The sequence below is a fragment of the Rhizobium sp. Root708 genome, assembly GCF_001429725.1.
Taxonomy (GTDB): Bacteria; Pseudomonadota; Alphaproteobacteria; order Rhizobiales; family Rhizobiaceae; genus Rhizobium.
Window position 1 is genome coordinate 620,657 of the sequence record NZ_LMHV01000043.1, and the last position, 110,858, is coordinate 731,514.

General features: G+C 60.6%; 113 protein-coding genes, 1 tRNA gene and 1 pseudogene (2 of these 115 running past the window's edge). 47 read left to right on the forward strand and 68 right to left on the reverse strand.

The window, feature by feature from the left end; all coding sequences use genetic code 11:
• From ASE04_RS27335 to ASE04_RS27365, 7 genes are all read right to left on the reverse strand, one after another.
• Positions 1–187: the 5' end (the start) of a helix-turn-helix transcriptional regulator gene (locus ASE04_RS27335; protein ID WP_056825379.1), read on the reverse strand. It extends 647 nt beyond the left edge of the window; 187 of the gene's 834 nt are visible here — the first part of the coding sequence; it begins with the start codon at positions 185–187; its stop codon lies beyond the left edge, outside the window.
• Positions 188–242: 55 nt separating this feature from the next.
• Entirely contained in the window at positions 243–461 is a 219-nt protein-coding gene (locus tag ASE04_RS27340; RefSeq protein ID WP_056825382.1) for a DUF1127 domain-containing protein, read from the reverse strand.
• 91 nt (positions 462–552) lie between these two features.
• Positions 553–1,347: a 5-deoxy-glucuronate isomerase gene (gene iolB, locus ASE04_RS27345; protein ID WP_056825384.1), complete on the reverse strand. Its 795-nt coding sequence runs from the start codon at positions 1,345–1,347 to the stop codon at positions 553–555.
• A gap of 145 nt (positions 1,348–1,492) precedes the next feature.
• Positions 1,493–2,410 carry a myo-inosose-2 dehydratase gene (gene iolE / locus ASE04_RS27350; protein ID WP_056825387.1) on the reverse strand — a complete coding sequence of 306 codons (918 nt, stop codon included), beginning with the start codon at positions 2,408–2,410 and terminating at the stop codon, positions 1,493–1,495.
• A 66-nt stretch (positions 2,411–2,476) separates the two neighbouring features.
• Complete coding sequence (iolD, locus tag ASE04_RS27355) at positions 2,477–4,327, reverse strand: 3D-(3,5/4)-trihydroxycyclohexane-1,2-dione acylhydrolase (decyclizing) (protein WP_056825388.1); 1,851 nt, start codon at positions 4,325–4,327, stop codon at positions 2,477–2,479.
• A 23-nt stretch (positions 4,328–4,350) separates the two neighbouring features.
• Positions 4,351–6,285: a bifunctional 5-dehydro-2-deoxygluconokinase/5-dehydro-2-deoxyphosphogluconate aldolase gene (locus ASE04_RS27360; protein ID WP_056825390.1), complete on the reverse strand. Its 1,935-nt coding sequence runs from the start codon at positions 6,283–6,285 to the stop codon at positions 4,351–4,353.
• Between the two features lie 92 nt (positions 6,286–6,377).
• Positions 6,378–7,253 (reverse strand): MurR/RpiR family transcriptional regulator, encoded by an 876-nt coding sequence (locus ASE04_RS27365; RefSeq protein WP_056825393.1) that lies wholly within the window; start codon positions 7,251–7,253, stop codon positions 6,378–6,380.
• A 205-nt stretch (positions 7,254–7,458) separates the two neighbouring features.
• Here ASE04_RS27365 and ASE04_RS27370 point away from each other — a divergent pair, with 205 nt between their 5' ends.
• The 4 genes from ASE04_RS27370 (at position 7,459) to ASE04_RS27385 (ending at position 11,798) form a co-directional block, all read left to right on the forward strand.
• The gene (locus ASE04_RS27370) at positions 7,459–8,574 is read left to right on the forward strand and encodes a Gfo/Idh/MocA family protein (RefSeq protein WP_056825395.1); all 1,116 of its coding nucleotides are present in this window, start codon (positions 7,459–7,461) and stop codon (positions 8,572–8,574) included.
• 84 nt (positions 8,575–8,658) lie between these two features.
• Positions 8,659–9,876 (forward strand): NAD(P)/FAD-dependent oxidoreductase, encoded by a 1,218-nt coding sequence (locus ASE04_RS27375; RefSeq protein WP_056825837.1) that lies wholly within the window; start codon positions 8,659–8,661, stop codon positions 9,874–9,876.
• An 80-nt stretch (positions 9,877–9,956) separates the two neighbouring features.
• Positions 9,957–10,046 (forward strand) — tRNA-Ser (locus ASE04_RS27380).
• 714 nt (positions 10,047–10,760) lie between these two features.
• Positions 10,761–11,798, forward strand: coding sequence for a porin (locus ASE04_RS27385; RefSeq protein ID WP_056825397.1), 1,038 nt, complete (start codon positions 10,761–10,763; stop codon positions 11,796–11,798).
• Positions 11,799–11,894: 96 nt separating this feature from the next.
• On the opposite strand, the gene ASE04_RS27390 is transcribed toward ASE04_RS27385, so the two are convergent.
• A complete protein-coding gene (locus ASE04_RS27390; RefSeq protein ID WP_056825399.1) occupies positions 11,895–12,788 on the reverse strand; it encodes an alpha/beta fold hydrolase in 894 nt (297 codons plus the stop codon).
• Positions 12,789–12,853: 65 nt separating this feature from the next.
• Positions 12,854–14,923 carry a lytic transglycosylase domain-containing protein gene (locus ASE04_RS27395; RefSeq protein ID WP_056825400.1) on the reverse strand — a complete coding sequence of 690 codons (2,070 nt, stop codon included), beginning with the start codon at positions 14,921–14,923 and terminating at the stop codon, positions 12,854–12,856.
• A gap of 215 nt (positions 14,924–15,138) precedes the next feature.
• Here ASE04_RS27395 and dapA point away from each other — a divergent pair, with 215 nt between their 5' ends.
• Together dapA and smpB are read left to right on the forward strand one after the other, a co-directional pair.
• Positions 15,139–16,023: a 4-hydroxy-tetrahydrodipicolinate synthase gene (dapA, locus tag ASE04_RS27400; protein WP_056825403.1), complete on the forward strand. Its 885-nt coding sequence runs from the start codon at positions 15,139–15,141 to the stop codon at positions 16,021–16,023.
• Positions 16,024–16,121: 98 nt separating this feature from the next.
• Entirely contained in the window at positions 16,122–16,601 is a 480-nt protein-coding gene (gene smpB / locus ASE04_RS27405) for an SsrA-binding protein SmpB (protein ID WP_056825405.1), read from the forward strand.
• Positions 16,602–16,643: 42 nt separating this feature from the next.
• Here smpB and ASE04_RS27410 read toward each other — a convergent pair whose 3' ends face one another.
• On the reverse strand, positions 16,644–17,222 hold the full coding sequence (locus tag ASE04_RS27410) for a LabA-like NYN domain-containing protein (protein ID WP_056825409.1): 579 nt from the start codon (positions 17,220–17,222) through the stop codon (positions 16,644–16,646).
• A 291-nt stretch (positions 17,223–17,513) separates the two neighbouring features.
• Between ASE04_RS27410 and rpoZ the strand changes: the two genes are divergently transcribed.
• The 8 genes from rpoZ to era all read left to right on the forward strand — a co-directional run bounded on the left by rpoZ (position 17,514) and on the right by era (position 24,237).
• Positions 17,514–17,912, forward strand: a complete 399-nt coding sequence (rpoZ, locus tag ASE04_RS27415) for a DNA-directed RNA polymerase subunit omega (protein ID WP_056825412.1) — start codon at positions 17,514–17,516, stop codon at positions 17,910–17,912.
• 100 nt (positions 17,913–18,012) lie between these two features.
• Positions 18,013–20,259, forward strand: coding sequence for a RelA/SpoT family protein (locus ASE04_RS27420; RefSeq protein ID WP_056825414.1), 2,247 nt, complete (start codon positions 18,013–18,015; stop codon positions 20,257–20,259).
• Between the two features lie 181 nt (positions 20,260–20,440).
• A complete protein-coding gene (locus ASE04_RS30425; protein ID WP_082597502.1) occupies positions 20,441–20,590 on the forward strand; it encodes a DUF3563 family protein in 150 nt (49 codons plus the stop codon).
• A gap of 140 nt (positions 20,591–20,730) precedes the next feature.
• On the forward strand, positions 20,731–21,315 hold the full coding sequence (locus ASE04_RS27425; RefSeq protein ID WP_056825838.1) for a DUF2062 domain-containing protein: 585 nt from the start codon (positions 20,731–20,733) through the stop codon (positions 21,313–21,315).
• Positions 21,312–21,716: a holo-ACP synthase gene (acpS, locus tag ASE04_RS27430; RefSeq protein ID WP_056825415.1), complete on the forward strand. Its 405-nt coding sequence runs from the start codon at positions 21,312–21,314 to the stop codon at positions 21,714–21,716. The genes ASE04_RS27425 and acpS overlap by 4 nt, the downstream gene beginning before the upstream one ends.
• 115 nt (positions 21,717–21,831) lie before the next feature.
• Positions 21,832–22,575 (forward strand): signal peptidase I, encoded by a 744-nt coding sequence (gene lepB, locus ASE04_RS27435; RefSeq protein ID WP_056825417.1) that lies wholly within the window; start codon positions 21,832–21,834, stop codon positions 22,573–22,575.
• Complete coding sequence (gene rnc, locus ASE04_RS27440) at positions 22,572–23,291, forward strand: ribonuclease III (RefSeq protein WP_056825419.1); 720 nt, start codon at positions 22,572–22,574, stop codon at positions 23,289–23,291. The genes lepB and rnc overlap by 4 nt, the downstream gene beginning before the upstream one ends.
• A gap of 7 nt (positions 23,292–23,298) precedes the next feature.
• Positions 23,299–24,237: a GTPase Era gene (era, locus tag ASE04_RS27445; RefSeq protein ID WP_056825421.1), complete on the forward strand. Its 939-nt coding sequence runs from the start codon at positions 23,299–23,301 to the stop codon at positions 24,235–24,237.
• Between the two features lie 26 nt (positions 24,238–24,263).
• On the opposite strand, the gene ASE04_RS27450 is transcribed toward era, so the two are convergent.
• Positions 24,264–24,785: a dihydrofolate reductase family protein gene (locus tag ASE04_RS27450; RefSeq protein ID WP_244490497.1), complete on the reverse strand. Its 522-nt coding sequence runs from the start codon at positions 24,783–24,785 to the stop codon at positions 24,264–24,266.
• Positions 24,786–25,026: 241 nt separating this feature from the next.
• Between ASE04_RS27450 and ASE04_RS27455 the strand changes: the two genes are divergently transcribed.
• The 4 genes from ASE04_RS27455 to ASE04_RS27470 all read left to right on the forward strand — a co-directional run bounded on the left by ASE04_RS27455 (position 25,027) and on the right by ASE04_RS27470 (position 28,303).
• On the forward strand, positions 25,027–25,779 hold the full coding sequence (locus ASE04_RS27455; protein WP_056825423.1) for a Crp/Fnr family transcriptional regulator: 753 nt from the start codon (positions 25,027–25,029) through the stop codon (positions 25,777–25,779).
• Between the two features lie 24 nt (positions 25,780–25,803).
• Positions 25,804–26,379: a response regulator gene (locus ASE04_RS31830; RefSeq protein ID WP_244490498.1), complete on the forward strand. Its 576-nt coding sequence runs from the start codon at positions 25,804–25,806 to the stop codon at positions 26,377–26,379.
• A 67-nt stretch (positions 26,380–26,446) separates the two neighbouring features.
• On the forward strand, positions 26,447–27,208 hold the full coding sequence (gene recO / locus ASE04_RS27465) for a DNA repair protein RecO (protein ID WP_056825426.1): 762 nt from the start codon (positions 26,447–26,449) through the stop codon (positions 27,206–27,208).
• Positions 27,209–27,307: 99 nt separating this feature from the next.
• Positions 27,308–28,303, forward strand: coding sequence for an aldo/keto reductase (locus ASE04_RS27470; RefSeq protein WP_056825842.1), 996 nt, complete (start codon positions 27,308–27,310; stop codon positions 28,301–28,303).
• 26 nt (positions 28,304–28,329) lie between these two features.
• Here ASE04_RS27470 and ASE04_RS27475 read toward each other — a convergent pair whose 3' ends face one another.
• The 3 genes from ASE04_RS27475 to ASE04_RS27485 form a co-directional block, all read right to left on the reverse strand.
• Entirely contained in the window at positions 28,330–29,190 is an 861-nt protein-coding gene (locus ASE04_RS27475; RefSeq protein WP_056825428.1) for an MOSC domain-containing protein, read from the reverse strand.
• A 9-nt stretch (positions 29,191–29,199) separates the two neighbouring features.
• Entirely contained in the window at positions 29,200–29,844 is a 645-nt protein-coding gene (locus tag ASE04_RS27480; RefSeq protein WP_056825430.1) for an HD domain-containing protein, read from the reverse strand.
• Between the two features lie 69 nt (positions 29,845–29,913).
• Positions 29,914–31,791, reverse strand: coding sequence for a putative bifunctional diguanylate cyclase/phosphodiesterase (locus ASE04_RS27485; protein ID WP_056825432.1), 1,878 nt, complete (start codon positions 31,789–31,791; stop codon positions 29,914–29,916).
• 456 nt (positions 31,792–32,247) lie between these two features.
• Between ASE04_RS27485 and ASE04_RS27490 the strand changes: the two genes are divergently transcribed.
• Together ASE04_RS27490 and ASE04_RS27495 are read left to right on the forward strand one after the other, a co-directional pair.
• Entirely contained in the window at positions 32,248–32,562 is a 315-nt protein-coding gene (locus tag ASE04_RS27490) for a hypothetical protein (protein ID WP_056825434.1), read from the forward strand.
• Positions 32,563–32,682: 120 nt separating this feature from the next.
• Positions 32,683–33,201 (forward strand): superoxide dismutase family protein, encoded by a 519-nt coding sequence (locus ASE04_RS27495; protein WP_056825437.1) that lies wholly within the window; start codon positions 32,683–32,685, stop codon positions 33,199–33,201.
• Between the two features lie 25 nt (positions 33,202–33,226).
• Here ASE04_RS27495 and ASE04_RS27500 read toward each other — a convergent pair whose 3' ends face one another.
• From ASE04_RS27500 to ASE04_RS27535, 8 genes are all read right to left on the reverse strand, one after another.
• Positions 33,227–34,036, reverse strand: a complete 810-nt coding sequence (locus tag ASE04_RS27500; RefSeq protein ID WP_056825844.1) for a mechanosensitive ion channel family protein — start codon at positions 34,034–34,036, stop codon at positions 33,227–33,229.
• 67 nt (positions 34,037–34,103) lie between these two features.
• On the reverse strand, positions 34,104–34,634 hold the full coding sequence (locus ASE04_RS27505; protein WP_056825439.1) for a tyrosine phosphatase family protein: 531 nt from the start codon (positions 34,632–34,634) through the stop codon (positions 34,104–34,106).
• Complete coding sequence (locus ASE04_RS27510; RefSeq protein ID WP_156408906.1) at positions 34,631–35,200, reverse strand: YfbR-like 5'-deoxynucleotidase; 570 nt, start codon at positions 35,198–35,200, stop codon at positions 34,631–34,633. The genes ASE04_RS27505 and ASE04_RS27510 overlap by 4 nt, the downstream gene beginning before the upstream one ends.
• A 29-nt stretch (positions 35,201–35,229) precedes the next feature.
• Positions 35,230–36,066 carry a CAF17-like 4Fe-4S cluster assembly/insertion protein YgfZ gene (ygfZ, locus tag ASE04_RS27515; RefSeq protein WP_056825443.1) on the reverse strand — a complete coding sequence of 279 codons (837 nt, stop codon included), beginning with the start codon at positions 36,064–36,066 and terminating at the stop codon, positions 35,230–35,232.
• Between the two features lie 61 nt (positions 36,067–36,127).
• Complete coding sequence (locus ASE04_RS27520; RefSeq protein ID WP_056825446.1) at positions 36,128–36,868, reverse strand: hypothetical protein; 741 nt, start codon at positions 36,866–36,868, stop codon at positions 36,128–36,130.
• A 16-nt stretch (positions 36,869–36,884) separates the two neighbouring features.
• On the reverse strand, positions 36,885–37,142 hold the full coding sequence (locus tag ASE04_RS27525) for a hypothetical protein (protein WP_056825448.1): 258 nt from the start codon (positions 37,140–37,142) through the stop codon (positions 36,885–36,887).
• 100 nt (positions 37,143–37,242) lie between these two features.
• Positions 37,243–37,671, reverse strand: a complete 429-nt coding sequence (locus ASE04_RS27530; RefSeq protein ID WP_056825449.1) for a TIGR02301 family protein — start codon at positions 37,669–37,671, stop codon at positions 37,243–37,245.
• Between the two features lie 61 nt (positions 37,672–37,732).
• On the reverse strand, positions 37,733–38,155 hold the full coding sequence (locus tag ASE04_RS27535) for an NUDIX hydrolase (RefSeq protein WP_056825451.1): 423 nt from the start codon (positions 38,153–38,155) through the stop codon (positions 37,733–37,735).
• 85 nt (positions 38,156–38,240) lie between these two features.
• On the opposite strand from ASE04_RS27535, the gene ASE04_RS27540 reads away from it, so the two are divergent.
• From ASE04_RS27540 to ASE04_RS27550, 3 genes are read left to right on the forward strand one after another with little or no spacing between them, the layout of a single operon-like run.
• Positions 38,241–38,561 (forward strand): YnfA family protein, encoded by a 321-nt coding sequence (locus tag ASE04_RS27540; protein WP_056825453.1) that lies wholly within the window; start codon positions 38,241–38,243, stop codon positions 38,559–38,561.
• A gap of 42 nt (positions 38,562–38,603) precedes the next feature.
• Entirely contained in the window at positions 38,604–39,365 is a 762-nt protein-coding gene (locus ASE04_RS27545) for an SOS response-associated peptidase (protein WP_056825455.1), read from the forward strand.
• A gap of 39 nt (positions 39,366–39,404) precedes the next feature.
• A complete protein-coding gene (locus tag ASE04_RS27550; protein WP_056825457.1) occupies positions 39,405–40,028 on the forward strand; it encodes a LysE/ArgO family amino acid transporter in 624 nt (207 codons plus the stop codon).
• On the opposite strand, the gene ASE04_RS31325 is transcribed toward ASE04_RS27550, so the two are convergent.
• From ASE04_RS31325 to ASE04_RS27570, 5 genes and pseudogenes are all read right to left on the reverse strand, one after another.
• A complete protein-coding gene (locus ASE04_RS31325) occupies positions 40,029–40,169 on the reverse strand; it encodes a hypothetical protein (RefSeq protein WP_194273753.1) in 141 nt (46 codons plus the stop codon).
• Positions 40,170–40,319: 150 nt separating this feature from the next.
• Positions 40,320–41,168 (reverse strand): CDP-diacylglycerol--serine O-phosphatidyltransferase, encoded by an 849-nt coding sequence (gene pssA, locus ASE04_RS27555; RefSeq protein WP_056825459.1) that lies wholly within the window; start codon positions 41,166–41,168, stop codon positions 40,320–40,322.
• Between the two features lie 18 nt (positions 41,169–41,186).
• Positions 41,187–41,891 (reverse strand): annotated as a pseudogene (locus ASE04_RS27560) (phosphatidylserine decarboxylase); the annotation flags it as partial.
• A 123-nt stretch (positions 41,892–42,014) separates the two neighbouring features.
• Complete coding sequence (locus tag ASE04_RS27565) at positions 42,015–43,892, reverse strand: ABCB family ABC transporter ATP-binding protein/permease (RefSeq protein ID WP_056825464.1); 1,878 nt, start codon at positions 43,890–43,892, stop codon at positions 42,015–42,017.
• A 191-nt stretch (positions 43,893–44,083) separates the two neighbouring features.
• Entirely contained in the window at positions 44,084–46,117 is a 2,034-nt protein-coding gene (locus ASE04_RS27570) for a LysM peptidoglycan-binding domain-containing protein (protein ID WP_056825466.1), read from the reverse strand.
• A gap of 155 nt (positions 46,118–46,272) precedes the next feature.
• Between ASE04_RS27570 and ASE04_RS27575 the strand changes: the two genes are divergently transcribed.
• Entirely contained in the window at positions 46,273–46,899 is a 627-nt protein-coding gene (locus ASE04_RS27575; RefSeq protein ID WP_082597503.1) for a TIGR00730 family Rossman fold protein, read from the forward strand.
• 3 nt (positions 46,900–46,902) lie between these two features.
• Here ASE04_RS27575 and rarD read toward each other — a convergent pair whose 3' ends face one another.
• Entirely contained in the window at positions 46,903–47,817 is a 915-nt protein-coding gene (gene rarD, locus ASE04_RS27580; protein WP_056825469.1) for an EamA family transporter RarD, read from the reverse strand.
• Between the two features lie 87 nt (positions 47,818–47,904).
• Between rarD and ASE04_RS27585 the strand changes: the two genes are divergently transcribed.
• The gene (locus tag ASE04_RS27585) at positions 47,905–48,789 is read left to right on the forward strand and encodes a protein-L-isoaspartate O-methyltransferase family protein (protein ID WP_338012505.1); all 885 of its coding nucleotides are present in this window, start codon (positions 47,905–47,907) and stop codon (positions 48,787–48,789) included.
• 3 nt (positions 48,790–48,792) lie between these two features.
• On the opposite strand, the gene cimA is transcribed toward ASE04_RS27585, so the two are convergent.
• From cimA to cysS, 6 genes are read right to left on the reverse strand one after another with little or no spacing between them, the layout of a single operon-like run.
• Entirely contained in the window at positions 48,793–50,409 is a 1,617-nt protein-coding gene (cimA, locus tag ASE04_RS27590; RefSeq protein ID WP_056825471.1) for a citramalate synthase, read from the reverse strand.
• A gap of 30 nt (positions 50,410–50,439) precedes the next feature.
• Complete coding sequence (pip, locus tag ASE04_RS27595) at positions 50,440–51,399, reverse strand: prolyl aminopeptidase (RefSeq protein WP_056825473.1); 960 nt, start codon at positions 51,397–51,399, stop codon at positions 50,440–50,442.
• Entirely contained in the window at positions 51,396–51,872 is a 477-nt protein-coding gene (locus ASE04_RS27600; protein WP_056825475.1) for a GFA family protein, read from the reverse strand. Before ASE04_RS27600 ends, pip begins: the two co-directional genes overlap by 4 nt.
• Positions 51,869–52,357 carry a GFA family protein gene (locus tag ASE04_RS27605; protein WP_056825477.1) on the reverse strand — a complete coding sequence of 163 codons (489 nt, stop codon included), beginning with the start codon at positions 52,355–52,357 and terminating at the stop codon, positions 51,869–51,871. Before ASE04_RS27605 ends, ASE04_RS27600 begins: the two co-directional genes overlap by 4 nt.
• Positions 52,354–52,830, reverse strand: coding sequence for a GFA family protein (locus ASE04_RS27610; RefSeq protein ID WP_056825479.1), 477 nt, complete (start codon positions 52,828–52,830; stop codon positions 52,354–52,356). The genes ASE04_RS27605 and ASE04_RS27610 overlap by 4 nt, the downstream gene beginning before the upstream one ends.
• Positions 52,827–54,218 (reverse strand): cysteine--tRNA ligase, encoded by a 1,392-nt coding sequence (gene cysS, locus ASE04_RS27615; protein ID WP_056825480.1) that lies wholly within the window; start codon positions 54,216–54,218, stop codon positions 52,827–52,829. Before cysS ends, ASE04_RS27610 begins: the two co-directional genes overlap by 4 nt.
• Positions 54,219–54,570: 352 nt before the next feature.
• Between cysS and ASE04_RS27625 the strand changes: the two genes are divergently transcribed.
• The gene (locus ASE04_RS27625; RefSeq protein WP_056825482.1) at positions 54,571–55,317 is read left to right on the forward strand and encodes a glycoside hydrolase family 25 protein; all 747 of its coding nucleotides are present in this window, start codon (positions 54,571–54,573) and stop codon (positions 55,315–55,317) included.
• A gap of 7 nt (positions 55,318–55,324) precedes the next feature.
• On the opposite strand, the gene ASE04_RS27630 is transcribed toward ASE04_RS27625, so the two are convergent.
• The 4 genes from ASE04_RS27630 to radA all read right to left on the reverse strand — a co-directional run bounded on the left by ASE04_RS27630 (position 55,325) and on the right by radA (position 59,926).
• On the reverse strand, positions 55,325–56,065 hold the full coding sequence (locus tag ASE04_RS27630) for an SDR family NAD(P)-dependent oxidoreductase (protein WP_056825484.1): 741 nt from the start codon (positions 56,063–56,065) through the stop codon (positions 55,325–55,327).
• Positions 56,066–56,144: 79 nt separating this feature from the next.
• Entirely contained in the window at positions 56,145–57,635 is a 1,491-nt protein-coding gene (gene purF, locus ASE04_RS27635; RefSeq protein WP_056825487.1) for an amidophosphoribosyltransferase, read from the reverse strand.
• A 170-nt stretch (positions 57,636–57,805) separates the two neighbouring features.
• Positions 57,806–58,429 (reverse strand): CvpA family protein, encoded by a 624-nt coding sequence (locus tag ASE04_RS27640; RefSeq protein ID WP_056825488.1) that lies wholly within the window; start codon positions 58,427–58,429, stop codon positions 57,806–57,808.
• 93 nt (positions 58,430–58,522) lie between these two features.
• On the reverse strand, positions 58,523–59,926 hold the full coding sequence (radA, locus tag ASE04_RS27645) for a DNA repair protein RadA (protein WP_056825489.1): 1,404 nt from the start codon (positions 59,924–59,926) through the stop codon (positions 58,523–58,525).
• A 150-nt stretch (positions 59,927–60,076) separates the two neighbouring features.
• Between radA and ASE04_RS27650 the strand changes: the two genes are divergently transcribed.
• Positions 60,077–60,712 (forward strand): LysE family translocator, encoded by a 636-nt coding sequence (locus ASE04_RS27650; RefSeq protein WP_056825490.1) that lies wholly within the window; start codon positions 60,077–60,079, stop codon positions 60,710–60,712.
• Positions 60,713–60,717: 5 nt separating this feature from the next.
• Here ASE04_RS27650 and alr read toward each other — a convergent pair whose 3' ends face one another.
• On the reverse strand, positions 60,718–61,884 hold the full coding sequence (gene alr / locus ASE04_RS27655) for an alanine racemase (protein ID WP_056825491.1): 1,167 nt from the start codon (positions 61,882–61,884) through the stop codon (positions 60,718–60,720).
• 178 nt (positions 61,885–62,062) lie between these two features.
• On the opposite strand from alr, the gene ASE04_RS27660 reads away from it, so the two are divergent.
• The 3 genes from ASE04_RS27660 (at position 62,063) to ASE04_RS27670 (ending at position 63,959) form a co-directional block, all read left to right on the forward strand.
• The gene (locus tag ASE04_RS27660) at positions 62,063–62,884 is read left to right on the forward strand and encodes an AraC family transcriptional regulator (protein ID WP_056825848.1); all 822 of its coding nucleotides are present in this window, start codon (positions 62,063–62,065) and stop codon (positions 62,882–62,884) included.
• Between the two features lie 71 nt (positions 62,885–62,955).
• Positions 62,956–63,660, forward strand: a complete 705-nt coding sequence (locus ASE04_RS27665) for an AzlC family ABC transporter permease (protein ID WP_056825493.1) — start codon at positions 62,956–62,958, stop codon at positions 63,658–63,660.
• Positions 63,657–63,959 (forward strand): AzlD family protein, encoded by a 303-nt coding sequence (locus ASE04_RS27670; protein WP_056825496.1) that lies wholly within the window; start codon positions 63,657–63,659, stop codon positions 63,957–63,959. Before ASE04_RS27665 ends, ASE04_RS27670 begins: the two co-directional genes overlap by 4 nt.
• A gap of 29 nt (positions 63,960–63,988) precedes the next feature.
• On the opposite strand, the gene ASE04_RS27675 is transcribed toward ASE04_RS27670, so the two are convergent.
• Positions 63,989–65,482 (reverse strand): replicative DNA helicase, encoded by a 1,494-nt coding sequence (locus ASE04_RS27675; protein ID WP_056825498.1) that lies wholly within the window; start codon positions 65,480–65,482, stop codon positions 63,989–63,991.
• Between the two features lie 342 nt (positions 65,483–65,824).
• Between ASE04_RS27675 and ASE04_RS27680 the strand changes: the two genes are divergently transcribed.
• From ASE04_RS27680 to ASE04_RS27690, 3 genes are read left to right on the forward strand one after another with little or no spacing between them, the layout of a single operon-like run.
• Positions 65,825–66,268 carry a MarR family winged helix-turn-helix transcriptional regulator gene (locus tag ASE04_RS27680; RefSeq protein ID WP_056825500.1) on the forward strand — a complete coding sequence of 148 codons (444 nt, stop codon included), beginning with the start codon at positions 65,825–65,827 and terminating at the stop codon, positions 66,266–66,268.
• A 10-nt stretch (positions 66,269–66,278) separates the two neighbouring features.
• Positions 66,279–67,952 (forward strand): MFS transporter, encoded by a 1,674-nt coding sequence (locus ASE04_RS27685; RefSeq protein WP_056825502.1) that lies wholly within the window; start codon positions 66,279–66,281, stop codon positions 67,950–67,952.
• A 21-nt stretch (positions 67,953–67,973) separates the two neighbouring features.
• A complete protein-coding gene (locus tag ASE04_RS27690) occupies positions 67,974–69,038 on the forward strand; it encodes an HlyD family secretion protein (RefSeq protein ID WP_056825503.1) in 1,065 nt (354 codons plus the stop codon).
• A gap of 57 nt (positions 69,039–69,095) precedes the next feature.
• Here the strand turns inward: ASE04_RS27690 and rplI are convergent, their stop codons facing one another.
• The 6 genes from rplI to ASE04_RS27720 form a co-directional block, all read right to left on the reverse strand.
• A complete protein-coding gene (rplI, locus tag ASE04_RS27695; protein ID WP_056825505.1) occupies positions 69,096–69,677 on the reverse strand; it encodes a 50S ribosomal protein L9 in 582 nt (193 codons plus the stop codon).
• Positions 69,678–69,698: 21 nt separating this feature from the next.
• A complete protein-coding gene (locus ASE04_RS27700; RefSeq protein ID WP_056825506.1) occupies positions 69,699–70,682 on the reverse strand; it encodes a DUF2232 domain-containing protein in 984 nt (327 codons plus the stop codon).
• A 155-nt stretch (positions 70,683–70,837) separates the two neighbouring features.
• Entirely contained in the window at positions 70,838–71,086 is a 249-nt protein-coding gene (gene rpsR, locus ASE04_RS27705) for a 30S ribosomal protein S18 (RefSeq protein ID WP_007531286.1), read from the reverse strand.
• A gap of 12 nt (positions 71,087–71,098) precedes the next feature.
• The gene (gene rpsF / locus ASE04_RS27710) at positions 71,099–71,557 is read right to left on the reverse strand and encodes a 30S ribosomal protein S6 (protein WP_056825508.1); all 459 of its coding nucleotides are present in this window, start codon (positions 71,555–71,557) and stop codon (positions 71,099–71,101) included.
• A 255-nt stretch (positions 71,558–71,812) separates the two neighbouring features.
• Positions 71,813–73,588 carry an adenylate/guanylate cyclase domain-containing protein gene (locus ASE04_RS27715; RefSeq protein WP_056825510.1) on the reverse strand — a complete coding sequence of 592 codons (1,776 nt, stop codon included), beginning with the start codon at positions 73,586–73,588 and terminating at the stop codon, positions 71,813–71,815.
• A gap of 184 nt (positions 73,589–73,772) precedes the next feature.
• Complete coding sequence (locus tag ASE04_RS27720; RefSeq protein ID WP_056825512.1) at positions 73,773–74,816, reverse strand: aldo/keto reductase; 1,044 nt, start codon at positions 74,814–74,816, stop codon at positions 73,773–73,775.
• 208 nt (positions 74,817–75,024) lie between these two features.
• Between ASE04_RS27720 and fabD the strand changes: the two genes are divergently transcribed.
• From fabD to gmk, 7 genes are all read left to right on the forward strand, one after another.
• Positions 75,025–75,969, forward strand: coding sequence for an ACP S-malonyltransferase (gene fabD / locus ASE04_RS27725; protein WP_056825514.1), 945 nt, complete (start codon positions 75,025–75,027; stop codon positions 75,967–75,969).
• A gap of 29 nt (positions 75,970–75,998) precedes the next feature.
• Entirely contained in the window at positions 75,999–76,736 is a 738-nt protein-coding gene (gene fabG, locus ASE04_RS27730) for a 3-oxoacyl-[acyl-carrier-protein] reductase (RefSeq protein ID WP_056825515.1), read from the forward strand.
• A gap of 290 nt (positions 76,737–77,026) precedes the next feature.
• Positions 77,027–77,263, forward strand: coding sequence for an acyl carrier protein (locus ASE04_RS27735; protein ID WP_003502080.1), 237 nt, complete (start codon positions 77,027–77,029; stop codon positions 77,261–77,263).
• Between the two features lie 91 nt (positions 77,264–77,354).
• Positions 77,355–78,617, forward strand: coding sequence for a beta-ketoacyl-ACP synthase II (gene fabF, locus ASE04_RS27740; protein WP_056825851.1), 1,263 nt, complete (start codon positions 77,355–77,357; stop codon positions 78,615–78,617).
• Between the two features lie 107 nt (positions 78,618–78,724).
• Positions 78,725–79,963, forward strand: coding sequence for an endolytic transglycosylase MltG (gene mltG / locus ASE04_RS27745; RefSeq protein ID WP_443216929.1), 1,239 nt, complete (start codon positions 78,725–78,727; stop codon positions 79,961–79,963).
• A 14-nt stretch (positions 79,964–79,977) separates the two neighbouring features.
• The gene (locus ASE04_RS27750) at positions 79,978–80,865 is read left to right on the forward strand and encodes a YicC/YloC family endoribonuclease (protein ID WP_056825517.1); all 888 of its coding nucleotides are present in this window, start codon (positions 79,978–79,980) and stop codon (positions 80,863–80,865) included.
• Between the two features lie 3 nt (positions 80,866–80,868).
• Positions 80,869–81,534 carry a guanylate kinase gene (gmk, locus tag ASE04_RS27755; protein ID WP_056825520.1) on the forward strand — a complete coding sequence of 222 codons (666 nt, stop codon included), beginning with the start codon at positions 80,869–80,871 and terminating at the stop codon, positions 81,532–81,534.
• A 43-nt stretch (positions 81,535–81,577) separates the two neighbouring features.
• Here gmk and rsmA read toward each other — a convergent pair whose 3' ends face one another.
• The 7 genes from rsmA to ASE04_RS27790 form a co-directional block, all read right to left on the reverse strand.
• Positions 81,578–82,405, reverse strand: a complete 828-nt coding sequence (gene rsmA / locus ASE04_RS27760) for a 16S rRNA (adenine(1518)-N(6)/adenine(1519)-N(6))-dimethyltransferase RsmA (RefSeq protein WP_056825522.1) — start codon at positions 82,403–82,405, stop codon at positions 81,578–81,580.
• Positions 82,405–83,430: a 4-hydroxythreonine-4-phosphate dehydrogenase PdxA gene (gene pdxA, locus ASE04_RS27765; protein WP_056825524.1), complete on the reverse strand. Its 1,026-nt coding sequence runs from the start codon at positions 83,428–83,430 to the stop codon at positions 82,405–82,407. Before pdxA ends, rsmA begins: the two co-directional genes overlap by 1 nt.
• A 6-nt stretch (positions 83,431–83,436) precedes the next feature.
• Complete coding sequence (locus ASE04_RS27770) at positions 83,437–84,387, reverse strand: peptidylprolyl isomerase (RefSeq protein WP_056825527.1); 951 nt, start codon at positions 84,385–84,387, stop codon at positions 83,437–83,439.
• A 180-nt stretch (positions 84,388–84,567) separates the two neighbouring features.
• Positions 84,568–86,919 (reverse strand): LPS-assembly protein LptD, encoded by a 2,352-nt coding sequence (locus ASE04_RS27775; RefSeq protein WP_056825529.1) that lies wholly within the window; start codon positions 86,917–86,919, stop codon positions 84,568–84,570.
• Positions 86,919–88,007, reverse strand: coding sequence for an LPS export ABC transporter permease LptG (lptG, locus tag ASE04_RS27780; RefSeq protein ID WP_056825531.1), 1,089 nt, complete (start codon positions 88,005–88,007; stop codon positions 86,919–86,921). Before lptG ends, ASE04_RS27775 begins: the two co-directional genes overlap by 1 nt.
• On the reverse strand, positions 88,004–89,182 hold the full coding sequence (gene lptF / locus ASE04_RS27785) for an LPS export ABC transporter permease LptF (protein WP_056825533.1): 1,179 nt from the start codon (positions 89,180–89,182) through the stop codon (positions 88,004–88,006). Before lptF ends, lptG begins: the two co-directional genes overlap by 4 nt.
• A 98-nt stretch (positions 89,183–89,280) precedes the next feature.
• Positions 89,281–90,054 carry a phosphatase PAP2 family protein gene (locus ASE04_RS27790; RefSeq protein WP_082597505.1) on the reverse strand — a complete coding sequence of 258 codons (774 nt, stop codon included), beginning with the start codon at positions 90,052–90,054 and terminating at the stop codon, positions 89,281–89,283.
• Positions 90,055–90,232: 178 nt separating this feature from the next.
• Between ASE04_RS27790 and ASE04_RS27795 the strand changes: the two genes are divergently transcribed.
• Both ASE04_RS27795 and ASE04_RS27800 read left to right on the forward strand, forming a co-directional pair.
• Positions 90,233–91,732 carry a leucyl aminopeptidase gene (locus ASE04_RS27795; RefSeq protein WP_056825536.1) on the forward strand — a complete coding sequence of 500 codons (1,500 nt, stop codon included), beginning with the start codon at positions 90,233–90,235 and terminating at the stop codon, positions 91,730–91,732.
• Positions 91,729–92,178 carry a DNA polymerase III subunit chi gene (locus tag ASE04_RS27800; protein WP_056825538.1) on the forward strand — a complete coding sequence of 150 codons (450 nt, stop codon included), beginning with the start codon at positions 91,729–91,731 and terminating at the stop codon, positions 92,176–92,178. The genes ASE04_RS27795 and ASE04_RS27800 overlap by 4 nt, the downstream gene beginning before the upstream one ends.
• 40 nt (positions 92,179–92,218) lie before the next feature.
• Here ASE04_RS27800 and ASE04_RS27805 read toward each other — a convergent pair whose 3' ends face one another.
• The 5 genes from ASE04_RS27805 to ASE04_RS27825 form a co-directional block, all read right to left on the reverse strand.
• The gene (locus ASE04_RS27805) at positions 92,219–93,145 is read right to left on the reverse strand and encodes a Gfo/Idh/MocA family protein (protein ID WP_056825540.1); all 927 of its coding nucleotides are present in this window, start codon (positions 93,143–93,145) and stop codon (positions 92,219–92,221) included.
• 95 nt (positions 93,146–93,240) lie between these two features.
• Complete coding sequence (locus ASE04_RS27810) at positions 93,241–94,071, reverse strand: polysaccharide deacetylase family protein (RefSeq protein WP_056825542.1); 831 nt, start codon at positions 94,069–94,071, stop codon at positions 93,241–93,243.
• Between the two features lie 128 nt (positions 94,072–94,199).
• Entirely contained in the window at positions 94,200–96,080 is a 1,881-nt protein-coding gene (locus ASE04_RS27815; protein WP_056825857.1) for an ABC-F family ATP-binding cassette domain-containing protein, read from the reverse strand.
• 46 nt (positions 96,081–96,126) lie between these two features.
• A complete protein-coding gene (locus ASE04_RS27820) occupies positions 96,127–97,173 on the reverse strand; it encodes a GGDEF domain-containing protein (protein ID WP_056825544.1) in 1,047 nt (348 codons plus the stop codon).
• 144 nt (positions 97,174–97,317) lie between these two features.
• Positions 97,318–97,833, reverse strand: a complete 516-nt coding sequence (locus ASE04_RS27825; protein WP_056825858.1) for a DinB family protein — start codon at positions 97,831–97,833, stop codon at positions 97,318–97,320.
• A gap of 192 nt (positions 97,834–98,025) precedes the next feature.
• Between ASE04_RS27825 and ndk the strand changes: the two genes are divergently transcribed.
• Complete coding sequence (ndk, locus tag ASE04_RS27830; protein ID WP_056825546.1) at positions 98,026–98,448, forward strand: nucleoside-diphosphate kinase; 423 nt, start codon at positions 98,026–98,028, stop codon at positions 98,446–98,448.
• Between the two features lie 70 nt (positions 98,449–98,518).
• Here ndk and ASE04_RS27835 read toward each other — a convergent pair whose 3' ends face one another.
• Both ASE04_RS27835 and ASE04_RS27840 read right to left on the reverse strand, forming a co-directional pair.
• Positions 98,519–99,025, reverse strand: coding sequence for a hypothetical protein (locus tag ASE04_RS27835; RefSeq protein WP_056825549.1), 507 nt, complete (start codon positions 99,023–99,025; stop codon positions 98,519–98,521).
• Positions 99,022–99,570, reverse strand: coding sequence for a CGNR zinc finger domain-containing protein (locus tag ASE04_RS27840; protein ID WP_056825860.1), 549 nt, complete (start codon positions 99,568–99,570; stop codon positions 99,022–99,024). Before ASE04_RS27840 ends, ASE04_RS27835 begins: the two co-directional genes overlap by 4 nt.
• 64 nt (positions 99,571–99,634) lie before the next feature.
• On the opposite strand from ASE04_RS27840, the gene ASE04_RS27845 reads away from it, so the two are divergent.
• Positions 99,635–100,531, forward strand: a complete 897-nt coding sequence (locus ASE04_RS27845; RefSeq protein WP_056825550.1) for a branched-chain amino acid ABC transporter permease — start codon at positions 99,635–99,637, stop codon at positions 100,529–100,531.
• 15 nt (positions 100,532–100,546) lie between these two features.
• Here the strand turns inward: ASE04_RS27845 and ASE04_RS27850 are convergent, their stop codons facing one another.
• The 5 genes from ASE04_RS27850 to ASE04_RS27870 all read right to left on the reverse strand — a co-directional run bounded on the left by ASE04_RS27850 (position 100,547) and on the right by ASE04_RS27870 (position 104,768).
• Positions 100,547–101,014, reverse strand: a complete 468-nt coding sequence (locus tag ASE04_RS27850; RefSeq protein WP_056825552.1) for a molybdenum cofactor biosynthesis protein MoaE — start codon at positions 101,012–101,014, stop codon at positions 100,547–100,549.
• A 1-nt stretch (position 101,015) separates the two neighbouring features.
• Positions 101,016–101,270, reverse strand: coding sequence for a molybdopterin converting factor subunit 1 (gene moaD, locus ASE04_RS27855; protein WP_056825555.1), 255 nt, complete (start codon positions 101,268–101,270; stop codon positions 101,016–101,018).
• Positions 101,267–101,857, reverse strand: coding sequence for a CDP-diacylglycerol--glycerol-3-phosphate 3-phosphatidyltransferase (pgsA, locus tag ASE04_RS27860; protein WP_056825557.1), 591 nt, complete (start codon positions 101,855–101,857; stop codon positions 101,267–101,269). The genes moaD and pgsA overlap by 4 nt, the downstream gene beginning before the upstream one ends.
• A 110-nt stretch (positions 101,858–101,967) precedes the next feature.
• On the reverse strand, positions 101,968–104,004 hold the full coding sequence (gene uvrC, locus ASE04_RS27865) for an excinuclease ABC subunit UvrC (RefSeq protein WP_056825559.1): 2,037 nt from the start codon (positions 104,002–104,004) through the stop codon (positions 101,968–101,970).
• Entirely contained in the window at positions 104,001–104,768 is a 768-nt protein-coding gene (locus tag ASE04_RS27870; protein WP_056825863.1) for an SDR family oxidoreductase, read from the reverse strand. The genes uvrC and ASE04_RS27870 overlap by 4 nt, the downstream gene beginning before the upstream one ends.
• 362 nt (positions 104,769–105,130) lie before the next feature.
• Here ASE04_RS27870 and ASE04_RS27875 point away from each other — a divergent pair, with 362 nt between their 5' ends.
• On the forward strand, positions 105,131–105,763 hold the full coding sequence (locus ASE04_RS27875) for an outer membrane protein (protein ID WP_056825561.1): 633 nt from the start codon (positions 105,131–105,133) through the stop codon (positions 105,761–105,763).
• Positions 105,764–105,827: 64 nt separating this feature from the next.
• On the opposite strand, the gene ASE04_RS27880 is transcribed toward ASE04_RS27875, so the two are convergent.
• On the reverse strand, positions 105,828–106,661 hold the full coding sequence (locus ASE04_RS27880) for an oxidoreductase (RefSeq protein WP_056825562.1): 834 nt from the start codon (positions 106,659–106,661) through the stop codon (positions 105,828–105,830).
• Positions 106,662–106,774: 113 nt separating this feature from the next.
• Between ASE04_RS27880 and ASE04_RS27885 the strand changes: the two genes are divergently transcribed.
• Positions 106,775–107,680: a LysR family transcriptional regulator gene (locus ASE04_RS27885; RefSeq protein WP_056825565.1), complete on the forward strand. Its 906-nt coding sequence runs from the start codon at positions 106,775–106,777 to the stop codon at positions 107,678–107,680.
• On the opposite strand, the gene ASE04_RS27890 is transcribed toward ASE04_RS27885, so the two are convergent.
• Positions 107,671–108,267, reverse strand: coding sequence for a glutathione S-transferase family protein (locus tag ASE04_RS27890; protein ID WP_056825567.1), 597 nt, complete (start codon positions 108,265–108,267; stop codon positions 107,671–107,673). The two genes, ASE04_RS27885 and ASE04_RS27890, sit on opposite strands and share 10 nt — an antisense overlap.
• Positions 108,268–108,326: 59 nt before the next feature.
• The gene (locus ASE04_RS27895) at positions 108,327–109,196 is read right to left on the reverse strand and encodes a 23S rRNA (adenine(2030)-N(6))-methyltransferase RlmJ (protein WP_056825569.1); all 870 of its coding nucleotides are present in this window, start codon (positions 109,194–109,196) and stop codon (positions 108,327–108,329) included.
• A gap of 83 nt (positions 109,197–109,279) precedes the next feature.
• Between ASE04_RS27895 and ASE04_RS27900 the strand changes: the two genes are divergently transcribed.
• Positions 109,280–110,858, forward strand: partial view of a molybdopterin oxidoreductase family protein gene (locus ASE04_RS27900; protein ID WP_056825570.1) — the 5' portion only. The gene runs 560 nt beyond the window's last position; 1,579 of the gene's 2,139 nt are visible here — the first part of the coding sequence; its start codon is at positions 109,280–109,282; the stop codon falls past the right edge of the window.

Below are 110,858 nucleotides of genomic sequence, written 5' to 3' on the forward strand. Positions count from 1 at the left end.
GGTTCGCTTCTGCCACGGTGTCGTTGCGCCCGACATGGCGCATGAAAACACCGCGGTAAGGATAGACTAGGCTCGTCTTGTGGGCGCATTCCTCGTCGCTCTTGTGCCGGCACTCGCCATTGCAGACGACATCACGGATCGTGACGGTCCTCGTCTTCAACAGCAGTTCGGTCGAGAATTGCGCCATGATGGTTCCCGGAAGTTGCATGCGAGGAAGCCTGCTATCGGCATCCTAGCACAGTTCAGTCCCGGCAATAGACGTGCACATCGCTTTCGGTCTGGTAGCGCGACAGCCCGATGTCTTTCAGCTGCTCGTCGGAAAGCTCCAGCATGGAGTTCAGGTTGCGCCGCTCCCTGAGTTTGTGCGCTGTCCAGCGATACAAGGAGCGAATCCCGACCAACAGCCGCGTTGGCTTGGCCGAACGGCTATCAGTCGCAGGAATGGTGGTTGAGCCGTGCATGGTAGTCCTCCATCGGTTTGATTTCGATGGAGGCAGTGAACCATCTGCACGGCTCGCCCGCTGTCAGATTATTTAGCGATTCCGAGTCGTCTTATTTCAAGAGCCATTCATGCTCCGGAGCGTTGTGGAACTTCCACACTCGCTTCGGCCCGGCCATGACGTTGAGATAGTAGAGATCATAGCCGTGGATGGTGGCGCAGGGGTGATAGCCCTTCGGCACCAGCGTCACGTCGCCGTTTTCAACCGCCATGGCCTCGTCGAGCGAGCGATCGTCGGTGTAGACGCGCTGGAACGCGAAACCCTGCGGCGGGTTCAGACGGTGATAGTAAGTCTCTTCCAGCAGGCTCTCGTTCGGAAGATTGTCCTGATCGTGCTTGTGCGACGGGTAGGACGAGGTGTTGCCGCTCGGCGTGATGACCTCGACCACCAGCAGCGAATGGGCGGAATTGTCGTCTTCGGGCATGATGTTGGTCACGAGACGCACATTCGAGCCCTTGCCGCGCTGGAACTGCGGATGCACGCCGGGCGGAATGAGCTTTGCCTTGTAGTCGCCGCCGCCGGGCGCCGAGCAGACGGCGAGTTCGAGGTCCGTCTCGGCCGTTACCGACCAGCTGGAACCGGCCGGCACATAGAGCGAATGCGGCGCCCCCTCGAACGGGCTCATCCGCCCGCCTACGGTGCCGAAATCCTCGCCTGCCGCCGTTGTCTTGCCTTTGCCTGATACCCAGACAAGGCAGACCTCGCGGTCGCTTGCGTCGCCGGAGACCGTTTCGCCCGGCTTGAGCCGATGCATGTCGAAGCCGACATAGGTCCAACCGGCGCTTTCGGGCGTCACATTGGTGACGCGGCCATGCGTGCTGGATGGTTTCACCCTGAGGTTTGGCATTGATGTTTCTCCTCGATGTCTGTCGCGATTTTCCCCTCTCCAGAAAAGAGGAGCTAACCTACAGCGCTCTTCGCGTTCACACGTAGTGGCGAGGCGCTGCCGCAAGTTAAGCCCCGCTCCCTTGTGGGGAAGGGTTTTGTCTCTGTCAGCTCTTCGGGAAGCCTTCGGTTTCCACCGTGTAGCCCGCTGCGGTCATCACACGCATCAGCTCGGCGTGACCGATCTCCGCCATTTTCTGCGGCGGCGCCTTGCGCGGATCCTGTTCGGCCTCGACGACGAACCATCCTTCGTAGCCGTAACTGGCGAACCGCTTGACGATCGCGCCGAAATCGAGCGAGCCGTCGCCCGGTACGGTGAAGGCGCCGAGCGCCACCGCATCGAGGAAGGACTGCTTGGTGCGGTCGAGCCCGTCAACGACCGCCTTGCGGATGTCCTTGACGTGAACGTGGTTGATGCGGGCGTGGTGATTGTCGATGGCGCGCAGCACGTCGCCGCCGGCAAAGGCCAGATGCCCGGCATCGAGCAGCAGCGGAATGCCTTCGCCCGAATTGCGCATGAAGGCGTCGAGCTCCGGCTCGGTCTCGACGACGGCCGCCATGTGATGATGGTAGGAGAGCGGCATGCCTTGTTCGGCGCACCATTCCCCGAACTGCGTGACCTTGCGCGCATAGGCCTTCATCTCGTCATCCGAGAGACGCGGCTTGGTCGCGAGAGGCTTGGAGCGGTCGCCCTGGATGGAGCGGCCAACTTCGCCATAGACGATGCAGGGCGCGTCGACGGCCTTGAACAGCTCGATCATCGGCGCGATCCGATCCTTGTTGGCCGCAAGCTCTTCATCGACGAGCGTGCCGGAGAACCAGCCGCCGCAAAGGGTCACGTCGGCGGCCTTCAGGATAGGCAGCATCTCGGCCGGATTGTTCGGAAAGCGGCGGCCCTGTTCCATGCCCGTGAAGCCGGCGCTGCGCGACTGGCGCAGGCATTCTTCCAGGGATACGTCGTCGCTGAGCTCGGGAAGATCGTCGTTCCACCAGGCGATCGGCGACATGCCAAGTTTGGCCTTCATCAATAGTCTCCTCAAAAGCATTGCTGGAAGACCGGAGCCGCTCTTCCAGAAGATGAAATCAGTCGATCAGCCGATGCGCTGGGCGGCGCGCGCCTTGACGTAAGCCGCGTGCGCCTTGTTGACCTGTTCGCGCGGGCTGACTTCGGGAACGGCAACGTCCCACCAGTAGCCGCCGGCATCCGTGGTGATCAGCGGATCGGTGTCGATCACGAAGACCGAGGTGCGATCGTTCTTCTTCGAGTCGGCAATCGCCTTCTCGAGTTCGGCGATCGACGCAACCTTGACCGCGATCGCGCCCATGCTCTCGGCATGTGCCCGGAAGTCGATCTCAGGCATGACCTCGTAATGCGCGTCCTTCAGCAGGTTGTTGAAGTTCGCGCCACCGGTCGCCATCTGCAGCCGGTTGATGCAGCCATAGCCTCGGTTGTCGAGCAGGACGATGTTGAGCTTCAGGCCGAGCATGACCGACGTCGCGAGCTCGGAATTCAGCATCATGTAGGATCCGTCGCCGACGAGGACGAAGACTTCCTTTTCCGGATGCGCCATCTTGGCGCCGAGGCCGCCGGCAATCTCGTAGCCCATGCAGGAGAAGCCATATTCCATGTGGTAGCTGCCCGGCGCCGTCGCTGGCCATAGCTTGTGCATCTCGCCCGGCAGGCCACCGGCAGCACAGAGGCCGATTGCTTTTTCGAGGTCGATCGAGCGGGTAACGGCGCCGATCACTTGGGCGTCAGAGGGCAGGGCGGCATTGGTGCTCGCCATCGCCTTGGCGGCGGCGTCCATCCAGACCTTCTTTTCCCGTTCGGCCTTCTCCGCCAGCGAAGCCGGCGCTTTCCAGCCGGCAAGCCCGCTCGAAACGGCCTTCAAGCCCTCGCGAGCATCGGCGACCAGCGTCTGGCCATCGTGCTTGGCTGCGTCGTAGGCAGCAATGTTGAGGCCCAGAATCGTCAGCTTTTCATTCTGGAAGAGCGCCCATGAACCGGTCGTGAAGTCCTGGCAGCGCGTACCAACGGCGATGATCAGATCTGTATCTATTGCAATGGCATTAGCCGCAGACGTACCCGTGACACCAACGGAGCCAAGCGCCAGCGGATGCCGTTCATCGATCGCCGACTTGCCGGCCTGTGTGACGACAACGGGGATGCGGTGTTCTTCCGCAAACGCAGCAAGTTCCTTGGTGGCCTGTGAGTAGAGCACACCGCCACCGGCGATGATGACCGGCTTTTCGGACTTCTTGATGAGCGCGATGGCATCAGCGAGTTCGTCTGCATCAGGGCGAGGGCGGCGCGTGGTCCAGACACGCTCTTCGAAGAAGCTTTCCGGATAGTCGAAAGCTTCAGCCTGCACGTCCTGGCACAATGACAGGGTGACCGGGCCGCAATCATAAGGATCGGTCAGCACCTGCATGGCGCGCTTTAGCGCCGAAATGATCTGTTCCGGCCGGGTGATGCGGTCGAAATAACGCGAAACCGAACGGAAGGCGTCATTGGCAGAAACCGTGCCGTCGCCGAAATCCTCGATCTGCTGCAGCACCGGATCGGGCGCGCGATTGGCGAAAACGTCGCCGGGCAGGAAGAGAACCGGGATGCGGTTGACGTGAGCGACACCAGCCGCCGTCACCATATTGAGCGCACCGGGGCCGATCGAAGTCGTACAGGCCATGAACCGCTGGCGAAAGTTCGCCTTGGCATAGGCAATCGCCGCATGCGCCATACCTTGCTCGTTATGGGCGCGGTAGGTCGGCAGTTCGCCACGAACCTGATAGAGCGCCTCGCCGATGCCGGCGACGTTGCCGTGCCCGAAGATTGCCCAGACGCCGCCGAAGATCGGCACCTTCCTGCCGTCGACCACGGTCATCTGCTTCTTGAGGAAATGCGTGACGGCCTGAGCCATCGTCAATCGTACAGTCTTGCCCATGAGGCACCTCCCAAATGCTTTAATTAATTCAGGCCGCGGGTTTTCAACCAGGCGTCGGTCAATTGGCGGAAGCGTCTCGCCATGTCGGATATCGCTTCTTCATCGTTCAGCTTGCCCGAAAGCCAGCCGCGGGCCGCTTCCGCAAAGATCGTTCGGCCGACCGCAAAGCCCTTGACGGATGGAGCAGCCAGCGTCGCTTCGAAGCCCTTGACCAGCTCGTCGGCCGGAGCCTCGAGACCGAGCAGGACGATACCGCGGCACCATGGGTCGTTCTTGGCGATTACGGCCTCGATCTTTTTCCAGGCAGCCGTGGAAGCTTGCGGCTCGAGTTTCCACCAGTCGGGCTTGATGCCGAGCGCATAGAGCTCTTCCATTGCCGTCGAGACCGTGTCGTCGGTCAGCGGCCCATTCTTGCTCGAGATGATTTCGATCAGCAGTTCACGACCGACTTTGCGCGCGGCTTCGAAGAGCGTGCGAAGCTTTTCCTGCTGTTCGGTCTTCAGCGCTGCCGGATCATCGGGATGGTAGAAGCACAGGCACTTGATGCAATGATCGAGCGGCCATTCGACGAGCTGCGAGCCGATATCCTGGCTGAACTCGAAGCGCAGCGGCTTCGAACCCGGCAGTTCCACCGGCCGACCGATCCAGGCAAAATTCTTGGTTGCCGCATCGAAAAAGGCGTCGCGTCCGAAGCGCTCGTCGATCAGCATGCCGTAACCACTGCGGCCATCCGCGACACGCGCCGCGGCTTCCACCGCAAGACGCTTGAAGGCGACGATCTTCTTGTAGTCCAAGCCCAGTTCGTCGCAGATGCTGGTCAGTTGCGAACGGTGGTCGATGGCAAGCGCCATGAGAAGCGGGATATCGCCCTTGCGCGTCGAGGCCCAATGAATGTGATTGATTGCCGCGTCCTTGCGCAGCGCGCGATGCTGGCTGCCTTGCTTCAGGAAGAAGTCGAGTTCGGCCCAGGTCGGATACTCAGGCGAGCAGAGCAGGCGGGAGACGGCGAAGGCGCCGCAGGCATTGGCCCAGGTCGCGCAGGTCTTCAGCGGCTCGTTCTTCAGCCAGCCGCGCAGCAGGCCTGACATGAAGGCATCGCCGGCGCCGAGCACGTTGAACACCTCGATCGGGAAGCCTTCCCCGACGATGCCATCTTCCAGATTGTCGCTGATCGGACCGTCATAGACGATACAGCCCATGGCACCGCGCTTGAGAACGATCGTCGCCGGCGATATCAGGCGGATTTCCTTGAGCGCGCCGAGCACGTCATCGGCACCTGATGCGATCAGGATTTCCTCTTCCGTTCCGACGATCAGGTCGCAATCCGGCAGCGTTTCTTTCATCTTGGAGGAGACGCGATCGGACTTCACATAGCGCTCGAAACCTTCCGCGTGGCCGGCAAGACCCCAGAGGTTCGGTCGATAGTCGATGTCGAAGATCACCTTGCGGCCGTTGGCCTTGGCGATGCGGATGGCCTTGCGCTGCGCGGCTTCCGTATTCGGCCGGGAGAAATGCGTGCCCGACACCAGCACGGCGCGCGACGACTTGATGAAGGTCTCGTCGATGTCGCCTTCGTCGAGCGCCATATCGGCGCAATCCGAGCGATAGAAAATCATCGGTGAGACGCCTTCGGCCTCAACGGCGAGCAGCACCAGAGCCGTAAGGCGTTCCTTATCGGTCTTGATGCCCTTCGTCTCGACGCCCTCGCGCGCCGACTGTTCGATGATGAAGCGGCCCATCTGTTCGTCGCCGACCCGGGTGATCAGGCCCGACTTGAGGCCAAGGCGCGCCGTTCCGATGGCGATGTTGGCAGGGCAGCCGCCGACGGACTTGGCAAAAGAGCCGATGTCTTCAAGGCGTGAGCCGATCTGCTGCCCGTAGAGGTCGACCGAGGACCGTCCGATCGTGATCACGTCAAGCGACGGTTCCGGCTGCGAGCCCGGGTTCGGTTGTGCCATGATGTCCTCCCGCTAGATTTTAGCTACGGCTTGGCGCCTGCTGATTGCGAGTAATGAAACATCGGTTCCGTATTGTTGTCAATTCGGAATGTTTATTCCATTTTTGATTTTGTCGATTTTACCTGGGTTCGCTTCCGCCGCCGCTCGGCGATCGCGACCGGGAGAGCCATCGTCAAGGCCATAGAGGCGGAGAGCGAGCGGAAACCGGCAAAGTCCGCCTCCGCCACTTCGAACCAGCAGGTGGCGCGGGCGGCGAGCGGTGAGAAGGCCGAATCGGTAATGGCAACGACAGGCACGCCGCGATCCGCCAGCGCTTCCGCCTGGCTCAGGCTGTCGGCAGCATAGGGAGAGAAGCTTGCTGCAATTGCCGCATCGTTCTTTGTCGCGAACTGCACCATTTCCGGATCGACGCCGTTTGGCGATGCCACGATCTGGTGCCGGATGTTCAGCTTCGAGAAGGCGTAGGTCATATGCGCCGTCAGCGGATAGGAGCGCCGTTTGGCGATCAGGTAGATTGTCTCCGCAGCGGCCAGAATATCGACTGCCTTGGTAAAGGTGTCCGTCTGCACGGTGGCCGCCAGCCGGTTGACCGACTGGCTCGCGGCGGAAATAAAGCCGGAAAGCAGATTGGCGTCTTCGTCATCGCCGCTGGCCTGCTCCAATGTGACAAGGCGCTCTTCATAGGACAGCGTGCGATCGCGCAGGCGCTCGCGAAAGATGCTCTGGAGATCGGAGAAGCCGTCGTAACCCAGATGATGCGCGAGACGGACCAGCGTCGAAGGCTGCACGTCGGAGGCCGCAGCGATGCTCGCCGTCGTGCCGAAGGCGATCTCATCGGGATTGCCGAGAGCGAAGGCCGCGACCTGCGCCAACCGCTTCGGCATGCTTGCCTTACGCTCGATGATCGTACTGCGCAGGCTCTCGAAATCGCGGGGAACGCGTGCCGGGCTTTTGGTGTCACTTTCCATCAGTATCATCCAGTGAATGAAATAAATATTCCATAATCTCGACCTTAGATGATTTCAATCCGGCTGCCTAACTGTTTTTATTTCGCTGTAAATCAAGGGTTTTGAGCGGGATTGGTGGGTGTGCGGCGAAAAGTGTCCAGCGAGGGCGCTTGTCAAAACGGTCTAAATATTCCAAAAAATCCGAGAGGAACCTGGAGGAGACAGCATGAAGCCACTCGGAATCGGCCTGATCGGCACCGGCTATATGGGCAAATGCCATGCGCTGGCATGGAATGCGGTGAAGACCGTTTTCGGCGACGTCGAGCGCCCGCGCCTGATCCACTTGGCGGAAGCCAATGCGGAACTTGCCGCAAAGCGCGCTTCCGAATTCGGCTTCGCAAAGGCAACGGCCGATTGGCGCGATCTGATTGCCGATCCCGATGTCGATGTCGTTTCCGTAACGACTCCGAATCAATTCCACCCCGAGATGGCGATCGCTGCGCTCGAGGCCGGCAAGCATGTCTGGTGCGAAAAGCCGATGGCGCCAGCCTATGCCGACGCCGAGAAGATGCTGGCAGCGGCGCGGGCATCGGGCAGGGTCGCGGTCCTCGGCTACAATTATATCCAGAACCCGATGATGCGGCAGATCAAGACGCTGATCGGCGAGGGCGCCATCGGAACCGTCAACCACATTCGCGTGGAGATGGACGAGGACTTCATGGCCGATCCGGAAGCCTTTTTTTATTGGAAGAGTGAGTTGGCCTCCGGATACGGCGCGCTGGATGACTTCTCCGTGCACCCGCTGTCGCTGCTCTGGTATCTCTTTGGGCATGTGGAAGCCGTCATCACCGACATGGTCAAACCCTATGCCGATCGCCCCCTGAAGGAGGGCGGCCGTCGCAACGTGGAGAATCACGACGGGGCAAACGTGTTGATGCGCCTCGGCGGCGGCATCTCCGCCGTGTTGATGGCAAACCGTTCGGCCTGGGGACGCAAGGGCCGGATCGCGCTGCAGATCTTTGGCTCCAAAGGCTCTATTGCCTATGATCAGGAGCGCATGAACGAATTCGACCTCTATCAGGCGGACGGGCGCGGTTCGGAACAGGGCTACCGCAAGATACTGGCCGCCCCGGCCCATCACCCTTATGACCGCTTCATTCCCGCTCCCGGCCATGGTCTCGGCTTCAACGATCTGAAGATCATCGAATGCCACGAGTTGATCCACGCGATTTCCGGTGCGCCGTCGTCCATCGTCACATTCGAAGACGGTCTTAGGATAGAGAAGTCTGTCCACGCCATGGCAAAGTCGTTCCACGAGCGACGCTGGATCGAGATCGCCTGAGACCGGCACTCATCCGGTTGACGGCGAAAGGGGCAAGGGATAGGCCTTTGCCCCAGCGCGCGAATGGACGACGGGAGTGAGAACGTGACGGACAGATTGGTGATCATTGGCGCAGGGCAGGCTGGTTTTGCATTGGCTGCCAAGCTTCGCGCGCTGAAGGATATGCGTCCGATTACCATCGTCGGCGCTGAGGACGTTCTGCCCTACCAGCGGCCGCCGCTCACAAAGAAATATCTCCTCGGCGAAATGAGTTTCGATCGCCTGCTGTTCCGGCCCGAGCACTGGTATGCGGACAACAACGTCGAGATCAGGCTCGCCACCTGGGCCGAACAGATCAAGCGCGACCAAAAGCAGGTGATCCTCCAGGACGGCTCCGTTCTTGATTACGGCACGCTTGCGCTGACGACTGGCTCCACGCCCCGGGCTCTCCCGGCCGCGATCGGCGGTGATCTTGCCGGCGTTTATGTTGCCCGCGACAAGCGCGATGCCGATCTCTTGGCGGACGAGATGCGCCCCGGCCGCCGTGTCCTTATTATAGGGGGCGGTTACATCGGGCTCGAAGCCGCCGCTGTTGCCCGCCATCGCGGCCTGGAAGTTACCGTCATCGAAATGGCAGATCGTATCCTGCAGCGCGTGGCTGCAAAGGAAACGGCCGACATCATGCGCGTGATCCATGAGGCACACGACGTGTCGATCCGGGAAAAGACGGGTCTCAAGCATCTTGTGGGGCACGACGGCAAGCTCGTCGGCGCCGAACTTTCCGACGGCAGCACGATCGATATCGACTTCGCAATCGTTGGAATCGGCGTGGTGCCCAACGACCAGTTGGCGAAGGAAGCCGGCCTCGAAGTTGCCAACGGCATCATCGTCGATGAATTCGCCCGCACATCCGACCCCTCGATCTATGCCGCGGGCGATTGCGCGGTGCTACCGTGGCAGGGCGGGCGGATCCGCCTCGAATCGGTGCAGAACGCTGTCGATCAGGCCGAGGCCATCGCTGCTGTCATCGCTGGTGGCGATGCGCCCTACGAGCCGAAGCCCTGGTTCTGGTCGGATCAGTATGACGTGAAGTTGCAGATCGCCGGCTTCAATCTCGGCTATGACGAGACCGTTCTTCGCCCCGGTGTACGCGAGGGCGCGCACTCGATCTGGTATTTCAAGGCGGGCAAGTTCATCGCTGTGGACGCCATCAACGATGCCAAGGCCTACGTGACAGGCAAGAAGATGCTGGAATCAGGCACTACGCCCGACAAGGCGATCGTTGCGGATGCATCGGCCGATCTCAAGCAATTGCTTGCATAAAGCCGAAACGGCTTTTCTTGTCTGGTAGAGCCGAAAAAGCGCTTGCTTCACCCGGCGAATGACTCTATCAGGCTCCGACCGGAGAGGTGGCCGAGTGGTCGAAGGCGCTCCCCTGCTAAGGGAGTATACCCGAGAGGGTATCGTGGGTTCGAATCCCATCTTCTCCGCCATTATTTCAGATCATTTCAAAAATGAACGCACACGGCATTCAGGCAATGTCCAGCCAAGTGCAGCGTCCTGATGCAAAGATCGCCGTACAGCTGAGTTGGTTTCCCGTCGATGGGAAACGCCACTCCGATCTTCTCATCGCTGAACTGTGGCGCCACTCCCAGCTGAGCGCTCGTCTTTAAAAGACAATCATTCTTCGCAGCATTCCGGTGTCACCGTTTCTAACGACAGCGCAACGCCGTCGTACGAGCCAGTCGAATCGAAAGCGAAGAATCATCCTGGGGCTTGGCAATGATTCCGCGTCGGAATCGTCCGCCGCTGTCACAAGCGCTTCGGTCCATGGCCTTGTGAAAAGCGGGGTTGATCAGCGAATCCGGCGCGAAATGGGCTTCAATACGGCACATTGGCCTGATGCGGGCGGGCCCGGAGCTGCTATAAACCCCAGGAAAATCAGCGCTTTCTTAATGAAGTATAAAGAAATGCGCCGGGCGGATGCCGCATTTGTGACCTTTCAGCAACAGCGCATACGGAAGGCTGTCGCAAATGTCCCTAACGGACAAGTTGGTGATTGCGTGACAGTCCCGGTCTTGTATTTTCAACTTCGGAAGCGAGGGCGGTTGATCGTCCGACTTCTTGAAACATGGGGATGGGGCAGGGAACGCTGCTCTAACGGCGAAAAACCCAGACCCGATCGAAACTTTGAATTGGAGGTCAATATGAACATCAAGAGCCTACTTCTCGGCTCCGCTGCTGCTCTCGCAGTAGTTTCCGGTGCTCAGGCTGCCGACGCTGTCGTTGCTGCTGAGCCGGAACCGGTTGAATACGTCCGCGTCTGCGACGCTTACGGCACCGGCTACTTCTACATCCCGGGCACCGAAACCTGCCTCAAGATCGAAGGCTACATCCGTACGGAAGTTCGCTTCGGTCGTGACCAGGTTGGCGTTTCCGACTACGACTTCTGGAGCCGCGCTAACGTTCAGTTCACGGCTAAGAGCGACACCGAATACGGCCCGCTCACCGGCGTTATCGTTCTGCAGACGGACGCTAACGATGGCAGCTCTGGTGACCAGAACAGCTACCTCGACTCCGCATACATCGACGTTGCCGGCTTCCGCGCTGGTCTGTTCTACAGCTGGTGGGACGACGGCCTGAGCGGCGAAACGGACAACCTCGCTTCCAACTCCACGCTGCATAACTCTTTCCGTTATCAGTACGAGTCTGGCGACTTCTACGCTGGCGTTTCGGTTGACGAACTCGAAGACGCAATCCACGACGCACTCGGCGAAGACGGCAATGACGTCGGTATCGCTGCTGGCATCGGTGGCAAGGCTGGTGCCTTCTCCTACCAGTTGATCGGTGGCTACGACACCGACACCGAAGAGGGTGCAATCCGCGCTATGGGTACCGTTGCAATCGGTCCTGGCACGCTCGGCCTCGCAGCAGCTTGGGCTTCTGGCCCGAACGCTTACTTCGAAGAGTCTGAGTGGACGATTGCTGCTGAATACGCAATCCAGGCAACTGACAAGCTGAAGATCACCCCTGCTGTTCAGTACTTCGACAACATCAAGAACGGCGGTTCGGCAGCTACGGTTACCGACTTCTCGGGCGACGACATGTGGAAGGCCGGCGTAACGGTCGACTACCAGATCGTCGAGAACTTCTACGCCAAGGCTTCCGTACAGTGGCAGGATCGTACCTTCACGGTCGACGACGACTCTGTATCCGGTTACTTCCGCCTGCAGCGTTCGTTCTAATCTGATCTGACTTCGGTCAATCAGGAGAGCCCGGCTTTCGAGCCGGGCTCTTTTTGTTTGTTGCTTTCGACTGGACGCGAGGCGCCCCCCAAGGGCCTAGCGACCGGCGAGGAAGCGGCGAAGCTCGCTGTAAACAGCCGCCAGATGCAGCAGCGGCGCATGGCCCTGACCTTCGGCGACACTTGTGATGATCCCCGGATTCCGCGCGCGCATCTCTTCCACTGTCCTCTCCGACAGCAGATCGGAATGCTCTCCGCGAATCACCAGCAGAGGAATCGGCTGGAACGCATCGAACTGTTGCCAGAGATCGGGCAGGGGCTTCTCGAAATCGATGGCCAGCAATGCCTCCGCAATGGCCGAATCGACATCCGGGACGATGTGCCCGTCGATCACGCGGTAGATCGCATCGGCCATCTCGCGCCAGTCGTTCGGGTCAAGAGCGGTAAAGTATTGGCCGTGATTGGCCCGAAGTGCCGTGACAGCTTCGCTCCAATCTCCAGGTGTGCTGCCGCGGTTCAGATAATCGCGAATCCGCATGAGACCTTTGGCATCGATGACAGGTCCGATGTCGTTGAGAACCACGGCAGCGAGTAGTGCCGGTCTCATGGCGGCAAGAATGTGGAGAATCAGTCCGCCGCGCGACGTGCCGATGAAGATGGCGCGCTCGATGCCGAGATGATCGCAGACATTAAGGACATCGCGAGCCTCGACGGCGATCGAATAGTTCGCCTTGTTTGAATCCTGGGCGGAGAGACCACGTCCACGATAATCGACGGCGATCACGCGGTGCGGTGTGGATCGGTCCTGCGATAGAGCAAGGGCAAGCTGGTGAAAGTCGCGCGCGTTGCGCGTCAGACCGGGGAGGCAGATGATCGGCAATGGTTGCTGATTGTCATCCGATCGGGCGGGATAGTCACGCAGCGATAGCGCCAGCCCGTCCTCCGCCGTTACCTGACGTTGCACGAAACCGGCGTTTCCAGCACTTCCCATCGCGTTGTCTCCCTATTTGATTGGAGACTAACGGCGGTCGGAGCGCGCTGGCAATCGAAATTGGCTCAGGAGCGGCCGTCGATCAGGTCGCGTTGCAGGTCGGCGGGCTGACCAAGTCGAGCCTTGTAAACCTCATAGTTCTCCATCACCCGCTGAACGTAGTTACGCGTTTCGGGGAACGGGATCCGCTCGATCCAATCGACGACGGCATCGATCGACTTGCCGCGTGGGTCACCGTAGCGACCGATCCATTCCGGCACGCGTTTCGGCCCGGCGTTATAGGCGATGAATGTCATGATGTACGAGCCGCCGAAGGTGTCGATCTGCTCACCCAGATAGTGCGCGCCGAGCGTGGCGTTGTAGCCCGCATCTGTCGTCAGCTTGTCTTTTGAGTAGGTGATGTTGTGTCGCTTGGCGACGGCCTTTGCCGTTCCAGGCAAAATCTGGAGCAGCCCACGCGCATCCGCAATCGAAACCGCCGCCGGGTTGAAGGCGCTCTCCTGCCGGGCGATCGCATAGGCCAGCGCCTTGCCGGAGCCGGAGATATTGGCTCCAGCAGGAATGACGCCGAGGGGGAAAGCCAGAGCGGCGACGTCGATGCCTCGCGAATAGGCGGTCTTGCCGATCTGCAGCGACAGATGGTGATCGCCGGAGCGTTCGGCCTGCGCGCTCAGAATCGCAAGTTCGCCCGGGCTCTGCAGCTGATCGGCCAGCGCCAGGTAGAGATCCTTTGCGCGCCAGCCGTGGCCGGCAGCGTCGAGACGTGCGATGGCCTGCACCGCTTCGCGCGCCTGGTAGCGTTCCCGATCCGCGGATGAGGGCGAGGGATAGCTGACGTTCAATGTCTTGCGGCCGAGTTTTTCGCTGGCAAGCTGGCCGTAGAAGGTCGTCGGGTAGCTTGCCGCTTTCGTGTAGAAGTCGCTGGCCTTCCCGGGTCCGCCGGCCTCGGCGGAGCGGCCCATCCAGTACCACGCGCGCGAGACGGAAAGCGGACCGTTCGAGAAATTCAGGATCTTGCGGAAATGGCCCTGGGCGGTGTCTGCATCCTGCATTCCGCGAAGCGCATACCAGCCTGCGTGAAATTCGGCTTCGACGATATCGGTTGGAGCGGCGGCGGCGTAGCTGGAAACAATGCCGTAGGCGGCCTTGAAATCCCCCTGATCCACCAGCCCGCGGCTGACGATCCGTTGCTCGTTCCACCATTCGCCAGCGTTCACCAATTCGTCGCGGTCGCGCGGCATTTGCTTCAGCAGCTTCGCGGCGTCGCCATAGCGCTCCTGCTTCCGCAGGTATTCGATGCGGGCGAAGAGGTAACCGGGGTCATTGTGCCACTTGCCATCGACGGAGGCGAGCAGCGCCTCGGCGTTCGCCGCCTTGCCGATCACGGCATTCCAGGCATTGTAGAGCGACTGCGCCTGACCGAGATCGCCGAAACGCTTCGCTTGCGCGGCGCGGTTTCGGTACATCAGATATTCCATCCGCGCCTTATGATCGGCAGTGGTCAGAAGCCCCGAAAACTCGTTGAGAATCTTGTCTTCTGTCGCGGTGTCCATCGTCTGGCCACGCCAGATCTTGCGGAGGTACTTTGCGGCCTGGGCCTGCTTGCCCGTCGCAACGAGGGCGCGCGCGAGGATCATCGCGCCTGAATTGGTCTCCGGCGCGGTTTCTCCGAATGCCGCGAGCACTGCGCTCGGCGCCGGGTTTTCGTCGTAAAGAGCCCGCTCCGAATAGGTCCGCAGCTTGGCGAGGCCCGGCCATCCCTGCAGCTCTTGTGCTGCTGTCGCGATCTCGACGGAGGGAATGCCTTTTTGCGCCGACACAGCGATCGCCCATGTCAGGATGTGCCGATCAAGCGTTCCGCTTCTCATGCTGTCGCGTACGGCGATCGCCTGCATCGGGTTGCGGGCGCTGAGCGCATCCAGTCCAGTCTTGAGATCACTCGCCACCGGCGCGACGGTCGGTCCTCTGGGAATCGCGCCTGTTATGAGTGACTCAGGCACGCTCGTCTGCGGCACGAATCCGATCGGCTTCACATCGGGAACGGGAATGTCCTCACCCGGCAGCGGCGACGCAACGCTGCTCCACGCAGCGGCTGTAAGGCCGAGGGCGGAGAGGATCAGGACGGCTCGCTTCATGCTGGACACTCACAATGGAAACACGTCCTACATTTGCTCGGACGCATATTAATGAAAGCTTACCGAAGCGGTTAAATTTCATTCACATTTGCTATCGGAATTTCCGCCAATCCGACTTCTGCGCGCTTGTCGCGGCGTTTTCACCGCACTATGGTGCGCTCCTCATATTCAAGGAATGCGGCCGAACCATGGATTGTGGCCGTAAGGAGTTCTGCATGTTCCAGGGATCCATTCCCGCACTCGTCACACCCTTCACTGATGCTGGTCAGGTCGATGAGACCTCGTTTGTCGCTCATGTCGACTGGCAAATCAAGGAAGGCAGCAACGGTCTCGTTCCGGTCGGCACGACCGGCGAATCTCCGACGTTGTCGCATGCCGAGCACAAACGGGTAGTGGAACTCTGTATCGAAGCCGCCGCGAAGCGTGTTCCCGTCATGGCCGGTGCCGGCTCGAACAACACGCGCGAAGCGATCGAGCTTGCGCAGCATGCCGAAAAGGCTGGTGCCGATGGCATCCTGGTCGTGACGCCTTACTACAACAAGCCGACGCAGAAGGGCCTGTTCGCGCACTTCTCGGCAATTGCCGATGCCGTGAAGCTTCCGATCTACATCTACAATATCCCGGGCCGCTCCGTCGTCGACATGACCCCCGAGACCATGGGCGCCCTCGTCAAGGCCCACTCGAACATCGTCGGCGTCAAGGACGCAACCGGCAGGATCGAGCGCGTGTCCGAACAGCGCCTGACATGCGGCAAGGAGTTCAGGCAGCTTTCGGGCGAGGATGCGACCGCGCTCGGCTTCAACGCTCATGGCGGCGTCGGCTGTATCTCGGTTACCGCCAACGTGGCGCCGCGGCTCTGTGCCGAGTTCCAGGCAGCGACACTGGCCGGCGACTATGCAAAGGCGCTTGAATATCAGGACCGCCTGATGCCGCTCCATAAAGCGATTTTCCTGGAGCCGGGTCTCTGTGGATCGAAGTACGGCCTTTCCAAGCTCGGCCGGATGAGCCGCAATGTTCGCTCGCCGCTGATTTCCACGCTGGAGCCTGGCACCGAGGCGGCAATTGACGCAGCCTTGCGCCACGCCGGCCTGCTGAACTGATCCAGCTGCCGTCCTTCACAACGGCTTTACGGATCTCTAGATAAGACATCGGATAGATGGCGCGATCGTCGCGCCGTCCAAGGACTGGAATTCCTTTCATGGCCCCCAAAGGCAGTCAGCGTGTTGTGAAGAAAGTCGTCGCCGAAAATCGGAAGGCGCGCTTCAACTACGAGATTATCGACACCTATGAAGCCGGGCTCGTGTTGATGGGCACCGAGGTGAAGTCGCTGCGCGAGGGCAAGGCCAATATTGCCGAGTCCTATGCCTCGGACGAGGATGGCGAGATCTGGCTGATCAATTCCTACCTGCCGGAATATCTCCAGGCCAACCGCTTCAACCACGAGCCGCGCCGCCGTCGCAAGCTGCTGCTCTCGGGCAGGGAGATCCATCGGCTTCGGATAGGGATCAATCGCGAGGGGATGACCCTCATTCCATTGAAGATTTACTTCAACGACCGTGGTCGCGCCAAGATGGAACTGGCGCTGGCCAAGGGCAAGAAGCTGCACGACAAGCGCGAAACCGAGAAGGAGCGTGACTGGAATCGTCAGAAGGGTCGGCTGCTGCGAGAAAACAGCTGAACCGTTAGCGGCGTTGGACGAAGCCCTCGCCGCTGGAAGGCGTCAAGTCTCGACATCACTTGGGGCCGGCTCCGCCGGACGAGGGGGTCGCTCCGAGGCATCGCGACCGATCTCGCTCTTCAAGGACAGCAAATCAATGAAATGATCGGCCTGCCGGCGCAGATCGTCAGCGATCATCGGCGGTTGAGTTGCCATCGTCGAGATGACAGAGACCTTGCGGCCGCGTCTTTGCAGAGCTTCCACGAGCGTCGTGAAGTCGCCGTCGCCGGAGAAAATGACGAGATGATCGACCGTCTCGGACTGTTCCATGGCATCGATGGCAAGCTCGATGTCCATGTTGCCCTTGATCTTCCGGCGTCCCATGGAATCGGTGAATTCTTTCGCGGGCTTGGTCACGACCTTGTAGCCGTTGTAATCAAGCCAATCGATCAGCGGTCGAATGGAGGAATACTCCTGATCCTCGATCAGGGCCGTGTAATAATAGGCGCGCAGGAGATAACCGCGCTTCTGAAAGGCCTTCAGGAGCTTTCTGTAGTCGATATCGAAACCCAGACTCTTGGATGCGGCGTAGAGATTGGCGCCATCAATGAAAAGAGCAATTTTTTCGCGCGGGTCAAACATCGCGTACCAATCCACTTTGAGCAATCGAAAAGTCTTTGTTAAAAACTCCATCAGATCAACGAGTTAAAACAAAAACCAGAACAATTCTTACTTTATGAACTATTCATATAAGAATGATTTAGGGCACGATTCGGGATATTCCAAGCAACTTTCGGTGGAAATCCCGCATTCTCCTCTGAATTGGATCATACCTGGCGGTGGCAAAACAGCTTTCACGAAAAACTTGAATTTGTCCGCTTTTAATTGTATCGCCGTGCTAATCCCGAGATCACGACCCGTAAAGGACAGGCAATGGCCCGTGTCACAGTAGAAGATTGCATCGACAAAGTTGAGAACCGCTTCGAGCTGGTTCTGCTTGCCAGCCACCGCGCCCGGCTGATTTCCCAGGGTGCGTCGATCACTATCGATCGTGACAACGACAAGAACCCGGTCGTCGCTTTGCGCGAGATCGCTGACGAGACGCTGTCTCCTGACGATCTGAAGGAAGACCTGATCCATTCGCTGCAGAAGCACGTCGAAGTCGACGAGCCCGAGCCCGATCCGGCAAGCCTGATCGCTACCGCTGCTGTCAGCGAAGGCGAAGAGCAGGAAGATCTGCCGGAGACCGTTACGTTCGATCAGATGTCGGAAGAAGAGCTCCTGGCCGGTATCGAAGGTCTGGTTCCGCCAGAAAAGAGCGACGATTACTAATCGTCAACCTTGCGCCATTATTGCTTCGGCATATGATTGAGTATCACGTGCGCCAATCTGTGATTGGCGCGCTTTTCTTTTGTAGTGGAGTGGCTTCGGGATGATGCGGCAGTACGAGCTCGTGGAGCGGGTTCAGAAATACAAGCCCGATGCCAACGAAGCGCTGCTGAACAAAGCCTACGTTTACGCCATGCAGAAGCATGGACAGCAAAAACGCGCGAGCGGCGATCCCTACATTTCTCACCCCCTCGAAGTCGCCGCCATCCTGACGGATATGCATCTCGACGAATCGACGATCGCAGTCGCCCTGCTGCACGACACGATCGAGGACACGACGGCCACCCGCGCCGAGATCGATGAGCTCTTCGGGGAAGATATCGGTCGTCTTGTCGAGGGCCTGACGAAGATCAAGAAGCTCGATCTCGTTACCAAGAAGGCCAAGCAGGCCGAAAATCTACGCAAGCTACTGCTGGCGATCTCTGATGATGTGCGCGTCCTGCTCGTGAAGCTGGCGGACCGCCTGCACAACATGCGCACGCTCGATCATATGTCGCCCGAGAAGCGCGCCCGCATCTCCGAGGAGACGATGGATATCTACGCGCCGCTCGCCGGCCGCATGGGTATGCAGGACATGCGTGAAGAGCTCGAGGATCTGTCCTTCCGCCATATCAATCCGGAAGCCTACGAGACGGTCACCAAGCGCCTGGAGGAGCTCTCTCGCCGCAACGAAGGCCTGGTGAAGAAGATCGAGACCGAGTTGCGCGATCTGCTCGTCGCCAACGGTTTGACCAATGCCTATGTGAAGGGGCGCCAGAAGCAGCCATACTCGGTGTTCCGCAAGATGCAGTCGAAGTCGCTGTCGTTCGAGCAGCTGTCCGACGTCTACGGCTTCCGCATCATCGTTGACGACATTCCGGCCTGCTACCGGGGCCTTGGCATCGTCCATACCCGCTGGCGCGTCGTTCCCGGCCGTTTCAAGGACTATATCTCTACACCGAAGCAGAACGACTATCGCTCGCTCCACACGACGATCGTCGGTCCGTCGAGCCAGCGTATCGAGCTGCAGATCCGTACGAAGCGGATGCATGAAATCGCCGAGTTCGGTATTGCCGCGCACACGCTTTACAAGGACGGTGCCACGAACGCCGACGGCGATATCCTGTCGCGTGAATCCAATGCCTATTCCTGGCTGCGCCATACGATCGAGGCGCTTGCGGAGGGCGACAGCCCCGAAGAGTTCCTCGAGCACACCAAGCTCGAGCTTTTCCAGGATCAGGTGTTCTGTTTCACGCCGAAGGGCAAGCTCATTGCGCTGCCGCGCGGGGCAACGCCGATCGATTTTGCTTACGCGGTGCACACCAATATCGGTGACACCACGGTTGGCGCCAAGATCAACGGTCGCATCATGCCGCTGGTGACGCGCCTTGCGAACGGCGACGAGGTGGAGATCATCCGTTCGGGCGTTCAGGTTCCCCCGGCCGCCTGGGAAGAGATCGTCGTAACGGGCAAGGCGCGGGCGGCTATCCGGCGCGCGACACGCATGGCGATCCGCAAGCAGTATGCCGGGCTCGGCCATCGCATTCTGGAGCGCACCTTCGACCGTGCCGGCAAGATCTTTTCGCGGGAGTCGATGAAGCCTGCGCTGCACCGCCTCGGCCAGAAAGATGTCGAGGATGCGATCGCGGCCGTCGGCCGTGGGGAGATGTCCTCTCTCGACGTGCTGCGCGCGGTCTATCCAGACCACCAGGAAGAGCGCGTCACGGCCAAGCCGAGCGGCGACGATGGCTGGTTCAATGTCCGCAGCGCCTCGGGCATGATCTTCAAGATCCCGGGCCGGTCGAAGACGGGTGAGGGATTGCCTGCCGATCACGATGCGGCCATCGACGCCGATGCCGTGCCGATCCGCGGCATCTCCAGCAATGTCGACGTGCAGTTCGCTCCAACGGGTGCGGTTCCTGGAGATCGCATTGTCGGCATCATGGACAGCACCGAGAGCGGCAGGGGGATTACCATCTATCCGATCCAGTCTCCGGTCCTGCAGCGCTTCGACGAGCAGCCCGATCGCTGGATCGACGTGCGCTGGGATCTGGACGAGGCGAATAAATCTCGCTTCATGGCACGGATCATGGTCAACGGGCTGAACGAGCCCGGTACGCTTGCAAAGCTTGCGCAGACGGTCGCCGGCGTCGATGTAAATATCCGCGTGCTCAACACCATTCGGGTTGCCACCGACTTCACGGAAATGACGCTTGACGTCGAAGTGTGGGATTTACGTCAGCTGAATCAATTGCTTACGCAATTGGCCGAGCTTGAATGCGTGGCGACTGTAAGACGTCTCTACGAGTAATCGAGCCCAACTCGGCGTGCAATTGCACATTTTGTGATCGTTTTATGACCTAATTAGCGCAGATGAAGGGCAAGTCATGCGTTGATCGCATGGCTGGCGTCAGGTTACAGCGTTGGTAATCCGGGCCCACAGCGCCTATCTTCTCATCAACAGGAAATGAAGAGAAAGATGAGGCAAGCAAATGTTCAAGCCAATTAAGAATATCGCCCGTGCGCTGCGTGCTCCGACTGCCGAAGAACGCGAAATGGCATATCTGAACGGTTCGTTCGACCGTATTGATCTGGAATATCGCCAGCGTCAGGTCGATCGCGGTATGTTCCGCACCCGTTAATATCGGGTTTATACTTGAGAAAGGGAAGGGGTATCCGAATGTCATGCCCCTCGAGAGTGCTCAGTTGGCGCTGATCAAATGATGACTGAGGTGGTTTGACGCTCTTGTCATGCCCGTGCGCCTTGCACTACATACGCGCCATGTTGTTTAGACGTCGAAAACCTGCTGGATTTCGTGAGAAGCTTCGCGAGCTGCTGTGGCCCCGCAAAGGGCTGACGCGTCCGCCGCGCTATCTCGTGATGCGTGTCCTGCGCCTGAGGGCGACGCCGCATGCGGTGGCCGTCGGTGTCGCGGCCGGCATCTTCGTATCGTGGACCCCGTTCATCGGCATCCATTTCGTGATGGCTTTCATCCTGAGCTATCTTTTCTCCGGCAACATGGTCGCCGCCGCGCTTGGCTGCGCAGCCTTCGGTAACCCGCTGACCTACCCCTTCATCTGGGGAACGACGTGGGAGATCGGGCACCTGCTGTTGAGTCGCCAGGATGCCATGCCGGGGCAAGGCGTCGATCTGACCGCCCTTTTCCACCAACTGCACATTACGGAGCTGTGGCGCCCTGTCCTGGAGCCGATGCTGATTGGCTCGATACCGCCCGCGCTCGTGACGTCGGTCGCGCTTTATTTCGCGACATTCTACACCGTTCGGGCCTTCCAGGGCCGCCGGCGCGCGCGTCTGCTCGAGCGAGCTCGTGCCCGCCTGTCGAACCCGATGCAGGAGACGGTATGATTATCGGCATTGGCAGCGATCTCATCGATATCAGAAGGGTGGAGAAATCGCTGGAGCGCTTTGGCGAGCGTTTCACGTCGCGCTGCTTCACCGAGGTCGAACGCAACAAGTCCGACCGTCGTGCAAATCGCGCCGCTTCCTATGCCAAGCGTTTTGCCGCCAAGGAGGCCTGCTCGAAGGCGCTTGGAACGGGCATAGCGCAGGGCGTGTTCTGGAAGGATATGGGCGTCGTCAACATGCCGAGCGGCAAGCCGACGATGAAGCTGACCGGCGGCGCCGCGGATATCCTTCAGTCGATGCTGCCGGCGGGACATCGCGCCGCCATCCATTTGACGATAACGGATGATTATCCGCTGGCTCAAGCATTCGTGATAATCGAGGCGCTCGCCGAAAGCCCGTGAGCAGCGGCGTGTCGTCGCTTTTAATGTCGGCGGCATTGCTGCAGTCGAGCTAAGCCGCTACAGAGAACGAGAAAAATCGTGCATCCGAGATGATGCCCTGAAGGAATGAAACTGCGTGTCCGAAAAAGTTGAAACGAAGCCAAACGCTCTTTGGGAAAACATCAAGGTCATCGCCCAGGCGTTGATCCTGGCGATGGTCATCCGCACTGTATTCTTCCAACCTTTTACCATCCCTTCAGGCTCGATGATGCCGACACTGCTTGTCGGCGACTACATCTTCGTCAACAAGTTCGCCTACGGCTATTCGAAATACTCGCTGCCGTTCTCGCCAAACCTCTTCAGCGGTCGCGTTTTCTCAAGCGAACCGAAGCGCGGCGATATCGTCGTCTTCCGGTTCCCGCCGAATCCCGAGGTCGACTACATCAAGCGCCTTGTCGGTCTGCCGGGCGATCATATTCAGGTCACCGAAGGCGTTCTCTACATCAACGGCAAGCCTGTGCCGAAGGTGCCCGATGGTACCTTCAATTCTGACTACGCGCAGGATCCGGGCCAGGATGTTCCGGTATTCCGCGAAACGCTTGATGACGGTGTCAGCTACGATACGCTCGACCAGTCCCCGGTTTCCCGCGGCGACAACACGCGCGAATTCATCGTTCCCGAAGGCCATTATTTCATGATGGGCGACAACCGCGACAACTCGCTGGACAGCCGCTTCGATGTCGGCTTCGTTCCCGCTGAGAACCTCGTGGGCCGCGCCAGCGTGATCTTCTTCTCGCTCGGCAACGACACTTCATTCCGCGAAATCTGGAAGTGGCCGGCCAACATGCGTTGGGATCGCCTGTTCAAGAGCGTTGAATGAGCAAGTCGCAGACACTCTCGGCTAGCGACCGTGCGCGGCTGGAAGCCCTCATCGGTCACGAGTTTGCCGAGAAGGAGCGCCTAGATCGGGCTCTCACCCACGCCAGCGCCCGTACGCAGAAGAGCGGGAACTACGAGCGTCTGGAGTTCCTCGGCGACAGAGTGCTTGGCCTCTGTGTCGCCGAACTGCTTTTCCGCACATTCGGGACTGCGGCCGAGGGCGAGCTTTCCGTTCGCCTGAACCAGCTTGTCAGCGCCGATACCTGCGCGGAGGTTGCCGATGAACTCGGCCTGCATCTCTTCATCCGGACAGGTGCCGACGTGAAGAAGCTGACCGGCAAGCGCATGATGAATGTTCGCGCTGATGTTGTCGAAAGCCTGATCGCGGCCATCTATCTGGATGGTGGTCTTGAGGTCGCGCGGCGCTTCATCCTGAAGTATTGGCAAAAACGCGCTGTCCGTGCCGATGGCGCCCGGCGTGACGCCAAGACGGAACTGCAGGAATGGTCGCATGCAAAGTTCGGCGTGACGCCGAACTATCGGGTTGAAGAACGTACTGGACCGGATCATGATCCGCGATTTACGGTGACAGTCGAAGTCGCAGGCGTTCAGCCGGAGACGGGCGTAGAGCGCTCCAAGCGCGCAGCCGAACAGGTTGCGGCGACGAAGATGCTGGAACGCGAAGGAATTTGGCAGAAGTCGTCTGCCGGAAATTGACGGGAAAATGAGCGAAGAACAAGACATGGCAGGCGGCGCCAACGAGGCCGCCGATGTGACGCATTCCGGATTTGTCGCCCTCATCGGGCCGACCAATGCCGGCAAGTCCACGCTCGTCAACCGACTGGTTGGCGCCAAGGTCTCGATCGTCAGCCACAAGGTGCAGACGACGCGCGCGATCGTGCGCGGCATCGCGATCCACAACAATGCGCAGATCGTGTTCATGGACACGCCCGGCATCTTCAAGCCGCGCCGTCGCCTCGATCGGGCGATGGTGACCTCGGCCTGGGGCGGCGCCAAGGATGCGGATCTGATCATGCTCCTGATCGACAGCGAGCGCGGTCTTCGCGGCGATGCCGAAGCGATCCTTGAGGGCCTCAAGGAAGTGAAGCAGCCGAAAATTCTGGTGCTGAACAAGATCGACCGCGTCAAGCGCGAGGACCTTCTTGCGCTCGCCGCCGCAGCCAACGAGAAGATCGCCTTCGATCATACCTTCATGGTCTCCGCGGAAAACGGCTCGGGCTGCACCGACGTCATGGATCACCTCGCCAAGACCTTGCCGGAAGGTCCGTGGTACTACCCGGAGGACCAGATTTCGGATCTTCCGATGCGCCAGCTCGCGGCCGAGATCACCCGCGAGAAGCTTTTCCTCAGGCTTCATCAGGAGCTTCCCTATGCGTCTCACGTCGAGACGGAGAAGTGGGAAGAGCGCAAGGATGGGTCTGTGCGCATAGAACAGGTCATCTACGTCCAGCGCGACAGCCAGAAGAAGATCGCTCTTGGAAAAGGCGGCGAGACCATCAAGGCGATCTCGTCGGCTTCCCGCCGCGAGCTTTCGGAAATTCTCGAGCAGCAGGTACATCTCTTCCTGTTCGTGAAGGTTCGCGAGAACTGGGGCGACGATCCCGAGCGCTTCCGCGAAATGGGTCTGGATTTCCCCCGCTAAGCTTCAACTTGAAGACTTCGGGCGGTTTACGCCGCCCGATAAACCTGCGCTACCGCGCCGCCCGGGAAGGCTCGTGAGCTTGTCAGCCTGAGCGACCTTGATGCCGCGAGTTCCGAAAATAGCGCCTGGCCTTTGCCGAGCGCCACCGGCACAACCAGCAGCACGAATTCGTCGACCAGCCCCTCAGCGACAAGGCTGCGGGCGAAGCGCACGCCGCCGTGGGCGATGATCGGCTTGCCCTCTTGAGATTTCAGCATCGCAATCTCCTCCGCCAGGTCGCCGCTTGCCACATGGGCCGCCGTCCAACTTTCCGCACCGGGCTGGCGCTTCGCCGACTGCGAAGTCTCCGCGCTCCTGAGGGCCACCGATCCCCGCCGTGAGAAGACCGCCTTCGGGATCTCCGTCATCGGCGGCGCGAACATATCGGTGGAGGTTGGCCAATAGCCGGCCATGTCGTTGAAACTGCGGCTGCCCATGATGTGCAGCCCGGCACTCCAGAGAGTCTCAACGGACCAGCCTTCGCCCCCTGATCGGAGCCGAACATCCACCTGCTTTTCCCGTCCAGATCACTCACGAACCCGTCGATGGATATGGACATTCAAGATCAGGTCTCTCACAGCTTTCTCCTCTTCTGCGGTCCTGGCTCAGGGACGGACCAGAACAGCGAGTTCCGACAGCGCACGATCATTTTTGGGCGATGTACCCCGTCCGTGCGGAACGAACTCGCCCGTCGCGAGTTTAATGAAAGCGGTGCCCGTGAGGGCGCCGTTTTTTTGAACACGAGGCTCCATGGCTCCGACGCGCCCCACGCATTCGTTCAAGACACCCTGCGAGCGGTGTCCATTGCGGCCCTTGCCGCATTTCAGGGAGTTCACCGGGGAAGAGATCGAGTTCGTCTCGAAATTCAAGAGAGGTGAGCTGGCGGCGGACGCCGGCACCACGATTCTCGTGGAAGGCGCCCACAGCGCGCATCTCTACACGGTCCTGTCGGGCTGGGGGTTCCGCTACAAGACGCTGGAGGACGGTAGGCGCCAGATACTGAACTACGTCATGCCCGGTGATCTTATTGGCCTGCAGGGTTCGATCATGGGAGAGATGCAGCATTCGGTTGAGGCGCTGTCTCCGGTTTCTCTGTGCGTCTTCGAGCGTGACAAGCTGATGGGCCTCTACAACAAGCATCCCTCGCTCGCCTTCGACATCACTTGGATGGCGGCGCAGGAGGAGAGGATGCTGGACGAACACCTTCTCAGCATCGGCCGCCGCACGGCGCTCGAACGCGCTGCCTATCTGATCGCCTTCCTTTATCAGCGCGGCATGCAGCTTCGGCTGTTCAACGGCCACAAGGCGATTCCGATCACCCAGCAGCATATTGCCGATACCCTCGGTCTCTCGATCGTTCACACCAACAAGACCCTGAAGAAGCTCGCTGCTCGTGGGCTCATTCGCTGGCAGGAGCGGACATGCGAAGTCCTTGACGGTGATCAACTGGCCGAAATCGCCAGTTGGGATGGCCTCGGCGAAAGGCTGCGACCGTTTATCTAGTTTTCGAAGCTATGTCTTTTTTAAATGCGAACAGCTTCGCGGGAACGTAAGGTTCTCGGACGACATGTTTTGTCGTTGTACTTTATTGAGCTTATCGACCATCACGAAAAAAGCGGCTATGCAAGTGAGAGTCGAGTGAGCTTTGCAGCTGAGGTTCAGCTGTGCATCAGAGGTGGAAATGCGGTTGAAGGCGAGGGGACGAGCCGGGCTTGGCGCCTTCGAAAGGGCTTGTCGAACATGAGTGCGAACCGGGTTCTGGTTCTTGAGGATAGCTTGATCATCGCGATGGAGGCCGAGGATATTCTTCGCGCCATCGGCGTTGAGACGATCCGAATTTGCAGCAGTATCGCGCAGGCGACAGAGGCGCTGGAGGGCGAGCGGTTCGATTTCGCCTTGCTTGATGTCAACCTCGGAGAAGTGATGAGCTTCGACTTCGCTCGACGTCTTGTCGCGGAGAATATTCCCTTCGGCTTCGTCAGCGGTTACTCCGACACATTGGATTTTCCCGAGGAGCTCCAGAACAGGCCGCTGCTCGTCAAGCCGTTCGACGAAACGGCGATGCTGGAATTTCTCCAGAGGCTATTCCCGGCCGAGGTTTGATCGGTTTTCATGACAGAACCGTCTGCTTGCGCTAGGCTGCTGCGAACGAATTAAGGCTTCGTATCTCATGCAGTGGCAGGATCGCGCGATCATTCTGGGCATAAAGCGTCACGGCGAGACGAGCGTCATCGCCGAGGTGATGACGAGTGAGCGCGGTCGCCATCTCGGCATGGTGCGTTCCGGACGTTCCCGCGCGATGCAGCCCGTCCTCCAGCCCGGCAATGAAGTGGAAGCCACCTGGCGGGCCCGGCTTGATGAGCATATCGGCGAGTTTCGGATCGAGCCTGTGACGCTGCGCGCCGCGCGCCTCATGGAGACCGCGACCGCGGTATATGGCGTCCAGGCAATGGGCGCTCTGCTCCGGCTGCTGCCCGAGCGTGACCCACATCCACACCTGTTTGAAACGTTGGATGTGATCCTCGAGAACCTGCACAATCCGGCCGATGCGGGCGAGCTGTTCGTGCGCTTCGAGTTGGCCGTTCTCAACGATCTCGGCTTCGGCCTCGATCTGACGGAGTGCGCTGCGACGGGCGCCCGGGCGGATCTGGCTTATGTCTCGCCGAAATCGGGTCGCGCTGTCAGCCGTAGTGCGGGCGCTCCGTGGGCGGACAAGATGTTCCTGCTGCCGTCATTTCTCGGCGGCGAACAGCGCGAGGCTGCTGACGCCGAGAATCTGTCCGCTGCTTTCCGGCTGACGGGCTTCTTCCTGCATCGGCACGTCTACGAGCCGCGGGGACTGGAAATGCCGGCGGCGCGAGAAGGTTTTGTTCAGGCGGCGCTGAAAGCGCTGAAACAACAGGCCTCGACGGACAGCCAGCTCTCGGCCTGACTGTTTTTCACCGTTGAAAACCATCATGCAACACAGGTGCTTTACCGCGACCGGCAGCGCTCCTACTTGCTGACGTGGATAGCAGTCGAGGAGGAAAAGATGCTGACGAAACCAAGTAACGAAACACACCTGCAGCTCTGGGATGGAAGAACTATTCCGCGGCTTGGCATGGGATGCTGGGCGATCGGTGGCCCCTTTTACGCCGGCGATACACCGCTCGGCTGGGGAGAGGTGGATGATGCCGAGTCGATCGCTGCCATCCATCGCGCCATCGAGCTCGGTGTGCGTTTCTTCGACACGGCATCCAATTATGGGGCTGGTCACTCCGAAGAGGTCCTGGGACAGGCGATCGGCAATCGCGATGATATCGTCGTCGCAACAAAGTTCGGCTTTGCCACGGACCCGGCGACGAAGCAGGCGACCGGTGCATTCGCCGAACCTGCCTTCATTCGCGATTCGGTGGAGACGTCGCTGCGATGGCTGCGGCGTGAACGGCTGGATCTCCTGCAGTTTCATCTGAACGATTTTCCGCTCCAGCAGTCCGATGACGTCTTCGAGACACTGGAATCGCTCCGCGCGGAGGGAAAGATCGACGCCTTCGGCTGGAGCACGGATTTCCCAGATCGGGCCGAGCGCCAGGCAACGCGTCCTGGCTTCGTTTCGGTGCAACACACGATGAATGTCTTCGAACCGGCGGATGAGCTCGTGTCGACGGTCGAACGGCACGGCCTGGTATCGATCAATCGCGGCCCGCTGGCGATGGGACTGCTGAGCGGCAAGTTCACCGCGCAGAAGACCATTGGCGCAAAGGATGTTCGTGCCGCCGCGCTCGACTGGATGGTCTATTTCAAGGACGGGCGCATCGCGCCGGAGTTCGCCGCGAAACTCGACGCGGTGCGTGATCTGCTGATGTCTGACGGACGGACGCCGACACAGGGCGCGCTGGCCTGGCTTTGGGCACGCTCTTCTCGCACATTGCCGATACCCGGCTTCCGCACGGTCGCGCAGGTCGAGGAGAACGTTGGTGCCTTGAGCAAGGGCCCGCTAGCTGCCGAAACGATGCGCGAGATCGACGTGGCACTGGCGCGCGGTTAGTACGCTCTTAGTGCGCCCCGGCGCGGTTACCGTGCCTTTGTGCCGCGTACCTTCATGGGCCACGCTTCCGATCGCTCTTCGAGAACGGAGACGGCGTCCCCGACCGAAATCGTACCGGTACCGCGCGGCGTAACGTTCCAGCCGAACAGCGGGCCGGGTACGCGCCGGTCGCCGGACATGCGAATGCGGCCCATCGCGGGCATCGGGTTGGGCACCTCGCGGGAGCCGGTCTGCTGATCCTGCGTCGTCATGATGCAACGCGCGCAAGGCTTCACGAGATCGAACCGCATCCCGCCGATCTCGATCGCGGTCCATCCGTCCTCGGCCCATGCCTCGTCGCTATCGATGACGATGTTTGGTCGGAAGCGTTCCATGCCGACGCTGCCTTCGCCATGCGCGGCGAGGTCGGCATTCAGGGCCTGCAGCGACGCGGTCGTGGTGACGAGGATCTGATAGCCGTCTGCGAAGGTGACAGGCGTTCCGTCTCCTGCCCACTCCGCGCTTGCCGTGCGCTTGGCATCGCCATCGAAGAAGACCAGCCGCACGTCGCGACCAAGCCACTCCGAAAGAGTCTGGTTGCTCTCGTCGTCGGCGACTGCGGCATTGACGGCCGTCTTCCAGATCTCGACGTCGAGCCGACGCTCGGACGAAAAGCTGGGCCGGATGGGTTGGTTGTCGGATAAAGCGAGCTTGAGATCGTCCCCATCGAGAACCGCTTCGATACGCGCAAGCGTCGGCAGTTCGCGCTGCGTGATGCAGTGGCCCGCCGGATCGGTGATCATCGCACGCCGATCGCCTGGCAATCCGAAGGCGCCGATCTCGGTGGTCTGCAAGGCAATCGCCCGGCCACTCTTGAGCGGATATACGAAGAGATCACTGATGCGCATCGGGAACTCCTAGATTTCGTCCATGAAGGCCGCGAGAAAATCGCGCAGCCGCTCGTCGCGTTCGGCGGCAAGCGCTTTGCCGCTCTCGGTCTTGAAACCATCGACGAGCTTGAAGAGCTTCGTCTGGAAATGATCGATCACGTAGCGTCGGTCGTCGAGCGGACGATTTTCGCCGGAGGGGTCGAGCGGGTCGTAGAGCAGGGAGGACATCCGCCCCCCGATATAGAAGCACCGGCCTGCGCCAACCATGCCGATCGCATCGAGTCGATCCGCATCCTGCAGGATCCGCGCCTCCAACGTCTCCGGCGCGATGTTTGCCGAGAAGCTGTGAGCGGTGATCGCGTGTTCGACGACCGCAATATCGGCAGGCGACCAGCCGAGGTCGGCCAGAACACCGGCCGCCTTCTCAGCGGCAAGCGCTGAGGCCTTCGAGCGCAGTGGTGAGTTCTTCTCGACGGCGACGCAATCGTGCAGAAGCACGGCGGCTGCGAGGATCCTCGCGTCTCCGCCTTCCTTGGCCTGGATGCGCATCGCATTCTTGAAGACCCGCAGGATATGCGCGAGGTCGTGCGAACCGTCGTCGCCCTCATAGGCGTGAGGAATGAGCTGCGAAGCTAAATTTTCGAAAGGGGAGAAGGCTTTGGCCGCGAACATGAATAAAACCGTGAGGATGATGTCGGTATCCTCATAGCGGCGGGCGTCCCGGCTTGCAACGACGTCCGATCAACTCGCCTTAGCGCCGCGCGTTTCCCAGCCGCTGGAAAGTAGCTTCGGCACTTCCGCCAAAGGACGCGGCGGGCTGATGTGGTAACCTTGGATCTCGTCGCAGGCCTCCTGCTCGAGCAGGGCCAGCTGTTCGCCGGTTTCGACGCCTTCGACGGTGACGCGCATGCCGAGCGCGTCGCCAAGCAGAATGATGGCGCGAATGATCGCGAAGGCCTCGCGATTCTCGACGATGTCGGTCACGAACGACTTGTCGATCTTGATCTTGTCGAAGGGGAAGCTGCTCAGATAGCTGAGTGAGGAGTATCCGGTGCCGAAGTCGTCCATGGCGATCCGAAGCCCGCGTTGCTTCAAAGCGTGCAGGATAGGCAGCGCTTCCTCACGGTTTTCCATCAACACGCTTTCGGTAATTTCGATTTCGAGCCGTTCCGGGGCGAGGCCTGAGGTCGTCAGGGCCGTCGCTATGTCCTCGGGAAGGTTGCCGTGGGTGAACTGGATCGCCGACACGTTGACCGCAACCTTGACGTCCTCGGACCAGCCCGCCGCATCCGTGCAAGCCTGCAGGAGCACCCATCGACCGATATCGACGATCAACCCAAGTTCCTCGGCAAGCGGGATGAAATCGACCGGCGAAACCCGCCCGCGGGTCGGATGATTCCAGCGCAACAAAGCCTCGAAGCCGCAGATGCGCTGTGCGCCGATATCGAAAAGCGGTTGATAGTTGAGCTCGAACTCGTGATTCGCGACTGCCTTGCGCAAGTCGGCTTCGAGCGTGTGGCGCACTTCCAGCTGCGCTTCCATCTCGTTGGTAAAGAAGCGCTCGCCGCGTCGGCCCGCCGTCTTGGCATGGGATAGCGCGACACCGGCATGCTTCAGAAGTACATCGGTATCGACGCCGTCCTGCGGGCTGATGGCAATGCCCATGGAGACGCTGAGCTCGACAGCTTTCTCGCCGCGAAAGAAGGGCTCCGCAAGTTCGCGCCGGATTTGCTCGGCGAGAGCGGTGACGTTCCAGGGCTGTTGCCGCCCGCACTGAAGGATCGCAAATTCGTCGGAGCCGAGACGGGCGAGAATGTTGCCTTCGCCAGCCGTGAGCCGAAGCCGTTCGGCCACCTGTCGCAGGATCTTGTCGCCTGCTGCCACGCCAAGGGTGTTGTTGACCGACTTGAAGCGGTCGAGATTGAGGTGAACGAGAGCGATCGCTTCATCCGCCTTGCGTGCGCTGAGGGCTGCTTCGACCCGCCCTCGAAAACTCAGCCGATTCGGAAGGCCGGTCAGCGGATCGTGATGCGCCAGGAAGGCGATCCGTTCCGCGGCTTTCCGATCGGCGGTAACATCGGCATGGATTGAAATATTGCTGCCGTCGGGCAGGACGGTCACGACACTCTGGATCAGCCGGCCGTCGTTCAAGCTCCATTCGCGCCGGCGGATCCGTCCGCCGTCCGAGATGTCGCGTGGCTCTGTCGTTTGCCGTGTTTCCGGCATCTCGGTTCCGGCGATCCTGGCGATCAGTGAGCGCATCGTCGCGCCGGGCGCGACGTCCTTCTCGTCGAAGCCGAACAGCTGCTGAAACCGGATGTTGCAGAGGATGAGCTTTTGATCGGTATCGAAAACGCTGAGCCCGAGCGGAAGATGGTTCAGGACGATCTCAAGCAGTCGCTTTTGCTCGGAGAGTGCTTCTGTCGCCGAGGAGAGGGCGCCTTGCAGCAGTTCGTTGTCGTCCTGGGTGGCGCTGGCACGCTTTTCTACATCTCGCCGCCGGGTGGCGTACTGCTTGCAGGTGTCGACGACGAGGTCGACGAGGCGCTGCCCCTCGGTAGAAGGATGATGTCCCAGGGCTTCGGCACACTGCTCGCGGAAGAGCGCTTCAGCTTCCATGCCTGTTCACCTTCGCGTCACCGACGCACCGCCGATTGATGAAGCCTTGTTGCATCGGAGCAGGTAAGCCGGGTGCGGCGAGAATGGCGCGCGAAGAAATTGATGCAGTTTCCAAGGCAATTGATTTCACAATTAAAAATTGAATACATGCGAACAGCTCGGTACTTACAATCCTCCGGTCGAATTAATATTCGGTTGCAGTGCGGGAAAATATATAACGTTGGCTATATTTTATAGCGCCAAAATCGGACGGAAAACGCTACATTTTGGTCCGGGAAAGTGCTGCGACCGTTTTGCGGTGCGAATAAAGTCACACTTTGTCAATCATCGTTAATGGACCATTAACAGCTTATTGACGGGTCGGGCAAATCAGTTTATCGACCCTTCTAGTTGTGATTTTCCCTATTGGTATTGCGTACAGACAATCATCGGCGAAGGCGGTGAACGGAGGTTTGTATGAACAGTGTTTCATCTGTTTCGGATACGTCCTATGCCTATCTGGCGACGCTCTCGAGACTCGACACGAATGGCGACGGCGTTCTGAGCCGTGGCGAACTGGCGGCTGATGATAAGCCCGGTATTCTTACCCAATTGAACGACGGTGAACAGGGGCAGGATGCCTCACCGAAGCTTTCCGACGGCGTGCTCGCATTCATGATGCGTGCGCGAGAGAGCGGTGGCGTGAATTTCTTCTCGCAGGATACGTCCAAGAATACGGACGATCTCTACAAAAATACCTATGGTCAGTACGACCTGGACATCGCGTCCTAGGGTATTGCCGCAGAATGCGTACAATGAGCCGGCCTTTGGTCGGCTTTTTGTTTTTGGCGCCGGCGGAACCGCCCTTGGCGACGTGCGTTCGTGTTCGACAAGCAATGAGGAGGGAATATCATGAGCAGTATCGTGCGCTCACTCGCGCTGATTGGATTTGCGACAGTCGCTACCCTTGCAATGGCACAGGACAAGCAGACCGCGACAGCGGACTTCGTCGGCAAGGACGGCAAGGAGGACGGCCGTGCCACGCTCACGGCTGCGGCTGGCGGTGGCGTGTTGATGGAAGTGGAGGTCACGGGCCTTCCGGCCAACAAATGGGTGGCCTTCCATGTCCACGAAACCGGCAAGTGCGACGCGGCATCGCATCACGAATCGGCGGGCAAGCACTTCAACCCGACCGATGCTGAGCACGGTCTGCTCGCGGCCAAGGGGCCGCACGCTGGCGACATGCCGAACCAGTATGTCGGTCCCGACGGCATCCTGCGTGCTCAGGTTTTCGATAGCATGGTCACGCTTGACGACAAGAAGACCGGCATTCGCGGCAGAGCGTTGATGATCCACGCCAATTCCGACGACTACCGCAGCCAGCCGGCCGGCGATGCGGGCGAGCGGCTGGCATGCGGCGTCATCAAGTAGCGGCGCCGCTACCTGAAAAGCGCGCTTAGAGGATTGGCAGCCCTTTCTGATCGAAGGTCGATTTCATCCGGCCGAGCAGGTCGCGGCGCGTTTCGTCCCATTCGACGGTCTTCGTCCAGTAGCGCATGGTGATTGTCGTCTTGTCGGCGGCAACTGTTTCGACGAACACCGTTGGCTTGGGGTTGGATTGTACTCGCTTGTCGGACTTGGCAAGATCGGTAAGCGCATCCATGGCGAGAGTGATCTGCTCGCCATTTCCCACATTCACCGTCAGTTCGCCCTTGCGGGTGGCTTCGCGGCTGTAGTTGGTGATCGGCGTGTTCCACAGGATCGAGTTTGGAGCCAGAAGGTAAAGCCCATCGGCGGTCCGCAGCTCGGTCGCAAACAGCCCGATTTCCCGGACGGTGCCGGCGACATTGCTGGTCGAGATATATTCCCCGACCCGGAACGGGCGCAGGATCAGAAGCATGATGCCGGCCGCGATATTCTGCAGCGTTCCCTGTAGCGCAAGGCCGATCGCCAGGCCGGCGGCGCCGAGTGCGGCGATGATCGATGCCGTCTGGACGCCGAACTGGCCGAGCACCGTAATGAACACCAGAATGAGCAGGCCATAGTGCAACACGTTGGCAAAGAAGCGCGCCAGCGTCTCGTCGATCCCGCGAACGCGAGAGATTCCCTCGAACGCCCAGCGGCTGATGAAGTTTGCCATCAACCAGCCGAGAACGAGCAGGATGATCGCGCCGAGGATGGAGAATGAATATTCCACCGCAAGCGCGCTTGCCTGATTGAGAGCGGTACGTGTCGCCAGAATTACGTCGGTTGCCTGTTGTTCCATGATCTCGCCGGTCGTCATTGTCGATAGACCCGGCTACATGGGGCAGCCTGCCGATGGCGTCAACCGATCAAGAGGCGGCGGCAACCTGCAGCGGCAAGACGAATGGCGCATTGCCATCGGCATCCGCACCTCTGCCGATCGCGCGCACGGCCTCGACCAGCCGGCCCTTTCGTTCAAGTAGCCGGTCGCCGATTTGCACGATCCTGAGGTTCGGGCTGGCAAAGGGCGACGCCTGGCGCAGTCGCCGTGCGAGGTCTTCCTCGCTTTGATCCGGTTCGAGTGCCAGCGCCGCCACGAGGGCTGCCGCGGGAGAGCGCGAAACGCCCATCCAGCAATGGATGAGGAGAGGCGCCGATTGGTCCCAGCTCGCTGCGAAGTCGATGATCTCCCGAACATGCGTCTCGTCCGGCGCGACAAGCCCACCGGTGCCCTTGAAGGCAATGTCGTTCATGTTCAGCAGCAGATGTCGCTCCGCCTTGATGACGGCAGGCCGGTGAAACAACTGCTCTTTCGCCATCAGGCTGATCATCTCGCGGGCGCCATGGCGGACAGCCATTTCGGCGATGCGCGAGAGCGGAGCAACTACGATCCTTGTCATGATGGACTCCGCCCGGCGTCGAGGGCGGCAAACCGCTCGCAGAAACGGACCTGTGCTTCGACGGCCGGAAGAGGTGCCAACTGTAGCATTTCCTTGGTGATGCCGCGCGGCTGGCCGAAGAACTTCTGGGCCTCGACTACGGTAAAGCCGGCCAGCTGCGACGCTTCGAAATAAGCTGCCACGGTATCCGCCTTCTTGATCCTGTCCTTCAACTCGCGCGAAGCGTGAGGCGGGAGCCCAAAGCGGAGGTGAATGGCCGCTTCCAGGCGTTTTTCCACACTCTTGTAGCCGCCGCCGACGACCGATTTGAACGGAGAGATCATGTCGCCGATGACGTATTCGGGCGCGTCGTGAAGCAGTGCCATCAGGCACTCGTCAGCTGTCGCCTCGTTCTGGCGGCGGAAGATGTCTTCGACAACAAGGCTGTGCTGGGCGACCGAGAAGGCATGATCGCCCGATGTCTGGCCGTTCCAGCGGGCCACACGCGCGAGGCCATGTGCGATGTCGCTGAGCTCCACATCCAATGGTGACGGATCCAGAAGATCGAGCCGGCGGCCCGAAAGCATGCGCTGCCATGCGCGCGGCACCTTGGGGGTCAAGCGCTTGCCTCGTCAGCGCTGGCAGGGAAGGTAAGGCCGGACCAGGCGGGCAGTGCGAGCGTAACCGGCGTCTCGCCGGCGAGGATCGGCGTGCCGGCCGCCATGGCTTCTCCCGCCCGGTCGATCCGGACAATGGCAAGCCCGATTCGGCCGGAGACCGAACCTAGCGTCCCGACCGGCTTGCCGGCGGCTGTCAGTTCGCTGCCGGGCGCGGGGAGGGCGCCGTCGGCCGTAACGGTCACGACACGACGGCGCGCGGTGCCGCGGTGCTGCATGCGCGAGACGACTTCCTGGCCGACATAGCAGCCCTTCTTGAACGAAAGGCCGCCGTTGAGGTCCATCAGCACGTCATGCGGAAAAGCATCCTGCAGGGGATAGTCCTGACCGGCGACGACAACGCCGTTTGCGGCCCGCAAGCTGTTGTAGAGGATCGGATCGTCGTTTCCCGCGTTGCCAGGCTTGCGCGTCAATGCAATGCCGGCTTTCAAGAAACGGCTGTCCTTCCAGCCTCCCTCGACCGGCTGATCCCAGATGACGGAAATCCCTTCGCCGGCGGCTGCGATATCGACCGCGGCTCGGAGCTTGTACATGCTCAGACGCTTCGACAGGGCGTCGCGCTGGCTTTCGTCCGTCTCGATCAGGAAACCCGCGTCCTCGCGCATGATCATGAAGTCGAAAAGGATCTTGCCTTGCGGCGTCAGCAGCGCTCCGGGACGCGCTTCGTCGACGGCAAGCGAAACGATGTCGGTCGTGATGAGGTTCTGCAGGAACGGCTCGGCGTCGGCACCGCTGACGCGGATCAACGCGCGGTCTTTCAGGAAAACGGTTGGCATAAAGGCACCTGTAGCGTTGCTGTCGCCCAGAAATATGTCTTCGGAGGATTGATCGCAAGCGTCAGTCGCCGGCGGTAAAGAACTTCCACTTTCCGTCGGCGGTGATGCCGATGCGATAGAAGTTATAGCCGCCGAACTCCTGCATGTCCGCAAGATCGCCTGCCGTCACGATGCGCAGCAGTTCGACGCGCTCCGGCGGTGTCAGCGTTTTCAAGTCTTTCTCGGCAAAGTACGGCCAGACATACATGTCCTCGGACGTTCCTTGCCCGACATGGACGAAGCCCGTGGAAACGATGTCGAGGATGATCGCCAGGATTTCGTCGCCATCTGGATCGCCCGATAGGTCCTTGAGCGCCGCAATCGGATCGTCCGTCGGTTCGCCGACGGTAACCTGGGTCTGGCTGGCGCCGGTTCCAAGCAGCGGTCGCAGGCGTTCCAGATCACCGGAGGCAGCTGCCTCGACGATCTGTTCGCGCATGTGCCGTACCGGCTCGGGAACCTTGCTTACATCGTAAAGCACGTCGACGGGCTTGGAGCTGTCTTGCGCGCCGGGAGTGGTGTCCGAGCCCTGTCCGGCAGGCTTGTTGATGATCGGGCCTGGTGCCGGCACACCCGAAGCGGCGGGAGGTGCTGTGGGCTTGTCATTGCCGGGAGAGGCATTATCCGTCAGGCCGGGAGTCTTTTGCAGTTCCGAGAGGGCTGATGCTGCTGAAGCGGACATCAAACTGGCCACACCGACGGTGAATGCAACTAGAAGCGGCACGAAAACGGGCCGCGAGGCAAGATCCTGATCGGTACGCATGAAACTCTCTGTGCTGTTATTGCAGGGTGCGGTTCGGAGAGAACTCACCCGCCAGCATGCGTTCACGCAGCGATTCAAGCAAGGCCTCCGCGCTGTTTTCCCCGTGGAGACGGATCGTTTCGCGAAGTGCATGGATAATTGCCGTGTCGGCGATGATCTCAGGCTCGATACCGTCCGCCATGCCATCGGCCCAGGCTTCGTTATGGTATTCCAGGGCCGCCTGCATCTTTTCGTGGACGATCATGTCGTCGATGTCATTGAGGCTCGGTTCCATTCTTTTTTCCTCAGACTGCATGCCTTACTGCCTAGTTAATAACTTTATCAGCCTTTTCCCAAAACGACACGTGCGCGAATGAAAAGAGGTTAATTAAACACTAATTTCCAAACCGCGAGGTAATTTCTGTGGCAAGTGTTGCACCTTCGTTACGGTAGCGCTCTTCTGCCATGATCGCTGCGGGGGTGCAATCGGTATAAACGGAGGCAAATGCGCGATAGCCGCGATTGAAGGCAGCCGTCAGCTTCTCTTTTCGAGGCGGCTCGTCTTTCGCTTCGGAATCAAGCAGTTGCTGCATTCCTGCTCGCCACTCGTCGCCGTTCTGGGCTTTGCACAGCGTTCTCAGGTAATGCACCGATCCAAGCACCTCGGCCAGTCTCGCAAGCTTGTCGTCGTATGGCGCCGTAACGGGTTTCGCCTCTACTACCGGCGGCGCGGGCGTCGTCTGTCCTTGCGCTGCCGCAAATACAGGGATCGCAACGCCGGCGCATAACACAGCAGACAACAAGACGCGTCGAACGGGAATCATGGAGTTTAGTTGATACCTTCGCGATGGCCGCAACAAGGCGTTGCCCAGGATTTCCACCTGCTTATTCTTTGTCCACAGCAACGCGCTCCGCGCATTCAAGAACGCTTTGCGGCGTCGGCAGCCGGCGAATCTCTTCCAGCGTGTACCATCCGAGGTCCGCCGCATCGTCGGCGGCGATTGCCACGGCGTCGATATCAGCCTCGACGCGGAAGACCGAAAGCAGGAAATGGCTTGCGACGCTGCCATCCACCGCATGTGTCTTCAGGTCATAGGTTGAGAATAGGCGCGGGTTGGAGGCGCGGATGCCGGTTTCCTCTTCGAACTCGCGCAATGCCGTTTGGTCAGGCGTCTCACCGGCTTCGGCCCTGCCTCCGGGAAAGGCATACATGTCAGCCGAAGGAGGATTGCGCCGCAGTACCAGCAAAAAGCGGTCGCCCCGCTGCAGAATGCCGGAGGAAGCCGCGGTGGGGGAGGAGGATGCCATATGGAATACTGCCTTGTTGCTTGTCGGCGCTTGGATACGCGGCCGTCCCGTCGGATAGTCGAGACAACGATTCGGGGAAGCCTGTTTGACCTATATTATCTACGCAGCCGCCGCCTTTTTCGAGATAGCCGGATGCTTCGCCTTCTGGGCCTGGCTCCGGATGGGAAAGCCCCTGTGGTGGACGGTGCCGGGGCTTGCATCACTGGCACTGTTTGCCTGGCTGCTGACGCTGATACCGAGCGAGGCGGCCGGGCGGACCTTCGCTGCCTATGGTGGCATCTACATCATCGCATCGCTGCTATGGCTCTGGCTGGTCGAGCAGCGGGTGCCTGATCGTTGGGACATCGGTGGCGCTCTTGCGTGCCTGCTCGGAACCGCGCTGATTTTGTTCGCGCCACGCGGATAGCCCGGTCTTGACCCGCCCGGAGCAGGGTGCCAAGACAACGGTATGTGTGGACGATACGCGCTGACGATATCCCCTGAAGAACTTGAGGAAATCCTCGGGATCATGGGTTTGGATGACTTCCCGGCGCGCTACAACATCGCTCCGACGCAGCCGATCCTTGTCGTGGTGTCCGATGGTCCTGGCGAAAAGGGACGCAATCTTCCCGATCGCCGGGCGCTGCTGGTGCGCTGGGGTTTCACACCGGGCTGGGTCAAGGATCCGAAGTCGTTTCCGCTGCTGATCAATGCGCGCTCCGAAACGGCGATCGGCAAGGCGTCGTTTCGCGCGGCCATGCGCCACCGGCGCGTGCTCGTGCCTGCCTCCGGTTTCTACGAGTGGCATCGGCCGACGAAAAACAGCCAGGAAAAAGCGCAGCCGTATTGGATACGGCCGCGGCATGGCGGCGTCGTCGCCTTCGCCGGACTGATGGAGACATGGTCGTCAGCCGATGGTTCGGAAGTCGATACGGGCGCTATCCTGACGACCGCGGCAAACGCTGCGATATCGCCCATTCATGACCGCATGCCGGTCGTCATCCGGCCGGAAGACTTTTCTCGCTGGCTGGATTGCAAGACGCAGGAACCGCGTGAGGTCGCGGACCTGATGCAGCCGGTCGAAGACGATTTCTTCGAAGCGATCCCGGTATCCGACAAGGTCAACAAGGTTGCCAACATGGGCGCCGACCTGCTGGATCGCGCTATCATCGAGAGGCCGCCGCCGGCGGACAAGCCGAAGCCGGACGATGGCCAGCTCAGCCTCTTTTAGTCCGCTATTTCCCAGCCTCTATTTTATCCGGAAGTTCACATGTTCTCGATTTCGGCCGCGCTATCCGGCTTCTTTCTCGGTGCTTCGCTTATCATTGCCATCGGCGCGCAGAATGCATTCATTCTGCGGCAGGGCCTGCTCCGCTCCAACGTCTTCATCCTCTGCCTGATCTGCGCGTCATCAGACGCTGTCCTGATCGCGGCCGGGGTCGGCGGGCTGGGCACGCTCGTCTCCCGATCACCCGAGCTGATCACGGCGGTCAGCCTTGGCGGCATGCTGTTCCTGGGAACCTATGCGGTGATGGCCTTCCGGCGCGCGCTCCATCCGGGAGCAATGCAGACGGGAGCGCCGCAGGCGCTCGGATTGCAGGCGGCCGTTGCCGCATGTCTCGCCTTCACCTTCCTGAACCCGCACGTCTATCTGGATACCGTGGTGCTGCTCGGCAGTCTTTCGGCCGCCTATGAAGGGACCGACCGATTGGCTTACGGGATCGGTGCGGGGACCGCATCGTTTGTCTGGTTTTTTGGATTGGGGTATGGCGCGCGGCTGTTGCAGCCTGTCTTTGCCAAACCCGCCGCCTGGCGGGTTCTTGACGTCGTGATCGGCGTCGTGATGGGCCTGTTGGCTCTGAGCCTTGGCGCTCGCCTCGTCAGCCCGGCCTGATCAGGCGATTTTCTTGACGAGAGCCGGCTTGCTCTTCAGCATCAGGGCGGCTGCCAGAACGGCCTTGAGGCCGAGCGGGCGGTAGTTCGCGCTGAGATCGGTCTTTGCTGGCTGTTCCACGCTTGTCTTCTTCGGGGTCACAATACTCTCCTTACGTGCTGTCCCTAGACTCTTATATTTATTGCTCTTTTGCCTGTAATAACGACAAAATAGAGGCGAGGCTTATCAGGATTTATATCCGTAAACCATAATTCGCGAGCCTTGAGCCAGGCGTTCCTGCACGTGGAAAAGTCAGATGTGGCGGCCGATATCATCCTCGCCGACGCCGGGTTCCTCGATGGTGAGCGTGCCGTATTTGCGCTTCCACTTGCGGGCGCCGAAGGGCAGGGTCAGGAGGTAGAAGACGGCTGTGACGACCATGATCTCCCAGGTGAAGCTGGAAAGTAGGGCGACATAGAAGACGACGCCGAGCATCATCGGCAGCACGAGATCGCGCCGCAGCTTGCTTCCTTCCGACTTGCCGGACCATACCGGCAGGCGACTGATGAGCAGGAAGGCGATCAGCACCGTATAGGCTGCGGAAATGAAGCCGAAGGTCTTGTCGATCGTGATCCCCAGGAAGCCGAGGTAGACAGGCAGCAGGACAAGCATCGCACCAGCAGGGGCCGGGACGCCGACGAAATATTCCGATTGCCACGTCGCCTTGTTTTCCCGCTCGGACATGACGTTGAACCTGGCAAGGCGAAGTCCGGCCGCGATCGCATAGATCAGCGCCGCGATCCAACCGATCGACCGGGCCTGGTCGAGCGCGAAGACGTAGACGACGAGCGCTGGCGCCACGCCGAAGTTGACGATGTCGGCGAGCGAATCCATCTGCGCGCCGAACTTCGACGTCGCCTTCATCAGTCGGGCGACGCGTCCATCGATGCCGTCGAGAAATGCCGCCAACAGAACCATGCCAACGGCCAGTTCGTAGCGATTCTCGAAGGCAAGGCGAATGCCGGTGAGGCCCGCGCAAATCGCCAGAATGGTGATCAGGTTGGGAACGACCAGCCGCAGCGGTATTTCACGAAGCCGCGGGCCGCGTGCGGAATCGTCAGGCGGACCGTTGGGTTCGAATGGCGGGAACGGCGTTTCCATGTCGCACTCCGATGTTCTCTAGCTGCGACGGCTGACGACCGGACCTTTGGTCGTGCCGAACTCCGCAAGCACCGTCTCGCCAGCAATCGCGGTCTGGCCAACCGTTACCCGCGGCGCCGCGCCGGCTGGCAGGAACACGTCGAGGCGCGAACCGAAGCGGATCAAGCCGAAACGCTCGCCGGCGTCCAATGGTTCGTTTGTGTTCGTCCAGCAAAGGATGCGGCGGGCAACGAGGCCGGCAATTTGTACGACGCCGATATTACCGTGTGCCGTCTCGATGACGAGGCCGTTACGCTCGTTGTCTTCGCTCGCCTTGTCGAGTTCGGCATTGACGAAGCTGCCGGAGCGATAGTTGACGCTGAGGATGCGGCCGCGCATCGGGGCACGGTTTACGTGGCAGTTGAAGACGTTCATGAAGACGGAAATCCGCAGCATCGGTTCGGTGCTGAGATTGAGCTCCGCGGGCGGAACAACGATCTGCACCGACGATACCTTGCCGTCGGCTGGCGAAATCACGAGATCGTCGTCCTGCGGCGTCATTCTCTCCGGATCACGGAAGAAATAAGCGCACCACAGCGTCAGGATAAGGCCGATCCAGAACAGCGGCTTGAAGAGCCAGCCGAGGATCAGCGATGCGACGAAGAAGGCAGCGATGAAGGGATAGCCTTCCTTGTGCACCGGAACGATCGTGTTGCGAACCGTATTGAACAAGCTCATGTATGCCGCTCTCCTAGCGTTTCGATCATCGCTGGTTACAGGGAAACCATTGCGGGGGCAATGCTTTGGGCGACCGGCTGCAGTCCCCGAGAGAGGTTCTGAACAGCAAAGAGGCCGCCTGGCCCCGCTTCAGGTGGCGGGGGCCAGTCTGTTGACGATGCCGAGGTCGTCGCTTTCCCGCACCTGCTTCAGATGCTCCTCGGCCTGCGTTGCTTCCCGCTGGCGGTTCCACATCGAGGCATAGAGGCCGTTCTTTTGAAGAAGTGCTGCATGGGTACCGCGCTCGGCGATCTCGCCCGCTTTCAGGACGATGATCTCGTCCGCACCGATGACGGTTGAAAGACGGTGGGCGATCACCAGTGTCGTCCGGTCTTGGGAAACGACATCGAGAGCCGCCTGAATTTCCCGTTCGGTCGTGGTGTCGAGCGCCGATGTCGCTTCGTCGAGGATGAGGATCGGCGGTGCCTTCAGGACGGTTCTTGCGATCGCCACGCGCTGCTTTTCACCACCGGAGAGCTTCAGCCCGCGCTCGCCGACCTTCGTGTCGAACCCTTCGGGCAGCAGGTCGATGAAATGGGCGATCTGCGCGATTTCGGCGGCCGTCTTGACCTCGGTATCGCTTGCAGCCGGCTTCCCGTAGCGGATGTTGTAGGCGACGGTATCGTTGAAGAGCACCGTGTCCTGCGGAACCATGCCGATCACGGCGCGCAGGCTCTTCTGCGTCACGTTGCGGATGTCCTGGCCATCGACGCTGATAGAGCCGCTCTGTATGTCGTAGAAACGGTAGAGCAGGCGCGACAATGTCGACTTGCCGGCGCCGGACGGTCCGACAACGGCCACCGTCTTTCCGGCTGGCACCTCGAAGGAAATCCCTTTCAGGATCGGGCGGGCGGCATCGTAGGCGAAGTGCACGTCCTTGAACGAGATCGCGCCACGAGCGATGTCGAGCTCAACAGCGTTCGGCGCATCCGTGACCTCGGCCTTGACCTGCAGGAGATCGAACATCTGTTCGATGTCGGTAAGCCCCTGGCGGATTTCGCGATAGACGAAGCCGATGAAGTTCAGCGGCACCGAAAGCTGCAGCAGCATCGAGTTGACGAAGACGAAGTCGCCGACGGTCTGTTCGCCGCGCTGAACGGCAAGCGCCGACAGGATAAGCATGGCGGTCGTGCCGAGGCCGAAGATCACGCCCTGACCGAAGTTCAGCCATCCGAGCGACGTCCAGACATCCGTGGCCGCCTTTTCGTAGCGTTCCATCGAGCGGTCGAAACGCTTGGCTTCCATCTCTTCGTTGCCGAAGTACTTCACCGTTTCGAAATTGAGCAGCGAGTCGATCGCCTTGGTGTTGGCGTCGGTGTCGCTGTCGTTCATCGTCTTGCGGATCGCGATGCGCCAGTCGCTCGCGCGGATCGTGAACCAGATGTATGCCCAGACCGTGAAGGCGGTCACGGCCAGATATGAGAAGCCGTAGCCCCACCAGAAGATCACCGCCGTCAGCAGGAATTCGATCAGCGTCGGGACGGAGTTCAGAATCGTGAAGCGCACGATCGTCTCGATGCCTTTCGTGCCGCGCTCGATGATACGCGACAGGCCACCCGTCTTGCGCTCCAGGTGAAAGCGCAGCGACAGCTCGTGCATATGCACGAATGTCTTGTAGGCGAGCTGGCGAACGGCGTGCTGTCCGACGCTCGCAAACAGGGCGTCGCGAAGCTGGTTCAGTGCGAGTTGTAGGAGGCGCGTCAGATTATAGGCAATGACGAGCGCGACGGCGCCGGTCAGCAGGGCCGGCACCTTGCCGGCTAGATCGACCTTGCCGTTCAGGGCGTCGGTCGACCATTTGAAGAAATAGGGGACGAGGAGCAGGACGAACTTGGAGATAAGCAGATAGACGGTTGCCCATACCACCCGCATTTTCAGATCGGGACGGCCGGATGGCCACATGTATGGCCATAGGTTGAATAGGGTCTGCAGCAGATTGGAATCTGAAACTGTCTTGCCGTTTGCCATGCATGTCTCCGGCCCGCAGGGGGCTGACCGTGTCGCGATACGGGAAATTGCGGAGACAGCGCGCTTTCGAACGCCTGCCGAACATCATCGCCGTCACCGCCAAGTAGGGTGCCGGGGGGACCAATACAACATGGCGATGTTGCAAGGGAAGAGCGGCCGGGCATCATATTGCCCGGCCGCCGTGTTTGTTCCTAGAGGTGCTCTCCGGAAAGGCGCTTGCGATGCAGTTCCTCGGCATTCGGAAGCACGTCTTTCGGAAGGCCGAAGATCTGGCCCGGCAGAATTCTGTCCGGATTGTTGATCTTGTCCTCGTTGGCGACGTAGATCGTCGTATAGCGCACGCCGAGACCGTAGACGCGGCGGGAGATCTGCCACAGCGTATCGCCACGGCGAATGATGATCGTGTCCTTGCTCTGCTGAAGCGGGGCCTGTTCGATCGTTGCCGGCTGGTTCTCGCTGCTGGCGACCTCGTTCGTTGCGGCTGGCGCAGCAGGGGTCTCGGCCGGTACGGACAGCTTGGCCACCATCTCGCCGAGCTTCGTCAGCGATGCACCGACGGATTGCGCGTCGATCGGCAGCGACTGCAGGAACTTGAGCGCCCCGGTGGCGTCGATGGACGCGCTGGTCGCGCGTTCCTTGAAATCCGCCGTCGCATCAGCCGCAGCCCTGAAATCGATGATCGAGCGCAATGCGATTTCATTCGCGGAGCGCGCGGCCGCAAGCTGTTCGGCGCCCGGCAGCTTGCCGTCGGCAAACAGATTGCTCAGCAGACCGAATGCCTTGGCAACGTCGTTCTTCAGCTTGCCAAGCGCACCTTCGTCAAGGGGAACCATGACAGGTGTGGACGCAGCCGATCCGGCGCCGCTCTGGGCGGCAACCGTCACCTGGTTGCCTGCCGGCCGGTTGAAGTTGACGGAGGCGCGCACGGCAACCTTGCCGCTTGCGTCCAGGACATCGACACGAATCTTGTGATCTCCGACCGCCAGCGGCATCACGCCGTCAATGACGAAGTGTCCGTCCTGGCCTGCCAGGGATTTGCCGATCAGCTTGTCGTCGGCATAGGCAACGACGGTGGAGGAGGGCTTTGCTGTGCCAGCCACGAAGATCTTGTCGCCTTCGATCTCGACGGCGTTGACCATCACGTCAGACGCGGCACCGGTTGCCGCCGGCTTACCGGCATCAGGTGCGGTCGCGGGCTGTGTGGCCGGCGAGGCGGAGGCCTGCTGTGTCTGGGCGTTATCATTGGCGGCTGCATTGCCGGTGGCGGAAGGAGCTGCCGCACCTGCGTTGGCCGAAGCGGTCGGAGCCGCGATGATACGGCTTGCCGTTCCCGGCTTGGACACCATGGCAAGCAGTTCGGCGCCGTTGCCGTCCTTGGGGACGGACACCGTTGCGACTTCTTCCGATATCGTGCTCTTGCCATCCTTGCCGGTTGCCTTCAGCAGCAACTGATGGTCGCCGGCCGACAGCGGATTGTCGAGCACTGCCGCGAAGTCGCCGCTCGGGCCGACGTCTGTGGTGGTGACGACCTTGTCGCCATCCAGCACTTCGAGCTTGCTGTTCGGTTCGGCCGATCCGGCGATCACGGTCGAGCCGTCGGGCTCGACGCGCAGCACGTCGAAAGTGGGCGCCTTGGGGCCGGCATTCGCGGTGGCGTCAGGCGCGGCCGGTGTTGCCGGTGTGGCAGTCTGGCCATTCGTCTGGGCGGTCGGTTCCGGAGCGCCGCTGAGTGCAGCTTCAGCCTTCGCGATCTCGGCGAGGGCATCGGGAATGTTTTCGGGCAGGGCCTGAATGATCGCCAGCGCCTTGCCAGCGCCATCCTTGGCCTTTTGAACCGCTGCGGCGGTCACCGGGTTCGTACCCTCGGGAATACCGAAATCGGCAAGCGTCTGCAGGGAGGTCAGGGCCTTCGTCTTGACGCCGGCAAAAACCTCCTGCGTCGGCCCCTTGCCGTCTGCAAAGAGTGCCTTAAGTTCTGTCAGTGCCTGGGCGGCGCCTGATGTCAAACCGCTAAGCGCTTTGGTGGTGGCAGCATCGTCAGCCGCGGGACGAGATGTCTTTGCGGCGTCGGCAACCGTGTTCTTAACTTCGGAGGTTGCCTGATTGATTGCATCGCCAACCTTTGCCGCGTCTCCGCCGATGCGGGGCATGACGACAAAGACCATCAATAGAATTGCGATTGCTAGCACTGCGAGGGCCAGCAAGCCGGCACGGTTTCTCATCATTACGTCTCCCCAGGCGGCAATCTTGCCGGACTTCCTAAAATTGCTAGCGATTCCCGCTGCTTTGCACAAGCAGTCAAAGTAGCCAGGCAAATGTAGGACGTCGTTTTTCCGTCATTTTTCTTGACTGAAGGCAGAGAGAATAGTTGTTTGCCTGTATGACAGATCAATCTCATCCCATTCGCTCCATTTGTGTTTACTGCGGCTCGCGACCGGGCAGCGATCCTCGCCACATGGCGGCGGGCCGTGCGCTGGGTAAGGAAATCGCCGAATATGGCCTTCGCCTCATCTATGGTGGAGGCACCAAAGGCATCATGGGGGCGGTGGCGAGTGGCGTGCTTTCGAATGGTGGTCAGGTAACCGGAATCATCCCCGAGTTCCTGATCGACATGGAGGCAACGCGCCATTCCCTCGGCCAGCTCAACGAGTTGATTGTAACGCCGGACATGCATGCGCGCAAACACGCCATGTTCGAGCGCTCCGATGCGTTCGTGGCGCTGCCGGGCGGCATCGGCACGCTCGAGGAGATCGTCGAGATCATGACCTGGGCACAGCTCGGCCGTCACGAGAAGCCGATGGTGTTTGCCAACGTCGGTGGCTTCTGGGACCCGATGATGGAGCTGATGCGGCACATGACGGACGAGGGCTTCGTCCACACCGCTCACCGCGTCCAGCCGCTCGTCATTGACGACATCTCGGAAATCATCCCCGGCATCATGGCGCAGGCGGCCGAAATCGCCTCGACCGACCGCGACGGCGAGGATGCCGTCATCTCGAAGATGTAAACTCTAGCGTCCCCGGCTCCCCCGGAGCATTGCCCAGCTGTAGAGGACGAGACCTGCCCAGATCAGCGGGAAGGCGATCATGCGTGCCGTGCCGAGAGGCTCGTGGAACAAGAAGATCGCGATCAGGAAGATCATCGTCGGCGCGATGTACTGCATGATGCCGATGGTCGACAGCCGCAGCAGCTTGGCGCCGTTGGCATAGATCATCAGTGGGACAGCGGTGATGAGGCCGCAGCCGAGCAGCAGGGCCGTGTCGGACCAGCCGGTGCGATAGAAGTGTCCTTCGCCGCTGCCGAGTTCGAGATAGAGAATGTAGAAGACGGCGGGGATGCTGAGGATCAGCACCTCGAGAAAGAAGCCCTGGTTTGGCCCGAGGGGCAGCGTCTTGCGAAACAGCGCGTAGAGACCCCAGGAAATCGTCAGCGTCAGCGACACCCACGGAATGCCGCCGCTGTCGACGGCGAGTACGACCACGGCGAGACCTGCGAGCGCAATGGCCGCGATCTGAACCGGCAGCAGCTTTTCCTTCAGGACCACGGCACCAAGGAAGATGCTGAACAGCGGATTGATGAAGTAGCCGAGCGCCGCATCGAGTGCGTGGCCGGCGCCGATTGCCCAGACATAGGTTCCCCAGTTGATGGTGATCAGGGTTGCTGTCAGCGCCGCCATGGCAAGCATCCGCGGCGAGCGCAAGGCGGTGCCGATATCGCTCGTGCGACCGAGGACCACCAGCACCAGCCCGGCCAGCGGCACGGACCAGATGATGCGGTGGGCAATGACTTCAGCCGGCGAGATGTGCGCGACGGCCTTCATGTAGATCGGCAGGAAACCCCACAGAAGATAGGCCGTCAGCGCAAAGGCAAAGCCACGCGGACTGTCTTCGTTCTTGATAACAGGAGCGCTTGCATTGGCGGACATCGAGTGTTTCCATATTTGTTCTTGTTATGGATCCGCTTAACCTAACGGACGTGAATAGGCCAATTCATTTCGGTGAATGGATGCCTGATGATCGCGACGGTGACGACCATGAACCAGGAGGCACTTGCCAACTGCCGCAAGGAGTTTGCCTACCGCATGCTCTCAAAGGAGGGCGTGCAAGACGACGAAGCGCTCTTGCAAGCATATGCGACGGTGCCGCGTGAACGATTTCTGGGGCCGCCGCCCTGGAAAATGGCCGCTTGGGGCGGTTACGTCGATACGTCGGAAGATCCGTCTTTGGTCTATCAGGACGCCCTCTTTGCGCTCCAGCATGAGAGGCGCATCAACAATGGCAGCCCGAGCCTACATGCACGCGGAATCCACAAGCTGGCGCTTCGCCACGGAAAGACGGTCTGTCATGTCGGAGCCGGCAGCGGCTACTACACGGCGATCATGTCCCTGCTCGTCGGCGAGGAGGGGCATGTCATTGCCATCGAATTCGATGGCGAACTGGCGGCGCGTGCGGAAGAAAACCTCCGCGAGTATCACAATGTTCACGTCGTCCATGATGATGGATCCGGATGGCCGCGAGAGCCGGCGGATGCCGTCTATGTGAGCTTTGCCATCCATCGCCCAGCCGAGCCCTGGGTGGAGCGGCTGACAATCGGCGGTCAGTTGATCCTGCCGCTTGGTGTTCCGGATGTCGATGCAGCCGGGCCGACGGGCCTTGCCTCGCTGGCCGGCTTCTTCCTGTTCCGCCACGAAGATCACGCTTACGCGGCCGAATATCTTGGCCCTGTCTCCTTTGTCTGGGGCGAGGCGGTAAAGGGCGGGTTCGATGGCTACAGGCGCCTCGAGGCGGCCTTCCATACGGGTGGGGCGGACAAGGTCCGTGCCCTGCGCTGGAAAACCGAGCGACAGGGCAGGGAGTGGTATTCCGAGGCCGACTGGGGCCTCGTCTTCGATGCCTGAAGTCTATTCGGCGGCTATCTTGCCGGCGAGTTGTCGGTTCTTCATCAGCTTGTAGATGACAGAATCCATCAGCGCTTGGAACGAAGCGTCGATGATGTTTTCGGACACGCCGACCGTCCACCAGCGAACGCCGTCGCTATCGGTGGATTCGATGAGAACGCGAGTGATGGCCTCGGTGCCGCCGTTGAGGATACGCACCTTGAAGTCCGCAAGCACAAGATCGTCTATTTCGTGCTGGTATTTGCCGAAGTCCTTGCGCAGTGCAAGGTCGAGCGCGTTGACCGGACCATCGCCCTCCGCGACCGACATGACTGTCAGTCCGTCGATGATGATCTTCACGACCGCTTCGGAGACGATTTTCACCCGGCCGTGGGAATCGAAGCGACGCTCGACCATGACGCGGAAGCCTTCGACGGAGAAGAACTCTGGGATCGTGCCGAGGGTCCTACGCGCAAGCAACTCGAAGCTGGCATCGGCACCTTCGTAGGCATAGCCGGAGGCCTCGCGCTCCTTGACCAGCGCGATCAGCCGGTCGAGCTTCGGATCGTCCTTGCCGACCTCGATGCCGCGCCGCTTCAGCGCGTTGATGAAGTTTGCCTTGCCGCCCTGGTCCGACACCATGACCTTGCGGAAATTGCCGACACTTTCAGGCGTCACGTGCTCGTAGGTGCGTGGATCCTTCAAAAGCGCGGAAGCATGGATGCCGGCCTTGGTCGCGAATGCGGACGCACCGACATACGGCATCTGGTGATCCGGCGAGCGGTTCAAGAGTTCGTCGAATGCATGCGAGAGCCGCGTGAGGTTCAGCAGGCGGTCCGTATCGATTGCGGTTTCAAACCGCGACGAATAGGTCTCCTTGAGCGCCAGCGTCGGGATCAGCGTCACGAGGTTCGCATTGCCGCAACGCTCGCCGATGCCGTTCAGCGTGCCCTGAATCTGGCGCACGCCGGCCTCCACGGCCGCCAGCGAATTGGCAACCGCCTGGCCGGTGTCGTTATGCGCGTGGATGCCAAGACAGTGGCCGGGAACGCCTTCGGAAATCAGCGCCTCGATGGTCGACCGGATTTCCGGCGGCTGCGTGCCGCCGTTAGTGTCGCAAAGCACGACCCAGCGGGCACCGGAGTCATAGGCAGTCTTGGCGCAGGCAATGGCATAGGCGGGATTTGCCTTGTAGCCGTCGAAGAAATGCTCGCAATCGACCATGGCTTCCTTGCCGGCGGCGACCGCGGCCATGACGCTCTCGGCAATGCTTTCGAGATTTTCCTCGTTGGTGCAGCCGAGCGCGACCTTCACGTGGTAGTCCCAGCTCTTGGCGACAAAACAGATGGCGTCGCTCTCGGCCTGCAGCAAGCTCGCCAGGCCCGGATCGTTCGAAGCCGAAACACCGGCCCGCTTCGTCATGCCGAAGGCGACGAACTTGGCCTGCGCGGTGCGCTTCTCGCTGAAAAACGCCGTATCGGTAGGATTGGCGCCGGGATAACCGCCCTCGACGTAATCAAGGCCGAACTCGTCGAGCATGCTCGCGATCGCAATCTTGTCCTCGACGGAGAAGTCGATGCCGGGCGTCTGCTGCCCGTCGCGGAGCGTCGTGTCGAAGAGGTAGATCTTTTCGCGTGTCATGATGGTCGTCCTGTCGGCCTTGTGGGCTCGTTATTGCTTTCCGGCGAAGTTGTCGGTAGCGCGGATCAGCTTGTCGAGAATGCCGGCTTCCGAATAGGCGTGCCCGGCGCCTTCGATCAGATGAAACTCCGCCGTCGGCCACGCCTTATGCAGCAGCCAGGCGTATTTTGCCGGGCAGGGCATGTCGTAGCGGCCGTGCACGATGACGCCGGGAATGTCCTTCAGCTTGTGCGCGTCGCGCAACAGCTGGCCTTCGTCCATCCAGCCGGCATTGACGAAGAAGTGGTTTTCGATCCGCGCAAAGGCATAGGCGAAGTCGGCGTCCTCGAACTTGCCGCTGGTCGATTTCTCCGGCAGCAATGTGATGGTCTCGCCCTCCCAGATGCTCCATGCCTGTGCGGCCTCAAGCGCGACGGCCCGGTCAGCGCCGGTCAGCCGGCGATTATAGGCCAGCATCATCTCATGGCGCTCTTCCGGCGGGATCGGCGCGATGAAGCGCTCCCACTTGTCCGGGAACATTTCCGACACGCCGAACTGATAGTACCAGTCGAGCTCCGCCCTAGTGAGCGTATAGATGCCGCGCACGACGAGTTCCGAGACCCGTTCCGGATGTGTCTCGGCATAGGCGAGCGCCAGCGTCGAACCCCAGGAACCGCCGAACACCTGCCACTTTTCAACGCCGGCCATCTCCCGCAGCCGTTCGATGTCGGCGACGAGATGCCAGGTGGTGTTGGCGTTAAGATTGGCGTGCGGTGTGGACTTGCCGCAGCCGCGCTGGTCAAACAGCAGCACGTCGTAGAGTGCCGGGTCGAAAAGGCGGCGATGGGTGGGCGAAAAGCCACCCCCTGGCCCGCCATGCAAGAAGACGGCCGGCTTTGCCCCCGGCGTGCCCGAGCGCTCCCAATAGATCGTATGCCCGTCGCCGACGTCGAGGTAGCCGGAAGCGTAGGCTTCGATTTCAGGGTAGAGGGTGCTGAGCACTTCGGTCATATTTTGACGCCTTCGGCTGGCCAGATTGCAGTGTCGTGATCGGGATGCTGGAAGGAGATGATCGCCTCCTGCCGCGAGTAGAAATCAGGATCCGTATGAACCGGCCGATCGAAGATCGTCTCGACCCATGGAATGCGTGCGTCGTGGTTGACCTGGATCTGCGGCGCCAGATCGCTGCGATCGTCGAACGTGCCGATTGCCAGTTCGAGACCGCCCGGATGGCGGTAAGTCATCGGCGTGCCGCAGTTCTTGCAGAAGCCGCGCTCGATGTTGACGGAGGACTGGAAATAGCTCGGTTCGCCGCGCGTCCATTCCATGCCTTCCTCGGGCGTGGTGACGAGCGCTGAAAAGAAGCCGCCGAACTGCTTCTGACACATCCGGCAGTGGCAGATCGAAGGGCGGCCAAGCTTGCCGCTGATGCGGAATCTGACCGCGCCACATTGGCAGCCGCCGGTTCGAATGGGTTCGCTCATGCTGACGCTCCGCTTGGCCAATCGGCTGTGTCGTGGTCGGGGTGCTGGTGATTGCTGGCCGCAACCGCGTTTTCGCGATCGGGCGTCTCCGGTTCCGGCTCGACGGGCAGGGCAGCGAGCTCGTGGAACCAGCTCATCCTGCGTCCGGTATTCGACTGCATCACCGGCTTCACCTTGTCGGGATTATCAAGGGAGCCGAGCACGATGTTGATGCTGTCGGCATCCGGGCTATCAAAGAAAAGCGGCGTGCCGCAGTCGGCGCAAAAGCCGCGGCGAACGATATCGGACGAGTAAAACCACTTCGGCTCACCGCGCGTCACGGTGAAATCCTCGCGCTTGGCCGATGCCAGCGGCATGAAGTAGTTCCCGGCCGCCTTCTGGCACATGCGGCAGTGGCAAAGGTGCGGATAGCCGAGTTCGCCCACGGCCCGGTAGCGTACCGCGCCGCATTGGCAACCTCCGCTCAGGGCCGTAGCTTTTGTCACGCGTTCCTCTCCTCGGGCCAACCGGTCGTGTCGTGGTCCGGATGCTGGTAGGAGATGATGTCGTGCAGGAAGGGTGCAGCCTCGATGTCCTCCTCGGTCTCGCGAGCCGGCAAGGCGTGCAGATGGTCGACGAAATTGATCTTGCGCTCGGTGCCGAACTGGATGACCGGCGGAAGCGCGGAAGGGTCGTCGAATGCGCCCGCCGCCACGGCCACCCCATCCGGCGCCTCGTAGGTCAGGGGCGTGCCGCAATCGGCGCAGAATCCGCGCTGGACGAAGTTGGAGGAGCGAAAAAGCTTGCGTTCGCCGCGCGTCCATTCGAACTCGGCACCTCGCACGGAAACCAGCGGCGCATAATAGGCGCCGAATGCCTTCTGGCACATGCGGCAATGACAGATGGACGAATCCCTGAGCGTCCCGCGAACCCGGAAGCGGATCGCGCCGCACTGGCATCCGCCGGTGTAGGTTGTCATCTCTTCACCTCCCACTTGGTCACGCGTTCGCCAGTCGCCGCATCCTTGCCGTCCTTGAGCTGGATGCCTTCGGCTAGCAGCGTGTCGCGGATCTTGTCGGCCTCGGCAAAGTTCTTCGCCTTCAGCAGCTCCAGGCGCGACTTGACGCGACGGTCGATCTCGATGGCAACCGCTTCGTCGATCTCCGCCATCTCTGGCAGGACGCCGAGCAGGGCCGCACTGGCGGCGAACGTCGCGTGATCGCCGGATTGGGCAAGCGCATGCAATGCCTGGATTGCCGCCACCGTGTTGAGGTCGTCGGCCAGGGCATTGATCACGGCGGGGTCAGGCTGCGCGCCTCCGGCATCCGCTGCCGGCCACTTCGCAAGGAGGCGTTCGGCTTCCTCGAGACGCTTGATCGAGAAATCGATCGGCTCGCGATAATGGGTCATCAGCATCGCAAGACGCAGCACGTCGCCCGGCCATTGCCGGCCGCCGAACTTCTCGGTGTTCAGCAGCTCGTAGATCGTGACGAAGTTGCCTTCGGACTTCGACATCTTGCGGCCTTCGACCTGCAGGAAGCCGTTGTGCATCCAGACATTCGCCATGACCTTGGTGCCATGGGCGCAACGCGACTGGGCGATCTCGTTCTCGTGGTGCGGGAAGATCAGGTCCAACCCGCCGCCGTGGATGTCGAAGACTTCGCCGAGATAGCGTTCGCTCATGGCCGAGCACTCGATATGCCAGCCCGGACGGCCGCGGCCCCAGGGGCTCTCCCAGCCGGGTTCGTTGTCGCTCGAGAGCTTCCACAGCACGAAGTCGCCTGGATTCTTCTTGTGCGCGTCGACGGCAATGCGGGCGCCGGCCTGCTGTTCGTCGAGATTACGCTTCGACAACTGGCCGTAATCGACCATCGATTTGGTGTCGAACAGCACTTCGCCCGATGCCTTGTAGGCGTGGCCGTTGGCGATCAGCTTTTCGATGATCTCGATCATCTTGCCAATATTGTCGGTCGCGCGCGGCTGGACCGACGGCTCAAGGCAGCCGAGCGCCTTGGCGTCGTCGAGGAACTGCTTCTCGGTCTTCTCAGTCACCGCGCGGATCGCCTCATTGAGCGGCAGGCCGGGATAATCGCGCAGGGCACGTGCATTGATCTTGTCGTCGACGTCGGTGATGTTGCGCGCATAGGTGACGTGATCAGCACCATAGACATGGTTCAGCAGCCGGAAGAGCACGTCGAAGACGATGACCGGGCGGGCGTTGCCGATGTGGGCGAAATCGTAGACGGTCGGACCGCAGACATACATGCGGACGTTCTGCGGATCGATCGGCGCAAAGGCCGTCTTTTCGCGCGTCAGCGTGTTGTAAAGCTTCAGTTCCGGCTTGTTGGTGTCTGGCGTGCCGGCCATGTCTACTCTCCCAAATGCAATGATCCGAAAAAACTCTGCCACCGGCGGGCCGGGGCGTTTCTCATCTTGGACTTTTCAGGAGACGAAAACGGCCAGGCCAGCGAGCGCGCTAGCGAATAATCTTCCGGCAGATGATGCAGGTAACCGTTTTCATGGCGGGTTTTATGGCGCGGGAACTGGGTTTGGTCAAGGGGGGTGAGGAGCGGTCCGGCGCAAGCCGGAGCAATCGATCCGGTGAATCGATTGCAGCGACGAACGCCCGAAGCGCAAGCGAAGGGCTGGGCCGGTCCCATTCGCACGAGTCCTACAAAATTCTGCTAGAACGCGCCAGGAAGTACGGAAGACGTGAGACGTGAAAACCCTCTATCGAACAATCCTCGGACTGGTGATTCTGGCTGTCGCGGTGGCATCCTATCTGGCATACGATGGGGCCATGGCTCCGTTCACTCCTCCGACACTTGCGGACTATCCGATACAGGGAATCGACATCAGCCATCACCAGGGCGCCGTAGACTGGCAGGCTCTGGCGCGTCAGCCGAAGGTCCGTTTCGCGATCATGAAGGCGACCGAAGGCGGTGACCACCGCGACACGCGCTTTGCGGAAAACTGGAAGGCCGCGAAGGATGCCGGCATCGTGCGCGGCGCCTATCACTTCTTCACCTTCTGCCGCCCCGGCCGCGATCAGGCGCGCAATCTGATGGAGACGGTGCCGGTCGAAACCGACGCGCTGCCGATCGCGATCGATCTCGAATTCACCGGCAACTGCGGCAAGGTGCCGACGATTGATGAACTGAGCACGGAAATCAAAGCGTTCTTCGACGAACTGAACGGCGCCTATCCCGGCAAGCCGATCTTCTACCTGAACCAGCAATTCTTCGAGCAGTATATCAAGGGAAACGAGACGCGCTTCCCCGATCACTCTCTCTGGCTGCGCAGCATCGCGCAGGAGCCCCGCCAGAACGATTGCCGCGATTGGTCAATCTGGCAGTTCGCCGACAATGGCGCGGTGGACGGCATTCAAGGCCCGGTCGACCTCAACGCGCTCTGCCCAACGGAAACAGGTTTCGCGCACCTGTTCCCGGCTTTGCCGGCCAATTGAAGCAGGCCTATTCCGGCAGGCGGTAGTCGACCAGCTTGTTCTCGCGCACGATGAAGAGCTTGCCCGTCTCGGTCACATCAGGACCAACCAAAGGCAGGATCGCCTTGGCGACCTCGGAAGGATGCGGCAACGTTTCGGGATCTTCGCCCGGAACGGCCTGAGCGCGCATGGCGGTGCGGGTCGCGCCCGGGTCGACGCTGGTGATGCGCAGCGGCGTGCTCTGGCTTTCGCCGGCCCAGGTGCGGGCCAGCGCCTCGACGGCAGCCTTGGACGCGGAGTAAGGACCCCAGAACGGCCGACACCTGTGCGCGGCAGCGGATGACAAGATGACGGCGCGGCCGGCATCCGAACGCGACAGCAGCGGATCGACCGAGCGGATCAGCCGCCACGTCGCGGTCACGTTGATGTTCATCACCTTCTCGAAGGTCTTCGCCTCGATGTGGCCGATCGGCGAGATCACGCCGAGCACGCCTGCGTTGGCGACGAGAATGTCGAGCTTGCCCCAGCGCTCGAAGATCGAGGCGCCGAGCGCATCGATGGCGGTCATGTCGGCAAGATCGAAGGGGACGAGCGTTGCGGAGCCGCCGACCGCCTTGATGGCATCATCGAGATCCTCGAGACCGCCGACGGTCCGGGCGCAGGCGATCACATGCGCCCCGGCCTTTGCCAGTTCCAGCGCCGTGAAATAGCCGATGCCGCGGGAGGCGCCGGTGACGAGCGCGATCTTGCCTTCAAGGTTGAGTGTCATGGTCCCCCGGGTCCCCCGTAGCTGAAAAAGCAAGGGGCGCAATAAGCGCCCCTTGGTCAAATGTCAAAGCCAATGGCTGTCAGCCGTTGGTCGCGAGCAGCGAAACCTTGCGGCCCATCGTCTCGCCGTCCTTGTCGAGGAGGCGGGTCGGGTAGTCACCGGTGAAGTAGTGATCGGTGAACTGCGGACGGGCATCGTTGCGATCCTCGCCGCCAACGGCGCGATAAAGGCCGTTGATCGACAGGAACTCCAGCGAGTCCGCGCCGATATATTTGCACATGGCTTCGAGGCTGTCGTACTGGTTGGCCAGCAGCTTCTCGCGATCAGGCGTGTCGATGCCGTAGAAATCAGGGTAGTAGATCATCGGGCTTGCGACGCGCAGATGGACTTCCTTGGCGCCGGCATCGCGGATCATCTGCACGATCTTCAGCGAGGTTGTGCCACGCACGACCGAATCGTCGACGAGCACGACGCGCTTGCCTTCGATCATCGCCCGGTTGGCCGAGTGCTTCAGCTTGACGCCGAAAGCACGAATCTGCTGCGTCGGCTCGATGAAGGTGCGGCCGACATAGTGGTTGCGGATGATGCCGTATTCGAAGGGGATACCGCTTTCCTGCGCATAGCCGAGGGCTGCCGGCGTGCCACCATCCGGAACGGGAACGACGACGTCGGCGTCGACGGGCGCTTCCCTGGCAAGGTTGATGCCCATGTTCTTGCGGGCGACGTAGACGCTGCGGCCGCCGACGACCGAGTCCGGACGGGCGAAATAGACATATTCGAACAGGCAGAGGCGCTCCGGCAGGCCGTTGCCGGCCTTGCGGGCGTCGATCGAGATCGAACCGTCAGGCTGGATCTCGCAGATGATGACTTCGCCGTTCTCGACATCGCGGATGAATTTCGCGCCGATGATGTCGAGTGCACAGGTTTCCGAAGCGAAGATCGGCTTGCCGTCGAGCTCGCCCATGACCAGCGGACGAATGCCGGTGGGGTCGCGCGCCGCGATCAGCTTTGTGCGTGTCATGGCGAGCATCGAATAGCCGCCCTCCATCTGGCGGATCGCGTCGATGAAGCGGTCGGCCGTGGAGGTGTAGCGCGAGCGGGCGATGAGGTGGAGAACGACTTCCGTATCCGAGGTCGACTGACAGATGGCACCGCCGGCGATCAGCTGCCGACGAAGCGTCAGGCCATTGGTGAAGTTGCCGTTGTGGGCAATGGCGATACCGCCGACTTCAAGCTCGGCGAAAAGCGGCTGCACGTTGCGGAGCGCGACTTCGCCTGTCGTGGAATAGCGATTGTGGCCGATGGAGATATTGCCGGGCAGACGGGCGAGGGTGGTTGGATTGGTGTAGTGATCGCCGACCAGTCCCATGTGCCGCTCGGAGTGGAAGCGCAGACCGTCGAAGGAGACGATACCGGCCGCTTCCTGTCCGCGATGCTGCAGGGCATGCAGGCCGAGCGCTGTCAGCGTCGACGCATCGTCATGGCCAAGGATACCGAAGACGCCGCATTCTTCGTGGAGCGTGTCTCCATCGAATTCATCATTGAGCGTCAAGGAATGAGACTGGTTCATCGATGCGGGCCTTTGCTCTCACAAGAATGGATCGGCTTCCATAGCATGACGCCGCGATCATGCGTTTTAAACGGCTGAGGCCCGGCAGAGCGGATGCCCGGCCGGACCTTTATTCAGGTTCCCGTCAAATGGCAATTGCCAGGCGGCGGGTCAAGCTATTGAACACTGCGTCAATTAGACGGCTGCTGTGCACCATTCGCAGGTGTGGGCGCCGCATCTTCGGCTGGCGCCGGATCGGAAGCCGGCGCATTGCCAGAGTCCGCATTGTCTCCCTGCGGCCGCATTTTTTTCTCCAACGTAGCACGCGCCACCTGCGCAAGCTCGGCCGGTAGCACGGACTGCAACTTGACCACCATCGAGTCCAGGAACGGTTTCGACTTGGCGTTGTTGACCCAGGCCGGGCCGTGATCCTCCACGAGCCAGTTCCAGAAGGCGACGGCAACGACAAGAAGAAGTATGCCCCTAGCCGCGCCGAAGAGAAAGCCCAAAGTGCGGTCCAGCGCACCGATCCGACTGTCGATGATGAAGTCCGCGATCTTCATGGTGATGAAGGAGATCACGATCAGCGCGATCAGGAACACCACTGCGGCCGAACCGACCAGTGCGATCCGGTCGTCATCCGTGTACTTCTTCGCGTAGGGGACCAGATAGGGATAGAAATAGTAGGCGGCGGCTGCAGAGCCGCCCCAGCTCGCGATCGAAAGAACTTCGCGGGAGAAGCCGCGTACCATTGCAAGTACGGCGGAGAAAAGAACGACGCCGATGACAATACCGTCGAAAATCGTAATGGGCATATAAATTCAACTCCAGGACCGCCGCTTATCTACGGCTTAGTCGCGCCTCATTGCGTGTTTCCTATAGCATCACCGATACTGGCGATGAAAGGATCAAACCTCTTCTTCCACACGTCGCAGTGCACCTTTCGACCCGGCAATACGTGCGACCAGGTCAGGAAGGCTCTCGATCTCGCTCCAGCGACCGCCGGAACCCTTCGGCAGGTCGGCTGACGCCGAGGGAAGCAGCGCGGCAGAAAAGCCCAGCTTCTCGGCTTCTTTGAGGCGCTGGGATGTATGTGAGACCGGCCGGACGGCGCCCGACAGGCTGACTTCGCCGAAATAGACACAATTGGCCGGCAGGGCAATACCGGCGAGCGACGAAACCAGCGCCGAAGCAACAGCAAGATCGGCCGCGGGCTCCGTAATGCGATAGCCGCCCGCGATATTCAGATAGACGTCGTGCTGGCCAAGCCGCACGCCGCAATGGGCTTCGAGGACGGCAAGGATCATCGACAGGCGTGCCGAATCCCAGCCGACGACGGCGCGGCGAGGCGTGCCGAGCGATGTCGGGGCAACGAGCGCCTGCACTTCGACCAGGATCGGACGCGTGCCTTCCATGCCGGCAAAGACGGCAGCGCCCGGCGATTTCTCGTTGCGTTCGCCAAGGAAAAGCTCCGATGGGTTGGCAACCTCGCGCAATCCCTTGTCCGACATCTCGAAGACGCCGATCTCGTCGGTCGGTCCGAAACGGTTCTTGACCGTGCGCAGGATGCGGTAGTGGTGGCCGCGATCGCCTTCGAAGTAGAGCACGGCATCGACCATATGCTCGACGACACGCGGCCCGGCGATCTGCCCGTCCTTCGTGACATGGCCGACGAGAACCATGGCGGCACCTGTCTGCTTGGCGAAGCGGATCATCGACTGAACGCCGGTGCGGACCTGGGTGACGGTGCCCGGAGCGGAGTCGGCCAGTTCGCTCCAGAGCGTCTGGATGGAATCGATGATCACAAGGTCCGGCCGCTTGCCTTCGGCCACCGTCGCCAGAATGTCCTCGACGTTTGTTTCCGCGGCGAGCAGCACGTCGGTATCGGCTGCCTGCAGGCGTTGCGCCCGCAACCGCACCTGAGCAACCGCCTCTTCGCCCGAGACATAGATGACCCTATGGCCGTGGCGCGAAAGTGCCGCCGCGCCCTGCATCAGCAGCGTCGATTTGCCGATGCCGGGATCGCCGCCGATCAGCACGGCCGAGCCGCGCACGAATCCGCCGCCGAGCGCCCGATCGAGTTCGGAGATCCCCGTGTGGATGCGCGGCGCTTCCTCGATTTCGCCCGAGAGTGCCGTCAGTGCCACCGGGCGACCCTTTTTCGGCGTCTTGGTCGGCCCGCCGCCAATGCCGCCCATCGGGTCTTCTTCGACGATGGTGTTCCACTCGCCGCAGCTGTCACACTTGCCCACCCAACGGTTATGGACCGCGCCGCAGCTCTGGCAGATGAATTGTGTCCTGGCCTTCGCCATAAGTCATGCTTTCGGTTGGATGGTCGCCGGCGCGCCGCATCGAATCAGTTTGATGCTCAAATAATCATTCCCCGCACCGATCAAAACTAATGATTTCCCTATCAGGGGCTGGGGTGGCACCTGTTCTCCACTGTCTTGGAGGCCACGACGATGCTGGATTATTCGCTCGCGCACTGGATTGCGTTCTTGACCGCGGCGGTTTTGCTCAACCTGTCGCCGGGTCCCGAGATGGCCTTCATTCTGGGCCACACAATCAAGAGCGGCACGAAAACCGGTTTTGCCGCGCTCTTCGGCATCTGGACGGGCGCCTGCCTGCATGTCGCCATGGCTGCCCTCGGTCTCTCCGCCATCCTCGCCGCCTCGGCCCTGGCGTTTTCGATCGTGAAGTGGGTCGGTGCGATCTATCTCGTCTGGCTCGGCATTCAGGCGCTTCGCTCGAAAGGAGACGGCGGCCTGATCAATGCGGTGAAGGACGTCATGCCCTGGAGCCGTATCTACAGGCAGGGCATTCTCGTGTCGCTGCTGAACCCCAAGGTCGCGATATTCTTCCTCGCGTTCCTGCCACAGTTCGTTGTCGACGGTGCCGGGCCGACCTGGCTTCAGCTGGCCGTCCACGGCCTTCTGATTATCGTCGTCGCAGCCTTCATCGAGCCGCCGCTGATCCTTGCGGGAGGGCGGCTCGCGGATTTCATCAAGCGCCGGAAGAGCGTCGGCCTATGGCTGGATCGCGGTCTCGGTGCGTTACTGGTGGCACTCGGCGTGCGACTGGCGCTGACAACGCGCTAGGCGCTTCATTCCTCCTCAAGGAGGTAGCGGCGCTCGTGGCGCAGGCCGATCCCCGTCAGCATTTCGTAGCCGATCGTGCCCGCCGAACGCGCAACGTCGTCGACCAGGACGTTCTTTCCGAACAACTCGACGTAATCCCCTGCACGCACAGCGTTTTCCGGAAGATCGGTGACGTCGAAGATCGTCAGATCCATGGTGATGCGGCCGGCTACCGGCATCGTGCGTCCCGCCACGAAGCCTTGGCCCCCCTGCGGTATCGTCTGGCGAAGAGGGACGCCGCCGCTCGACTGGCTTCGCATGTAGCCGTCGGCATAGCCGGCGGATACGATCGCCAGCCGGCTGTCGCGGGTCAGCCTGAGGGCGCGGCCATAGCTGACCGATTCTCCCGCCTTGACGGTGCGAACCTGGATGATGCGGGCCTCGGCGGTGACCACCGGTCGCATCGGGTTCTTCATGCCGTTGACAGCCTCGCCACCGTAGATCGCGATGCCGGGGCGGGTGAGATCGAAATGGTAGTCGCTGCCAAGGAAGATGCCGGCGGATGCCGCAAGACTTGAATCGATACCTTCATAGGCCGCGCTAACCTGCCGGAAAGACTCGAGCTGTTGCTTGTTCATCGCCGACGAATGGTCGTCGCCGCAGGCAAGATGGCTCATGACCAGCACCGGCGCGAAACTCGCCGGGCGCGATACATCATCGGCGAGCGCGATTGCTTCCTCCACCGAGAGACCGAGCCGGTTGAAGCCGGTATCGACATGCAGAGCGCATGGATAATCGCCGTACTCGGCAAGGACGGCCATCCAGAAGGCGAGCTGTTCTTCCGACGAGATGATGGGCACAAGGTCGTTCTCGAAGAAACGCCGCTCCGTTCCGGGCCAGATTCCACTAAGGACGAAGATGCGCGCTTCGGGCGCATAGGACCGCAGCGTCACGCCTTCGTCGACTGTCGCGACGAAGAAATCACGCGCACCGGCCATGTAGAGCGCCTGGCCCGCATCCTCGATGCCGGTGCCGTAGGCATCGGCCTTCACGACGGCGGCTGTGCGCGCCTTGCCGGAGCGGCGCGCCATGTCCTTCCAGTTGTCTGTCAACGCCGTCAGGTCGACGGTCAGCCGCAACCCAGCGGTATCAAACGGGTCTTCGTCTTCTAAATTATCAACAAAATCAGTCATCGTTCTTCACAAAAGGCGGAGGAGGCTTGCGACGTCGCAGTGTAGAGATCAATAAGGCAAAGTGAAAGCGTGCCACGCAGATATCCGTGCCGCGATCACTTTTGTTCAAGACGTCGGGCGGCGGTGGCCGTAGTTTGGTTCGATGGAGAATGTTTCGCAGAAAGAGGCGGCGGATGCGATGCCGCTCGCAGGCACGGAACGGGCGCGCTTCTGGCGCGATCGCCGGTTCCGCAACATGGAGTGTCTGAGCGCGAGCTTCCTGACCCACGAGTACGCGCCCCACGCGCATGACACCTTCTCGATCGGCGCCATCGAAAGCGGAACGCAGATCGCGACGATGAAGGGGGTTCGGGAGGAGACCGGTGCCGGCGACCTCTATCTGATCGATCCGGGCGTCGTACATGACGGCGTTCCGGGCGGCGAGGGGTATCGCTACCGGATGATCTATCCCGATGAAAAGCTCTTCGTCGATATCCTGGAGGATGTGAGCGGCAAGGCTTTCAACGCCACGCCGTCCTTCCCGAAGGAACTGCTCAACGACCCCCGGATGGCTGCGGCTTTTCATACGGCGCACCGTGTCCTGGAGAGCGGCGCCGGCGCGCTGGAATCCGAAGAGAGCATGTTTCGCGTGCTCGCCGCCATCTTCGAGCGATACGGCAGCACGGCGGTGGTTCCCGTGGATACGAAGGAGCGCACCGCGGTCGGCCGGGCACGCGACTATCTCACCGACAATTTCGACTGCGACATCGGTCTTGACGAGGTGGCTGTTGTTGCCGGCCTTAGCCGGGCGCATCTCATCCGGGCGTTTCGCCGCGAATATCATATTACGCCGCACGCGTTCCTGACCGACAAGCGGGTGCGCGAGGCCCGCAAGCTGCTGAGAGCCGGCAATGCGCCCGCCGATGTGGCGCTACAGTGCGGGTTCGCCGACCAGGCCCACTTCACCCGCCACTTCAAGGCACGCACCGGCGTCACCCCCGGGCAATATCGCGCCCGCTGATCACTTTCGTTCAAGACGGTCGCCGTATCCCGGCCTAACACCTCCGGACTTTGGCAATTCTGGAGGTTTCAATGCTCACTCAAAGGCGACCGATCGGCGATTTTCTTGCCGGAGCGCGGGCTATTCTGCCGCTCGTCGTCGCCGTGGTCCCGATCGGCCTCGTCTTCGGCGCGGTATCGGCAACGAAAGGCCTGTCAGCGCTTGAGGCGACCCTGATGAGCGCGCTTGTCTTCGCCGGTGGATCGCAGTTTGTCGCCATGGATATCTGGACGCATCCGGCGAGCTGGGCTGGCGTCGGCTTTGCCGCGTTGCTCGTCAATATCAGGCATGTGCTGATGAGCGCATCGATCGGCACGAAGATGCAGGCCTTCCCGGGGGCGCGCAAATATGCGGCAATGCTTTTTCTGTCGGACGAGATCTGGGCGATTTCCGAGTTTCGGGCCGGTGTCGCACGGCTGACGCCTTGGTGGTTCGCGGGCGTCGCAGCGCCGTTCTATGCCACCTGGGTTGGCTCGACGCTGGTCGGCGCCTCGCTAGGCGCTCTGCTTGGCGATCCTGCCGCGATCGGGCTGGATTTTGCTTTCCCGGCCGTCTTCGTGGTTCTGGCGATGGGTTTCTGGAAAGGTCGTGAGACCGGCGCGGTGCTGGCCGCCAGCGGGTTCGCCGCCGTCCTAGTTCACCAGTTCGTTCCGGGTGTCTGGTACATCGCCGCCGGCGCTGTCGCCGGGCTTGCGGTTGCCCTTTGGTCCGGCAGGGCCCGCGAGGTCACGGCATGAGCTTGGATATTCATACGCTTCTCGCGATCCTCGCAATGGCGGTCGCAACGATCGCGACCCGCATGGGCGGGCTGCTTCTTATCCGCCATGTCGAGGTCTCGGAGCAGGGCCGGACGGCAATCGAAGCAATACCTCCGGCAGTGCTGATGGCCGTGATCGCGCCGACAGCGTTTGCGACCGGCTGGGCGGAGACGATTGCCTGCATCGTCACCGCGCTTGCCGCAAGGCGTCTGCCCATGCTCGCAAGTGTCGCCGTCGGCGTCGCGACGGTCGCCATTCTGCGAGCCGCCGGGCTCTAGTTTAGCGGAGCACTGACGCGACGGTCGTGTCAGTGCTCTTCGTACTGGATGAACGACGGGTCGGCGAGATCAGCAAAGCGCGTGAACTCCGACTGGAAGGCGAGCTTCACCGTGCCGGTCGGTCCGTGACGCTGCTTGGCGATGATGACGTCCGCCGTACCCTTGACCTTGTCGAACAGCGCTTCCCACTCCGGATACTTCGGATCGGCGATATCGCGCGGTTCGGAGTTCTTGACGTAATATTCTTCGCGGAACACGAAGAGAACGACGTCGGCGTCCTGCTCGATCGAGCCCGATTCACGAAGGTCGGAGAGCTGCGGGCGCTTGTCGTCTCGGCTTTCGACCTGACGCGAGAGCTGCGAAAGGGCGATGATCGGAACGTTGAGTTCCTTGCCGAGCGCCTTCAGGCCGGTCGTGATCTGGGTGATTTCCTGGACGCGGTTGTCGCCCTTGCCAGCGCCGGTCATGAGCTGGATGTAGTCGACCACGAGGCAGTCGAGGCCGCGCTGGCGCTTCAGTCGGCGGGCGCGGGCAGACAGCTGGGCGATCGAGATACCACCGGTCTGGTCGATGAAGAGCGGCACCTTCTGCATCATCATCGAGCAGGCGACCAGCTTTTCGAAGTCGGCGTCGTTGATGTCGCCGCGGCGGATCTTCGAGGACGAGACTTCCGTCTGCTCGGAGATGATACGGGTTGCGAGCTGTTCGGACGACATTTCGAGAGAGTAGAAGCCGACGACGCCGCCCTGCTTCGCCTTCGTGCTACCATCCGCCTGCACTTCGCCTTCATAGGCGGCGGCGATGTTATAGGCGATGTTGGTGGCAAGCGAGGTCTTGCCCATGCCCGGACGTCCGGCAAGCACGATCAAGTCCGACCGCTGCAGTCCGCCCATCTTCGAATCGAGCGAGTGGATGCCGGTCGAGATGCCCGAAAGACCACCGTCACGTTCCTTGGCGACAGCCGCCATGTCGATCGCCAGTGCCACGGCGTCGTTGAACGCCTGGAAGCCGCCGTCGTATCGGCCGTTTTCCGCAAGCTCGAACAGTCGGCGCTCGGTGTCTTCGATCTGCGCCTGCGGCGGCATGTCGAGCGGCGCGTCGTAGGCGATGTTGACGACGTCCTCGCCGATGGTGATCAGCGCCCGGCGCAGCGCCAGATCGTAGATCGCGCGGCCATAGTCTTCGGCGTTGATGATGGTCACGGCTTCGCGGGCGAGGCGGGCAAGATATTCGGAGACCGTCATGTCGCCGACCTTGTCGTCGGCCTTCAGAAAGGTCTTGATCGTCACCGGATTGGCAATCTTGCCCATGCGGATGATGTCGCCCGCGACCTCGAAGATCTTGCGATGCAGCGGTTCGTACAGATGGATCGGTTTCAGGAAGTCCGACACCCGGTAATAGGCGTCGTTGTTCATCAGGATCGCGCCGAGAAGCGCCTGTTCTGCCTCGATATTGTTCGGGGCTTCGCGATAGTGCTGCTCCGTAGGAGCAACAGCGGCAATCTTTCGAGCGGCGTCGTTCATCTTTATCCGTTCTGTGTTCTTCGGCTTCGGGTTTGGCGCGCGCTCGCCAGAAAATCAAGTGCGCAAGCCAGAGGCTTTCCGTTCCGTCGTCGATACGCCGGGGCTGTGCCCATTGTTCGACTTCTCCACAGTGGCTCTTGCAGTAAATGCAAAAATACCGAAACTGTCTCTTTCAGAGCACGGCCAGAAAGCGACTCACTTGCTTCGTGCCTCGTTTGGCAGTCTAGGCTCGTCGGAGGAGACTTGCATCCAACCACGTGCAGTCGGCTCTTGAAATGCACTGTAAAAGAGGATAGGTAGTAAATATATAATTAGTGCACTAACAAAATAGGGTTGAATTTAATGGGAAATCCCGTTCTTGGACGTGAGTTGATCGAAGACGTCGCTGCTTTTAATCGCAAGCTGAGGGCCGTCTTCGACAAAATAGTACGGGAACGTAACATGACGCTGCCCCGCGCCCGCGTCTTCTTCACGCTCAACAAGAAGGATGGAATCAACCAACGCGAGCTCGCCGAACGGCTGGAGCTGGAGACGCCGACACTGGTCAGGATTCTCGACGCGATGGAAGGGCAGGGGTTCGTACAGCGGCGGGTTGCCGGCTCGGATCGCCGCGCGAAGGAAATCTACATCACCGAAACCGGCAAGGTCGTGGCCGGAGAGATCGATGACATCGCCGTGAAAGTGCGCGCTCAGGTCATCGCCGGTATTCCCGAAGACGATCTGAGAACTACTTTGGAAGTGATACGGGCCATGCAAGCCAACCTGCAGGGCATCCGCGGAATTTGAGGTCCTGCCGATGAGCCTCGCCCAGACCGCTAACGACAATGCGGGGCCCCAACCGGCGGACGAGGCAACGGCGAGCGCTCGGCAGACCCCACCGCCACCAGCCGCCGCCGTGCCGGTGCCGAGCTGGAAGATGCCGTTTTATATGGTGGCATCCGTCCTGCTGTTCCTGACGCAAGGCCTCGGCATGAACCTGGTGACGGCCAACATCTATCAGCTTCAGGGTTCTTTTTCCGCTACCACCACGGAGGTTTCCTGGCTCTCGGCAGCCTACATGGCGCCCTATGCCAGCATGTCGATCGCGCTGTTCAAGATCCGCAGCCAATATGGGTTGCGGCGCTTCGCGGAGCTAGGAATTATCTGTTTCGTCATCGCCGCCGTGCTGAACCTGTTCGTGACCGATCTGCATTCGGCCCTCGTCGTTCGCACCCTGAGCGGTATGGCGGCGGCCCCTCTGTCGACGCTCGGCTTTCTCTACATGCTGGAACCGTTTCCGCCTGAACGGAAGCTGTCGCTCGGCATCAGCCTTGCCTTGATGTGCACGCTTTTCGCGTCGCCGGTTGCCCGCATCATCTCGCCGTCGCTCCTGCATTTCGGCGGCTATCAGGCACTCTACATGTTCGAGATGGGGCTGGCGCTTATCGTCCTGCCGATCATCTATCTGCTGCCACTCACGGCGCCGCCCCGGGCAAAGGTCATTCAGGGACTGGATATCTTGAGCTACCTGCTGCTTGCCGTCGGCTTCGGCTGTCTGGCCGTGGTGCTGACGCTCGGGCGGCTTTACTGGTGGTTCGAGGCGCCCTGGATCGGTGTCCTGCTCGCCGTATCGGTGGGATCGGTCGGGACCATGCTGGTGATCGAGCTGCCGCGGGCCAACCCCCTGATCGACTTCCGCTGGTTGTTCTCTGCCGCCAATCTGCGTATGGCCGGCGTTCTTCTCCTTTTCCGCTTCGTGTCCTCGGAGCAGTCGTCCACCGCCGCGAGCTTCTACCAGCAGCTCGGACTTCTGAACGATCAGACGACAACGCTCTACGGGATAATCCTGCTCGCCTCGCTGATCGGCGGTCTCTTCTGTGCGTTCCTGATGACGACCCGCTATGTCGAGACCGCGCATGTGCTGGCCCTCGCGCTGATCGCCGGCGGCGCCTTTCTCGATAGCCAGTCCACCAGCCTGACGCGTCCGCCGCAGATGTATCTCAGCCAGGCCATGGTAGCGGCCGGTGCGGCGATGTTCCTGCCGCCGGTGATGGCGAACGGCTTCAAGACGACGATGGCTCGCGGCATGCAGTACATCGTCAACTTCCTGGTCATCTTCGTTTTCACGCAGAGCATCGGTTCGCTCTTCGCCTCGGCGATGCTCGGAACCTTCGTGACGATCCGCGAGAAGTTCCATTCCAATGTTCTTGTCGAGCACATCCTGTTGCAGGATCCGATCGTGGCGCAGCGTGTTTCGCAGCTCAGCGCGGCATATGGGAAGGTATTGAACGACAAGATGCTGCTGAACGGCGAGGGGCTCGCCCTGCTCGGGCAGCAGGTGACGCGCGAGGCATACATCCTTGCCTACAACGATACGTTCCTGGCGATCGGCTATTCGTCCGTCCTGGGCCTGATCGTCCTTCTTCTTCACCAGGCATGGCGGCGGCTGCCATGGTCCTGGACGGATCGTACCGCAGTCGCCGCATCATAATCGTAATTTCAAGGTTTCCGCATGTCGAAGCTTTTCCGGTCTCCATCGACCATCATCGCCCTCCTTGCCGGCATCGCCGGTGTTCTGCTCGTACTCTACGCCTGGCGCCTGCCGCCCTTCGTGACGTCGGTTGAAACCACTGACAACGCCTATATCAGGGGCTATGTCACAATCATGAGCCCGCAGGTCAGCGGCTATGTCGTCGATGTCCCCGTGAAGGACTATCAGCAGGTCAAGGAGGGTGATGAACTTGCCCAGATCGACGATCGGATCTACGCCCAGAAACTTGCCCAGGCGCGTGCGGCCCTGGAAGGTCAGAAAGCGTCGCTGGACAATTCTCGCCAATCGGAGCTTTCCGCAAAGGCCAGCATAGCCTCGAGCCAGGCGCAGATCGACAGCGCCAATGCCTCGCTGAAGCGGGCGCAGCTGGCCGGGGACCGCGTCAGCAATCTCAGCAATCGTGGTGTCGCATCGCAGAGCGAAACCGAGGCCGCGCAAGCAACGCTCGACCAGGCGAAGGCCGCGGTCAGCCAGGCCGAGGCAGCACTTGAGGTTTCCAAGCAAAGCCTGGCAACGATCATCGTCAACCGGTCGCTGCTGGAAGCCAACGTCTCAAGCGCCGAAGCCGTCGTCCATCTGGCCGAGATCGACCTGCAGAACACCAAGATCGTCGCGCCACGCGACGGCCACCTCGGCGAAGTCGGCGTGCGGATCGGCCAATATGTGGCGGCTGGCACCCAGCTCATGGCGGTGGTGCCCGAGGATGTCTGGGTCGTCGCGAATTTCAAGGAAACGCAGCTTTACGGCATGCAGGTCGGGCAACCCGTGACCATCACGGTCGATGCACTCGGCAGGGAGCGGCTGAAGGGCTACATCGAGCGCTTCTCCCCGGCAGCAGGCTCCGAATTCGCGGTCATCAAGGCGGACAACGCCACCGGTAATTTCGTGAAGATTGCGCAGCGCGTCGGCGTGCGCATCCGCTTCGACGCCGATCAGCCGTCGGTCAAGGACCTCGGGCCGGGCCTTTCGGTCGTCGTCGACGTCGACAAGAACGCGCCACCGCGGCAGAACACGGCCTCCAAATAGCAGAAAGCCCGGCGTGAACCGGGCTTTCGCTTATTCCCGAGAAGATCTCGTGGAAAATTATGCGTCGTCGTCTTCGGCGTTGCCGTCAGCTTCCGGATCGAAGAAGTCTTCAGGACGAAGAGCGTCTTCGTCAACACCGTAGATGGCGTCAACAGACGTCAGGGTTTCGCCCTGCTTCTGACGTTCAGCTTCTTCAGCCGAACGAGCAACGTTGAGCTCGATCTTGATTTCGACTTCGGCGTGAAGCTGAAGTTCGACTTCGTGCAGGCCAATGGCCTTGATCGGCGTGTTCAGGTGAACCTGGTTGCGGCCGATGTTGAAGCCTTCGGCAGCGAGGATTTCAACAACGTCGCGAGCCGCGACCGAGCCGTACATCTGGCCGGTTTCGCCAGCCGAGCGAACGACGATGAAGGACTTGCCTTCGAGAGCGTCGGCAACCGTCTGGGCTTCGGACTTGCGCTCGAGGTTACGAGCTTCGAGCGTTGCGCGCTCGGATTCGAAACGCTTCTTGTTGGCTTCGTTGGAACGAAGAGCCTTGCCGAGCGGCAGGAGGTAGTTACGAGCGAAGCCGTCGCGAACCTTTACGGTTTCGCCCATCTGGCCGAGCTTGGAGATGCGTTCAAGAAGAATGACTTCCATGTTCGTGTTCCTTTCGTGTCTCTAGATTTTCGTGTCTGTCTGTTTGGGGGCATCAGCATCCTTGTTCGGGGTCAGCGCGATCGCCTTGCGGGTATCGCTCAAGCCCAACACGAGGATGAAAAAGGCTGGCACCATCAGGAGTAGCGATGCCAGGTAGCAGAGGATGAGCGCCGGCAAGCGCCAATCCTTGCCGCGCGTGCGGAAGTGCAGCGCGGCGAATCCGGAAAGCAGGAAGCCGGCGCCGAAGGTGCCGACGACAGTTGCTCCGATCATCGCCGGCAGGCCGCCGAAGAAGGTGGCGGCGAGACCGATGAGGAAGATGAAGATCGAATTGCGGTTCATACGCAGCGCCGAGGGGATATCCTCGCGCGGGCGCAGGCCGCGGCCGGATGAGGTGACGATCCGGCTTGCGATGTAATAGGCGGCAAACAGCATGATCACCCACATGCCGCCCTGGATGGCGGGCAGCATGAGCAGGACAAGCGCCTTGGTCTGCGCTGCCACGGCCGGATCTGGCGAAAACTCGGGCTGCTGCTGTGAAAGCGAGCCGAACAGCACGTCGACCAGGCGATCGATAAGCTCGGGGCCGTAACCGATCATCACGCCGACGACGATGACGGCGATCGTGACGAGGCCGCAGAGGTGCAGCAGGATATCCGAAAGCGGATACCAGGCCATCAGATGGTCGGGGCCGCCGATTTCGGAGGCGGGGCGGGCAAGGTTTGCAAGGTGGCTCAGCCAGCCTGCCGGCAGCAGCGTGACCAGCGTCATCATCAGCGCGAAGGTCGGCGAGATGGCGATCGCGCCGAGTGCAGCGGCGGTGACGACGGCAGCGATTGCCGCCATGTTGCCCCAGCCGAGGCCGACGAGAAGAATGGGGAGGGCCGAAGCAGCGTAGAGAACCGCACTGAACGACGGCTGCAGGCTTGCGCCAAGCACCAGGAGTGCGGCGGTCAATCCGGCGAGTGCGCCGATGCCTAGCGTTTTTTTGTCCAGTTTGTTCACGGTCGCTGTCCTGCTTCATCAAGCAGTTAGAGGGTTTTTCCGAATCGGTTTCAGAAAGACCTCAACATGGGTTTTAAGAGTTCCGATCCGCGCCCATCGCGAAAGGGAGAAGGGAAGGCATTTCTGCCTTCCCTCGATTTGGTCTCGTCAGCCGATTAAGCGACGACGTACGGCAGCAGGCCGAGGAAACGAGCGCGCTTGATCGCCTGAGCGAGTTCGCGCTGCTTCTTCTGCGAAACAGCCGTGATACGGGAAGGAACGATCTTGCCGCGCTCGGAAATGTAGCGCTGCAGGAGACGAACGTCCTTGTAGTCGATGCGCGGAGCGTTTGCGCCGGAGAACGGGCAAGTCTTGCGACGACGGTGGAACGGACGACGAACCGGTGCGGAGGAAGATTCAGACATTATCAGTTCTCCTTATGCACGGTCTTCGCGCGGAGCGCGATCGGGACGCGGGCCACGCTGGAAGTCGCCGTCACGACGCGGCGGACGGTCACCGAACTCGCGGCGCGGGCCACGGTCGCCGCCTTCACGCGGGCCGCGGTCGTCGCGGTCGCGCTTCTGCATCATGGCAGACGGGCCTTCTTCGTGAGCTTCAACAGCGATCGTCATGTAGCGCAGGACGTCTTCGCTGATGCGCATCTGACGTTCCATTTCCTGGACAGCAGCCGACGGCGCGTCGATGTCCACGAGAACGTAGTGAGCCTTGCGGTTCTTCTTGATGCGGTAGGTCAGGGACTTGAGGCCCCAGTTTTCTACGCGCCCGACCTTACCGCCGTTAGCTTCGATAACACCCTTGTACTGTTCTACGAGGGCATCGACCTGCTGAGCGGAAATATCCTGTCGGGCAAGGAATACATGTTCATAAAGAGCCATGACAGCTTTGCCTTTCTTGCGTTTTATTCAACCCGATATTCGGCGGCTAAGCCTCAACGACTGCTCCTGATTGGGTAAACCCAGGCAAGAAAAGCGTTCCGAGACGGTCGAGAGCGGAGACACGGGAGGCTGGAACGCTTCCGTTCCGAACGATTTCCCGTGGGAAACCGGCCCTCCGTTCAGCCACCAGCCAGAAGACCGGGTTTTGCGAACAGGGCGGCTTATACGGATTTTTGGCGGAAACGCAAGGGACCGTCAGCAATGTTCTCGTTGCGAGTTCAGCGAAGGCAGCCCCGCCTTGCGCAGGCCGTCGACGAAATGATCGTAATGCGCGGGCGCGACGTAGGGCGTCAGGATCTTCCAATAGTGCTCGAGATCTGCCGGAACGTTTGCCAGAATCTCCGGTATCAGCCGCCGTGCTTCGTCTTGCCGATCGAGCTGCCCGAGGCTTGCAAGCAGCACGACGCGGTTGAAATAGGCGCGGCGCAGGGACAGTCCACGCTCGGAATAATGGATAGCTTCCTCGTAGTTGCCGAGATGGTAGTGCGATAGAGCCAGCCGATCGAGGATGAGATAGGTCAAGGGATCGTGCGGGCTGAGCCGCAGCGCCATGTGAAGCGGGTCATAGGCTTCCGCGAAGTGACCGGTGAAGATGCGGGCCCATCCCAGCCCCATGTGGGCGAGGGCAAAGTTCGGATTGAGATCGATCGCCTGCTGCGCTTCCTCTACCGCGGCGGGGGCGTTGTGCCCAACGAAATGGCCAAGGCACATCGCGTAGTGCGAGTAGGGGTCGCGTGGATCGATGGCCAGCGAGCGCTCGGCAGCGGCCCGAAGCTCACTGCTATCCCTGTCGACCTCGTCGCTGAAGCCGTGAAAGCAGCGCGCGTACAGGGAGCGGGCCAGCATCATGTGCGCTCGGGCAAAGTCCGGGTCGAGTTCGATGGCGCGCCGATGCCAGGCGATGGCCTCGGTAAAATGCTCGGCGGTATCCTGCGCGTTATGCAACCAGGTTCCGCGCATATGGCTCTCGTAGGCGTCGAGATTGCCGGTGGTCCGCAGAAGCGCGCGGCGGCTTTCGCCGATGAGGATTTCCGGTTCGATGGCCCCGACGACGTTCTGGGTAAGCTCGTCCTGAATCGCGAAGATGTCGGCGATCTCCCGGTCGTAGCGTTGCGCCCAGAGATGAACGCCGCTCTCCGCCTCGATGAGCTGGCCGGTAACGCGAACCCGCGACCCGGCGCGGCGCACGCTGCCTTCGACAAGATAGCGGACACCGAGATCGCGCCCGATCTGCTTCACATCGACAGCTCGCCCTTTATAGGCAAACGACGAGTTCTGGGCGATGACGAAGAACCACCGATAAAGCGACAGGGCGGTGATGATGTCCTCCGTCAGTCCATCGGCGAAGAATTCCTGTTCCGGGTCGTCGGACATGTTGACGAAGGGCAGAACCGCGATCGATGGCTTGTCCGGCAGTCTGAGCGGGCCGCCGAGAGCGCCGGTTTCCAGTGGGTCCTCTCCGCCCCAGTGCACACGATGAACGGATACCGGCCGCGGAATGTTCTTCAGGGTGCGGTCGCCCATCGGGATCAGGGGGAAATCCAGTTTCCCCTCGATATGTTCGCGCAATGCGCCCGAGATGCAGATGCCTGAAGGTAGAGCCACTTCCTGCAGCCGCGCCGCAACGTTGACGCCATCGCCTAACAGGTTGCCTCCGGAGACGACGACATCGCCGAGATTGAGGCCCAGGCGGAACTCCATACGCCGGTCGGGCGGCAGGTCCGCGTTGCGCCGATTGAGTGCGCGCTGGATGGCGACCGCGGCGCGAACGCCCTGCACGGCGCTCGGAAATTCAGCAACGACGCTATCCCCGGCACTGCCGAAAATACGGCCGCCATGTTCGCTGACAAGATCGCTGATCGTGGCGCTATAGACGCTCAAGGTCGCAAGCGCATCTTCCTCGTTGGCTGCAACAAGGCGGCTGTAACCGGCAACGTCGCCGGCAAGGATGACTGCGAGCTTTCGTTCCACGGCACAAGGCTCCTGCGGCGCTGCCAGAGCTCTGTGAACCTAGCTGAAATGCCCCGAGCGGAGAAGCAAAATCGCTTTGCTCGTTGAACGTGCTTTTGTTTTCGGGCCATGGGGCGCGTCTGGCACGCGCAGGTCTGGCACGCGCAGAAAGAACCCGGCCGCACACCGGCCGGGTCGATATGCCTTAGATCGACATCGGATACTGACGGTGAACCGCCTCGATCTCCGTCATCACCTCATGCGACAGCTTCAGGCCGATCGCGCCGATGTCCGTTTCGAGCTGCTTCATCGTCGTTGCACCGATGATGACCGATGCCATGAAGCGGCGTGTCAGGCAGAAGGCGAGCGCCATCGCCGAGGGGTCGAGGCCATGGCGAGCAGCGATCTCCAGATAGGCCTTCGTTGGTGCCTCCTGCAAAGGCTGCAGGCGGCCGCCAAGATCGCTGTTGATCGAGCCGCGCGAGCCTTCGGGTTTGGCGCCTCCGACATATTTGCCGCTGAGGATGCCGCCGGCGAGAGGCGAGTAGGCGAGCAGGCCAATATCCTCGTGATGCGACAGTTCTGCGAGGTCGAGGTCATAGTGCCGGTAGAGCAGATTGTACTCGTTCTGGATGGTCGCGACGCGCGGCAGTCCGAGCGTCTCTGAAAGCGTGAGATACTTTTGCGTGCCCCAGGTCGTCTCGTTGGATAGGCCGATCGCCCGCACCTTGCCCTCCTTCACGAGCTCGCCCATCGTTTCGAGAATCTCGGTGATGTTGGCGATTGCCTTGGCACGGTCCTGCTTGAAGGGATCGTAGTGCCAGTTCTGGCGGAAGTGGAAATGGCCGCGGCTTGGCCAGTGGATCTGGTAGAGATCGACATAGTCAGTCTTCAGCCGCTTCAGGCTTGCCTCGATCGCGAGGCGGATATTCTTCGCATCGGCGCCGTCACCACCGCGCAGATAGGAGCGGCCGGGGCCCGCAACCTTCGTGGCGAGCACGATGTCCTTGCGCTTGCCGCTCTTCTGGAACCAAGTGCCGATGTAGTCTTCCGTCAGTCCCTGCGTCTCCGCCGAAACCGGCGTGGTCGGGTAGAGCTCGGCCGTATCGAAGAAGTTGACGCCCTTCTCGACGGAATAATCCATCTGCTCATGCGCTTCGGCTTCGGTGTTTTGCGTGCCCCAGGTCATGGTGCCCAGGCAGATTTCGGACACGGAAATATCGGTGCGGCCAAGTTTCTTGTATTTCATCTGAAAGCCTTGAAGGTGATCTGAAAAAGGATTGGTCTGAAAGACGGGCGCAAATCTAGACCGGAATCGAGCAAGCGCAAGAGGTAAAGCCAGCCTTTCTCGCAGCCGCGAAAGCCTTGGAACGCGGGCGTCCGCCACTTGACTCTGCAGGAAAGAATGTCAATTGGAGGCGAAATAACCAGAGGTCCATTTAAAAAAGGACATAGGAATGAGCATCGCTTTTACATTTCCGGGACAAGGCAGCCAGGCTGTCGGCATGGGCAAGGATTTTGCCGAGAATTACGCCGAGGCGCGCGCTGTCTTCCAAGAAGTCGACGACGCTCTGGGTGAAAAGCTGTCGGAGACCATGTTCAATGGTCCGGAAGACAAGCTGACCCTGACGGCCAACGCACAGCCGGCCCTGATGGCGGTCTCGATGGCGGTCATCCGCGTCCTCGAAGCCAAGGGCGTGGACCTCAAGGCGAAAGTCTCCTATGTCGCAGGCCATTCGCTCGGCGAGTACTCCGCCCTCTGTGCAGCCGGAACCTTCTCGCTAACCGACACCGCGCGCCTGCTGCGCATTCGCGGCAATGCCATGCAGGCTGCCGTGCCTGTTGGCGTTGGCGCCATGGCTGCGATCATCGGCCTGGAACACGCTGACGTCGTTGCTGTCTGCGAAGAAGCTTCTGCCGTCGGATCCTGCCAGATCGCCAACGACAACGGTGGTGGTCAGATCGTCATTTCGGGCGAGAAGGCAGCCGTCGAAAAGGGCGCCGCGATCGCGACCGAAAAGGGTGCCAAGCGCGCGATCCTTCTGCCGGTTTCCGCTCCCTTCCATTCCTCGCTGATGGCTCCGGCTGCGGACGCGATGCGCGAAGCGCTGGCAACGGTCAAGAAGTCCAATCCGGTCGTGCCTATTATCGCCAACGTCCGCGCGGCACCCGTGACCGATGCCGACGAGATCGCAACGCTGCTCGTGGAACAGGTGACGGGCCAGGTTCGCTGGCGCGAAACGGTTGAATGGTTTGCCGCCAACGGCGCGACGACACTTTACGAGATTGGCTCCGGCAAGGTCCTGACCGGTCTCGCGCGCCGTATCGACAAGACTGTGAACGGCATTGCCGTCAACACGCCTGCCGATATCGATGCGGCTGTTGCCGCCCTGATGGCCTGATAGATTTAACGATTACAAGGAACACTTCCATGCTCGATCTTTCCGGCCGCAAGGCTCTGGTCACCGGCGCCTCTGGCGGCATCGGTGAAGAAATCGCCCGCCTCCTGCACAAGCAGGGCGCCATCGTCGGTCTGCACGGCACCCGCGTCGAGAAGCTCGAGGCGCTGGCAAACGACCTCGGCGATCGCGTCAAGATCTTCCCGGCAAACCTTGCCGACCGCGACGAAGTCAAGGCGCTCGGCGTCAAGGCCGAAGCCGACCTCGAAGGCGTCGACATCCTCGTCAACAACGCCGGCATCACCAAGGACGGCCTCTTCGTTCGCATGAGCGACGAGGACTGGGATAACGTCATCGAAGTGAACCTGACGGCGATGTTCCGCCTGACCCGCGAGCTGACGCATCCGATGATGCGCCGCCGCTATGGCCGCATCATCAACATCACCTCCGTTGTCGGCGTGACCGGTAATCCGGGCCAGGCGAACTACTGTGCCTCGAAGGCCGGGATGATCGGCTTCACCAAGTCGCTGGCCCAGGAGATCGCAACCCGCAACGTCACCGTCAACTGCGTGGCTCCGGGTTTCATCGAAAGCGCCATGACCGGCAAGCTGAACGACAAGCAGAAGGAAGCGATCATGGGAGCGATCCCGATGAAGCGCATGGGCACGGGCGCTGAAGTGGCCTCCGCGGTCGCCTATCTCGCTTCGTCGGAAGCCTCTTATATGACAGGCCAGACGCTGCACGTAAACGGCGGCATGGCCATGATCTGAAACGGGAAACTGCCTCTTGAGGCAGTTTTCCCCGCAATAGCGTGTTGACCAACCCGATGGGGTTGATTTTCTGGCTTTGCGGCAGACTTAAACCGTGTTAAGCGGGCCATTGACTGTGAACAGTCTCCCGAGAAAGAAGACGGACCGGCGGGCTTTTGTGCAAGCCTGGGACATTTCTGGCAGCCGGGTTGAAAGAGTTTGCCGAAGGTGACTTCAAAAGCGCCGCAGGCTGAAACAGGGTAGGGATGTCACAAGGCATTCTGATCAGACATAAGGTCGAGGAAACCGACATGAGCGATATCGCAGAACGCGTAAAGAAAATTGTTATTGATCATCTTGGCGTCGATGCCGACAAGGTTGTCGAAGGCGCAAGCTTCATCGACGATCTGGGCGCTGACTCGCTCGACACCGTCGAACTGGTCATGGCATTCGAAGAAGAATTCGGCGTCGAAATTCCTGATGACGCTGCAGACTCGATCCTGACGGTCGGCGACGCTGTAAAGTTTATCGAAAAGGCTCAGGCTTAATCCTGAGCACTTGAGAAAGGGCGGACCCAGAGTCCGCCCTTTTTATTTCTGGCATGGCTCCAAGAACATAAAAGGCGGGGGAATGCAGTCGATGAGACGGGTGGTTATAACAGGTACGGGCATGGTATCGCCCCTGGGATGCGGAACGGAAGTGACGTGGTCCCGATTGCTTGCGGGCCAAAATGGCGCCCGGCTGGTCACCGAGTTCGAAGTCGACGATCTTCCCGCAAAGATTGCCTGCCGTATTCCTGTTGGCGATGGCACTAACGGCACGTTCAACGCCGATGACTGGATGGAGCCGAAGGAACAGCGCAAGGTTGATCCTTTCATCATCTACGGCATGGCCGCCGCGGACATGGCGCTGAACGATGCGAACTGGCATCCGCAGACGGACGAGGAGCAAATCTCCACCGGCGTGCTGATCGGTTCCGGCATCGGCGGCATCGAGGGCATCGTCGAAGCGGGCTATACGCTTCGCGACAAGGGCCCCCGCCGTATCTCTCCGTTCTTCATTCCAGGTCGCCTGATCAATCTCGTATCCGGCCAGGTTTCTATCCGCCACAAGCTGCGCGGTCCGAACCACTCGGTTGTTACCGCATGCTCGACCGGCGCTCACGCGATCGGCGACGCTGCCCGGCTGATTGCATTCGGCGATGCGGACGTCATGGTCGCGGGCGGCACGGAATCTCCGGTCAGCCGTATTTCCCTGGCGGGCTTCGCGGCCTGCAAGGCGCTGTCCACGCAGCACAACGACGATCCGACCAAGGCATCGCGTCCCTATGACAAGGACCGTGATGGTTTCGTCATGGGCGAAGGCGCCGGTATCGTCGTTCTTGAGGAGCTTGAGCACGCCAAGGCTCGTGGCGCCAGGATTTATGCCGAAGTTGTCGGCTATGGTCTCTCGGGCGACGCCTACCATATCACTGCTCCGTCGGAAGACGGCGAGGGCGCCGGCCGCTGCATGGCCGCTGCCCTGAAGCGTGCGGGCCTGACGGCTGCCGATGTCGACTATATCAACGCCCATGGCACATCGACCATGGCTGATACGATCGAACTCGGCGCCGTCGAGCGTCTGGTCGGCGATGCGGCGTCGAAGATCTCGATGTCGTCGACGAAGTCCGCAACCGGCCACCTGCTCGGTGCCGCCGGTGCGATCGAAGCGATCTTCGCGACGCTCGCGATCCGCGACAACATCGCGCCTCCGACGCTCAATCTCGACAATCCCGAGCGCGAGACTGCGATTGACCTTGTCCCGCACAAGGCGCGCCAGCGCGAGATCAATGTTGCACTGTCGAACTCGTTCGGATTCGGCGGTACGAACGCATCGCTGGTACTCCGCCGCCACGTCGGCTGATAGACCTGGCGTCCTGACGGCCCTCGGGCAACGCGCAAGGCGGGTTGCCCACCTGTATTTTGCCGCATTGCTTCGCGAGAAGCGGGATGTAGGCCAAGCTTAGAGGATTGCCGGTGAACGATACGAACCAGAGCAACGACACGATTGGCCAGCAGGGCCAGCAGTCGCAGAACGGGCCGTTCATTCCGAAATCGCCCGCCGAAGCGCTGCGACCGGAGCGCGTGCCGGAGCCGCCGAAGCGCTCCAAGAAGGCGCGTAGCCAAGTCGTTATCTTCCTCAACTTCCTGATGACACTGGTGGTGCTGGGCTGCGCGGGCGCGGTTCTGATCTTCTATTACGCGATCTCCGCCTATCAGGAGCCTGGCCCCCTCGAGACGAATACGAACTTCATCGTTCGCGGCGGCGCCGGCGTTGCCGAAATCGCCTCCAATCTCGAGCGTAACAACATCATCTCCGACAGCCGCGTTTTCCGCTATTTGACGGCGACGCACCTTGAAAAGGGCGAGAGCCTCAAGGCCGGCGAGTATGAGATCAAGGCGCACGCATCCATGAACGATATCATGGAGCTGCTGAAATCGGGCAAGTCGATCCTCTATTCGGTCGCCTTCCCCGAGGGGCTTACCGTTCGGCAGATGTTTAACCGCATGAACGAGGATACCGTTCTCGAAGGCGATCTGCCGACAGCGCTTCCGACGGAAGGAAGCCTGCGCCCCGATACCTACAAGTTCTCGCGCGGAACGAAGCGTTCCGAGATCGTCGAACAGATGGCCGCCGCACAGCAGAAGCTCGTGGACCAGGTTTGGGACAAGCGCGATCCGTCGCTGCCTTTGAAGTCGAAAGAAGAGTTGGTAGCGCTTGCCTCGATCGTCGAGAAGGAGACAGGCGTCGCGGACGAACGCGCCCATGTTGCCTCCGTCTTCCTGAACAGATTGTCCAAGGGCATGCGTCTGCAGTCCGATCCCACGATTATCTACGGTCTCTTCGGTGGAGACGGGAAGCCGGCCGACCGGCCGATCTACCAGTCCGACCTGAAGAAAGAGACGCCCTTCAACACCTACGTCATCAAGGGGCTGCCGCCGACGCCGATTGCCAACCCGGGGCGTGATGCGCTGGAGGCTGTTGCCAATCCCTGGAAGACGCAGGATCTCTATTTCGTCGCCGACGGCACGGGCGGTCACGTTTTCGCGGCGACGCTCGAGGAGCACAATGCGAACGTCAAGCGTTGGCGCAAGCTCGAGGCTGACAAGGGCGCGGATCCGAATATTGCCGTAGACGGCCAGCCAGACGGAACGGCGCCTGCGGAAACGCCGCCTGCACCGGCTCCGAAGAAAAAGAAAACCAACTGATTTCGGAGGATCGAATGGCTCTTCAGTCTATGACCGGTTTCGCGCGTCGTGAGGGCACGACGGGGCGCTGGCGCTGGGCCTGGGAGCTGCGCTCGGTCAATGGCAAGGGGCTGGACGTAAGATTGCGGCTGCCGCCGGGCCTCGACAAGCTGGAGGCCGATGTGCGCCGGTTCGTCGGCGAACAGTTCAGCCGCGGCAACATGCAGGTTTCGCTTTCCGTTTCCACCAGCGAGAACCGCCTGGAGACCGTCCTGAACCAGGAGGCGCTGGCGGCTGTTCTGTCCCTGCGCGACCAGCTGGGCGGCATCATCGATCCGGCGCCGCTGCAGCTTGATACACTGCTGTCGATCCGTGGGATCATCGACTTCCGCGAACCCGAAGATAGCGAAGACGCGATCGTACTGCGCGACGCGGAAATCATGGATGGCTTGAAGGCGGCTTTGTCGGACCTTTGCCTCATGCGAGAAAGCGAAGGCAGCGCATTGGCGCGGGTGCTGCTGGATCACGTCGCCACGATCGAGACCTTGACGCAGACCGTTGAGCGGGATCCGTCGCGCTCGACCGCCGAGATCGTCGCGAAGCTGTCGGCGCAGGTCGCGATGTTGATGGAAAGCGCGAAAACGTTCGATCGCGACCGGCTTCACGCAGAAGCCGCACTGCTGGCGACGAAGGCGGATCTGCGCGAGGAAGTCGACCGCCTGAAGGCGCATGTCGCCGCGGCGCGCGATTTGCTCGCCAAGGGTGGCCCGGTCGGCCGCAAGCTGGATTTTCTTGCGCAAGAATTTAACCGCGAATCGAATACCATTTGCTCGAAATCGAATGCTGCCGCCGTAACCGCCGCCGGCATAGAGCTGAAGGTGGTCATCGACCAGTTCCGCGAGCAAGTTCAGAATTTGGAGTGAAACATGAGCCCGGCTTCATCGAGTATGCCTATCAAGATCGCCCGACGCGGGCTGATGCTTGTTCTTTCTTCGCCGTCCGGTGCAGGCAAGTCGACCATTGCCGGCAATCTCCTGCGCGATGACCACAGCCTGGAAATCTCCATCAGCGTAACGACGAGAGCAAAGCGGCCGAGCGAGATCGCTGGCAAGCACTACCACTTCATCACTGTTCCGCAGTTCGAGAGAATGCGTGACGCAGGTGATCTGCTGGAATGGGCGGAGGTCCACGGGAATTTCTATGGCACTCCCCGCGAGCCGGTCGAAGCCGCCATGGCCGATGGTCGCGACATGCTGTTCGATATCGACTGGCAGGGCGCGCTCCAACTGCAGGAGAAGATGAAGGCCGATATCGTCTCGATCTTCGTGCTGCCGCCGACGATGACCGAGCTTCAGTCACGGCTGCATCGTCGCGCCGAGGATTCGGAAGACGTCATCCGGACCCGGCTGCTGAACTCTCGTGCTGAAATCGAGCGCTGGCGTGAATACGACTACGTCATCGTCAACGATGATCTGGACGAAGCCTTCCGCAATGTAAGCTGCATCGTCAATGCCGAGCGTGTCCGTCGCGACAGGCGTCACGGCCTGTTCGACTTCGTCAAGGGCCTGTTGACCGAAGAGCCAAATCTTTAAGCCGGTATCTTTGCTGATCAATCGCGCCTTATAGCTGCTGCCTCTAGAGGCAGTTGGCCAGACGTACGAATTCTTCCACGGAGAGCGTTTCTGCGCGGCGAGACGGGTCGATCTCTGCCTTGTTGAGCAACGTCTCCCCACCGAGCGGCTTGAGGCTCTGGCGCAGCATCTTGCGGCGTTGACCGAACGCCGCATGCGTCACCTTCTCGAGGTTGCCGACGGCGCACGGCGCAGGGTTCTCGTTCGGCGTCAGATGGACGACGGTCGAGGTAACTTTCGGCGGTGGCGTGAAGGCTTGCGGCGGGATGTCGAACGCCATACGCGCCGACGTGCGCCATCCGCAGAGAACGCCGAGCCGGCCGTAGTGATCGTCGTCCTCGGTCGCGACGATACGCTCGCCGACTTCCTTCTGGAACATGAGCGTCAGCGAGTCCCAGAACGGGGGCCACTGCTTCGGCAGGATCCAGTTGACGAGAAGCTGCGTTCCGACATTGTAGGGGAGGTTGGCAATGATCTTGACCGGACCCTCCGACGCCATCGCCTCGAAATCGGTCTTCAGCGCGTCACCCTCGATGACCTCCAGGCGTCCGGGGTAATGATCGGATATTTCCGCCAGAGCCGGCAGGCAGCGCGTATCGCGCTCGACCGCAATGACCTTCTTGGCGCCGAGCGCCAGGATCGCTCGAGTCAGGCCGCCCGGGCCGGGACCCACCTCGAACACGGTCGCACCCTCCAGGGAGCCCGCCGTGCGCGCAACCTTCTGGGTAAGATTGAGATCGAGCAGGAAGTTTTGCCCCAGAGCCTTGCGGGCGTCGAGCCCATGCCGCTGAATGACGTCACGAAGTGGCGGAAGCCCGTCCAGAGCCGCCATCAGTGGCGGCCCTCTACGACCCGTCCGAGATGCGCAGCAAGCTTCAGCGCGGCAACGAGGCTGCTGTCCTTGGCAAGGCCCTTGCCGGCAATGCCGAAGGCCGTGCCGTGATCGGGGGATGTCCGAATGAAAGGAAGCCCCAGCGTGACGTTGACGGCGTCATCGAAACCCAGCGCCTTGGCGGGAATGAGAGCCTGATCGTGATACATGCACACCGCGACGTCGTAACGCTCGCGGGCGGAATCGTGGAACATCGTATCTGCGGGCAGGGGACCGATGGCGTCTATGCCCTCGGATCGCAGAAACTGCACCGCGGGTCTGACGATAGTCTCATCTTCCCGTCCGATCGTGCCGTCTTCGCCGGCATGTGGATTGAGGCCAGCGACAGCGAGGCGCGGATTGGCGATGCCAAAGCGTTCCTTGAGGTCGGTATGCGCAATCCGGCAGGTTTCGATGATACTTTCTGCGGTCAGCGCCTGCGGCACATCCTTGATCGGAACGTGGATCGTCACCGGAATGGCTCGCAGTTTCGGTCCGGCAAGCATCATGACCGGCGTGATCGGTTTGCCGGTCTCCCGGCTCGCAAGCTCGGCCAGGAATTCCGTATGTCCGGGGAAGCGGAAGCCGCTCTCGTAGAGTACCGACTTGGCGATCGGATTGGTAACCACGCCGAGTGCGTCGCCTGCGATCGTCAGCGAAACAGCCTTCTCGATGGCGGCAATCGTTCCCTTTGCTGTCGCGACATGGGCCTCGCCAGCCGCGACGTCGACGCCAGCGGCGATCGGCAGGACCGGGAGCGTGTCAGGAAACAACGCACCAGCCTCGTCACAAGTCGCCTCGCGGATCGAAACGGAAATCTCAAGCTGTCTGGCGCGCGCGGCGAGAACGTCAGGATCGCCGATGAAAATGAATGTCGGCAAGCCAAGCTCGCGCCTGCGAGCCCAGGCCATCAATGTCACATCTGGGCCGATACCGGCAGGATCGCCTTGCGTAAGGGCTAGTGGCCGCGAAAAGGGAACGGTCATGGAGCCTCAGGGGCGCAGAATCTGCGCCTTTTTGCGCAGTTCTTCCAGATATTTCGTGGAGTTTTCGTTTTCCGGAGCCGCGTTCTTGCCCTTCGCGCTGTTCAGATCTTCTTGACGGAAGACCATCTCAGCGGCCTGGTCGTCGGAAACCTGGCGCTGACTGCAGATGCCGAGATACTCGACGCCCTTGTCGGTCACGCGTGTGCCTGTCGTGTTGCCCTTGGCCTGTTCGACGAGCGGCTTCCACTCAGGCGGAAGTTCCGGGGCAAGCATTCGCCCAAGTTCGCGCACGGAAACATCGCGCATTGTCGCGGCGAAGACCTTCGCCTGCTCACAGCCCGGATACTTCGAGCGCGACGCTTCAGCTTCGCTCTTGCGCTTTCCGACGATGCCCTTCTTGTTCGCTGGCACCACGAAAATCACCTGCTGCAGGATATACTCGGTGGTTTCGGGCTTCTGCTTGTTGTTCTGCATCATGCGCGAGACGAGGTCGGCGTTCGACATCTTGCTGGACGAGCCATAGCGGGCGTTGACAAGGCGAGGCCAGCTCATCTGCACGGCGATGAATGCCTTGAAATGTTCGACACCCACGCCCGACTGGTTCAGAATCTGCGTCATCTGCGCAGTCGTCAGCTTGTTACCCGACGAGAAGCGGGCAAAGGAGGCGTCGACATCATCCTTGGAAACAGACATGCGCACGCGGGAAATTTCCTGCTGCTTCAATGTCTGCTCGATAAGTTGCTCTTCAGCAGCCTTGCCGTCGGCCTTCTGATGTTGAAGACGAAGAAAGGCCTGACGCTTGGCGACATCGCCGCTGGTGATTGCCGTGCCGTTGACCACGACCTTGACTTCGCTTGCGGCGAGAGCCTTGCCTGCCTGCGGTGCAACCAAAGCCGCCAGCATCGTAAACGCCACGGCTGCGAATGCCGTTTTGACGGACTTTCCAGCGTCAATCATCTATTATCGACCCTTCCCATTGACGCGGCTTTCGAGAGCCACGCTCATACCTTATCGAGACGAAGCGGCATTGCTGCACACGATCGATCCAGCATATGCCCCATAAGTCGGCTAGCGACAATGTCCTGCATAGCCATACGGCGAAAGAAAGGCCCTTTCTTTCGCCGTAGGTCAAAACAACTAGTAGATGCTTGTGTTTGCGACGTCGCCCGAGCCGAGGTTCAGGTCGCCGAGAGTGCGGAACGTCAGCTTCGCGCCGATCGTCCAGTCGCTTGCCGACTCGTCGCTCAAGTCACGCTTGTCGGTATAGGCGATCGTGAAGATCGTGCACTCGTCCTCATAGGAGAGACCGACCATCTGGCGGCTTACGACGTTGTTGTGCAAGTCGTAGGCGACGCCACCGAAGATGGACCAATAGTCCTTGAACTTGACGGTCGCTCGTGCCTGAACTTCGTCGTTGTCTGTGGTGAAGCCGTATTCAGGCTGCGCCGAAACGTGCGTGTAGAGAAGTTGGCTCTGGAACACGTCCGTCTGGAAGCCGGCCGTCAGATCACCTCGACGCAGATCGAAGCTCTTTTCGTCAAGCCGGTAGGATGCCGCGAAGGCAAAGCCCTGCGGGGTCTCGATGCCACCAAGCCCGACATAGTCGGAGCGGGTGTTTTCAAGCCCGGAATCAGCGCCGACATTGACGAGGTCGGAGGTGTCGAACGAGTTCTGGCCGCCAAGCTGGTAGGACTGCCCGAAGATGCCGTGCAGCTTGTAGCCGTTGTCGAACGTGCCGGTGTACTGGATGCCGACGTTCGCGCGGGTGCCGCCTTCGATACGGTCATAGCCGGAGAACTTGTCGCGCTCGAAAAGGTTGGTCGCGTCGAAAACGAAGCTCTGTGCGTCTTCGTTCGGCAGGGCGCCGGCCAGCGATTCGTTCGGACGCGCATAGACCTGGACGATCGGCTCGAACAGGTGCGTGCTGTTCTCAGTCGTTGCGAGGATCGGATAACGCATCTCGAGACCGGCGGTAATCATGCCACGTGTGGCCGCATCGCCGGTATCGTAGTCACCACCGTAAGAGAACCCGGAAATCGAATTCGGATTGTCCATGTTGAGTGCGATCGCGTCACCACGGGCCGCAAGCAACGGTGTGATCAGAACGCCTGCGGGGGTCACGAAGGTACGCTTCCACTCAAGCTCACCGGTGAGGCGCGACGTTTGCCCCTGCAAACCGCGGAAGCGGTCGAAACCCGCGACGTCGTATGCATCATCGTGCGTACGCGAGATATTCGTGAAGTTGATATTCCCGGAAAGCTCGCCGCCGGCCAGAGGCTGTGGCGCGACGAAGTGATAGTCCATGACAGGATAGACGATCGCCTGCTGCTTTTCAGCAACGTTCGCCGGGTCTGCATCCTGGACGTCGAAGTAGAACGAACGCAGGTCGAAGTAGTTACGCGTCCCAAGACCGGTCAGGTAGACCTGGTTGGTATGCGTCGTTTGGTTCAGACCCTTCAACTCGTACGTACGAGAGAAGTTGTTGTCGCTCTGCACCATGACGTCCCAGCCGAACGTCCAGCGCGGATTGATCTTGAACTCCGCCTTGGAGGCAACGACGCCGCGGAAATCGTTCTCGGCATCGCTCGTTCCGTCCGTGAACTTATCGCGGCTCATCTGATCGATGCCGGCAATGCGCAATGTATGCGTACCGTTCTCGAAGCGCTGACGGAACTCGGTATCGAGCAGGAAGCCCTGGGTCGTGTAGCCGGTTCCCGTGACAGTCGCGTCCATGCTCGGCGATATCACGTAGTAATACGGGACGGAGACGCCGAATCCGAGGTTCTGCGCCGAGCTGTAGCTCGGGAACAGGAAGCCGGACTTTCTCTTGACGGTATTATCAGGCACTTCCAGCCACGGCACATACGCGATCGGATGTCCGAGAAGCTCCAGACGGGCTCTCTCCAGGCGAATCGTGTGCTTCTCGCCGTTCTGAATGACGCGCTCCGCCTTCACCTGCCAGAAAGGCGGCTTCTGCGGGTTTTCCGCGCAAGGCAGACAGGCGGTGTAGACGCCCTTGTTCAGGATCATCTGCGTGCTGCTGACGCGCTCGCCGCTCTCTGCAACGAGGCGGGTGTTATCAGCCGTCTCGATGCGCAGCGAATTGATGAACCCGTTGGCGAAATCGTCCGTGACGTCGAGCTTATCCGCATACATGCGGTTACCGTCGGGGCTGACGAGCTCGACATTTCCGAGCGCCATCAACCGGCCGGTCTTCTGATTATATTCGACGCGCTGCGACACCATCTTATAGCCGGCGTAGTTGATCTGTACGCCGCCGATGGCGGAAACGATTTCCGCGTCCTTGTTGTAGACAAGCTCATTGGCCGAAAGAAGCATCTTCGCTTCTGCCGGAACGTTTGGCTTTATGTTTTGTAAAGCGTCCTGTGCGAATGCCACCGGAACGCTGCAAGTATAGGTACTCAGTGCTACGCCTGCTAACAGGGCAACCAACTGCTTACGAACAATCTTGCGGTTGCCTGCCGCCACTAGCCATCCTCCTGATGAAGCAGAATTGTTGCACCCAGAGCCAAGGCGACGATGACCGGAATCCACGTCGCCACGAAAGGCGGGACAACCCCACTGCTTCCGAATGCTTTTACAAGCACGGTGACCACATAAAGCACGAAGCCTGACAGGATTCCACCTAGAATCACTGACCTCGATTGGTTGAACCGGCTAAATTTTAGGGACACTGTTGCAGCAATGAGAGTCATCGCCACGAGCAGCAACGGCTGCGACAACAGAGAGTGGAATTGAGTCTCCAGAGCCTTGGTCGGAATCCCGAAGGATTTCGCGATTTCGATTCGGCGGGAGAGATCAAAAAAGCCAATGGTTTCAGGGTTGGTAAGCCGCTGTTGGATGAAGTCCTGTTTCAAATTGGTGCGAACCCGCACCTCATCCTTGCGACTTGCTATTTCACCTGGCCGACGCTCGACAACGTTCTTAAGAAGCCAGTAACCATCTTCCAATTTTGCGGTCGCCGCGTCCTGTCTCAGAATGATGTGCGCGCCCGAATCGAAGTGTACGAATACGGCATCCACGAGCATCGTTCCGTCGTCGACAACGCTGTGCGCGCCGATGACGACATCGTCGTCCTTGCTGATCTGGCGGATCCACGGCACCTGCGGAGCGCTGGTGGCAGCGCCGTTGTCGCCACGCCAGTTGCTTTCCACTTGAGCTGCCTGTCGCTGTCCCCAAGCGGCCAGCGGATTGAGCGCTGCGATCACGCCGAGCCCGAGGAAAAACGCGCCGGCTATGAACGGCGACATGAATTGCCAAACAGAAATGCCGGCGGCACGGGTCACGACGAGTTCGTACTTGCGGTTCAGACCGATGAGCACGGTCATGCCGACAAACAGCGCAATGAACGGCACGGTCTGTTGCAGAATAAGCGGGAGGCGGACCGCGGTCATCAGAAGGCCACCGGCGACCGTATAGCCCGGAAGGCTGGCCATGCGGCTTGCCGTCTCACTGAAATCGACGAGGAACACGATCCCGGTCACGCCGAGGAAAAACCAGACGGTCGTCGATATGTAACGGCGAAAAAAATAACGGCCGAGCGTTCCGAAGATCATGCGCGACCTCCAGCGGACGGCCCTGCGGCGCCGCGTCGGCTCTTCACCAATTTGCGCCATACCATCGCGATGCGGTCGCTGACGAAAGACGCCAGGGACAGGCGTTTGGGGAAGACGATCGATACGACTGCAAGCGCACTCGCGGCAATGGGTATCGCGTAGAGAACACCGATGAACATCGGCTTCGTATCAATCTGATTGGCGGCATAGAAGGTCGCCCAGCGAATCGTGAAGGCCAGCACCAGCGCAGAGACCATCGGATGCAATCGCGCCTCACGGTGCGACCGCGCGTCACCCGCGATCGCCAGCGATACCAGCGCAAATACCATCGGAAGCAGCCAGTCGCTTAGACGCCGATGAAGTTCGGCTCGGTAGGTACCAGGACGGGATATGTAGTCCTTGTCGTTCTTGTCGGGATCCAGGAGGAACGAGAGTTCACGGTCCGACGCCCGAAGCGATGCCTGGCCGCGGTTCTGGGTAAGATCCGAGAGATCGAAGGAATAGGAATCGAAACGGATGACAGAGACATCGCCAGTCGTCGTTTTCCGGTGCACTTCGCCATCATGCATGATCAGCGAAGTACCCTTCGCATCCACGGCACCTTCGCGGGCATAATAGATAAGCTCAAAAGCCGGATCGCGTTCGTCGACGACGAAAAGCCCCTTGAGAATGCGTCCCGAAAGCCTCTCTGAAATCTGGACGTAAAGGCCGTTGTCGATCCGGCGGAAATTCTTCTCTTCGATGACGGTCGAAAGCAGATCGGCGTAGGCGGCTGCGATCATCTGGCGTGCGCCGGATTTCGCCTTCGGCTCGATGACATTGTCGACCAGGAAGGAAAACGCGCTGATGAGGGCGGCTAGGACGAGAATCGGTCGCAGGATCGTGCTGCGGCGAGCGCCGGCTGCGTCGATAACCGCGAGTTCGGAATCGTTGTTCATCGTCGTCAGCGTCTGCGTGATGCCGATGACAAGCGCGAATGGCAGGACGACAGGAATGATCGACGGCAGAATCAGTGTCGCGAGCTTTGCGAACGAGCCTATCGACTGGCCGCTATCGGTCACCAGATTGATGCGCTGCAGCACCTGCGTCGTCCAGATGATCGCAAGTACGGGCAAAAGGGCCACGAGAAACATCTGGCCAACGCGCCGCATTATGTATGTTTCAAGCAGTTTCATGCATGCCCTTGAACGCTCTTTGCGAACTTGTCCCGCTTCGCAGCGGAACCTCATCTACGCTCTTTGGTTCGCATTTGCGACAAGGCACATTCGAAAATTCATTCAAATTTCAGTTTTTTTTCAGTGTGTGGCGAATCGGTTAGCATCATCGTGGCGGTGAAGACGACGAGCGATGACAGCCATCCGAGCATGACGTCCGAAAGGTAGTGGGCGCCGAAGGAAAGCCGCAGAAGCGCCACCAGCAGGGAAATGGCGCCCATCGGCACGATGGCTGCGCCTCGCAAATGACGGGGCACAAGGAACGCAAGACAGAAAAGCCAGCCCGCCGCCGCGGCCTCTCCGGAGACGAACGAACAGTTCGTCAGGCATTTCCCGGCCATGGAGCCGGCCTGGACGAAGTCGAACGGCCCGCCGAAATCGATGGTCTGCGAGGGCCGCGGACGGCCCCAGTAACTCTTCAAAATGACGTTGACCAGGAGAATCGGCCCGAGGACCAACGACGAAAGCGCGATCCGCAAAGCCCGGGCGCGGACGGCGTTGAATGTCGCGCCATATTCCTCGTAGCAGGCAAACAGCTTCCAGAGCATGACAATCGCGATCAGATAGGGCAGGCGGAAGAGAAACGATCGAACGGCACGCAGCGCCGATTCGCTTCGATAGGGAAAGCTTCCGCAGTGCTCTTTCAGAGAGCCATCGAGACAGGTCTTCGCCCTGAAAAATTGTTCGGCGACATAGAGATCCAGCGATGGGAATAGGTCGAAAAAGATAAGCAGCGCAAACCATGCGGCAAACAGAAGGAAGAAGGCGTGGGCAGCCCGGTTCGGGCCAGGCTCGCCAAGCGTCACCAACAGGCTTTTAGCGTCAGATATCATCGCCGAAGACACGCGGTTGATTGTCGCTCGGGATCATGAGCAATCAAAATGACACGCGTTTGAATGTCGGCGGGGGAGGCAAGAACGGCACAGGTGGTCGCATCGTCTTGTTTTCGACGCTGAAACCCGAAATGATGCGCGCAGAGAGGATTTCCAAAAGAATCCCACTGGAGAAGACATGTCAGCTAAGTTCGAGATATCGTTTGAAAAGACCGCGGAACCAACCGGCGGATACGCAATCCTTCTGAAGGCCAGCGAAGCCGAAACCGCTGCCGGCGCCAAGGTGGTCGACCCGGCTTCGGTGATTGCCAGAGCCTCCAATGTCGCCGGTTTCAGCGCAAAGCTTGCAACCGCGCTCGACATCGTGGCGCCAGAAGGTTCGCCGACCGAACGGATTTTCGTGATCGGGCTTGGGAAGCCGGGCAGTCTCACGACCCATGACTGGCTGAAGGTGGGCGGAGCCTCAGCGTCGAAGATCAAGAACGCCAGCTCGGTCACGATCTTCCTCGACGCCCCTGATGTCGAGGTTGGTGCGCAACAGGCGGCGGATTTCGCGCTCGGTATGCTGCTGCGCGCCTACAGCTTCGACACATACAAGACAAAGAAGGCGGATGAAGAAACCGCCGGCAAGAATCGTGGTGAGCCGACCAAAGTGGTCATCGTGACGGCAGCCGCCAGCGAGGCGGCCGAAATCTTCAAGATATCCCTGGCGGTCGCCGGTGGCGTGAACCTGGCGCGAGATCTGGTCAACGAACCGCCGAACGTTCTCGGACCGGTAGAGTTTGCCGCCAAGGCGAAAGAACTCGAGGCGCTTGGCGTCGAGGTCGAGATACTCACGGAACAGGAGATGCGGAAGCTTGGCATGGGCGCGCTTCTGGGCGTGGCCCAGGGTTCCGTACGCCCGCCGAGGCTTGCCGTGATGCAGTGGAAGGGCGGCAAGAGCGGAGAACAGCCGGTCGCCTTCATCGGTAAGGGCGTCGTCTTCGACACGGGTGGCATATCCATCAAGCCCGCCGCCGGCATGGAAGACATGAAGGGCGACATGGGCGGAGCCGCTGCTGTCACCGGACTTATGCACGTGCTCGCGGCGCGCAAGGCCCCGGCCAATGTTGTCGGCATTATCGGCCTTGTGGAAAACATGCCTGACGGCAACGCCCAGCGTCCCGGCGACATCGTCACGTCGATGTCCGGCCAGACGATCGAGGTCATCAATACCGATGCCGAGGGCCGCCTCGTGCTTTGCGATGCCCTCTGGTACTGCAACGACCGCTTCAAACCGAAGTTCATGATCAACCTGGCGACGCTGACGGGCGCGATCCTCGTTGCGCTTGGCAATGTGCATGCAGGCCTGTTCTCGAACGACGACGAACTCTCCGAGCAGCTGACGGCTGCCGGGCTCGTCACCCGCGAGAAGCTGTGGCGCATGCCGATGGGCAAGGAATACGACAAGATGATCGACAGCAAGTTCGCCGACATGAAGAACACTGGCGGACGTCATGCCGGTTCGATCACTGCCGCGCATTTCCTCAAGCGCTTCGTGCAGGACACGCCCTGGGCGCATCTCGACATCGCAGGCACCGCAATGGGCTCGCCCCTCGATGAGATCAACCAGTCCTGGGGTTCCGGTTTCGGCGTGCGGCTGCTCGACGAGCTCGTGCGCGCTCACTACGAATCATGACGGAAGTCCTGTTCTATCATCTGACCGAATCCAAACTGGAGGACGCGCTTCCGCCGCTGCTCGACAAAAGCGTCGAGCGCGGCTGGCGCGTCTGCGTGCAGATGAAGGAGGTCGCGCGTCGCGATCTCCTCGACCAGCATCTCTGGACGTTTCGGGAGGACAGCTTCCTGCCGCATGGCACAGACGATGGCGAGATGGCTGAAAGCCAGCCGGTGTTGCTGACCGTATCGGACGCAAACCCAAACATGGCGACCGTCCGCTTCATCGTCGACGGCGCTGAACCTCCGACGTTCGATGCCTATCAGCGCGTCGTCTTCATGTTCGACGGCTATGACCAGGAACAACTGGAAGGCGCCCGCGGTCAATGGAAGAAGCTGAAGGGCGAGGGGCATACCTTGACCTATTGGCAGCAGACGCCGGAAGGCCGTTGGGAAAAGAAGGCCTAGAAAGAGTGAAGCCCGCGTTGCGCGGGCTTCTTTGTATCGATCAATCGTGGAAAGCCTCTACGAACTTTCGTCTGCCGAGCATGAACGCATCCGCGACATGGCGAAGCGGCGCGAGATCGACATCCGAGGTGCCGGCTTTGACGATTTCCGCGAAACGGCGGTAGAGCGCCGGATATTCTTCCTCCGGTGCGGAGAACTTCAACTCGCCATTCACCGACAGCTTCGAGCCGCCTTCGGCCAGAACCATCTGGCCGTCTGCCGTCTCGGCAATGATGTCCCAGCTCTGCTTGCCCGTCTGGCGCCAATCGAATTCGGCGCGCGCCGGCACGCCGTCGGCGTTCTTGAAGTACAGATCGGCAGCGATCGGTGCGTCGCGGTTTTCCGGGAATTCCAGCGTGGCGCTGGTGAGGAAGATCGCCTTCGGCAGGATGTGCGTCACGATCGAAAGGGCGTTGATGCCGGGATCGAAAACGCCAAGGCCGCCGGCCTGCCAGATCCATTCCTGATTTGGATGCCAGTGGCGGACGTCTTCCTTCCAGATGACGTGAACGCTTTTGATCGTCGTGGACGCGAGGAAGGACTTGGTCGCCTCGACGGCCGCCGCATAGCGCGAATGCCAGCTGGCGAAAAGCGATACGCCCTTGGAAGCGGCCAGCGCCTCAAGATCGGCGACTTCACTCAACGTCGCACCGGGTGGCTTCTCTAGGAACACATGCTTGCCGGCAGACAAAGCCTTGTGCGCGGCCTCATAGCGGTACTGCGGTGGCATGCAGAGAGATACCGCGTTGATCTCGGGAACAGCCTCCAGCATCGCATCGATGGTCGTGAAGCTCGGCACGCCATCGACGGTGCCGTGGCGGCTTGCCGTTGCGATCAGGTTGAAATCGAGATTCTTCGCGATGGACGGAAGATGCTGGTCGCGGACAATCTTGCCGACGCCAACGATGGCGAGGTTGATGGGTGACATGCTGGTGCTCGCGTTCGGTGTTTCGCTCAAAAGTATGATTTATTGTGTCACTGTTCTATCAGAAAGAAGCCGCCGAGCAAGCGTCGGCGCAACTGTCAGAGTGACGCCATCACCTGGGCCGGAACGTCCTGCTTCTTGAACTTGAGTGTCACGACCTTGTAGCCCTCGGCTTCCAGGCGCGTGAGAAGCGTCGGCAGCATGCTGGCCGTCCGATTATGGATATCGTGCATGAGGATGATGCCACGGCCTCTCTTGTGCAGCAGGTCCATGGTGCGCTTCGTGACCGCCGCGGCGGACGTGTTGAAATAGTCCTTGCTGTCGACGTCGACATCCATGACGACCATCTCGCGCATCGCGACGGCGGCTCGCAGTTTGTGCGTATCGGCGAGATAAGGAAAGCGGAAGAAGTTGACGTCCACGCCGGTCGCCTTGGTCACCGCGGCTTCGCCGCGCGTTACCTCGGCCATGGCTGCATCAAAACTGAGTGTCGCCAGATCCTGGTGCTTGTAGGTATGGCTGCCGATGGCGTTGCCATCCATGGCGACCTTCTTCGCAAGGGCAGGGTGAAGCTCGGCCATCTCGCCGACCATCATGAACGCGCCCTTGACGCCGAACTGGTCCAGCGTCGCCAGCACGCGGTCCGTCCGTCCCGGGATCGGGCCGTCGTCGAAGCTCAGGATCACTTCCTTGTCTTCGAGACGCAGTTCGTGGATCGAGGAGACCGTCAACGTCCGGCCGGCGAGGTTGTGCCGCGCGCCGGGCATCGTTGTCTGGCGGCTCGTTTGTACGATGGTATCAGCCTGACCTTCGGGGGCGACGATCGACGATGTCTTGATGGTCGTGTCTGGCGCAGGTTGCTTGGCGGTCTGGCAGCCGGCGAGTGCCGCGCACAGGACGAGGCCGGAATATATCGTGAATCGATGCATGAAAGGGGCTCAACAAATCAGTAATGTATGTTGAGACAACCTTTCGAATTATGGTTAACGATCGGTTTCCGCGGTTGTTGCGGTCGTTAAGAAATGTCCGTCTGCAGTGGTTTCGGCTGACGGTGTGGCTATCCTGCCATAGCGCCTTCGTACTCGGAGGAAAGCTCGAGCCATTGCTCTTCGGCAGCGGCAAGCTTGGCTGCTGCCTCGCCGCGTTGCTTGGCCTTCTCGGCGGCTTTCGCCGGCGCCTTTTCGTAGAGCTGCGGATCTGCAAGTTCCACATCAAGCGCCTGAATCAATTTCTCCAATTTGCCGGTCAACGATTCGACTTCATTGATCTTTTTCTTCAAGGGCGCCAGCGAAGCGCGCTTCTCGGCATTGAGCTTTCGCTGGTCGGCCTTGGAAGCGGTTTCGTCGAGCTGGACCTTGTCGTCCTTCTTCTTGCCTGACGACACGACGAGGTCGCGATACTCCTCCATGTCGCCGTCGAAGGTCGTGACGGTGCCATTGTTGACAAGCCAGAGCCGATCGACCGTCGCCTCGATCAGATGACGATCGTGCGAGATCAGAATGACCGCTCCCTCGTAGTCGTTCAGCGCCTCGATCAGGGCGCGGCGGCTGTCGATGTCGAGGTGGTTTGTCGGTTCGTCGAGGATCAGGAGATTCGGCGCGTGGAAGGCCGCAAGCCCCATCAGCAGACGCGCCTTCTCGCCGCCGGAAAGATCCTTGGCGGCGGTCGACATTTTCTCGGTGGCCAAGCCCATCTGCGCGACGCGCGCACGCACCTTTGCCTCCGGCGCATCCGGCATCAGCCGGCGGACATGCTCGACCGGTGAATCGCCCGGAATGAGATCGTCGAGCTGATGCTGCGCGAAGAAACCGATCTTCAGGTTGGGCGCCAGCCGGACCTCACCGGCCTGCGGAGCAAGCCGGCCGGAGATGAATTTCGCGAAGGTCGACTTGCCGTTGCCGTTCGAGCCGAGCAGGGCGATGCGGTCGTCATTGTCGATCCGCAGGTTGAGGCCCTTCAGGATCGGCTTCTCTGGCTGGTATCCGACCGCACCGCCGCTGATGGCGACGATCGGGGAGGCGGGCTGCTTTTCCGGCTCCGGAAAGGTGATCGGCTGGACGTGGTCTTCGATCACCGCCGCGACGGTTCCCATCCGCTCCAGCGCCTTCACGCGGCTCTGCGCCTGGCGGGCCTTGGAAGCCTTCGCCTTGAAGCGGTCGATGAAGCTCTGGAGATGCTTCCGTGCAGCGTCGTTCTTGGCCTTGGCCTTGGTCTGCAGCTCGTCTGCTTCCGCCTTCTGGCGCTCGAACTGGTCATAGCCGCCGCGATAGAAGGTAAGCTTCTTCTGATCGAGATGGACGATCGAGTTGACCGCGTTGTTCAGCAGGTCGCGGTCATGGCTGATGATGATGACCGTATGCGGATAGCGCCGCACGTAGTCTTCGAGCCACAGCGTCCCCTCGAGGTCGAGATAGTTCGTCGGTTCGTCGAGCAGCAGCAGGTCCGGTTCGGCGAAGAGTACCGATGCCAGCGCGACGCGCATGCGCCAGCCGCCCGAGAAAGCGGAGGCCGGACGCGATTGTGCCTCCTGGCTGAAGCCGAGGCCCGCGAGAATGCTTGCCGCCCGTGCTTCGGCCGAGTGCGCATCGATGTCGACCAGCCGCATCTGGATTTCGGCGATCCGATGGGGATCTCGAGCCGTCTCGGCTTCCTTCAGCAGCGAGCTGCGCTCCTTGTCGGCTGAAAGAACGATACTAAGCAGCGATTCCTCGGTGCCGGGCGCTTCCTGCGCGACTTGGCCGATACGGGCGTTCTTGGGGATCGAGACCGATCCCGTCTCCGCGCCGAGATCGCCGGTGATGATCCGGAACAGTGTCGACTTGCCGGCACCGTTTCGCCCGACCAGTCCGGCCTTGGTGCCGGCTGGCAGGGAAACGCTGGCATGATCGAGAAGCAGGCGGCCGGCAATACGCGCGGAAATATCGTTGATCGTAATCATGCCGGCGTTTTGGCTGAAAGCCGCAGCCAGCGCAAGAGCCTGCCTGTCAGCGTCCGAAGGCCTGCACCGGCTGGCGACGGTTCGATTGTGCGGCATGCAGGGCCACACGCGCATTGGCCTGGAGCTGGGAGGCAGTGGCCGCATCGCCGCTCAGCGCAATGCCGAGCGATACCGTCAGCCTTGCGGAGGCGGTGTCGCTCGCGGCGAAGATCAGGTTGTCTTCGGCGGCGGTCCGCAGCCGTTCGGCAATGGCGACAGCCTCCTGCATCCCGACATTGGCGAATAGAAACGCAAACTCGTCGCCGTCCGTCCGCGAAACGAAGTCGTGCTTCTTGATCGACTTGCGGAAGATATCCGCAAGCCTCTTCAGGAGGCGGCTGCCGATCTGCTGGCCGTAACGGCTGTTGAAAGTTTTGAACTCGTCGATGTCGACCATGATGAGGGCGCTTCCGGCAGCACCTTCCTCACGCTCGTAGAGGTCGGCCATCGTCTTGTTGAGCGCGATGCGGTTCGGCAGTCCCGTGAGCTTGTCGGTCGTTGCGGCGGCATGGGCCGCGGCCACGCCCCGGGCGAGCGCATCGAGCCGCTCCATATCGGTTTCCAGCTTCGCTTCGAGAGCGGTTTCCGCCGCCAGCGTCTCTTCGAGTGTCCGCGAAAGGTATTCCATCTCGCTCATCAGCGAGGAAAGGCTCTGGTCGGGAGAGTCAACGATCGAACCCAGCACAGCCGCCGTCGCCCGCACGAAGGACTTCTTGCCGGCGAGGCTTTCGGCAAGTTGGTCCGCAATATCTCGGAGCAATTTGCTTGTCTCGGCCTGGGAGACGCTGTCGATCATCCCGCAATGGCTGACCAGCCGATATTTCAACCCGAGTTCATCGAGCGAGGATTGTTTCGGAGTGGGGCCGAGTGCAGCGATATCCTGCGCCAGGGCCGCATTCTGTCCGATGATGGCGTCATGCAGGAGTTCGTAGTTACGCGGAAACCCGGCGATCCCAAGCCGCACGATATGCTGGCTCACGCGCTGAATATCCGTCGCGACCGGCGGACGCGCCGCTTCACGTTGCGTCTGTGCATTCGATGCTGCATTTCGCATAGCGGTCCCCTCGCTTTTCGGTCCTGTCCGACCTGGCGTTGTAAAGTGCTATGCGCGCAATCGCTTAAGATAGCTTGAATTCAAGCCTGTTCTCGCTGGTTTCGGCTGGCTTGTCCGGTAACGGGGTTAATGAGCCCTTGCTTATCAGGCACGAAGCCATCTCTGACCGTCGCTCCTCAGATAGTAGCTGAGGTCGAGGGAAAGGCTGGGTTTGCCGAAGCTGGTCAACATCATGTGGCACTGACCGCGATGGTGCGTCTGATGATTGAAGAAATGCGTGATACTGCTCCAAAGCGGCTGCGTGATCACAGTGGAAACGGTGACCGGCGTGTAGGTGAAATCGGCGTCGATGGTCGCCCCGTCAAGCGTGTCGACCCATGCGATGATCCGTTGGTCTTCCGCGCGACGTGCTTCGGCGAGGGAAGGGAGATCCGCATACAACACCTTGTCGAGGCTTGCGGGCGCGTCGCCGGTGCCGCTGAAGCGTTTCATCCAGATCCTGTCGGCGATCAGCAGATGATTGAGCGTTCTTTGCAGGGAGCCGAAGAAGGCGCCGCGATCGGCTTGGAATTCATCACCCGTCAATTCCGAGGCGGCGGTGTAGACGAGGTCGTTGGCCCAGCGATTGTAGTCGGCAAACATCCTGTATTGTTTCAGCATTTCCATTCCCCAATCTGCTCTTCGAACCGATCATAGGACGATTTCGCGTGATCGGCATTGATAAGGCCATGAAAATTGATGATGCCTTCCGAGCGTGTGACACTGGCGTGAAATTACCGGTCCCCCCTTGTTTTCAGGCAATCGGACGGGTAAACACCGCCCACTTTTCCCCGATAACTGAGGATTATTACAATGGCGATTGAACGCACCTTCTCGATGATCAAGCCGGACGCAACGAAGCGCAACCTGACGGGCGCCATCACCAAGATGCTCGAAGATGCCGGCCTGCGCGTCGTCGCCTCCAAGCGCGTCTGGATGAGCAAGCGCGAAGCAGAAGGCTTCTACGCTGTTCACAAGGAACGCCCCTTCTTCGGCGAACTGGTTGAAGGCATGACCTCCGGCCCGACCATCGTTCAGGTTCTGGAAGGCGAAGGCGCCATCCTGAAGAACCGCGAAATCATGGGTGCGACCAACCCGGCAAACGCTGACGAAGGCACGATCCGCAAGGTTCACGCCCTGTCGATCGGCGAAAATTCCGTTCACGGCTCGGACGCTCCGGAAACCGCTGCTCAGGAAATCAAGTACTGGTTCTCCGACACCGAAGTTGTCGGCTGATACCTGCGTTCAGCAAACACGCTGAACTTATTGAACTGACTCTGAAAGCCGGGGCTTCGCTCCGGCTTTTTTACGTCGAAGGGCAGGTGTCCTTGGTGTCATAGTCCGTCGTTCCGTCGGCTTTGAAGACCTCGGGGTTCTTGTTGTAGAACGGCCCCACGACCAGCGGCTTGCCGGGCATCATGGACTGGTCGACGCTGGAAATCACCTTTGTCTTCAGACTCTGCAATGTCTTGCCGCTGGCATCGACCAGCCGCACATTGACGGCGTAGGGCCTGTCTTTCTTGACGCAATGAACGGCTGGGCTCTGGATCGTGATCTTGTCCCAGAAGGGATAGATCTTCTCGTTCGTGACAAGCGGGTCGCCGCCGCTCGGGTTCTCGAACTCGGCGATGGCAACGGTGCCATCGGGGATCGGAGCCTTCTTGCTCAAGGTCACGAGATAGGTAGCCACCGCGACCCGGTAGTTGAAGACGAAGACATGGCCACTGAATTCGACCAGGTTGTCCGTCTGTCTCTGACAGCCCGCGAGGACAAGAACCACGGTCGCCAGAGCTGCGATACGTCGTGCTTTCATCGGGCATCCTCCTCTTTTCTCCGCCGGTAGTGTCGGTTCGCCTTGGCTCGGTTTCCGCAGACTGCCATGTCGCACCATGCGCGGCTTCTGTTCTTGCTTCGATCGATGAAGAGCCAGCCGCAATTCCTGCAGATCTTCATGCGCTCCGGCTCCGGCATCGAGATCAGGCCGATGGCCGAGCGAGCGGTCGCATGTGCAATGTCGTTCCGCTCTACCTCGCGGAGATTTCCAGCCGCCGCGTCCAGAAGGTCGGCGAGTAGCAGGTCGTCGTCTCCCTCAAGGATACGCGCCCTGAAATAGCGGTCGGTTGCTTCCCTGAGGGCGATGAACCGCCCTTTGTCGTCCGGAGACGAAGGCGCCGCATCGCCGAACAGCGCGCGTTCGGCACAGAACCGGGAGGCGGCATCGGGAAAGGCCACAAGCTGCGTCTCGATCGCGAAACGGTCAATGCATCTGGCGTCGTCATGGCGAAGGATGACGCTGTTTGCCACATCAAGCGCCAGGGCTCCGCCAGCAAATCGATGTTCGGTCCACGAAAAGCTCATCATCAAAATATAACTGGTAAAATGAATTTTGCCAGTTATGATTTTTGTCGGTGGGAGAGCAGGGATGGCCTATCTGTTGCAGCAGTTGGCGAATGCGGTGCCATTGGCAGCACTTTATGCGGCGCTGGCATTCGGCTATGCCGTTGCTTTCGGGGTCACCAAGCGCCCTGACATCACCTACGGCGCGATCTTCGCCTTCTCCGGCCAGATCCTGCTGCTCTTCACTGACATCGCCTACAACAGGCTATGGCTGATCCTTCCTGCCGCCCTCGGCTTCGGCGCTGTGTGCGCAGTGCTTTATGCGGTCACCGCAGGCATCTGGGTGGGACGTTCCATCATGCTGCCGCTGGTGCGCCGCTCGTCGAACACGGTGATCGTCGCAGCGCTCGGTGTTACCATCGTGCTCATGGAAACCGCGCGCGTTGCTTCCAATACGAGGAGCCTGTGGCTATCGCCCTTCATGAACGGCCATGTCGTCCTCTGGCATGGCGGCGCCTTCGACGTCGTGCTGACGCAGATACAGCTGGTCAACACCGCCCTGATGTGCGTTCTCGTCCTGATCGGCGCCTTTGTCCTTGGCTGCACCTCATGGGGGCGCAAGTGGCGTGCGGTCACTGACGATCCGTTGGCGGCCGAACTCTGCGGCACCAGCTATCGCCGCGTCTTCCTCGTCGCCTATGCAACCGCGGCACTGGTCGCCACCATCTGCGGCATCCTCTCCACCGCCTATTACGGGACGATGGATTTTGGCGCCGGCCTGATGTTCGGGTTGAAGGTGCTGATGGTCGCCGCCGTCGGCGGGTACTCAGATCCCGTGAAATCCGCGGGAGGAGCTGCGGGCCTTGGGTTCGTGGAAACCCTTTGGGCCGCCTACGGATCGTACCTGTGGCGAGACTTCGCCGTCTTTTCGCTGCTGGTCCTGCTGCTCGTCCTCAGCCGGCGCGAGCGCGTCGTTCCCTAGGTTCGGACGAGGGGCTCATTTCCATTTGTCATGGGCGGCATCGTCGCTGCCCTTGGCTGCAACCCAGTCGCCGGCCTTTCCGTCGACGCCGTGCTCCTTCTTCCAGAAAGGCGCCGAGGTCTTCAGATAGTCCATGAGATAGTTGGCGCCGTCGAAGGCCGCCTGACGATGCGAGGCCGCCGCGACGACGAGAACGATATTTCCCCCGGCGGAAATCTTGCCGTATCGATGGATGGCCGTCAGCCCAAGCAAATCGAAGCGGTCGACTGCCAAGCTCGCAATGCGCGCAATTTCCGCTTCCGCCATACCGGGATAATGCTCGAGTTCAAGCGCTGCGAGGGTGCCGCCTTCGTCACGGCAGAGGCCCGAGAAGGTGACGATCGCGCCGATCGAGCTCGTCCTGGCGCTGAGCCGGTCGACTTCTGCCTGAAGGTCGAAGTCCTCGCGCTGGACGCGGATGTCAGGTTCAACCTTTCCGCTCAACTCAGCCTCCGGTCATCGGCGGGAAAATGCCGATCTCCCTGGCATTGCCGATCGGCTCGTCGTGTTCGACGTGCTCCTGATCGATCGCGACGCGGATCACGTCGGGAAACTGAAGTGCGGTCTCATATTCTTCGCCCATCGTCTTCAAATGATTCAGAAGATCGGCAACGGTGACGACCGAAGAGGGAAGGGACATCTCTTCCTCGGGCTTGCCGATCCGTTCGCGCACCCAGGCGAAATAGACGAGCTTTGTCATTCTTCTTCATCCACGATGTGTTTCAGCCCAGCCCGGAAATAGTCGTAGCCGGTGTAGATCGTCAGCAGCGCCGCGATCCAGAGAAGGCCGATGCCCGTTTGCGTCGTATAAGGGAAGACCTCATCGCCCGCAGGGCCGGCGAGCAGGAACGCGATCGAAACCAGCTGCACCGTGGTCTTCCACTTGGCAATCCGCGTCACCGGCACGCTGACCTTCAGGGCGGCCAGATATTCGCGCAGACCGGAAACCAGGATCTCGCGGCAAAGAATGGTGATCGCAGCCCAGATCGACCAGCCCGCAATCGTCTGATCGGCGGCGACCAGGAGAAGGATGGAGGCGACCAGCAGCTTGTCGGCGATCGGATCGAGCATCCGCCCGATATTCGACGTCTGGTTCCAGATGCGGGCGAGATAACCGTCGAGAAAGTCGGTGAGCGATGCGATCACGAAGATCCACAAGGCGACCCATCGCGCGGTGTTGCTGATCGCCAACTTCCCCTCGAGGAAGAAGCAGAGAACGATGAGCGGAACAGCAAGAATGCGGCCGTAGGTCAGCAGGTTCGGAATATTATATGCGCGCGATGCCATGAAACATGTCTCTGAAGTGATGTGCCCGTAGATGACGGCTTTGACCGTAAAGCGTCAACATTCTTTCTGTTTTTTCGCTGCCTTTGCGTGGAATTTGCGACCGACGCCACCTATTTCGCGGCGTCGTCGTGAAAATGATTGTAAACCTGCTTTGCAACGGTCTCGGAAATGCCCTCGACGGCCATCAGGTCGGAAAGAGCGGCGCGGGAAACCGCCTTGGCGGTTCCGAAATGCTGGAGCAGGGCGCGCTTGCGCGACGGCCCGATCCCGCCGATCTCGTCGAGCGGATTCTTCACCATTTCCTTCTTGCGCCGCGCCCGGTGCGAGCCGATGGCGAAGCGGTGCGCCTCGTCGCGCATGCGCTGGGTGAAATAGAGCACCGGGTCGCGCGGCGGCAGGGTGAAATTTTCGCCGCCGGGCAGGAAGAAGCGCTCTCGCCCCGCTTCGCGGTCGGCGCCCTTGGCAACGCCGATAGCGATGACGCTGTCGGTGATTCCCAACTCCTCGAGAATGGCGCGCACGGCTGTCATTTGCCCCTGGCCGCCATCGATCAGGATGACGTCGGGCCACGCCGGGAAGGGCAGGTCGGCCGCATCAACAGGCGATGCCGGTTGGCTGCGATCGGGAATGCCTTCTTCCTTCAGCAGGCGCGAGAAGCGTCGTGTCATCACCTCGCGCATCATGCCGAAGTCGTCGCCCGGTGTGATGTCGGTCGATTTGATGTTGAACTTCCGGTACTGGCTCTTCACGAAGCCTTCCGGCCCGGCGACGACCATGCCGCCGACCGCGTTGGTGCCCATGATGTGCGAGTTGTCGTAAATCTCGACACGCTGCGGCACGTAGGGAAGCTTGAATGTTTCCTTGAAGCCCTCGAGCAGCCGCGACTGCGATGCCGTCTCCGCGAGTTTGCGGCCATGTGCCTCGCGCGCATTGGCAATCACATGCTCGACCAGATCACGTTTTTCCCCGCGCTGTGGCACGAGAATGGAGACCTTGTGTCCGGCCTTCTCGCCGAGTGCTGCGGCAAGCAGTTCGAGTTCTTCGACTGTTTCCGACAGCAGGATCTGCTTCGGCACCGGCTTGTCGTCGTAGAACTGCGCGAGGAAGGCATTCAGCACCTCGGCACCCGAGAGCTGCGGGTCGGCCTTCGGGAAATAGGCGCGGTTACCCCAGTTCTGGCCGGTGCGGAAGAAGAACACCTGGATACAGGAAATGCCGCCTTCGTGGTGGATCGCGAACACATCGGCCTCCTCCACGCCGGCGGGATTGATGCCCTGGTGACTGGAAACGTGCGAGAGCGAGGCAAGACGATCGCGATACACCGCGGCGCGCTCGAAATCGAGATCCTCGGCCGCGAGGTTCATCGCCTCGGCGATGTGTTCCTTGACCTTCTGGCTCTTGCCGGAGAGGAAGTCCTTCGCCTCCTGGACAAGCTCTGCATAGCCCTCGTCGCTGATCTCGTGCGTGCAGGGCCCGGAACAGCGTTTGATCTGGTAGAGCAGACAGGGACGGGTGCGCGTCTCGAAGACGCTGTCGGTACAGGTGCGGATGAGGAAGGCGCGCTGTAGTGAATTGATCGTCCGGCCGACGGCGCCGGCCGAGGCAAACGGGCCGAAATAATCACCTTTGCGGGCGCGGGCGCCGCGATGCTTGAGAATCGCCGGTGCGCGGTGGTCGCCTGATATCAGGATATAGGGAAACGACTTGTCGTCGCGCAGCAGCACATTAAAGCGCGGACGCAAGCGCTTGATGAGATTCGCTTCCAGAAGCAGCGCTTCGGTTTCCGTGCGGGTCGTCACGAACTCCATGTTCGCCGTCAGCCGCACCATCTGCGCGATACGGTTGGAGTGCACGCGGCCAAGCGCATAGTTGCTGACGCGCTTCTTCAGACTACGTGCCTTGCCGACGTAGAGCACGTCGCCGGCCTCGTTGAACATGCGGTAGACGCCGGGGCTGTTCGGCAGTCGCTTGACGAACTCCGCAATCAAGTCTGCGCCCACAAGGCCGGTTTCGTTCTTCCCGCCTTCGTTCCAATCGATGGCAGCCGCCGGCTTCGCCGTGGAGGCGTCGCTCTCCACTTCGATATCGTCGTCTGCATCGGTTTCGTCATAAAGAACGCCACCGTCCGGCAGCTTTCCTGAATTCATTCCGTAATCTCCGCCACGTCAGGCGTCTGCCAGGCAAGATGCTGGCCGCCGTCAAGGGCAATCATTTGGCCGGTGATCGAGGGCGTGTCGTAGAGGAAGCGAATCGTTTTGCCGAATTCCTCGAGTGTCGGCCCTCGCTTGAGGATAAGCGCTGAAACCTGCGCTTGGAAGTCTTCTTGCAACTGTCGCTCGCTCGGCATCGAGGGACCGGGCCCGATGGCGTTGACGCGGATGCGCGGCGCCAGCGCCTGCGCCATGGTCTGTGTCGCGGTCCACAAGGCGGACTTCGAGAGCGTATAGGAATAGAAGCTTGGACGCAGCGCCCAGACCCGTTGATCGATGATGTTCACGATCAGCCCGTCCGCCTGGTCCGGCAGTTGTGCTGCAAAACCGGCCGCGAGAATCGACGGAGCGCGCACATGAACCGCGAAATGCTCGTCCCATGCCGCGGCATCGATATGCCGGACCGAATCCTCATGGAAAACCGAGGCGTTGTTGACCAGCAGATCGATGGGTCCGATCGCTTCCGCGGCCCTTTTTATCAGGTCGCCCGTCTCATCAATTTTTTCGAGGGCGGCTTGCAGTGCGACCGCCCGGATTCCCTTTTGCCTCAATTCTGCCGCGAAATCTTCAGCCTCCATCAGCGAACGGTTTGCGTGGATCGCAACCGAAAAGCCATTCGCAGCAAGATCTTCGACTATCGCTCGACCTATTCTTTTGGCAGCGCCGGTGACGAGTGCGGTGCGAAGTCTTTTCCCGTTCAAAATCATGCCTCTTCATCACGCGAGTCTGTGCGCGGCATATATAGGCGCGTGGAACGACCTTATAAATAGGTGTCATGCTTGTATGGAGGAGGGGGATATTGTATGTATTAGTTAAGCAATAAATTCATTAAAATAAGTATTGATGATTTAACCATTCATTATGGTTAACAAATAGTCTGTTGCGGCAAAGCAACATCGAATTTCAGCCACCCGCACGCCACAATCAAATCACATTTTGGCTCTTCCAATTCCTCAATTGGCCATCAATTTCCCTTCCGAACCGCAAGGGACATTTGTAATAGCCCGCTGATGCTTCGCTGTAGGACAGTTGACGAAGGCGGTGGGTCTGAAAGGAGACGAGTATGCGTACGTTTATTGCCAGCCTGTTGGTTTCGACTGTTGCCCTTGGTGGGCTTTCCGCAGCTTATGCAGCTGACGCTGTTGACCAGATCCCGGAAGCTCCGGTCGCTCAGAACGAGCCGGCTCCGGCAGCAACATGGCAGGGCTTCTACCTCGGCGGCGCCGGCACCTACAACATCGGCCGCTTCGGCGACAACTACAATGCTCGTGCGATCGGCGCGCAGATTTACAGCGGTTACAACTGGCAGCAGGGCCAGATCGTTTACGGCCTCGAAGGCGACATCGGCTACTCCGGCGCTGACGGCGGCGCACCTGGCGGCGTTGGCAAGAACGAAGTCAACGGCTCGGTGCGCGGTCGCATCGGTTACGACCTGAACCCGTTCCTCGTATACGGCACCGGCGGTCTTGCTCTGACGAAGAACAAGTTCAGCAACGCTGCCGGATCGGACAGCGACACGGCTGTCGGCTACACGGTCGGTGCTGGTGCTGAAGCGTTCGTCACGAACAACATCACGGCCCGCGTCGAGTATCGCTACACCAACTACCAGCACAACGACTTCGAAATCGGTGGCGCTACCATTGCTCGCGGCTACGACGAGCACAGCGTCAAGGTCGGTATCGGCATGAAGTTCTAAGCCGAACATCGGTAACTGAAAAAGCCGGGCTCCAGCCCGGCTTTTTTGTTTTCTTCGCCTGATCTTACTTCGGGAAGTCGGTCGAGATGGCGAGTTCGCGCCATTCGGCCAGTTCCTTCGCCACCTGCTCGTTCTTCGCCTCGATCAAGGCGACCGTATCGCTGCCGAAGGGCATGCGAAGCGGCGGATTGGTCGAATGCGCCAGGGTAATCATCGCTTTTGCAAAGCGGGCAGGGTCGCCGGGCTGCTGGTGATTATGACCGGCGGCAAACTCGCGCATCGCGCCGACAGGTGTCTCCTGATAGTCGGCGATTGAGCTCGGGCTGATCGCGAGCGAGCTCTCGTCCAGAAAATCCGTCCGGAAGAAGCCGGGCTCGACGACGGTGACCTTGATGCCGAGCGGAGCCACTTCGGCGGCAAGCGCTTCGGAGATGCCTTCGACCGCGAACTTCGTCGAGCAATAGATGCCCCAGCCGGCATGTGACTGATAGCCGCCGATCGATGAGACGTTGAGCACGTGTCCGCTGCGCTGGCGACGCATATGCGGCAGCACGGCCCGGGTCACCTTCAGCAGACCAAAGACGTTCGTGGCATAGAGCTGCTCGATTTCGTCCGTTGTCGCTTCTTCGACGGCGCCGAGCAGGCCGAAGCCGGCATTGTTGAGCAGGACGTCGATCCTGCCGAACCGCTTGACGGCGGCTTCAGCTGCCTTGTGTGCGGAGGCTTCGTCGGTCACGTCAAGCGATACGGCAAGCAGGTTGGGATGCTTGCCGAACTTCGCTTCGAGGCCGCTCGGCTTGCGCGCCGTCGCGACGACGGCGTCGCCGGCATTGAGAGCTTCCTGGGTGATGAGGGCGCCGAAACCACGCGAAGCCCCTGTGATGAACCAAACACGCATGACGATCTCCTTTGTCCGTTGCGCTGCGATTTGCTTACGGAGTGAAGGTAGCGTATCGCCATAGGTGAGAGAATTTACGTTGTGTTTCATGGGTTGCTGAGAAAAATTCATCAATGAAACGTGTGCGCTCCACCGATCTGGCGATCTTCCTGGCAATCGCCAACCACCGAAGCTTCCGCAAGGCATCGGTCGAATTGGGCGTGACCGCCTCCGCGCTAAGCCATGCGCTGCGGGCGATCGAGGAGCGGCTTGAGGTGCGCCTCGTCAACCGGACGACGCGTGGCGTGGCGCTGACCGAGGCTGGCGAGCGCCTGTTCGACCGCATCCGCCCCGCATTTCTCGATATCGATGCCGCCCTTGATGATCTGAACAGTTTCCGCGGCCAGCCTCACGGCAAGCTTCGCATCAACGCGGCGCGTGCCACCACCAAGCTCGTGCTCCTGCCGATCGTCGCGCGCTTTCTGAAAGCCTATCCCTCCGTCGAGGTCGAGATCGTCGTCGATGATGCACTGGTCGATATGGTGTCATCGGGTTTCGACGCCGGCGTTCGGTTTGGCGAGAGCATCGCGGCCGATATGATCGCGGTGCCGATCGGTCCGCGCCATCGCTTTGCCGTGGTCGCTTCGCCCGAATATTTCGAGGGCAGGGAGAGACCGCTTACGCCGCACGATCTGCGCGACCACCAATGCATGCGCTACCGGTTTGCCGGCGGCGCCTTCTATCGGTGGGAGTTCGAGCGTGGCGGTATCGAGCTTGAGATCGAGGTCGGCGGTCCCCTGACCCTGGGCGATCAGGACATCATTCTCGATGCCGTGATGCACGGCTGCGGCTTGGGATATCTTTTCGAGGACCAGGTGAAGGCGGCGATTTCGGAGGGAAGGCTGATCCGGGTGCTGGAAGACTGGTGTCCTTACTATCCGGGGTTCTTCCTCTATTATCCGAGCCGTCGGCAACTGCCGACAGCGCTACGGGCCTTCATCGATTTCGTCAGAGCCGAGAGGATGCAGCCTCAGACCTGAGGCTTCAGCTCGCTGTAAGCCGGGAACTTCTTCTGGAAGTCGCGGCTCCAGCCGATGAGTTCGACATGGTCGGCTTCCCACTGTCCCTTGAAGCGCAGATCGAGGTAACCCAGCATCGCGGCGAGGGCAAAATGCCCGCCATGCAGCCGCTTGCCGATCTTCGGCAAATGAACGCTCAGATGGTTCAAGCCGCTGACGGCTTTCTTCCACTGCCGGTCGATCCACGGCTGGTGGACCATTTCCTCATCGCGGAAGCGCCGTTCGTAGACGATTGCCAGCAGGCAATCGCAAATGCCGTCGCATAGCGCCTCGAGAATTTCGGCTTCGGTGCGCTTGCCATTCTTGGCAGGATAAAGCCGCTTGCCCTTGAGACGGTTGAAATAGTGCATGATGGCGACGCTGTCGAAGATCGACAGGCCGTCATCGGTCAGCAATGTCGGGATTTTACCGAGCGGATTGTTATCGACCAGAACGGCCGGGCCGGCGTTCGTATCGACGCGGATCTCGATCGCATCGAGTTCCAGATAGCGCGCGGCCATGCGTATCTTGCTGGAATAGGGAGACGTCGGCGCGCAAAGGATCTTCATGGTGGCTCTTTCGGAATGGTCGTGTTGCGGCGCGACTATTTCGTGCCGGCAAGAGTCGGTCAATCGTCCTTCGTCACCTTGGTCTCGCCGCGCAACCAAAACGCGCGATGCGAGGCGTAGCGATCGTGCGCCAGATGATCCTTGAGTGCTGGCAGCAAGGCGTGCAATTCGTCCTTCAGCGTGAAGGGCGGGTTGACGATAACAAGGCCGGAGCCGGTCAAACCGGTTATCCCCCGGTCGCTGCGCACGCTGAGTTCCGCGCAGAGCATCTTCGGAATGTCGAGGTCCTGGAGCGCCTCATGGAATTCCTTGATCGGCGCGCCCTTTTTTATTGGATACCACAGGCAATAGGTACCGCCGGGGAAGCGGCGGTAGGCTTTCGCCAAACCGTCGACCAGGCGCTCATATTCGCCATCCTCTTCGAACGGCGGATCGACGAGGACGATGCCGCGCTTCTCCTTCGGCGGCAGATGCGCGCCGAGCGACAGCCAGCCGTCAAGCTCGGTAATCCGCGCATGATGATCGCCCTCGAACAGCCGATGCAGCCGCACGAAATCTTCCGGATGCAATTCCATCGCGGAAAGCCTGTCCTGCGGCCGAAACAGCATGCGTGCGAGCTTCGGAGACCCCGGATAATAGCGGATGCCGCCCTCCGGGTTCAGTTCGCGAACAGCGGAAAGATAGGGTTCCAACAATTCAGCGACCTGCGGAGACAACTCGGCGTCCAGAAGCTTGCCGATGCCCTCGCTCCATTCGCCGGTCTTCTGCGCTTCCTCGGAGGAGAGGTCATAGAGCCCGATGCCGGCATGCGTGTCGAGCACGCGAAAGCCCGCATCCTTCTTTTGCATGTAGCGGATCAACCGTGCGAGAACGGCGTGCTTGAGCACATCGGCAAAATTGCCCGCGTGGTAGATATGGCGGTAGTTCATTTTCGCTGATGCCCGTGATGAATTCGGCTGATCGACGTCATTTGTGACTTTTGGCTGGTTTCTGGTTCGAATATAGAAAAGCCATGAACATTGCGACCCCCATTCACGCCAAATCCGCCAAGTCGAATGTCAGGCTCGGTCATACCGCCTGTCCGCACGACTGTCCCTCCACCTGCGCGCTGGAGGTGGAGATCGGCGACGACGGTCGCATCGGCCGTGTGCGCGGTGCCAACGATCACAGCTACACCTCGGGCGTCATCTGCGCGAAGGTCGCGCGCTATGCCGAGCGGCTCTATCATCCGGACCGGCTGATGCACCCGCTGCGTCGAACCGGCACCAAGGGGGAAGGGCAGTGGCAGCAGATTTCCTGGGACGCCGCGCTGGATGAAATCGCCGAAGCCTTCGTCAAGGCGGAAGCGAAGGACGGCAGCGAAGCGATCTGGCCCTATTTCTACGCCGGCACCATGGGCTGGGTTCAGCGCGACTCGATCGAGCGCCTGCGCCACGCCAAGCGCTATTCCGGCTTCTTCTCCTCGATCTGCACCAATCCGGCCTGGACCGGCTTCACCATGGCGACCGGCACGCTGCGCGGGCCCGACCCGCACGAGATGGGCCGCACCGATTGCGTCGTGATCTGGGGCACGAACGCGGTCTCCACGCAGGTCAACGTGATGACCCACGCGATCAAGTCCCGCAAGGAGCGTGGCGCCAAGATCGTGGTGGTCGACATCTACGACAATCCGACGATGAAGCACGCCGACATGGCCCTGATCGTCAAGCCGGGCACCGACGCGGCGCTCGCCTGCGCCGTCATGCATATCGCCTTCCGCGACGGCTATGCCGATCGTGAATACATGGCAAAATATGCCGACGATCCTGCCGGACTCGAAGCGCATCTGAAGACGAAGACGCCTGAGTGGGCGGCTGCCATCACCGGCCTTTCAGTCGATGAGATCGAAGCCTTCGCACGCCTCGTCGGCACGACGAAGAAGAGCTATTTCCGCCTCGGCTACGGCTTCACCCGCCAGCGCAACGGCGCGGTCGCCATGCATGCCGCGGCCTCCATCGCGACGGTGCTCGGCTCCTGGCAGTACGAAGGCGGCGGTGCCTTCCACTCGAACAGCGATATCTTCCGCATGAACAATGCGGAACTGACGGGAAAGTCGATGAAGGATGCGGATATCCGCATGATCGACCAGTCGCAGATCGGCCGCGCGCTGACCGGCGATGCCGTGGCGCTCCGCCATCGCGGGCCAGTTACGGCCATGTTGATCCAGAACACCAACCCGGTGAACATCGCCCCCGAACAGAGGCTGGTGAAGCGCGGCTTTGCCCGCAGCGACCTGTTTGTGGCCGTGCACGAGCAGTTCATGACCGACACTGCCGCGATGGCCGATATCGTCATCCCGGCGACGATGTTCGTCGAGCATGATGACATCTATCGCGCCGGCGGCCAGAACCACATCCTGCTCGGCCCCAAACTGGTCGAACCGCCGGAGACGGTCCGGACGAACCTGTTCGTGATCGAGGAATTGGCGAAGCGGCTCGGTATCGCCGATCGTCCCGGCTTCGGCTTCACGGCCCGCGAAATGATCGATCGTGTGCTCCAGGATAGCAACCTGCCGGGCTACGATCATTTCCTCGAACACAAATGGCTCGACC

What these genes read in the sequence shown, in the direction of transcription:
- ASE04_RS27340 (WP_056825382.1), bottom strand. Translation starts at nt 461, where the DNA reads ATGCACGGCTCAACCACCATTCCTGCGACTGATAGCCGTTCGGCCAAG.
- iolB (WP_056825384.1), bottom strand. Translation starts at nt 1,347, where the DNA reads ATGCCAAACCTCAGGGTGAAACCATCCAGCACGCATGGCCGCGTCACC.
- iolE (WP_056825387.1), bottom strand. Translation starts at nt 2,410, where the DNA reads ATGAAGGCCAAACTTGGCATGTCGCCGATCGCCTGGTGGAACGACGAT.
- iolD (WP_056825388.1), bottom strand. Translation starts at nt 4,327, where the DNA reads ATGGGCAAGACTGTACGATTGACGATGGCTCAGGCCGTCACGCATTTC.
- ASE04_RS27360 (WP_056825390.1), bottom strand. Translation starts at nt 6,285, where the DNA reads ATGGCACAACCGAACCCGGGCTCGCAGCCGGAACCGTCGCTTGACGTG.
- ASE04_RS27365 (WP_056825393.1), bottom strand. Translation starts at nt 7,253, where the DNA reads ATGGAAAGTGACACCAAAAGCCCGGCACGCGTTCCCCGCGATTTCGAG.
- ASE04_RS27370 (WP_056825395.1), top strand. Translation starts at nt 7,459, where the DNA reads ATGAAGCCACTCGGAATCGGCCTGATCGGCACCGGCTATATGGGCAAA.
- ASE04_RS27385 (WP_056825397.1), top strand. Translation starts at nt 10,761, where the DNA reads ATGAACATCAAGAGCCTACTTCTCGGCTCCGCTGCTGCTCTCGCAGTA.
- ASE04_RS27390 (WP_056825399.1), bottom strand. Translation starts at nt 12,788, where the DNA reads ATGGGAAGTGCTGGAAACGCCGGTTTCGTGCAACGTCAGGTAACGGCG.
- ASE04_RS27395 (WP_056825400.1), bottom strand. Translation starts at nt 14,923, where the DNA reads ATGAAGCGAGCCGTCCTGATCCTCTCCGCCCTCGGCCTTACAGCCGCT.
- dapA (WP_056825403.1), top strand. Translation starts at nt 15,139, where the DNA reads ATGTTCCAGGGATCCATTCCCGCACTCGTCACACCCTTCACTGATGCT.
- smpB (WP_056825405.1), top strand. Translation starts at nt 16,122, where the DNA reads ATGGCCCCCAAAGGCAGTCAGCGTGTTGTGAAGAAAGTCGTCGCCGAA.
- ASE04_RS27410 (WP_056825409.1), bottom strand. Translation starts at nt 17,222, where the DNA reads ATGTTTGACCCGCGCGAAAAAATTGCTCTTTTCATTGATGGCGCCAAT.
- rpoZ (WP_056825412.1), top strand. Translation starts at nt 17,514, where the DNA reads ATGGCCCGTGTCACAGTAGAAGATTGCATCGACAAAGTTGAGAACCGC.
- ASE04_RS27420 (WP_056825414.1), top strand. Translation starts at nt 18,013, where the DNA reads ATGATGCGGCAGTACGAGCTCGTGGAGCGGGTTCAGAAATACAAGCCC.
- ASE04_RS30425 (WP_082597502.1), top strand. Translation starts at nt 20,441, where the DNA reads ATGTTCAAGCCAATTAAGAATATCGCCCGTGCGCTGCGTGCTCCGACT.
- ASE04_RS27425 (WP_056825838.1), top strand. Translation starts at nt 20,731, where the DNA reads ATGTTGTTTAGACGTCGAAAACCTGCTGGATTTCGTGAGAAGCTTCGC.
- acpS (WP_056825415.1), top strand. Translation starts at nt 21,312, where the DNA reads ATGATTATCGGCATTGGCAGCGATCTCATCGATATCAGAAGGGTGGAG.
- rnc (WP_056825419.1), top strand. Translation starts at nt 22,572, where the DNA reads ATGAGCAAGTCGCAGACACTCTCGGCTAGCGACCGTGCGCGGCTGGAA.
- era (WP_056825421.1), top strand. Translation starts at nt 23,299, where the DNA reads ATGAGCGAAGAACAAGACATGGCAGGCGGCGCCAACGAGGCCGCCGAT.
- ASE04_RS27455 (WP_056825423.1), top strand. Translation starts at nt 25,027, where the DNA reads ATGGCTCCGACGCGCCCCACGCATTCGTTCAAGACACCCTGCGAGCGG.
- ASE04_RS31830 (WP_244490498.1), top strand. Translation starts at nt 25,804, where the DNA reads ATGCGAACAGCTTCGCGGGAACGTAAGGTTCTCGGACGACATGTTTTG.
- recO (WP_056825426.1), top strand. Translation starts at nt 26,447, where the DNA reads ATGCAGTGGCAGGATCGCGCGATCATTCTGGGCATAAAGCGTCACGGC.
- ASE04_RS27470 (WP_056825842.1), top strand. Translation starts at nt 27,308, where the DNA reads ATGCTGACGAAACCAAGTAACGAAACACACCTGCAGCTCTGGGATGGA.
- ASE04_RS27475 (WP_056825428.1), bottom strand. Translation starts at nt 29,190, where the DNA reads ATGCGCATCAGTGATCTCTTCGTATATCCGCTCAAGAGTGGCCGGGCG.
- ASE04_RS27480 (WP_056825430.1), bottom strand. Translation starts at nt 29,844, where the DNA reads ATGTTCGCGGCCAAAGCCTTCTCCCCTTTCGAAAATTTAGCTTCGCAG.
- ASE04_RS27485 (WP_056825432.1), bottom strand. Translation starts at nt 31,791, where the DNA reads ATGGAAGCTGAAGCGCTCTTCCGCGAGCAGTGTGCCGAAGCCCTGGGA.
- ASE04_RS27490 (WP_056825434.1), top strand. Translation starts at nt 32,248, where the DNA reads ATGAACAGTGTTTCATCTGTTTCGGATACGTCCTATGCCTATCTGGCG.
- ASE04_RS27495 (WP_056825437.1), top strand. Translation starts at nt 32,683, where the DNA reads ATGAGCAGTATCGTGCGCTCACTCGCGCTGATTGGATTTGCGACAGTC.
- ASE04_RS27500 (WP_056825844.1), bottom strand. Translation starts at nt 34,036, where the DNA reads ATGGAACAACAGGCAACCGACGTAATTCTGGCGACACGTACCGCTCTC.
- ASE04_RS27505 (WP_056825439.1), bottom strand. Translation starts at nt 34,634, where the DNA reads ATGACAAGGATCGTAGTTGCTCCGCTCTCGCGCATCGCCGAAATGGCT.
- ASE04_RS27510 (WP_156408906.1), bottom strand. Translation starts at nt 35,200, where the DNA reads ATGCTTTCGGGCCGCCGGCTCGATCTTCTGGATCCGTCACCATTGGAT.
- ygfZ (WP_056825443.1), bottom strand. Translation starts at nt 36,066, where the DNA reads ATGCCAACCGTTTTCCTGAAAGACCGCGCGTTGATCCGCGTCAGCGGT.
- ASE04_RS27520 (WP_056825446.1), bottom strand. Translation starts at nt 36,868, where the DNA reads ATGCGTACCGATCAGGATCTTGCCTCGCGGCCCGTTTTCGTGCCGCTT.
- ASE04_RS27525 (WP_056825448.1), bottom strand. Translation starts at nt 37,142, where the DNA reads ATGGAACCGAGCCTCAATGACATCGACGACATGATCGTCCACGAAAAG.
- ASE04_RS27530 (WP_056825449.1), bottom strand. Translation starts at nt 37,671, where the DNA reads ATGATTCCCGTTCGACGCGTCTTGTTGTCTGCTGTGTTATGCGCCGGC.
- ASE04_RS27535 (WP_056825451.1), bottom strand. Translation starts at nt 38,155, where the DNA reads ATGGCATCCTCCTCCCCCACCGCGGCTTCCTCCGGCATTCTGCAGCGG.
- ASE04_RS27545 (WP_056825455.1), top strand. Translation starts at nt 38,604, where the DNA reads ATGTGTGGACGATACGCGCTGACGATATCCCCTGAAGAACTTGAGGAA.
- ASE04_RS27550 (WP_056825457.1), top strand. Translation starts at nt 39,405, where the DNA reads ATGTTCTCGATTTCGGCCGCGCTATCCGGCTTCTTTCTCGGTGCTTCG.
- pssA (WP_056825459.1), bottom strand. Translation starts at nt 41,168, where the DNA reads ATGGAAACGCCGTTCCCGCCATTCGAACCCAACGGTCCGCCTGACGAT.
- ASE04_RS27565 (WP_056825464.1), bottom strand. Translation starts at nt 43,892, where the DNA reads ATGGCAAACGGCAAGACAGTTTCAGATTCCAATCTGCTGCAGACCCTA.
- ASE04_RS27570 (WP_056825466.1), bottom strand. Translation starts at nt 46,117, where the DNA reads ATGATGAGAAACCGTGCCGGCTTGCTGGCCCTCGCAGTGCTAGCAATC.
- ASE04_RS27575 (WP_082597503.1), top strand. Translation starts at nt 46,273, where the DNA reads ATGACAGATCAATCTCATCCCATTCGCTCCATTTGTGTTTACTGCGGC.
- rarD (WP_056825469.1), bottom strand. Translation starts at nt 47,817, where the DNA reads ATGTCCGCCAATGCAAGCGCTCCTGTTATCAAGAACGAAGACAGTCCG.
- ASE04_RS27585 (WP_338012505.1), top strand. Translation starts at nt 47,905, where the DNA reads ATGATCGCGACGGTGACGACCATGAACCAGGAGGCACTTGCCAACTGC.
- cimA (WP_056825471.1), bottom strand. Translation starts at nt 50,409, where the DNA reads ATGACACGCGAAAAGATCTACCTCTTCGACACGACGCTCCGCGACGGG.
- pip (WP_056825473.1), bottom strand. Translation starts at nt 51,399, where the DNA reads ATGACCGAAGTGCTCAGCACCCTCTACCCTGAAATCGAAGCCTACGCT.
- ASE04_RS27600 (WP_056825475.1), bottom strand. Translation starts at nt 51,872, where the DNA reads ATGAGCGAACCCATTCGAACCGGCGGCTGCCAATGTGGCGCGGTCAGA.
- ASE04_RS27610 (WP_056825479.1), bottom strand. Translation starts at nt 52,830, where the DNA reads ATGACAACCTACACCGGCGGATGCCAGTGCGGCGCGATCCGCTTCCGG.
- cysS (WP_056825480.1), bottom strand. Translation starts at nt 54,218, where the DNA reads ATGGCCGGCACGCCAGACACCAACAAGCCGGAACTGAAGCTTTACAAC.
- ASE04_RS27630 (WP_056825484.1), bottom strand. Translation starts at nt 56,065, where the DNA reads ATGACACTCAACCTTGAAGGCAAGATCGCGCTCGTCACCGGCGCCTCC.
- purF (WP_056825487.1), bottom strand. Translation starts at nt 57,635, where the DNA reads ATGAACCAGTCTCATTCCTTGACGCTCAATGATGAATTCGATGGAGAC.
- ASE04_RS27640 (WP_056825488.1), bottom strand. Translation starts at nt 58,429, where the DNA reads ATGCCCATTACGATTTTCGACGGTATTGTCATCGGCGTCGTTCTTTTC.
- radA (WP_056825489.1), bottom strand. Translation starts at nt 59,926, where the DNA reads ATGGCGAAGGCCAGGACACAATTCATCTGCCAGAGCTGCGGCGCGGTC.
- ASE04_RS27650 (WP_056825490.1), top strand. Translation starts at nt 60,077, where the DNA reads ATGCTGGATTATTCGCTCGCGCACTGGATTGCGTTCTTGACCGCGGCG.
- alr (WP_056825491.1), bottom strand. Translation starts at nt 61,884, where the DNA reads ATGACTGATTTTGTTGATAATTTAGAAGACGAAGACCCGTTTGATACC.
- ASE04_RS27660 (WP_056825848.1), top strand. Translation starts at nt 62,063, where the DNA reads ATGCCGCTCGCAGGCACGGAACGGGCGCGCTTCTGGCGCGATCGCCGG.
- ASE04_RS27665 (WP_056825493.1), top strand. Translation starts at nt 62,956, where the DNA reads ATGCTCACTCAAAGGCGACCGATCGGCGATTTTCTTGCCGGAGCGCGG.
- ASE04_RS27670 (WP_056825496.1), top strand. Translation starts at nt 63,657, where the DNA reads ATGAGCTTGGATATTCATACGCTTCTCGCGATCCTCGCAATGGCGGTC.
- ASE04_RS27675 (WP_056825498.1), bottom strand. Translation starts at nt 65,482, where the DNA reads ATGAACGACGCCGCTCGAAAGATTGCCGCTGTTGCTCCTACGGAGCAG.
- ASE04_RS27680 (WP_056825500.1), top strand. Translation starts at nt 65,825, where the DNA reads ATGGGAAATCCCGTTCTTGGACGTGAGTTGATCGAAGACGTCGCTGCT.
- ASE04_RS27685 (WP_056825502.1), top strand. Translation starts at nt 66,279, where the DNA reads ATGAGCCTCGCCCAGACCGCTAACGACAATGCGGGGCCCCAACCGGCG.
- ASE04_RS27690 (WP_056825503.1), top strand. Translation starts at nt 67,974, where the DNA reads ATGTCGAAGCTTTTCCGGTCTCCATCGACCATCATCGCCCTCCTTGCC.
- rplI (WP_056825505.1), bottom strand. Translation starts at nt 69,677, where the DNA reads ATGGAAGTCATTCTTCTTGAACGCATCTCCAAGCTCGGCCAGATGGGC.
- rpsR (WP_007531286.1), bottom strand. Translation starts at nt 71,086, where the DNA reads ATGTCTGAATCTTCCTCCGCACCGGTTCGTCGTCCGTTCCACCGTCGT.
- rpsF (WP_056825508.1), bottom strand. Translation starts at nt 71,557, where the DNA reads ATGGCTCTTTATGAACATGTATTCCTTGCCCGACAGGATATTTCCGCT.
- ASE04_RS27720 (WP_056825512.1), bottom strand. Translation starts at nt 74,816, where the DNA reads ATGAAATACAAGAAACTTGGCCGCACCGATATTTCCGTGTCCGAAATC.
- fabD (WP_056825514.1), top strand. Translation starts at nt 75,025, where the DNA reads ATGAGCATCGCTTTTACATTTCCGGGACAAGGCAGCCAGGCTGTCGGC.
- fabG (WP_056825515.1), top strand. Translation starts at nt 75,999, where the DNA reads ATGCTCGATCTTTCCGGCCGCAAGGCTCTGGTCACCGGCGCCTCTGGC.
- ASE04_RS27735 (WP_003502080.1), top strand. Translation starts at nt 77,027, where the DNA reads ATGAGCGATATCGCAGAACGCGTAAAGAAAATTGTTATTGATCATCTT.
- fabF (WP_056825851.1), top strand. Translation starts at nt 77,355, where the DNA reads ATGAGACGGGTGGTTATAACAGGTACGGGCATGGTATCGCCCCTGGGA.
- ASE04_RS27750 (WP_056825517.1), top strand. Translation starts at nt 79,978, where the DNA reads ATGGCTCTTCAGTCTATGACCGGTTTCGCGCGTCGTGAGGGCACGACG.
- gmk (WP_056825520.1), top strand. Translation starts at nt 80,869, where the DNA reads ATGAGCCCGGCTTCATCGAGTATGCCTATCAAGATCGCCCGACGCGGG.
- rsmA (WP_056825522.1), bottom strand. Translation starts at nt 82,405, where the DNA reads ATGGCGGCTCTGGACGGGCTTCCGCCACTTCGTGACGTCATTCAGCGG.
- pdxA (WP_056825524.1), bottom strand. Translation starts at nt 83,430, where the DNA reads ATGACCGTTCCCTTTTCGCGGCCACTAGCCCTTACGCAAGGCGATCCT.
- ASE04_RS27770 (WP_056825527.1), bottom strand. Translation starts at nt 84,387, where the DNA reads ATGATTGACGCTGGAAAGTCCGTCAAAACGGCATTCGCAGCCGTGGCG.
- lptG (WP_056825531.1), bottom strand. Translation starts at nt 88,007, where the DNA reads ATGATCTTCGGAACGCTCGGCCGTTATTTTTTTCGCCGTTACATATCG.
- lptF (WP_056825533.1), bottom strand. Translation starts at nt 89,182, where the DNA reads ATGAAACTGCTTGAAACATACATAATGCGGCGCGTTGGCCAGATGTTT.
- ASE04_RS27790 (WP_082597505.1), bottom strand. Translation starts at nt 90,054, where the DNA reads ATGATATCTGACGCTAAAAGCCTGTTGGTGACGCTTGGCGAGCCTGGC.
- ASE04_RS27795 (WP_056825536.1), top strand. Translation starts at nt 90,233, where the DNA reads ATGTCAGCTAAGTTCGAGATATCGTTTGAAAAGACCGCGGAACCAACC.
- ASE04_RS27800 (WP_056825538.1), top strand. Translation starts at nt 91,729, where the DNA reads ATGACGGAAGTCCTGTTCTATCATCTGACCGAATCCAAACTGGAGGAC.
- ASE04_RS27805 (WP_056825540.1), bottom strand. Translation starts at nt 93,145, where the DNA reads ATGTCACCCATCAACCTCGCCATCGTTGGCGTCGGCAAGATTGTCCGC.
- ASE04_RS27810 (WP_056825542.1), bottom strand. Translation starts at nt 94,071, where the DNA reads ATGCATCGATTCACGATATATTCCGGCCTCGTCCTGTGCGCGGCACTC.
- ASE04_RS27815 (WP_056825857.1), bottom strand. Translation starts at nt 96,080, where the DNA reads ATGATTACGATCAACGATATTTCCGCGCGTATTGCCGGCCGCCTGCTT.
- ASE04_RS27820 (WP_056825544.1), bottom strand. Translation starts at nt 97,173, where the DNA reads ATGCGAAATGCAGCATCGAATGCACAGACGCAACGTGAAGCGGCGCGT.
- ASE04_RS27825 (WP_056825858.1), bottom strand. Translation starts at nt 97,833, where the DNA reads ATGCTGAAACAATACAGGATGTTTGCCGACTACAATCGCTGGGCCAAC.
- ndk (WP_056825546.1), top strand. Translation starts at nt 98,026, where the DNA reads ATGGCGATTGAACGCACCTTCTCGATGATCAAGCCGGACGCAACGAAG.
- ASE04_RS27835 (WP_056825549.1), bottom strand. Translation starts at nt 99,025, where the DNA reads ATGAAAGCACGACGTATCGCAGCTCTGGCGACCGTGGTTCTTGTCCTC.
- ASE04_RS27840 (WP_056825860.1), bottom strand. Translation starts at nt 99,570, where the DNA reads ATGAGCTTTTCGTGGACCGAACATCGATTTGCTGGCGGAGCCCTGGCG.
- ASE04_RS27845 (WP_056825550.1), top strand. Translation starts at nt 99,635, where the DNA reads ATGGCCTATCTGTTGCAGCAGTTGGCGAATGCGGTGCCATTGGCAGCA.
- moaD (WP_056825555.1), bottom strand. Translation starts at nt 101,270, where the DNA reads ATGACAAAGCTCGTCTATTTCGCCTGGGTGCGCGAACGGATCGGCAAG.
- pgsA (WP_056825557.1), bottom strand. Translation starts at nt 101,857, where the DNA reads ATGGCATCGCGCGCATATAATATTCCGAACCTGCTGACCTACGGCCGC.
- uvrC (WP_056825559.1), bottom strand. Translation starts at nt 104,004, where the DNA reads ATGAATTCAGGAAAGCTGCCGGACGGTGGCGTTCTTTATGACGAAACC.
- ASE04_RS27875 (WP_056825561.1), top strand. Translation starts at nt 105,131, where the DNA reads ATGCGTACGTTTATTGCCAGCCTGTTGGTTTCGACTGTTGCCCTTGGT.
- ASE04_RS27880 (WP_056825562.1), bottom strand. Translation starts at nt 106,661, where the DNA reads ATGCGTGTTTGGTTCATCACAGGGGCTTCGCGTGGTTTCGGCGCCCTC.
- ASE04_RS27885 (WP_056825565.1), top strand. Translation starts at nt 106,775, where the DNA reads ATGAAACGTGTGCGCTCCACCGATCTGGCGATCTTCCTGGCAATCGCC.
- ASE04_RS27890 (WP_056825567.1), bottom strand. Translation starts at nt 108,267, where the DNA reads ATGAAGATCCTTTGCGCGCCGACGTCTCCCTATTCCAGCAAGATACGC.
- ASE04_RS27895 (WP_056825569.1), bottom strand. Translation starts at nt 109,196, where the DNA reads ATGAACTACCGCCATATCTACCACGCGGGCAATTTTGCCGATGTGCTC.